The following is a 115343-nucleotide window of genomic DNA, read 5'->3' on the forward strand; positions in this document are numbered from 1 at the left end:
AGAACCCGGACCGCCGCGTCGTTTTCGCGATCCCTTACGAGCACGATTTCACGCTGGTCGGCACGACCGACGAGCCGTGGGAGCAGCTTCCCGGCAAGGCGCAGATCTCGCCCGAGGAAACCGACTACTTGTGCGAGACGGTGCGCCGCTATTTCTCCCGCGAAATTCACCCGCAGGATGTGGTGTGGAGCTATGCCGGCATCCGCCCACTCTACGACGATCATGCCGCGAACGCTTCGGCGGTGACGCGGGACTATGTGCTCGATCTCGATGGCGGCGACGGGAAAGCGCCGCTGCTCAGCGTGTTCGGCGGCAAGATCACCACCTACCGCAAGCTCGCCGAGCATGCGCTGGAAAAGCTGGTGCCCTTCTATCCAGGCGCCAAGGGGGACTGGACCGCGGGTGTCGACTTGCCCGGCGGTGATATTCCCGGCGATGACTTCGAAGCCTTCGCCGCGCAACTGGCATCCGCGCATCCCGGCCTGCCGCGCGCGCTGCTCACCCGGCTCGCCCGCGCCTATGGCACGCGCGCGCGGGTGATCCTGGGCACCGCGCAGACCATGGAAGCGCTCGGCACCGATTTCGGCGGCGGCCTGACCCAAGCCGAAGTCGATTACCTTGCTGCACAGGAATGGGCCTGCACCGCCGAAGACGTGCTCTATCGCCGCAGCAAGCTGGGTCTCCATGTGCCGCCGGGCACGGCAGTTGCAGTCGAGGCCTATCTTGCGGGGCAAAATCCCTAAGCGTGCGCGCAAAACGCTTAACCAACGGGAACCGCGCATGCGTGCGGCTTGCCATGCTTGATAAGCGGTAAGCCCCGCGAAACGGCGCTTTGGCGCTGCGGGATAGTCCGCGCGGGGGTTTAGACGCACCTTCAGACGGTGTTGGCATTGCTGCAAGGGTCATCCCTTACCGCACGAGCCCCAGCCATGCCCCGCTTCACCGACCTTTCCACCGTCGCGCGCGTCGGCGCCAGCAGCAAGCCCTTCATCAACGCGCTGCTCCCCTCGCAGGCGGCGTTCCGGGTGGTCTGGTCGAACAAGGATGCCGGCGGCACCACGCACGTAAGCTACAGCTTCCCCTGGGCGGACGGCGTCGCCAGCCAGTTCGCCAACCCCTATGGGCGCGGTGAAAATGCGGCGGCGGTGACGGGTGCGGTGACAAGCGGGCAAGCCGCGATGATCACCAAGGCCTTCGGCGCCTGGTCGGAGATTGCGAACATTGCCTTCACGCAAGTGGCCGAGACCGCTGGCGGCACGGTCGGCGATATCCGCATCGCCTTCACCTCGGCAGTTTCGGCAGGCTACTGGGGCTATTCCCTCGGCGTGTCGGACGGGCGCAGCAGTGCGCATGGCGATATCTGGATCGACGATGCCATCATCGGCCAGTCCTTCGCGCCGGGCACCTACAACTACATGGCGATGCTGCACGAGATCGGCCACAGCCTCGGCCTCAAGCATCCGTTCGAGACGCCCAAGATCCCGGCGGGATACGACAACCAGCGCTACACGATCATGTCGTATACCTCGCCCGAGAAGGTGTGGTGGACAAACCCCGCAACGGGGATCGCCGAGTTCCTCGTCAAGACGCCGATGGTCTATGACATTCAGGCGATCCAGGCGCTCTACGGCGCGAACATGACAACGCGGACCGGCAACGATACCTATGCCTTCAATCCCGGCGCGCCTTCGTTCGAGGCGATCTGGGACGCGGGCGGAACCGACACGTTCAGCGTCGCGACGTTCACCAACGGCTGCACGGTAGACCTGACGCCGGGGGCTTATTCCTCGCTCGCCTACAGCGGTGTTTCACTCACCAACAACATCGGCATCGCATTCGGCTGCATCATCGAGAACGCGATTGGCGGCGCAGGCGCGGATACGCTGCTGGGCAACGAACTTGCCAACACCCTCGATGGCGGCGCGGGAGCGGACACGCTGCGCGGTAATGGCGGCAACGATACGCTGCTGGGCCGCGCCGGGAACGACCTGCTCGATGGAGGGGCCGGCAATGACATGCTTTCCGGCGGCGAGAATGACGACGTGCTGATCGGCGGCGCCGGGAATGACACGCTTGATGGCGGCACAGGCAACGACACGGCAAGCTATGCCTCGGGCAGCGCGGCCGTCCGCGTGAGCCTGGCCATCAGCGGAGCGCAGGCCACCGGCGGCGGCGGAAACGACACGCTGATCGGGATCGAGAACCTCATCGGCGGCACTGGCGCAGACATTCTCATCGGCGATGGTGCGGCCAATGTGCTCGACGGAGGAAACGGGGCAGATCAGCTGCTTGGCGGCGGCGGCAGCGATATCCTGATCGGCGGCGGCGGTCGTGACATGTTCGAAGGCGGCGAAGGCGGCGACGTTTTCCGCTTCACGGCGATGGGCGACCTTTCCGGCACCACCGTGACGAGCGCCGATACGATCCTCGATTTCAGCCGCGCGCAGGGGGACCGGATCGATCTTTCCGGCATAGACGCCGTGAAGCAGACCTCCGCCGTCAACGACGCTTTCACATGGATCGGCAGCGGGGCCTTCACCAAGGTTGCGGGCCAATTGCGCTATGTCGTGACCAATGGCGTCGGCCTCGTCAGCGGCGATATCGACGGCAACGGCACGGCAGACTTCGCGATCCGGATCGAAAAGGCACCCGCCCTCACCGGCCTCGATTTCGTCCTCTAGCCACGCACCACCTTGAGCGGCACGCCCTGATAGGAGAGGCCCGGCAGCAGGCTCTCCTGCTTCATGATCACGCTGCCCGGGCCGACATGCGCGCCCTCGCCCACCACGCAGCCATAGAGCGGAACGGTGCCGGCACCGATCGTCGCGCCCGCCATGATCCGCACCTTGTCCACCTTGAGCACGCGGTCCTCGAAGGTGTGCGCCTGGAAGAACGCGGTTACCGTCGCGCCGTCGCCGATCTCGATCATGTCTGGATCGACGACTTGCGAGAATTGCGGCCCGAGCACCGCGCGCTTGCCGATCTTGAGGCCCATCAGGCGCAAGTAGATCGTCAGCAGGAACGTGCCTTCAAGCTGCTGCAGGATCGCATTGGCATAGCGTGCCCAGGCCACGAACACGAAGTCCCACCGGCTGGCCCAGCAGGACCACAGCGCGTGCTGGCCCGGCTTTACCCGGCCCATCAGCGTCCACTTAAGCACAGTGACAGCGAGCAGCAGCGCAAGCAGCGGGACAAGCGTCGCCAGCGGAATCACGATCAGCGCGAACTCGAGGTCGTTCGCTTCCGGCGCGCCTTCCACCAGCAGCTTGTACCACAGCACCGTTGCCAGCAGCGTGCCAACCGGCAGCACGAAGCGCAGCAATTCCCAGAACACGCGGTTGCAATAGCGGATCAGCGAGGGATCGTGTGTGAGGCTACGGTCCATCTCCACCACCTGCCGGCGCGGCAGATCGAAGCTAGGCCGCCCGAAGCGGGATTGGCCGGTGGCGATTTCGCTGGCGTGGGCGACAGTGCTGATGCCGATCAGGATATCGTCCGGCAGCACTTCGCCCGCCGGGATCACCGCATGGTTGCCGAGGAAGGTGTTGCGCCCGAGCACGATCGGCGCGAGCCGCACCGTGCCGCGCGTGATCTCCGGCCCGCCGAGGTAGATACCGTCGGCAAAGAAGGTCTCCGCACCGATGGTGACGAGTTCGGGCGTCACATCGAAGATCGTGCTGATTTCGCACTTTTCACCGATATTGGCCCCCGCAAGCCGCAGCCACTGCTTCCAGAACAGCGTGCCTGAAAGCCACTGCCCGGCATTGAACGTAGCCGCCGATTTCAGCCAGACGCGGATGTAGGCAAGGCTCCAGCGGTCGATCACTCCGGGTTTCACCCGGCCCATCGCGCGGACCATCAGCGCGCTCCAGACAAGGCTGACGGGCACACTGACCACAGTCACCCCGAAGACGACCGCGAGCACCTGCGGATCAAGCTTCGGCGCGTAGATCCAGACCCAGATTTCCTCCGAGCCGACACCGAGGAGGTAGCACAGCAGCAAGGCAAGAAGACCGGCGGGCAGCGCGCCGAGCATCGTCGCGATCCCTTCGGCAGCCAAGGTCGCCAGACCGTGCATGACAGGGCTGAGGTGCAGACCGGTGCCGGTAAGCGCAGGCGCTTCGGGTGCCGGGCCGACGCGGCGAGCCGGCACGCCGTCCCAAAGCTCGCTCGGCGGCACAGTGGTGCCCGGGTTCACCACCGAGAGCGGCGCAATCACGCTGCTCGCGCCGATGCGGCAATTCTGCTCGACCGTGGCGCGCGTCTGCAGGGTGGCATCGGCCTCGATCACGATCCGCCCGACGACAATATCGCCCCGGTCGTATTCGACGAGGCCGATATGCGCGTCCTGCCCCAGCGTCACGTTGTCGCCGATCTCAAGCAGATCCCAGCCGCCGCGATGGAGATGAACGCCGCGATGAATGTGCACGCCGCGCCCGATTTTCGCGCCCAGCAGGCGCAGCACGGAATTCATGAACACCGTGCCCGAAAGCATCGGCCACGGGATCAGCCGCGCCGATTGCACGGTGACCCAGTGGCGGAGGTAATAGGCGCTCCAGACCGGCGCGCGGACCGGACGGTAGCGCCCTAGCGCGATCCACTTCACGAGGAGCGTGAACCCCACCGAAACCGGCAGATAAAGCGCAACGCCAGCCACGGTGATAAGCGGCGTGAGCAGCACGAAGGCGACAAGATCGAGCTTGTCGAACAACAAAGGAAACAGCACCCAGGCGGCAGCCCAGCTCACCCAGCCGCCAAAGGCAATTTCGCCCGCCAGCCAGGCGATCTGGACGACATTGGCGAGAACCGGCCGTGCCTCGCCTTCGCGCACCAGCACGGGCGCTCTTTGCTGCGCAGCATTGGCGGAAGCGGCATTTGCTTCCTCGCCCAGTGCGGCGAGCGCGCGGACGGTGCGCGCCGCATAGATATCGCTGACCGTGACCCAGTCTCCGGCGCCGCCCTCGCGCAGCAGCGTGACCAGCAGCGCGGCGCTCAGGGAGTCGCCGCCGAGGTCCTCGAAGAAATCGTCTTCGACCGACACGCCGTCAGGACGTGTCAGGATATCGGCGACGGCGGCGGCAAGCGCGGCTTCGAGCGGGGTCGCCGGCGGCACGATATCGCGCGCAGGCCCTGCATCGGCGGAAAAGGTCATTGCCGGCAGCACTGCGCGGTTGAGCTTGCCGCCAACGGTGGTCGGAAGCTCGGCGAGCATGCCGATGCGGCGGGGCACCATGTAGCTCGGCACCGTGCTGGAAAGCTGCGTGCGCAGATCGTCCAGATCGAGCGCATCCACGCCCTCCCCCGGCACGACATAGGCGACGAGTTCGGGCACGCCGCCTGCTTCCTGAAGCCGCGCTGCCGCCGCGCGCACGCCGGGCAGCGCGGCAAGGCGCGCCTCGATCTCGCCGAGTTCGACGCGGTAGCCACGGATTTTCACCTGCGCGTCGATGCGCCCGTGGTAAAACAGGTTGCCGTCCGGCTCGCGGTGGACAAGGTCGCCAGTCCGGTAGATTCGCCCGCAGATCGGGTGATCGACGAACTTCTCGGCAGTCAGGTCCTCGCGGTGGCGATAGCCGCGCGCAACGCCCGCACCGCCCATGCACAGCTCGCCTTGCTCGCCCTCTGCAACTGGCTCAAGGTCTTCGCCCAGCACGAAGGCCTTCATTCCCGGCACCGGGCGACCGATGGTGATCGGCCCGCCGGGGACAATGTCACCGCGCAGGCAGGTCACCGCACATTCCGTGGGGCCATAGCCGTTTACCATGCGGCGACCCTTGGCCCAACGGTCGGCGATATCACGCGGCAGCGCCTCGCCGCCAACGTAGAGCAGCTTCAGATCGGGCAGTGCCGCTTCGGGATCGCGGCAACCGCTGCTGCGCAGCAAAGTCGGCGGCGGGCAGAAAACGCTGGCGCGTTCGCGCTGAAGCCATGCGACGATATCGGGGCCGAGCCTTGCGGCCTCGTCGTCCATCACCACCAGCGTCGCACCGGAGGCGAGCGCCAGCCAGATTTCCTCGATCGAGGAATCGTAGGCCGCAGACGAACCCTGGATCACGCGGTCTGCGGGTGTAAGACCGAATTCAGCGAGATCGGATGCAACAAGATTGGCCACGTTGCGGTGCTCGACCATCACGCCCTTGGGCTTGCCGGTCGTTCCGCTGGTGTAGATCACATAAGCCAGCTGTTCGGGGCGCACTTCGGTAGGCAGCGTCGCGCCTGTGGGCGGCGCCTGCATTGCAAGCTCTGCCGCCAGAAGCAGTGGCACCGCGCCCGCTATGGGCCCAAGCCGCTGCGCACCGACCGAATCAGTCAGCACCGCAACCGCATCAGCATCCTCTAGCACTTCGGCGATGCGGTCATCGGGAAACGAGGGATCGATCGCGGTATAGGCGCCGCCCGCCTTGAGCACCGCGATCTGCGCCACATAAAGCATCGGCGAAGTGCGCGGCAGCAGCAGCGCGACGATCCGCTCTGGCTTGAGCTGCGGCGCGAGATGCAGCGCGAGCCGGTCAGTCAGCGCCGCAAGCTCGGCATACGTCATCACCTGCCGTTCCGGACGGGTGCGCGCTGGCGGCACCTCGATCGCGGTGCCATCCGGATAGCGCGTGACCGCTTCGGCAAGGAACGCGTGGAGCAAGGCGGGGTACACTTGGGACACGGAAGACATGGCGTCCCTCTATCGCCGCTGCATAGGCGGTCAAGCGGTGGATAGCCCCGAATCCGTGGAGCAAATCCCCATGCCATGGGGATTTTGCGCCCAGCGGAGCCTTGTGCCAGAACAGAGCATCGCTTCGAAACGGGAGAGCCGGGTTTGCACATTTATGCGAGAAGGATTGCGGCGGGGCTGGCCGCCATACTGGCATTGCTCGCCGCATCGCATGCCGCAGCGCGGGCGCTGGATGTCTATCTCGAAGGCGATCCTTCCGGCCCTGCCCCCGCACCGGTTTCGGGCGGTTTGCTGCTGATCGGCGGCGGAGACCACAGCGCCGAGGCGATGCGCTGGTTCATCGCCAAGGCGGGACATGGCCATATCGTCATCCTCCGGGCCTCGCAGCATGGCGAGGCGAGCACCGAATTCTACCGCGAGCTGGGGGGCGTCCTCTCGGCTGAAACCTTCGTCACGCATTCCCGCTCCGCCAGCCGCGACCCGCATCTGCTGGACGCTTTGCGCAAGGCGGACGGCGTTTTCATCGCCGGCGGCGATCAGGCGCGCTATGTGCGGCGCTGGCGCGGCACACCGATTGCCGCCGCGCTCGATGCCCACGTTCGCGCGGGCAAACCGCTTGCCGGCACCAGCGCCGGGCTCGCGGTGCTGGGCGAATATCTCTACGGCGCAATGGACGGCCAGAGCCTGACGGCCTCGCAGGCGCTGGCCGATCCTTACGGCAAGAGCAACACGATCGAAACCGGGTTCCTCCATCTCGATCTGCTCAAGGGCGTGATCACCGACAGCCACTTCACCCAGCGCGCGAGGCTCGGCAGGCTGTTTGCGTTTATCGCCAAGGCGCAAGCAAGTCGCCCGGCCGATGCGTCGCCGCTGATCGGGCTGGGCATCGATGAAGGCGTGGCGCTCGCGGTGGAACCGGACGGGACCGGGCAGGTCTATCCATCAACCCCCGGCACCGGCGTATGGGCAGTTTACGGCGCAGGAATCGGGCGCGCTGATGCGCCCGGGGCGCTTGTGGCCACGCGGATCCATGTCACCATCGCCGGGCCGCAATCGGTGGTGCATCTGCCATCGGGCGAAGTCGGAAATCCGGTCGCCGAGAAGGACTACAGCGCAAACGGCGGAGCGATTGTGCCGCTGCCTTGATCCCGCTCAGACGCCAAACAGGCGGCGCGCGGCGGCGTCGCACAGCGCGACGCAGCGCTCGCGCGGGGTGCGCTGGTCCGAGAGGTAGTATTCGATCCACAGCCCATCGAGCACCGCTGAAAGCAGCGCAATCGCATCGGCCATGGGCAGCGCTTCCGCACGCGCCGGAAGCGCCGCGACGAGGCGTTCGAGCAGCGCGCGCTGGCGCAAGTTGAAACTGTCAGAAACGGCTGCGAAATCGGCGCGGCTGCGGGCCTGCTGCCAGAACACCATCCACGCGCCGATGATATCGGGCCCGGCCCACTCATCCGAAAAGACCGCAAGGAAGTAGCGGTGGAGCGCATCAAGCGGGTCCGCCGCATGGGGCATGGCCGCCGCCTCCAGCTGCGCGAGCATGTCCTCGCAGAGCTGTTCATAGGTCTCGAGCAGGAGGTTGTCCGGATTGCGGAAATAGTGCCGCAGCAAGCCATGGCTGACCCCGGCCCTCCGGCAGATTTCGCGCCCCGTGGTCCCCTTGGCACCGAGTTGGGCAAGGCAGCTGACCGTCGCCGCCACAAGATCAGCGCGCCGCACCAGCGGAGAAGCGCGGCGACGGCGCGGGGGCGCCGGCGGTTTCAGGGCCATGCTCGCCATGGTCAGGCCGCTCGCCGCGCGGAGCGCTGGCCGAGGTAATAGACCAGCGTGCCGCTGCCCAGCAGCACGGCGGTGAGGCCCAGGATCTTGATTACCGCAAGCAGCTTGTTCGGCTCGTCCGTCGCCGGGAAGCCCGCCAACACCAGCGCGGTGAGCGTGGTGGCAAGTCCGATGCAGGCGAAGACCGTGGACGTTACGCGCCCGCCGGGCAACCGGGTGACCCCCGCTTCTGCAGGACGGCCCTGCAGGCGGATCACCGCGAGGAAGACCAGCGCGAAAGGCAGGAAGGCAGCGATGATCCCCATACTCACCAGCACATCATACGCGCCTTTCACCCCGGTTCCAGCCTGCCCGAGGATGCAGAGCACTGCGCCGAGCCCGCCCTGCACGAGGATCGCAACATAAGGCGTGCCCCACTTGGGATGGACTTTGGCAAAGACTGGCGGGAGCAGCCGGTCGATCCCCACCGCAAAGGGAATGCGCGCGGCGCACGAAAGAAAGCCGCTCGCCGCGCCGAGATTGCCGAGCGTGATGAGCAGCGCCAGCGGCACCACGATCCAGCCCGCCCCCACCTTCTGCGCCGCCACCGCACCCGCCTGGATCAGGCCCTGCAGCGTGTTGACTTCGCCCGCGGGCATCGCCAGCAGCACGGCGAACGTGCCGATGATGTAGCAGGAGACGATCACCACCCCCGCAATCGGCAAAGCGCGCGGAATCGTGCGGCGCGGGTCCTTGATCTCGCCGCTCATGAACGAAGCGGTCTCCGCGCCGGAGAGCGCGAAGGCAATCGCCGCCCACATGATCATGTGCTGGATATCGAACACCGGCACGAAGGATTGCGGCGTGAACTCCGTCGCCGAGCCGAACCGCCACCAGGCCATCCCGCCCAGCACGATCACGATCAGCGCCGGCCCCCACATGCCGACCGCACCCAGATTGTGCAGCCAGCGCCCGAAGCGCAGGCCGAAAATGTTGATCGCGGTGATGAAGGCCAGCGCGCCCAGCGCAAAACTCATGAAAAACACCGGATTGCTGCGCAGATGAAGCCAGCTCGTCCCGCCGATATAGATCGCGTTGCCGGCATCGAAATAGAGCACACTGGGGAAATAGGGGAGGTTCGAGGTGAAGTAGCTCCACCCTGCCATGAATCCGACGTATGGCCCGAAGGCCTCGCGCGTCCAGATATAGAGCCCGCCCTCCTGCGGATAGCGCGAGGAGAGCTCGACGATGGCGAGCACGAACGGCAGGTAGAAGCACAAGAGCGCCCCCACCCAGATCACGATCGAGCTCGGCCCGAAGGCCGCCGCGGTCGCGATCCAGCGCAGACTGACGCCGGTGACCACATAGAACATCGCAAGGTCGGCAACGCCCATCACTTTCGCCGGATGGGGCGCGCCGCCGGCCATCAGCGCCGGCCCTGCTTCTTGGTATCGCGCAGCACCTGCATGGCCGCGTTATGCCCCGGTGCGCCGGTTACGCCTCCGCCGGGATGCGCGCCGGCCCCGCAGAGGTACAGCCCCTCGACCGGCGTGCGGTACTGCGACCAGCGCGGCACCGGGCGCATCGAGAACAGCGCGCCGGGGTGCAGGTCGCCATGGAAGATATTACCTTCGGTCAGGCCGTAGATCCGCTCCAGATCCAGCGGGGTCAGCATCACGCGGCCGAGGATCAGCTCACGCAGGTTCGGCATGTGGCGGCTGATCTGGCTGATGATCGATTCCGCCAGCGCCTCGCGCTTTTCGTCCCACGTGCCCTCGCGCAGGTCGTAGGGCACGTACTGGATGAAGCAGGTCAGCATATGATGCCCCGGCGGGCAGAGGCTGTCGTCAACGAGGCTGGGGATCACGCAATCGATCCACAGTTCCTCAGGCACATCGCCGAAACGGGCGATATCGGCGCAGCGCTGCGCGCCCTCCAGCGTGGGCGCGATGGTGAGGAGTGCGCGCTCCAGCGGCGTCGCATCCGGGCTGCGACCGATCACCGTGGGCTCGCCCGAAAGCGCGATGTTGAGCTTGGCCGCCGGGCCGCCCATTTTGATCGCGGCGATATCGCGGCGGAAATCATCAGGCAGATCGGCCTTGGCCAGCAGCGCGAGGAACGTGCGCTTGGGATCGGCGTTGGAGAGCACGACTTTCCCGCGCACCTGCCGCCCGTCGAGCAGGGTCACACCGGTTGCCCGCCCGGCGAACACGTCGATGCTGCCGACCGGCGCACTCGTTTCGATCACTGTGCCAAAGCCGCGCGCGGCAGCGGCAATCGCGCCCGAAACCGCGCCCATCCCGCCCATGACATGGCCGTTGAAACCCTGCACCGCATGGTCCCCGCCCGCGAGCAAATGAAACAAGAGGCCGACTGCCGAACCCGGTTCATAGGGTCCACCGTGTTTGCCGTAGACGTTGTTGGCCAGGATCATGCGCTTGGCGGCATCGGATTCGAAATGCCGATCAAGGAACTCGCCAAGGCTGCCGGTGAGGAACTGCACCATCTCGCCGATCTCGGTGCCCTTGATGCGGCGGAAGCGGCGGATCATCCGCAGCCCCTCGCGCAGCCGGTCGAGCCCGCGCGCGGCAAGATCTGGCGGGGATTCGAGGAAGAAGGGCTGGAGATAGGCGGCGAGCGCCTTGAGCTTGCGGTCGACTTCGAGGAAGCTTTCCGCATCGCGCGCGGAGAACCGGGCGATTTCCTGCGCGGTCCGCTCCGGATCTGCCCACCAGCGGATGATTTCACCCTCACCCAGCGGCACGGTGAGGATCGGATCGCAGGCCACCATGCGCAGACCGTGGCGGCCGAGATCGAGATCGCGGATCACCGTCGGCATCAGCATCGAGGCGATGTAGGACGTGAACGAAACGCGGTGGCCGGGGATGACCTCCTCGGTCACGCAGGCACCGCCGACGATGGGCCGCGCTTCCAGCACCAGCACCGAACGCCCCGCCTTGGCCAGATAGGCCGCCGCGGTCAGCCCATTGTGCCCCGCGCCGACAATGATCGCATCCCAGACCTTGCCCGTCACATCCATGGCCGCGCTGCCCATCCCCCTCGCTTTCAGGCTGGATGAGTGCCGCAATGGTGCTTATAAGGCAAGCGTCTAATAAGCGATGCGGAGCAAGCGGCGATGAACGTTCAGCAAGCCAATGGCGGAATGGAGCAGTCGCTCGAAAGCACCGCCTACCTCACCCTCGAGGCCTTCGCGCGCGACAAGGCCGCGATCTTCCACCGCCAGTGGTTCTGCGCCGGCCGCGAGGAAGACATGCCCGGCCCCGGCGATCACCAGGTGCTCGATGTGGCGGGCGAAAGCGTGATCGTGGTGCGCGGCAAGCAGGGCGCGCTCCATGCGCACTACAACGTCTGCCGACACCGCGGCGGGCGGATGTGCGACGCAGTCAGCGATGCGCGCTGGGGCGTCACGCTCGATGCCGGGGTTGTCGGCAAGACGATGATCCGCTGCCCATACCACGGCTGGTCCTATGCGCTGGATGGCCACCTGCTGGCAGCACCGCAGCTGCAGGACGCGCCGGGTTTCGACAAGAGCCGGTTCGGCCTGCATCCGGTGGCGGTCGAGACCTGGGGCGGGTTCGTGTTCCTCAACCTCTCGCCCGAAACCGCGCCCGATTTCGCGGCGGAGCTGGCCGAACCGGCGCGCCGCCTGGTCAACTATCCGCTTGCCGATCTGCGCACCGCGCAGACGATCCGCTACGAGGTGCGCGCCAACTGGAAGCTGATCCTCGAAAACTACAACGAATGCTATCATTGCCCCGGCGTCCACCCGGAGCTCACCGCGATTGTGCCCGCGTTCAAGGTGCGCGGCGGGATCGATCTCGATTGGGAAGCCGGCATCCCGCATCGCGAAGGCGCTTACACCTACACGATGACCGGTACGACCAACCGCGCCCCCTTCCCCGGCCTCTCCGAGGAAGAAAAGGTGCGCCACAAGGGCGAGCTGATCTATCCCAACCTCATGTTCAGCGTCAGCTGCGATCACGCCGCGGCCTTCCTGCTGTGGCCCTTGGCGGCGGATCGCACCCTGATCGAATGCCGCTTCCTGTTCCGCCCGGATGAGATGGCCAAAGCGGATTTCGACCCAGCGGACGCGGTGGACTTCTGGGACCTCGTCAACCGGCAGGACTGGGCCGTGTGCGAACGCGTCCAGTCCGGTATCGCCGCGCGCGTTCATACGCACGGCTACTACGCGCCGATCGAGGACCTCAGCCTCGATATCCGGCGCTACATCGAACGCTGCGGCGAACCCTGAGCGCGCGGGCGCTCAGTTCGCCGCCATCCACCGCTCGCGCTTGCGGTAGAGCGTCGAAGGGCTGACGCCGAGCGCCTTGGCCGCCGAGGGCAGGCTGCCGCCTGCATTGTCGATCGCCGCCTCGATGGCGATGCGCTCCAGTTCGTCGAGCGTGAGCCCTTTCACTGCATTGACCACGGCCAGCACATCGGTCGCACGATCGATCTCGACAGGTGGCCGCGCGCCGACTGGTGCAGGCTGCTGGGCTGCGGCAGGCGGCGCTGTGACCTGGCTGGAGAGCGGAAATGCCGAGGCCGGCAGATCGGGGCCCATGTGGAGCACCGCTGCACGGCGCATCACGTTCTGCAGTTCGCGCACGTTGCCCGGCCAACGGTACTGTTCCAGCGCAGCAAGCTGGGCAGCGGCGAGCGGGTTGAAGGTCTTGCCTTCCTCACGCGCGAAACGCTGGAGAAAACCTTCGGCAAGTTCGCGGACATCGCCGACGCGCTCGCGCAGGGGCGGCATATGCAGCGGCACCACGGCGAGGCGGTAGAACAGGTCCTCGCGGAAGCGTCCTTCGGCCACTTCGCGCTCCGGATCGCGGTTGGTCGCGCAGACGATGCGGACGTCGACTTCCTCGATACGGTTGGAGCCGACGCGCTGGATCGAACCGGTCTGCAGGAAGCGCAGCAGCTTGACCTGCAGCGGCAGCGGCATCTCGCAGATTTCGTCAAGGAACAGCGTCCCCTTGTGCGCCGCCTGCGCCGCGCCGACGCGGTCGCTCACCGCACCGGTGAACGAGCCCTTGAGGTGGCCGAAGATCTCCGATTCCAGCAGGTTCTCAGGGATAGCGCCGCAGTTCAGAGCAATGAAAGGGCCACCGGCCCGTCCGCTCGCACCGTGGATGGCTTCGGCGCAGACTTCCTTGCCGGTCCCGCTCTCACCGGTGATGAACACCGTGGCACGGCTTGAGGCAACGCATTCGATCTGGCGATAGACTTCCTGCATCAGCGGCGAATCACCGATGAACGTGCCGGGTTTGGCCTTCTTCGCCTTCTGCGGGGCACCGGTGGGCGCCGCGCGGCTGGCGGATTTGCCAAGTTCGATCGCGCTTGCCAGCACCGCAAGCAGCCGGGCACCGGCAATCGGCTTGACGAGGAAATCGAACGCCCCGATCCGCATTGCCTCGATCGCGCGCGAGAGCGAACCGTCTGCCGTGGCGACGATCACCGGATAGGTCTCGCAGATGCCCGGATTGGCGCGCAGCCATTCCAGTCCGTCGGCATCGGGCAGTTGGAGGTCCAGCAGGATGGCGCCGAAATCCGGCGTTTCAGCAAGCGCCGCGAGCGCCGCCGCAGCGGAATGCGCCACGAACGGCTGGTGCCCCGCCTTCTCGATCTGGGCTGCGTATGCCATTGCCAGAGAGGCAAGGTCCTCGACAATAAGAATTTTCTCGCGCGCCATACGCTGATCCATTTCATGCTGCCGCTTGCATTATGCAAACGCAGTGCTTTCCAATTCGCAACCAATCGCCTGATCAGCGGCTGCCGGAGCAGCAGGTGCTGAAAAAGCGATCGGCGTGTCCCTTTGCGAAAGTGCGGCAAGCTCGCGCGATCGTCGCATGGGCCCGCACTGACGAATGATCCGTGCTTCGCAGGAAGCGTGCCAAGCGCGGAAACATTTGCATTTCGGCCGCTTCGCATACCGTGATTCGCATTTCGCAACGGCATTTCTTCGCAAATTGCGTACGCAATTATACGCATATTGCAATGATCCGATCTCACTTGGACCCCGGTCATCTCGCGTTTCGCGCGGTTTTGCGTAGGTTCTCATGCAGAATGCGAAGCTGGCACGCGCCTTGCTGTCTCCTGAAGCACATCAGGAGATGACCATGAATTCCCGAACCACCCTCAGCATGCTGCTGTGCACTGCGCTTCTAGGCGGATGCGCGACGATGCCGACTCCGGCCAACCTGCCCGGCGCACGGTTCCAGCGCGAACAGCAACTCGAAAACCAGCCGCTTGCCACCTGCAGCTTGCCGGGCGCGCCGGGCGTCATCGCCCACCTCGTGCATGTCGATGCCAATGTTTTTTCCGGAAGCCCCGATCTCGTCGGCCCCGGTGACCGCTTGAAACTTGCCGTCGCCGGTGATGCTGAAACGCTGACCGGCAGCTATGTCGTGGCCGCAAACGGCCGCCTCACCATCCCCTTTCTGGGTGAGATCGTGGCAGCCGGCCGCCCGGTAAGTGCGGTGGAACGCGAAGTCCGCCAGCGCCTGATCGCCGGCGCGCTTGTCCGCGATGTGGCCGGCGGCGTGAAGCTGGCCCAGGTCGAAGCCGCCGGGGTGCAGGTATCGGTCGAAGGTGCGGTGTTCGAACCCGGCCTCGTCCGCGCCGGCGAACGCGCGGCAGACTCGCGCGCAACGACTGTCGACCATCCGGCCGGGGGTGATTTCAATTCGGGCCGTTCGCTTTCGGCCGCACTGCGCGCTGCGGGCGGCATCCGCCCCGATGCCGCAGCACAGGCCGTCTATCTCGTGCGCGGCGATAGCTACGCGGTGATCGACGTCACCCCGGCATTCACTGGCGGTGTCCCGGCCGATCCGCAGCTCGCCGCCGGGGACCGCATCATCGTGCCGTCCGCAGGCTGCTTCCAGGCCGACTATGTCCGCCCCAGCAGCGTGACCGCCCCGGGCGTGCGCGTCTATCTCTCCAACCTCTCGCGTCCGGCCAGCAGCAACTCGGCTTCGGCGATCAACAGGGATTCGACGAGCTTCCCCTATGGCACCCGCATGCTGCAGGGCCTCGTTTCCGCCAACTGCGTCGGCGGCTCGGCGATGAACGCGGGCCGCAAGGCCGTGCTCATCTCGCGCAATCCGGTCACCGGACGCTCGGTGGTGATCGCGCGTTCGGTGGAAGGCCTCGTGCGCACTTCCGATCGCGACGATCTCAACCCCATGCTCATGCCCGGCGATGCCATCGCTTGCTACGACAGCGACGCGATGACCTTCGTCGATGCGGTGGGCGTGGTCGGCAACCTGCTCGGGCCTGCCGTGCTGGTCAACGGTCTCAAGAAATGAGCCAGAAGCACATCCGCATGCTGGACCGCCGCCGCGAATGGCTGCGCCGGGTCCTCCTCCCCCACCTCCCCGCCGTGGGCCGCTACCAGCGCTATGTCCGGAGCATTGCTCCGGTGCTGGGCGTGATCTGGTTCGCCACGGCGGCCTATCTGCTGATCGTGCCGCGCAGCTACACCAGCGAGTTCAGCCTGATCGTGCCGGGCTCCGGCGTGGGCAGCTCGCTCAACGTGGAATCGATCGGGCAAGCCCAGTCCTCGTCCAGCTCTGCCTTCTCGAGCTCGACCCTGAGCCCGACCGAGAACTACAAGCAGCTTCTTTCGGCAGACATCACCCAGCGGGCAGCGGCCAAGCTGACCGGCGAGGACGGCGATCTTTTCCCTGATCCGGTCATCAAGCTCGTCGACCAGACCAATCTCATCCACGTCAGCATCACCGGCCGCACCGCACAGCAGGCCAAGGCCCGTGCGGATGCGCTGCAGAACGCCTTTCTCGCCCGGCTCGACATGCTGCGCGCCGACGAAGCGCACAAGCGCGAGGAATCCGACGTCAAGCGCCTCGTCGAGCTCTCGAACAAGGTGCAGACCGCGCAGCGCAAGCTGATCGCTTTTCAGGCAAGCCATGGCCTTGCCACGCTGGAGCAGTTCAACGCGCGCATCACTGCGGTCGATACCCTCCACGACAAGGAGCGCGACGTGCGCATGCAGCTGCGCCAGTATGCCGGGACCGCCGGGCGGCTTTCGGGCAGCCTCGGCAGCAACCCGCATGCCGCCGATATCGCCATGCGGCTACGCGGCGATCCGGTGTTCCAGCAGCTCGCCGATCGCTACGCCACCAGCAATGCCCAGGCGAGCGAGAAGTCCGCCACGCTGGGTGAACGCCATGTCGAGATGGCCAAGGCCAATGGCGAGCGCGATGCCCTGCGCGCGGCTCTGGTGACGCGCGGGCGGCAGCTGACCGGCCTTTCGGAAGGTGCGATCATGGCCGGTATCGATATGCAGGTGGCGGACGGACGGTCCAACCTGATGCAGGCGATGACTGTCAACGATGCGCAGGCCGCTGGCGCCGGTGCGGCTCTGGCCGAAATCCGGGGCGATCTCGCCCGCGCGCAGGCCCAATCGCCCGCGCTGATCGAGCAGGCGTCCGAGCTTGCGGACCTCCAGCGCGATCACCACGTCGCCGAGGCGGTGTTCTCCTCCGCGCTCGCCCGCATCGATACCAACAAGCAGGACCCGTTCGCATCCTATCCGCTGGTCCAGACGCTGGCCCCGCCATCGCTGCCCAAGCGCCCCTCGAGCCCGTCTCTGGTGATAGCTCTCGCCGGTGCCCTAGCGGCAAGCATGCTGACACTGCTAGCATTCGCGCTGGCATGGCTGCGGCAACCCCTCCTCGAGCGCATGTTGCGGAAAGGCTGATCACCGGCACGATCGGCGCGACCTGGATCCTGTGGATCACGGGCGGCCTCTACTTTGCAGGGCCAGTGCTCGGTTGGGCGCTGGCCCTGCTTGCCGTTCGGTCCTGGTACTATGCCCCTGCCCTGCCCGCGGCTGAACGCCCCGGCCAGTTGCCGCCGGCGATCTGGGCATGGCTGATCGGCATGGCAGCCATGCTGGTGGTCCTCTTCATCGGGCACACCCAGTTCCACCTCGGCACCGGGCAGACGATCAAGTCGGCCGTCGGCTGGGCCAAGGGCTGGGCCTTGCTGGCGCTGTTCCCGCTCGCCGGGTTTGCACTGCCGATCCGCGTGGAGGCGCTTTCGCGTGCGGTCTGCCGGCTCAGCCTGCAGACGCTGATCCTGCTGCCACTTTTCCTTGCTGCGCCCTTTGTCGGCCTGCCACAAAAGCTCTGGGTCTCCCCGCTCGCTGTGCTGGGCGGATCAGGCAACGAGTACTTCGCCGCCATCCTCTACACGATCGAACCCGGTGTCGGCACTGCACGCTGGCAATTCTTCGCGCCGTGGTCACCCGCCGCCGGCATGGTGGCAGTGATCCATTTCCTGCTGGCGCGGATGGAGCCCGATGCGAAATGGCGCTGGACGGGCTATGCCGCCTCGGTGCTCGTCGCCCTGCTGTCGCAAAGCCGCCTCGCGCTGATTGCGCTGGCGGTGATCGTGCCGCTGGCATGGCTGGCGGGCAAAGTGCGGCAGCCGGTGCTGTGGTTCTGCGCCGCCGGGCTGGTGCTGATGGGATCATGGTTCTCCCCCCAACTGCGCGCGCTGGTCGATCAGATGACGAGCGATTTCTCAAGCGCGCGCGCCGATTCCTCGCGCGTGCGGGCGGCGCTCGGCCGGATCGCGGTGCAGCGCTGGCAATCGGAAGCCTACTGGTTCGGCCACGGCATCGTCGAGCGCGGCCCGCACATGGTCGAATACATGCCGATCGGCAGCCACCACACATGGTTCGGCCTGCTCTTCGTCAAAGGGCTGGCGGGCGCCATCGCCCTGGCCGTACCGATGGTCTGGACCCTCGCCGCCACGTTTCGCGCCGCGATGGACAGCAAGGTCGGCCAGCTCGGCTTCGCCATGGCGCTGACCTACTGGCTCTACAGCTTCGGCGAGAACCTCGAGGTGCTCACCTACATCGCCTGGCCCGCGCTGCTCGCCATCGGCATCGCGCTCAGGCCGTCACCGGAACTCCGATCGGCCGCGCCTGACGCGGCACCAGCCGCCGGATAAGCCGCGCCCACTCGCGCTGCCGGTCAAGCCCGCAATCCTGCGCAGAGCGCCGCGCCGCGCGCGCCATCACGCCAAGGCGCTGGTTGTCGAGCGAGGCAAAGGCGCGCGCAAGGGCATCGGGATTGGTGAAATCGATCACGAGGCCCGCACTGCCCACCTGTTCCGGCAAGCCATCGACCGGCGCGACAAGGATCGGACGTCCCGCCTCGCGCGCCTCGCAGGCGACCTGACCGTAGGCTTCCCAGCGCGAGGGTACGGCGACGAGATCGCAGCCGCGCAGGAATCCAGCGACATCATCGATCTTGCCAGCAAAGCGGATATCGGGCGAGTTACCAGCAAGCTGGCGCAGTTCCTCTTCCATCGGACCGAACCCGCCGATCACGAGCTCCGTGCCCGGCAGCGCCCCTGCACGGTGCGCGCCGATCAGGTTCTCAAGGCCCTTCTGCTCGTGGAACCGGCCATAGGCACCGATCACGAGCGGCCGCTCGCACGAGAAATCGGGAAGCGGCAGCGCGCAAAGCCCGGGATTCTCGGCATAGGGATAGATGACATCGACCTTGTGCCAGGGCAGCTGCGCCACTTCGCGCAGCCAGTCCGCCTGACCGCAGGAGACGCAGACCACCTGATCCACCAGCCGCAGCGCGATGCGCAGCATGAGGCGGAAGCGGCCCTTGTGCTCGACCTTCAGCGCTTCCCACGCGCGGGTATAGCTGTGCTCCACTTGCACGATCCGCGCCCGCGGATTGCGGACCCGAAGCGAGAGCAAAAAGGCGATGCGGCGCCAGTTGGGCGGGAAATGCAGCACGATGATATCGGCATCGAGCCGGGGCGCGATCAGCGCATCGGGGCGCACCGCCACCACGTTGCAATCGGCCGTGTCGCCCACGATCTGCGAGGAAAAGATGCCGAGCCCGCGCGAAACGCCGCCAAAGGCGAAATCATCGAGCAGGTTGACGAGCCGGGGCTTGTTATGGCGCCTGCTCATGCCACCAGCCTCCCGCCGACGGCCATCGCGGCCAGTCGGGCAAAGCGATCGGGGCCGATGATCCGGCCGGCCAGTGCGGCCACCACGGTCACCATGGTCTTGACCGGCTCCTCGAGCAGCGGACGGCGATTGCTCGCCATCGCCTCGCGCAGCAGCGCCAGGGCCATGCCGGGATCGCCCAACTGGACAGCACGGCGCGCCAGATAGCGCAGCTGATAGGCGCGGGCGCGGCTGACATGCGTGCCGGCAAACTCTGCCGCATAGCCGGTGAGGCGCGCGACAACCTGTTCCCAGCTCTGATACTGGCGCACGACCTGCGAAGAGAGGCCCCCGCCATTGACGCGGTATTCGGTGAGCGCGGGCTCGATCCCGGCAAAGCGGACCCTGCCCGCGACCGAAAGGCGCAGCCACATCTCGATATCTTCCGACTGGCGCAGGCTTTCATCGAAGTAGCACACCCGCGCCGGTTCTTCCGGATGGGGGAACGCCACGGTTTCCAGCGCCGCGCGGCGGATCACCGGGGCCGAGCCATTGCCCACCGGATTGCGGCAGAAGATATCCGCCGCCTCGATGCCATCCAGCTTCGGCGTTTGCACAAGGCGCATCGGTCGGCCATCGCGATCGATGAACCGCGAAGGCGAGAAGCTCACGCCGATCTCGGGATTGTGGTCGAGATGGATCACGTGCAGCGCCAGCTTCTCGGGCAGCCAGCGATCATCGGAATCGAGCAGCGCGATATAGGCGCCGCGGGCTTCGAGAATGCCACTGTTGCGCGCACCGGCGAGGCCGCGGTTGGCCTGGACGACGATGCGCAGGCGCGGATCTTCGTAAGCGCGCACGATCTCCATGCTGCGATCGCTGCCGCCATCGTCAACGACGATGAGTTCGAAATCGGTGAAGGTCTGCGCGAGCACGGAATCAATCGCCTCGGCCACATAGGCTTCGACGTTGTAGACCGGCATGACGACGGAAACGGTCGGGTTCATGAGATTATCCTCGGGAGAAAGAAGTTTAGGCAAAGACATGGCGGCGCATCGCGCGCGGCAGAATGGGCGCGGCAAGTGAGCCCGCGAGCGTGCCGAGGCCGCGGCGGCGATCGGCGAGGAAGGCGCGGGGCTCCGTGCGCAGGCCCGCGAGCGCATAGGACAGCGCCTTGACCGGCGACCCGCCCGACCGCAGCGTGCGGCGCGCGAGATAGCGCAAATAGAGCGCCTCAAGCGCCGCCAGCGCCGGGCCATCAAGATGCCGACGTGCCAGCAGCTGCCAGCCAGCCTTCATCCGGTCGAAATCCATCGAGAGGCCATCCGGGCTGAACCGGTAGCCCACGAGCACGGCATTGATCGCCTCGATCCGGCTCCCGCGCGAAAGCAGCCGCGCCACGAATTCCTGATCCTCGGCGTGCGAAAGGCCGGTATCGAGCCCGCCCGCAGCGATGAACACATCGCGCCGCACGACAAAGTTCGACATCGTGCAGACCGGGTTTTCGCCCAGCACCTCGATCAGGCGCAGCGGACCCGTGCCGACCGAAGACAGCGTGCGGCACGCATCGAGCGTGGCGGCGTGCTGCGGCAGAAAGCCGATCCGCGCATAGCTCGCCGCAAGCTTCGCATCGCTGCGGTGGCGCGCGACGTGCGCGGCAAGCTTGTCCGCCGCCCAGAGATCGTCGGCATCGATGAAGGCAATCAGCTCGCCTCGCGCCAGTTCGACACCGAGATTGCGGGCGCTCGAAACACCGCCGTTCGGGCGCGAGACGAGGTGAATGCGCGGGTCGACTTCGGCCAGCGGCATCAGCCGGGTGAGCGTATCATCGGTCGAGCCATCGTTGATGATGACGAGCTCGAACGCGATGAAGGTCTGCGCCAGCACCGAGGCGATGGTCTCGCTGATCGTGGCAGCGGCGTTGTAGACCGGCAAGACGACGGTAACGTGTGGGGTGTTTCCTTGGGCGCTCATGCGGGCTGCTCCGTGGCGGGGATGGCGGGCAAAGTCCGGCGCAGGGCCGGTGCGAGTGTGATGGCGGCCGAAATGGCCGCGGCGAGCAACGTGCCGGTGACGAGCCCGATCACCGCAGCAGTCAGGCTGCCGGTGCGGGCGCCGATGTAGAGGCCGCCCAGCGCGAGGGTGAGGCCAAGCAGGCTGCGCCCGGCATCGCTGCCCACACGGCCTTCGGCGCGCAGCCAGTTGGCGGTGAGGACCGAGGCCAGCTGGGCAACCCCGGCAAGGCACAGGATCGCGATCAGCGGAGCCGCAAAGGCCCAATGCGCGCCGAACACGAGCGGCACGTAGATCGGAGCCAGCAGCGCCTGGGCCGCGACCAGCGGCACAAACAGGGCGACGCCGCCGATCAGCACGCTGCGCAACACGGCGAGGCGGCGCGGACCCGAAGGCGCTGCACAGAGCATCGGGAACGAGACCGTCCCGAACGCGCCGACCAGCGAAGTGACGATGCCAAGCCCGGCGTTGTAGGCAAAGTAGTAGGTGCCGAGCGCGGAGCTGCCCATGGTGGCGACGATCACCAGATTGTCGCCCTGCTGGCGCAGCGCGGTCAGGCCCTCGGCAACCAGCACGCCGCCGCCGAAGCGGACCATGCCGCGCCAGCAGGCGTGACCGGCGTGGGCGTCGTGCTGCCAGGGACGGTTGCGGCGGGTCATCACCAGCCAGACCGGCGCGGTGATGAGCTTGGGCAGGACCACCGACCACGGGCTCGGCCACGCCAGCAGCAGCACGGCGGTCAGCACATGGTCCGCGATCGCCTGGCTTGCCGCAGTGCGGGCAAGCGCGGCATTGCGGCCCTCGCGCATGGCGAGGTAGCACTGGACGAGGCCGGCCGGCATCACCGGATAGACCAGTGCCAGCACCGCCAGCATGGCTGCCGGGCCAAACGCGCCGAAGCCCAACCAGAGGACTGCGGCGACTGCCGTCTGGACCGTGACGAGCACGAGCGCCCAGCCCCAGAACAGGCGGCGCGCGGTGTTGCAGACCGCCGCCAGTTCGCCGTCCGCCGCCGCGATGATGCGCTGGCCGATGCCGATCCCGCTCAGCACGCGGATCAGCTCGAACAGGGTCAAGGCCAGCGCCGCCTCACCGACAATGGCAGGCGCGAGCTGCCGTGCGATAACCACAGTGGTTACAACGCGGACAACCCGGTTGGCAAGCTCGGCACCGCCGTAAGCGCCGAAGCCGCGCATGAGCGGCCCTGTCAGCGCGGCGCGGAGCCGGGATAGAGACTGATCAACCTGGTGTGGCACGAAACCGCCTTGTGCAAATGCGAAAGTTGCACTGGTATCTTCAAGGCTCGTGCCATTATCTTAAATTACTGTTTTATAGCCCTTTTTGGGCATTCAATCGAAACAAATTCGCAAAATGGCGATGCAAAATGCAACGATCTCCTCGCAACCGTGCCGTATTGCAATTTTGAGACAATGAGCCTGCCCCCCGCAATCGGCAGCAATCGCAGATTTCCGCGCCTTGAACCGACTTGGCACAGCATCTGCACCAGCGGCCTCCAATCCCACTGGAGGCATTCATGCTCAAGCGTTTCGATATCATGCAGGACGGTTTCGCGCCTGCCCGGCCGGCACCGGCCCCCTTGTCCGTCCATCCCGGCGATGCACCCGCATCGCGCCTGTTCGGCCTCGATCTTGTCAACGGCTCGCTTTCCGGCGCAGCCAATGCAATCGTAGCCATGGCGGAAGGGCGCGCGCCCATCACGATCCAGTTCATCAATGCCCACTGCATCAATATGCTGAACCTCGACGCGGACTACCGCGCCGCGCTCGCCAAGGCAGACTATCTGCTCCCCGATGGCAGCGGCATGGCCATCGCCGCGCGCCTCGCCGGTGAGCCGATGGGCGAGAATCTCAATGGCACCGATCTTTTCCCGGAAGTGTGCCGCCGAGCCGCGCAGCGCAGGCAGTCGATCTTCCTGCTGAGCGGCAAGCCCGGCATCGCGGCGGCGGCGGCGGGCACGATGGTCTCTACCCATCCCGGCCTGCGCATTGCCGGCACGCGCGACGGGTACTGGTCAGCTGCCGAGGAAGACCGCGTGATTGCCGAGATCAACGCCTCGGGCGCGGCGATCCTCATGGTCGGCCTTGGCGTGCCGCTGCAGGAAAAGTGGATTGCCAGGGTGCGCAGCCGCCTCACCGCGCGCGTGGTCATGGGGGTCGGCGGCCTGTTCGATTACTACTCCGGCGCCGTGCCGCGCGCGCCGCTCGCCTTGCGCAAGCTGGGCTGCGAATGGGCCTGGCGCCTGATGCAGGAACCGCGCCGCCTTTTCATGCGCTATGTCGTTGGCAACCCGCTGTTTCTGATCGCCGCCGCAGCCCACGCCTGGCAAGCGCGCGGACATGCCGAGGCTTTGTCCGAACGGCTCAAGCGCGGCTTTGATCTTGCCGCCGTCTTCGCTGCGCTGGTCCTGTTCCTGCCGCTCTTCGCGATCATCGCGCTCGCCATCACGTGTGAGGACGGCGGGCCCGTGTTCTTCCGCCAGACCCGCATCGGCAAGCGGGGGCTGCCCTTCCGCATGTGGAAGTTCCGCTCCATGGTCGTCGATGCGGAAGCGTGCCTTGCCGGGCTCGTCGCGCAATCCGATCGCGACGACACCTGCTTCAAGATGCGCCGCGATCCGCGCGTGACCCGCGTCGGCACGCTGCTGCGCCGGCTCTCGCTCGACGAGTTGCCGCAGCTGCTCAACGTCGTCTCGGGCGAGATGTCGCTGGTCGGTCCGCGCCCGGGCCTGCCGCGCGAAGTGCTTGCGCTGGCGCCCCATCAGCGCGAGCGACTGGCGGGCCGCCCCGGACTCACCTGCACCTGGCAGGTTTCAGGCCGAGCGGAGATCCCGTTCGAGCAGCAGGTGCGGCTCGATATCGAGTACCTGCGGACGCGTTCGTTCCTGAAGGACATCGCGCTGATCCTGCGCACGGTGCCTGCGGTGCTGACCGCGCGGGGGGCCTATTGAAGCCGGGCGACCGCCGCGCGTAGGGCCGCAAGGCTCGCCTCGCGGCAGTCGCGCAGGTCCGTGATGGCTGGGTCAGTGGCAAGATCGCCGGCACATCGGTCAAACAGCAGGTTCATGCCGAAGTTGCCGCAGATGCCTTTCAACGAATGACGCGCCCGGCCTTGCTCGGTGGCATCACCGACCTGCCACGCCTGCACCAGCCGCTCGGTCCACTCCGTGGCATCGGCGGCGGCATCGAGCAGCAGATCGCAGGTATCGGGGTCCATCCCCCCGAACAGCCCATCGACCGCTTGCGGATCGACCAGATCCGCGCCCACTTCAGATAACATCGCAAGAAACTCCGTAAAAGCGGCGCGCTCAGCGGCAGACCGATTTGATGGCGCGGTAAAGCTCGTCGAGGACGATCGGCTTCTTGACGACGCCGATCGCGCCGGCTGTCATCATCGGCGCGAGTTCGTCCCGCCCCGAATAGGCGGTGAGCGCGATGATCGGCGTGCGGCTGACCGCGCCCGGGATCGCCTTGATCCGGCGCGTCGCCTCCAGTCCATCGAGCACCGGCATGCTCATGTCCATCAGGACAACATCGAACTTCCCGCGCCGCACCGCCTCGACCGCTTCCTCGCCGTTGGTGACAAGCTCGACATCGCAGCCAAGCTTGCTAAGCATGCCGCGGGCCACGATGCGGTTCGTTTCGACGTCTTCCGCCACCAGCACGCGCAGCCGCCCGCCATCGAAGCGGCGCAGGCGTTTTTCCTCTTTCTGCTTGGCCGCCGTCGGCCCATCGACCTCGACAAAGGGCAGCTCCACCCAGAAGCAGGAGCCAACGCCGCCGGGCCCGACCTCCACGCCGATACTGCCTCCCATCAGCTCGACGATGCGGCGGCAGATCGCAAGGCCGAGGCCCGATCCGCCCGCCTGAACGTCTGCGGTGTGCAGCTGTCCGAAATCCACGAAGATTTCCGCCCGTCGCTCGGGCGGAATGCCGATGCCGGTATCGATCACCTCGAAGCGGAAGCGGTCATCCGCAACCGGACCGACCCGCACGCGGATCCCGCCGCGCCGGGTATACTTGACGGCGTTGCTGACGAGGTTGTCGATGATCTGCCGCAGCCGGTAACGGTCCCCCACGATCCATTCCACCATCGGCCTGTCATGTCCGAATGCTGCGCGCTCCAGTTCGAGCGTGAGCCCCTTGTGGCGCGCCGCGCGCGCCCAGAATCCGATGGACGTGCCAAGGAACGTCCCCACTTCGAGCGGGAAGGCTGCAAGCGTCAGCTTCCCGGATTCGGCCTGCTCCAGATCGATGATGTCATCCAGCAGCATCCGCAGCTGATCGCCGCTAGCCCGCATCAGCCGTAGCATTTCATGCTGGCTCTCGCTGAGGCCGGCATCGTCGAACAGTTCGAGCATGCCGATAACGCCGTTCATCGGCGTGCGGATGTCGTGGCTCATCATTGCGAGAAACCGGGTCTTGGCGGCATTCGCCCGCTCGGCCACTTCCCGCGCGGCGCGCAGTTCAACCGCGAGTTGCTCCAGTTCGCGCATGCGGCGCTGGTCGCGTTGGCGCAGGGCTTCGGATTCGTTGGCCGCCTCGATTTCGCGCGTGATGTCCTGCACCGTGATGAACACCAGCGCGCGGCCGAGGTCCTCGTCGATCGAAGTTTCGGCAAGCGCCCGGATCATGCGATTGGCTTCGCCGTCACTCTGGCCGGCGATGCGAAACTCCAGCATGCGGTCGCAATCGGCCAGATGCGCGCAGCTCCCGCAAGCCTCGGTGCTGCAGATCTGGCTCACGCCATCCTGGTGACTGAACACTCCGCTGCGCTTGAGTTCCAGCGCGCGGGCCGTCAGCCGTTCGGACCATTCATACACCTTCTGGCGCTCTTCAGGGACCACCCGATCGAGCAGCGGGTGCGAGTTGCCCGCGCTCATCGCACCGTCGATCTCGGCAAGGCCGGGGAGACCAAGCAGGGCCTGGCAGTAGGGCGAAAGCTCGCCCTTGAAGGCCTCGGCATCCCAGATCATCGTGCCGAAGCCCGCCACGCGCTGCGCCTCAAGCAACTGGCGCGTGCGCTGGCCCAGTTCGATGCGCAGGCGCTCGCGCTTGGCCTTGAGCTGCTCGTTGGCTTGCGCCAGGACCCGGCTCTTGATCTCCAGCAGCGCTTCGGCCTGAGCACGTGCGGATTCCGAACGCGCAAGGCGGCGGCGCATCAGCGCCAGTTCCGCTGCGAGTTCTTCCGCCGTCATTGCCACTGCCGCATCCATGCCCATCACTACCCGTTGCGGACCGATTTCTACTGGTCTCCGGTTAATACCCTACTTGCGCTGCAGGATGAAGCGCGCCGCATGTGGCCCCGGCGTTTGCTCATCCCGCAGGATGAAAAGGTCATCACCGAAGTGATCAATGTAGCCCCGGATCAGGCCATGCGCGACTTCGGCGAACGGGCGGTGCGAGGCATAGCTGACGAGCAGGTCCTGCCCATCCACCTCGGCAATCACGCGCGGTGTCAGCGCATCGGGGTAGAGCTTGGTCACTTCCTTCTGGTGGATCCCGTCGATGGCCTTGAGAAAGCTGATCGCATCGGTGTAGCCGACGAAGAACTGCGGATATAGCGCGGCAAACCGCGACGAAAGCCAGTAGCCATAGGCATCGGCCAGAACATCGACCGGCTGGCCGGTGATTTCGATCAGCTGGCCGATCATGGCGAGGGCCTGCTCGTGGGGATAATTGCCGACGCTGGTATAGCTCCCTTCACCCGGAAGCTCCGCCTGTCCGATCATCCGATCGGCAATGGCCGGGGAATAGGTCTCCTCCACCCAATGGATGAGCTCGGAGAATATAACGCCCTTCATCTGGTTACCCCGAAGTGAATGCCGACCACCGGGGAACAAAGCAAGCAACGTGCCATGGCTCAAACGCCTTGGCACACAGGCAAAGGGGCGTTGCCGAGTGCAAAGATTCTTTGCAATTTGCACGGACAATCATTGCAATTTGCAACGATTTTGTTGCAAATTGCAATGAGGCAGGTCAGGCCGGAATTTGCGAAATCGTAAACCGCGCGGACTTGCCGCTGGTATCCAGATCCTCGCGCGCAATTGTATGGTGATTGCCGAAGTGCGCCACGAACCCCTCGATCAACCCGTGCGCCAGCGGCGCGAAAGGGCGGTGCGAGGCATAATCAAGCTGCATCCCGCCCGCGATGACGCTCGAATGAACCTGCGGCGGCTGCGCTTCGGGATAGAGCCGCGTCACTTCCTCGTGGATGTGCGGCCCCACGCCTGCCAGCAGGCTTTCCGCATCGGGATAGACCCCAACCAGTTCGGGATAGAGCGTCACAAACCGCCCGGCGAGCCAGTATCCATAGACGCGGGCCAGATCGCCAAGCGGTTCGCCGGTCAGTTCAGCCAGCGCACCGAAAAGCGCCAGCGCCTCGCCATGCGGATAGTTCCCGACCGACGTGTAAGCGCCGTCGTTCGGAACGCACGATTGCACGATCATCTGATCGACCATTTCCGGTGAATAGGCATCCTCCGCCCAGGCCAGCATCTCGGAAAAAACCAGTCCCTTCATGCCGCGCAGATCGCATGCCAAGTGTTACGTGACAAGATGTCCGCTGGAATTGTTACGGTTAACGCAGATTGGCATGATTTATGCTGATTGCCAGGAGTGACGTTGAAGCGTTGCCAGACCGCCCCCGCCCGCCATGCCGCCGCCGGGCGAAACCGCTTCGAAGACAGGACAGACTACACATGGACGAGACCATTTCACGCATCATGGCCCTGCTGCTGGGCCGCGCGCCCGGCTTCGATGCCTTCATGCTGACGGTATCGGCCAGTAACCTCCTCAAGGGCGCGGCGCTGATCGCGGCGGCCAGCTGCTTCTGGATTGCCCCCGCGGGAGGGGCAACACCGGGCAACCGCATCGGCCTTGCCGCCGATCGCGCGATTCTGGCCTCCGCTATGCTGGCAAGCTGCGTGGGCGAAGTCATCGCGCTGGCGCTCGCCAAGCTCATGCCCTTCCGCCTGCGCCCCTTCCTGCAGGAAGACCTCGCCATGCATGTGCCGCAAGGATTGCGCGATCTGGCTCCCAGGATGATGGAGCAGAGCTCCTTTCCCAGCGATCACGCGGTCCTGTTCTTCGCGATGGCCACAGGGCTCTTGCTGGTGAACCGCCGCGCCGGGTGGCTGGCCTATGCCTACGTCGCCACTGTCATTGCCCTGCCGCGGCTCTACCTCGGGCTGCATTTCGCATCGGACATCCTTGTCGGCGGCATGATCGGCGTGATCGTGGTGCTCGTCGGCGTCCGCCTGATGGCCGACAGCGCGCCGATGCGCTGGCTTGCGGCCCAGACGTTCGAGCGGCCGGTGCTGGTCAATCCGGTGCTGATGCTGATCACCTTCCAGATTGCGACGATGCTCAGCGACATGCGGGACTTCGCCGACCTTGCCGGGCATCTGACCGGGCTGGACGACGACAGGCCCCAGATCACGGCCTTGAACACGGCGGCATCTGGCACAGCGCACACGCTGTAGGGAACCGCGCGATCATAGCCCGATCTTCACCCCCACCCGCAAGGTGCGCGGTTCGACCACGCGGCTGAGGCGGCCTTCCACCGGGGCGGCATCGAATGCGGGTATGTATGACTCGTAGTAATACGCGATGTCCTTGTCGCGGCTGTTCAGCACATTGAGCAGATCGGCATAGAGTTCGATCCGCCCCAGCTTGCGCGCGGCGCGCAAGTTGAACACGGTGCTACCCTTGTCGCGCACCGAATTGTCCTCGACGAGCGGCGAAGGGCCAAGGTGGCGCATGCGCAGCGCCGCTTCCCAGCCGCCGTGAATGAACGAGACACCCGCCGAAGCGGCATTCTCGAAGGCATTGGGGATATGATCGCCATTGTCATAGCGGGCGTGACTGGCGGTGAAGTTCGCATCGAGCGCCAGCCACGACGCGGGCCGCCAGAACCCGACGAGTTCGATCCCACGGCGGTGGCTCGCGCCAGATGGCTCGACCGCGTTGGAATCGCCGACGAAGCGCAGCTCGCTGGCGACATTGAGTGCCCACCATGTCGCGGTAAACGTTGCGGTGCCGCGCTGGAGGCGAAGGCCCGCCTCGTGCCCGCGCCCGCGCACCAGCAGTGGCACGCGGGCGGCGGCGTTGACTGTGCCGCGCGCGTCATTCGAATGAAAGCCCTCGCCCCAGTTGAGGTAGAGTTCGGCCCAGGGTGCGGGGCTCCATGCGGCGGCAAGTTTGGGTGAGGCAAGGGTCTGGCTGGCGGTCCCCTGCCCCAGCGCAGCAGCCTCGGGATCGCGCGCGTGGACCGAGGCATGGTACCAGTCGCCGCGCAGCCCGGCGGTCAGGCGCAGGCCCGGCAGCGGGCGCAGCGTGGCCGCGCCCCACAGCGAGGCCGAGGCCTCGGAGAGGCGGTAGAACCCGAGCGAGCGCACGAAGCGGCCCGCCGAGGCCTGCCCAACGCCAACGTTGCTGACGTCATCGTAGCGGTTTTCGGTGCCGAGGCTGAGCTCCAGCGCGGGCGAGAGCGTCCATGCCCGCTCACCTTTCAGGCCATAGACCATGCGGCGGTCGAACTGGTCGATCTGCGCACTGGCGCCGCGGGCATCGGCATAGGTCGGATTCGAGAGCATCGACCAGTCGTAAACCTGCGCATAGGCATTTATCCGCCAGCCCGGCGCGGAGAGCGCGGCGTTGGCAATGATCCGGGTCGTCTCGCCCCGTGCGGTGGGATCGGGCGAGCAGAACACGTCCGCGCAGACAGGCGAGCCGATGATGCGTTCGGGGATCTGTTCGGTTGGCCGCCAGGTGGCGCGGTAGGCATGCAGGGTGAGCGCGAGTTCGGATGCTCCCACCGGGCCCAGCCACTTGGCGAAACCAGCATAGTGGCGCAGGTGTTCCGGCTGCTGCCACGGCCCATCATAAGCCTTGGCCTGCAACGCAAGTGTGAGCTTGCCGGTGCCTGCGGGCAGCGTCCCGCCACTCGCCAGCCGCCGCCAGCCATAGCCGCCGCCCTCTACCGAGATCCACGGCGCATCGAAGCCCTTGATCGTGGACATATAGGCCGCGCCAGCAAGCGCGAAATCGCCGCCATCGGCGCGGTAGGGGCCCTTGCGGAAGGTCTCGCGCTCGATCACCTCGGGGATGAGGCCGTTGAGGTCGAGATAGCCTTGCCCGTGCCCGTGCGAGCGCAGGTTCATCTGCACGTCGTCGATATAGGTGGTGAAATCCGATCCATGATCGAGATTGAACCCGCGCAGGAAATACTGGTTGGCCTTGCCGCTGCCCGAATGCTGCGCGGCGACCATGCCCGGGATCGCCTCAAGCAGTTCGGACACCTTGAGCAGCGGGCGCACCAGCAGGTCCGCGCCGGAAATGCTGCCCTCGCTGGCGGCAGCGGCGGTGCCAATGCGCGTCTCGCCCCGGCCGAACACGACGATCTGAGGCGGCGTGTCGGCCGCCCCTTCCGCCTCATCCGCATGGGCCGGGAGCGCGGCGAGTGCCGTTGCCAGCGCCGCAAGCACGGCCAAGGCCGGCGCGTTCATGTCTGATCGCCCCATCATGCACGCGGCTATGAACCAGCCGCCAGCGCTTGCCTTCCAACATTGCACTACAAGCTTGTGCGCAGCGGGCATAAGCACCGCCGGTGCCAAGCATATGCCAAACGCATTGTTCCGGTGCCCCCACCCCCGACTTAATTCTGAAGGCAGCCGCACGGTGCGGCGCTGCGCCCATGCCTGATGGAGCGCGCGGGGTAGCGGGGCACGTATTCGATGATTTCCGACTGGCTGGCGGAGCTGCAATACCGGCTGGGCGCGACGCTCGATGCCTCGGGCAAGATCGTGCCCGATACCTCGTGGAGCGCGCAGCTGCTTTCCTCCGAGCGGCTGTGGATGATGATCGAAGGCACGCATCTGATCACGCTGATGCTGTTCGCCGGGACAATCCTGTTCGTCGATCTGCGCCTGCTCGGCATTGCGCTGCGCACGACGCCGGTTTCGCGCATATCGGACAGCCTGCTGCCGTGGACAGTCGGCGGTTTCCTAGTCCTGCTCATCACCGGCTCTGCGCTCTTCTTCTCCAACCCGCTGGAATATTACCACAATCTGGCGTTTCGCCTGAAGCTTGTGTTCCTCCTCGCCGCCGCGCTCAACATCTTCTGGTTCCATCTGCGCGTGCAGTCCAATCGCCCCGAATGGGATACTGCAGAGCGCCCGCCCGCCCGCGTCCGCGCTGCCGGGGCGACCTCGATCGCGCTGTGGTTTCTCGTCATCTTCGCCGGGCGCTACATGGCCTACGACTGGGTCACCTGCATGAACCCCGGCGCCTTCGTCAGCGCCGTGGCCCAGTGCGCGGTGCACGACGCCGCGCTCGAGAAGATCGACCGGGAGATCGCCCAGTGAGCCTCGTCGCCGCCATCAATTTCCGCGATCTCCTCCCCGCGCTCCAAGGCCCGCTCGATGCGCTGGCGCAGGTCGAGTTGATCAAGCAGCTCAACCAGACGACCTGGCTGTTCGCGATTGTCGAGACCTTCCACATTCTCTCCATGGTGGCGCTCGGCGGCGCGGTGCTCGTCCTTAATCTGCGGCTGCTCGGCGGTGCGCTGGGTGATGTGCCCGCCACCCGCGTCGAGCGCGCGACGCGGCCGTGGTTGATCGGCGGCACCATCGGGACGGTGCTCACCGGGCTCTACATGGGGCTGGCAACGATCGTTACGCTGCTGCCAAACGGTGCCTTCTTCGTGAAAATGATCGCGCTTGTCGCCGCGATCCTGCTCAGTCTGTCGGTCTCACGGCAAGTGCGCAGCGGCACGGGCGAAGCCACCCCGCCGCCCGTGCTGCTGGCGGGGGCCGCTATCGCGCTCTGGCTTGCCGCGCTGGTGCTGTTTGGCGTGACAAGCGTGTTGAGCTCGGGCGCGCTGCTCGTCGCGCTGGCCGGGTTTGCGCTATTCGCTGCCGTCCTCTCGGAATATCGCCGCGCCTATCTCGGTCTGCTGGCGCTGATCGCGGCGCTTGCCGTTAGCCTCACGCTCACCGGCAGCGACTCGGCAGGGCTTGTCGCGATCCTGCTCGCGCTTGGCGGGGCGGTGCTGACCGGCGCGCTCGAATCGCGCCACGCCGCCGCGCCCTTCCTAGCTGCGCCGCGCCTTGCCGCGTTTTCTTCCTCGCTCGCCTGGATCACTGTCGCTGCAGCCGGGCGCTGGATCGGCTTCAGTTGATTGAATTTATAGTGATGCTGAAACTCAATTTTTATTGACCGAGCATAGAACATGCTTCGGCCAATACTGTTTTTCGCACACGTAATCTGGACTAATAAGCTTATTACGAATCCTTGGTTTTCGTTCTTTCTTGAACCGTTAAGTGCCTCTCATTGATGTTTTTCTCAATGGGGGTCCAAGTGCAATTCACCATCAAGCCTGCTGCCACGTCCGGCCGTCGCACCATTTCGCTAATCGCGCTCGCAGCCGCGCTGGTTGCGCCACTTCCAGCTGCCACCGCCTTCGCACAAGAAGCCGCTGCACAGGCACCCGCGCCTGCTGCGCCCAAGCTTTCCAAGGCCCAGATCGATGCCCTGCTCACCGCGCCCGACAAGGTCGTGTTCATCGATGTCCGCCGCGCTGACGAGATCAGCGAGATCGGCAGCCTGCCGGTGATCCTCAACATCCAGATTTCCGAGCTCGACCGCTTCCTCGCCTACATCCCGCGTGACCGTCAGGTCGTGACGATCTCGAACCATGCCGGGCGCGCCGCCAAGGCTGCCGCGCTGCTCCTGGCCAAGGGCTTCAATGTTGCCGGCGCTATCGGCATTCAGGACTATATCGCCGAGGGCGGCGCGGTCTCCGGCCAGAAGATCGTGACGCCCGAGATCCCCGGCGTCGTCAAGGCGGGCACCCGCGTTGAAGTGATCCGCGAGGGTTTCGAGGGCACCGAAGGGCCCATCGCGCTGGCGGATGGCTCGGTGCTCTTCACCGAAAACCGCGCCGACCGCCTCGTGAAGATCGGCACAGACGGCACGGTCTCGACATTCCTCGAAAAAACCGGCGGCGCCAACGCTATGGCACTTTCGGCCAAGGGCGAGTTGCTCGCCGTGCAGACCGCTCCGTCCGCCATTGCCGTGCTGCAACCGGTGAAGAAGGTGCTGGCCGACAAGTTCGACGGCAAGCCGCTCAACCGGCCCAACGACCTCGCGCTCGCGCGCAGCGGCAACATCTACTTCTCGGATCCCGGCGCGCCGGCTGCAGCCGGCACCCCTCCCCCGCCGGTCCCGCCCAAGACCGGGTTCTACTGGCTCGACCGGAAGGGCAAGGTCCACCTCGTTGCCGACGATATCCGCCGCCCCAACGGCGTCGCCCTGAGCCCCGATGAAAAGACCGTCTATGTCGCCAACACGGCGGGCGAATATCTGCTGGCGTGGACGGTGCAGCCCGATGGCAGCCTGACGGCGCGGCGCGATTTCGTGAAACTCGCCGGCTTCAAGACCACTCCCAACGGCCCCACCAGCGGCGCGGATGGCATCGTCGTCGATCAAGATGGGCGGGTCTACGTCACCAGCACGCTCGGCGTCGAGGTATTCTCGCCCGAAGGCCAGCCGCTCGGCGTGATCAAGCTCGCCAAGCAGCCCCAGAACCTCGCGTTCGGCGGCAAGGACCACAACCAGCTCGTCATCGTCGGGCGCGGCTCGGCCTACCGCATCGCCACGCTGACCAAGGGTGTCGACCGCCCGGGCAAGTGACCCGGTGCGCACCCCTTTTGCAGAACAGGACCTGTATCATGACGTTCGTCACTCCGCCCGTGCGCTCGGCGCTCGCACTTTTGCTGCTATCCGCAGCGCCCGCCGCCTATGCTCAGGTTGCGCCAGCCCCTGCACCAGCCCCTGCCCCTGACGCCGCCGCAACCGACGCAGCCGTCCCCGATGCTGCCGCCGAAGCGGGCGAACCCATCGTGGTCACCGCGCGCAACCGCGCGGAGAACCTCAACGACGTGCCGATCCCGATCTCGGTGCTCGGCGGCGAGACCATCGCCCAGCAGCGCGCCTTCACGCTGGCCGACCTCACCCAGCGCGCGCCGGGCCTCACAGCAACGACTCCCAACGCGCGCCGCACGGGTGTTTCGCTGCGCGGCATCGGCAAGACCAGCGGCAACGACAACATGGAAGCCGCCGTCGGCGTGATCGTCGACGACGTGTTCCTCGGCCATGTCGGCATGACCTATCAGGACTTCACCGATCTCCAGCAGGTGGAAATCCTGCGCGGCCCGCAGGGCACGCTGCTTGGCAAGAACACCTCGCTCGGCGTGATCAAGTACACCAGCAAGGCGCCCTCCTTCACGCCTGAAGGCTCGTTCGATCTCGAGACCGGCTTCACCCGCCGCGCGTTCAAGGCGCGCGGGTCGTACTCCGGCCCGCTGGTCGGCGATGTCCTCGCCTACCGCGCCTCATTCTTCTTCGACAAGCAGGACGGTGACATCCTCAACGTCAACCCCGCGCTCGGCGGGCGCTGGCATGAACGCAAGCGCTGGGGCGGCCGCGTGCAGGTGCTCTTCAAGCCGAGCGACCGCTTCTCGCTGCGCCTCAATGCCGATCTCGCCGAAACCAACGAGAACAGCAACACCAAGCCCTTCATCATCGATCCCGCCACGCTGGACGATGGCTCGGTGCGCACCACGACCTATACCACCCGCCTCGCGCGCGGCTATTTCGGCGGGTACAAGCCGATCATCGGCTCGCTCGATACGATCGACGTCGATCAGGCACTGCCGCTGATTACGCGCAACCAGGGCGTTTCGCTGGTCGCGACGTGGGATGCGGGGCCGTTCGAGATCAAGTCGATCTCGGCGCTGCGCGATTTCCACTTTGATGCAAACAACGATAGCGAGCAAACACGCTTTGCGATCAACCGCGGCGGTACGCTGGTCGATACCCGGCAGCTCTCGGAAGAACTGCGCCTGTCCGGCAATCTGGGCCCGCAGATCACCTTCCAGACCGGTCTCTATTTCTACAAGATCGATACCGAGACCACGAGCCGCACGCTCTATGGCGCCGACGCCGGTGCATTCTATGCCACCAACGCCCAGTACCGGACGCTCAATTCCCCGGCCGGCCTTGCCCTCTTGCAACAGTCCCTGAAGGACGTCCGCTCGATCACCTATCAGAACCCGGTTTCCAACAGCCAGGCCGCCTTTGCGCAGGCCGACTGGAAGCCGCTTCCGGGCCTGACGATTACCGGCGGCCTGCGCTATACCCGCGAACAGAAGCGCAGCATCACCACCAAGGCGGCCACCTTCGTGGATGGCAGCGCGCTGGTTTCGACCGGCAATGCCACCGCCGATGCGATCCGCGCCGGTCAGCTCGGCGTGAACTACACCGATGTCCTCGGCGATCCGATCCATCAGGACTCGGTCGCCTGGCTGATCAACCCCAGCTACAAGCTCGGGCCTGATCTGCTGCTCTATGCCTCGGCCAGCGGCGGCGGGAAATCGGGTGCCGTCGCCTTCGACAACAACGGCAACCAGCGCAACGTCAACGCCGAGAAGACCACCGACTTCGAGCTCGGCCTCAAGGGGGATCTGCTCGATCACGCGCTCTCGTTCAGCGTGAACCTCTACTACACCAAGGTGCGCGACTATCAGGCAACCACCAGCATTCCCGATCCGATCTCACCGATCGGGTTCAGCTCGGTGCTCGGCAACATTCCGGGCCTGCGCGCGCGGGGCGTGGAATTCGAGGCTTCCGTGCGACCGGTCGAGGGTCTCACACTCAACCTCGCGGTCGGCTACAACGATGCCAAGTACACCGACTGGTCGACCGCAACCTGCCCGCGCAACGTGGTGACCACGGCGGCAACCCCCACCTGCAACAACACCGGCAAGCAGATCGTTGGCGCGCCGCTGTGGACCGTGATCACCGGCGTCGATTTCGAGCGCGAGATCGGGCATTCGGGCATTTCATTCCACGCCTTCGGGATCGACACCTACCGCACCAGCCACAATCTGGAGCAGCTGCTTTCGCCCTACGGGTTCCAGAAGGCCTATCACCTGACCGACGCGGGCATCGGCATCATCACCAATGTGGCCGGCCACAAGACCGAGCTCAGCGTTGTCGGCAAGAACGTGTTCGACACGAGGTACACCACCAGCGTCAACGATTTCAGCAACAATGCACCGGTTGGCTACGACGGGATCGGGCCCCGCCGCTACATCGGTCTGCTGCTGCGCACGAAGTTCTGAGGGAGGCCCGAATGTTCAAGACCAAGTCTCTGCTAATCGCGGCCGCCATGGCTGGTGCCGTGGCGCTGCCAACTGCCAGTTCTGCCCATCATGCCTTTGCAGCGGAGTTCGACAGCGCCAAGCCGCTCGTCCTGAACGGGGTCGTCACCAAGGTCCGCTTCGTCAATCCGCACAGCTGGATCTACATCGATGTGCGCAACAAGGATGGCTCGGTCACCAACTGGGGCTTCGAATTTGGCACGCCGAGTTCGCTGCGCGCCAGCAACGTGAGCCGCGATGATGTTCACGCCGGAGTGCCGATCCGCCTCGCGGGCTACAAGGCGAAGAACGGCGGCCCCTTCGGCTATGCTACCACCATCGTGCTCCCCGGCGGACGCAAGGTGCAGACAGGCAGCGCGCCCGATGCTCCGCCGCCGCCGGTGAGCTGATCCGATGGCGAGCAACACCCTGAAACCGCTTGGCGCGGCGCTCCTCCTGGCCGCGCTCGCCTGGCCGGTGCCGAGCCCGGCAGAGACCGGGCCGGCGCCGGTCACCGCGCCCGCCCCGATCCCGCGCACAGCCGAGGGCAAGCCCGACCTCTCCGGCATCTGGCAGGTGCTGGGCGAGGCCGAGTATGATCTGGAACCCCATGCCGGGCGGCGCGATGCACCGCCGGGGCCCGGCGTGGTCGATAGCGGCACGATCCCCTATCGCCCCGAAGCCCTCGCGCAGCGCCAGCGCAATTTCGAAGCGCGCGGCAAGGACGACCCGCGCCTGAAATGCTTCGTGCTCGGCGTGCCGCGCGGGATCTATTATCAGGCGCCCTTCCAGATCTTCCAACGCCCGGCCGATCTCACGCTGGTCCACCAGTTCGGCAATCAGGTCCGCACGATCCGCACCGATGGCTCGCTCCATCCCGAAGAGCAGCATCAGGAGCTATGGCTGGGCGACAGCCGGGGACGCTGGGAAGGCGATACGCTGGTCGTCGATGTGACCGATTTCAACGAGGAAACCTGGCTCGACCGCGCCGGGAACTATCACAGCGAGGAACTGCATGTGATCGAGCGCTGGACGCTGATCGATGCCAACACGATCGACTACCGCGCCACGCTGGAGGACCCCAAGGTCTATACGAAACCGTGGACGATCAACGTCCTGCTCCACCGCCGCCGCGACAAGGGATTCCAGCTGATCGAGGACTATTGCTACACCTTCGATTACGCGCCGTTCTATCCGCACAAGGAGGGCAAGTGATGAAGCGCCTGCTGCTTTGCACCGCCGCGCTCGGGCTGATGGCGATTGCGCCGACTGCGCGGGCGCAGACCGCACCGACTCCTGCAAACGCCGCCGCGCGCTGGGAAAAGACTGTGCCGGTGATTGCCTCGGGCGACTGGACGGGAGCGCGCCTGCCCGATGGCCAGCCCGATGTCGGCGGCTTCTGGTCAAACACCATTTCGAACCACAGCAACTTCACCGATCCGCAGGCCGGCCCTCCGGGCGAACCCTCGGCGGCGGCGAAGCTCCCGCGCGATCAGCGTGCGCCCAGCCGCGTTAGCGATCCCGCGGATGGCCAGATCCCCTACCTGCCCGCTGCCCGCGCGCTGCAGGAGGATTTCGCGAAGAACTTCCCCAATCCGGTGAAGCCCCGCTACATCGAGCCGCTGGCCCGCTGCGCCCCGGCAGGGGTGCCAAAGTCGTTCATGTGGCACGGCTATGAAGTGCGCCAGTACCCAGGATACGTCGTGTTCCTGTTCGATTCCGGCACCCGCGTCATCAAGCTGGATGGATCGCCGCACCTGCCGCCGCAGATCAAGCTGTGGAACGGGGATTCGCGCGGGCACTGGGAAGGCAACACGCTCGTCGTCGATGTCACCAACAACAACGGCAAGGCGCTGTTTGGCCGTTACGGCGATTTCATGAGCGAGAACGCGAAGGTCGCCGAACGCTTCGTGTTCGAACCGGCGGGCCAGCGCTTCAACTATATCGCCACGTTCACCGATCCCACGGTTTACACCCGGCCCTGGACAGCGACGATCCCAGCGCGGCGGTTTACTGCGGCGGACACGCCCGATGGCTGGCACTTCGATGTGAAGCCGGTCAACCAGCCGGGGAGGCCGCTGCGCTATGAACATGCCGAGCGGATCTGCGCAGAGAACAACGGCCCCTTCGGCGGCGGCGCGGTCGGCGTGCCGTCCGAAGAGGCCGTTATCAGCCGCTAACGGGCTCCGGCAGCGCTCAGCCGAACCTGGCTGCCAGCGCTGCCGCAACCGCGTCGGCCTCAGCAGGGTCGACCGGAGCCTTGTAGACAGTGATCATCTTGGTAACGGAGTCGCGCCAGAACTGCGCCCCTTTGCCGCGCGGCTGGGTCACGATGTACTCCAGTGAATGGCAGGCAGAGCAATTGCGCACCACCACTTCATCGCCGCTCCTGGCAAGCTCGGCGGGGACCTGCTCGGGCAGCGGGGCATGGCGCACCGGCCGCGCCGCTATGACCAGCGAGGCCGCGAGCGCTAGCATGGCAAGGGGGAACGCGCGCATCACAGCGCCTCCAGCTTCAGGGTTTCGACCACGTTGCGCATATAGCCCGCAGGTTGCCAGTGCGGCTCCAACGGCTGCGTCTCGCCGTCCGTGGTGAAGGCGCGCACCTTGATGGCATGGCTGCCCGCTGCCAGCCGCGGCCCCAGCCGCCATTCGCGGAAGGAAAACCGGCCAAGGTCTTCGCCCAGCCGCGCCTCGCTCCAGCTTGCGCCTCCGTCTGGCGAAACCAGAACCCGCGCCACGCCCGCCCCGCCGCTGAAGGCGATGCCGCGCAGTTCGGCTGCGCGCCCCGCGGGCACCCGCGCACCGTCAGCATGGCTGGTGATGAACGAGCGCACATTGATCCGGCTGATCGGCCGCGTCCTGTCTGGCTTCGTACCGGGCGCTACGCAGGCGCACGCGTTGTCCGGCACGCGGTAGGCGGTCTTCATCCAGTAGCCTCCGAACTCAGCGTCGACGACCATGATCTCGCTGAGGTGCTTGACCCAGTAGGTGCCGTAGTATCCCGGCACCACGAGCCGCAGGGGATAGCCATTGAGGAACGGGAGATCGGCACCGTTCATCGCCCAGGCGACCATGACTTCGCCATCGCGCGCGTGATCGATATCGAGGGCCTTGACGAAATCGGGCACGCCATCCGCAGGCGGCACATCGAGCCCGTTGAACGTCACCTGCCGCGCCCCGGCGCGCACCCCGGCACGGTCAAGCAAGGTCCGCAGCGGCACCCCGCGCCAGCGGGCATTGCCCATTGCGCCGTTGCCCAGTTGCCCGCCGCCTACGCGCGGCTCGAAAAAGCCCCGGCTGTTGCCCGAACACTGGTTCACCGCGACCAACTCGGTCACAGGAAAGTCGCGCTTCAGGCTGGCGAGCGAAAGGTCGAGCGGCTTTTCGACATGCCCGCCGATGGCAAGGCGGAAGCTTGCCGGATCAATCGCATCGGGCAGACCAGAGAGGTGATAGCGCACGAAGAACGCGTCATTAGGTGTCAGCGGACCTTCATTGAACACGGCAAAAGGCGTCTCCAACTGCGGCGGACGCGCCGTTAGCAGCAGCATCGGGCGCTTCTGCGGCGCGCGCACCAGCGGGCGCGTCCCGTTGGCGAAGGGCAGCCGGACTGTCGCGGCACCTGCCAGCTCGGCTGCACCCACCAGCGAAAGACCTGCTCCGGCAACGAACTGCCGGCGATCGAGAATGGACATCAAGGAAACTCCTCCAGCCTTCAACGCCCGGCGGCGGCAAACGCGCCCGCCTTGTTTAGCTCGGCCGGACCGCCCTCCCCGAACAGCAGATCGGAGCGCTCGGCAAAGCACGCGATTGCCGGAACCGCTGCCCCGGCTGGTGCCCGCTTGCGGCCGCTCAGCACGTGCGGATCGAGATGCGGGGCAAGCATCGCGATGAACTGATAGGCGTAGTTGCGCAGGAGACTGCCCTTGCGCAGCGCGATCTTGGTGCTGCTCGTACCGAAAAAGCCCGCCGTGGCCGGAACCACCGCCAGGTTTTCAAGCTGCCCGTTCTCGATCGCCATCTGCGCGATGATGCCGATCCCCGCGCCCAGCCGGACGTAAGTCTTGATCACATCCGCATCCATCGCGCGCAGCCGCAGATAGGGCTCCAGCCCTGCCCGCTCGAACACCTGCTGCACTTGCGATCCGCCGGAAAATTCGGCGCTGTAGGTGATGATCGGATAGCGCGCGAGATCGGCCAGTGTCGGCGCCTCCAGTTCCAGCAGCGGATGGCCCTTGGGTGCGATGGCGACATGCTGCCAGGTGAAGCAGGGATGGGTCTCAAGCTGGGGATAGCCGTCCACCGCCTCAGTCGCCACGCCGATATCCGCCTCGCCGCGCAGCAGCGCTTCGGCCACGAAGCTCGGCGTCCCCTGCAGCAGTTCCACCTCCACGTCGGGAAACTGCGCGCCGAAGCGCAGCAGCAGCCTGGGCAGCACGTAGTTGGCCTGATTGTGCGTCGCCGCGATGATCAGGCGGCCCTTGTCAGCCTCGGCAAACTGCGCCGAAAGCCGCTTGAGATTGTCTGCTTCCTGCAGCAGCCGCTCGATCACCTTGGCCGCGCTTTCGCCGGCCGGTGTCAGACCCACCAGCCGCTTGCCGCGCCGCACGAAGATATCGACCCTCAGTTCCTGCTCCAGCTCGCGGATCTGCTTGCTCACCCCCGATTGCGAGGTGAACAATTCGCCCGCTACCTTGGTCAGATTGAGATCGTTCTGAACCGCTGCGCGCACATAGCGCAGTTGCTGGAAATTCATGCCCCGACCCTCACTGGAAGCCCCTCACTCGCGGTGGAGAAGCATCCTGCGCAGGGTAGCATCTGTGTCTATTGATTTAGTAGAGATTGGTACAAAGCTCAAGTCAAAAAATGCAATGCTTATGTCCCGGCGGAACAAGCCGTACCGGAATATCGCGCTTGCTCATATGCATATGAGGAATCGTTGGCAGGGACACGGCGGGCCAGAGCCTATGGTGTTGCCGGTAGTCCTAGGGGGTTTCCCATGCCACGCTTCATCCTTTGCGCCGCCGCCCTGCTCGCGCTTGGCACTTCGGTGCTGCGCGCTGCCGAGCCGGCTGGCGCGCCGCTCCCGCTGCCCGAACTGATGGGCCATGTCATGCAGCGCAATGCGGTGCAGCTCTGGGCCTGGACCGAGACCGAGACTGACGCTGGTGGCACCCGCTCGGGCGAGCCGCGCTCCGCCGAAGCGTGGGAGGACGCGGAGAGTGACGCGCTCACCCTGCGCCAGCTCGCGCAGGTCCTGAAGGCACCGCCCTATGATCCGGGCGATCCCCGGTGGACAAAGCTTGCGTCCGATCTCGAAGCCGCCGCCAGCGCCAGCGCCGATGCCGCCGAGCGCAAGGATGTCAGCGCACTGTTCAAGGCCGGCGAGGCGATCAACGACCGCTGCGTCGCCTGCCACCTCATCTTCGCGCCCCAGTTGGAGGTCAAGCCCGCGCCGGTGCCGCTGTGATCCGTCAGAGATCGAACCGCAGTTCGGCAAGGAAGCGCCGCCCGGTCGAATACTGGAACGCCCCGTTTGCAGCGACCTGCCAACCGTAGTCGTCGAGCACATTCGCGACCTGCAGCCGCAGCAGGCCCTTCGCCTTGGCCACGCTGAACCGATAGCGCAGCCCCAGATCGATGGTTTCGCGCGGCGGTGCAGAAAGCCCGTTGCCGATATTGCCGATGCGCGCGGAAAAGCTCTCAGCAGCGAGATCGAGCGACAGCGGTATCTTCCCGCCGCCCAGCCGCCAGTCGATGGTGGCGATGCTGCGCCGGCGGATGCTGCCAATCGGGCGCAAGCCGATCCTGCCACTATCGACCAGTTCGCCGCTGATGCGCGAATCCAGCAGGACGTTGCCAAGCACCAGTGTAAGCCCCGGCCGCACGCTGCCCGTCAGCGACATTTCGACGCCCCGGTTGGAGGAGGAGCCCAGCTCGCGGTAATTGGACTGCTCGTCGAGGTTGTAATAGGGCTTGGTGATCGTGAATACGCCCGCCACGAGGCTGAGCGCGGGGGTCACCGCATAGCGCAGCCCCAGGTCTGTCTGCTGTGTGCGGATCGCCGGCGGCACCGCGCCGCGGTTTGCGGCATTGGCGGGCGCCACCGCCACTTCCTCGAAGCCGCGCACATGCCCGCCGTAGATCGCCAGCGTGGGCGTGAGATTGAGCGATCCGGTCACGCTGCCCGTCACCGGCCGGTCGCGCACCGAGGTGACCAGCCCCGCCGAGACGAATGTCAGGGTCTTGCGATAGCGCGAGCCCGATATCCCGATATCGAAGAGGAAGCGGCCCGGCGCGGTCAGCGTATAGCCCAGCCCGAGCGTGGCCTGCCCGAACGCGTCCGTATCATCCGGCCCGAACGCGAAAACGGGGCGTGGTCGCTCGTCGGCGATATTGAGGCTGCTCTCGCCCAGCGCGATCCGCTGGACCCCGCCGAAGCGCCGGTTTCCGGTGCGCCCGCGAAAGCTCACGATCAGGCGGTGCGCCAGTGAAGACGTCCCGAATGTGCGCGTCAGCCGCGCCTCGCCCGAAAGTGTCCGGTCGAGATTGTTGGCGTCCGCCACCATGATCCGGTTCGGCGTCGTGCCATCGGGCCGCATGCCCGCAAACAGATCGGTGAAGTTGGCATCAAACCGCCGCTCGGCGCGGAACAGGCCGGCCTCAAACGTCCATTTGCCGAAGGGCAACCGGGCCAGCGCGCCCATCAGTTCCTGGGTATTGTCGCGCTTGCTCCAGCTCTGCCCGATCATCGCGCGGCGCTGGATCTGCGGTGGCAGATAGTCTCCGCCGGGGAAGATCGAAGGCGCGGCCTCGTCGTCATAGGTCCGCGTACGCCCATAGAAAGCCGCCACGCGCGCACCGGCATAAGGCTCCCAGGAAAGCCCGCCCGAGGCGATGTAAGACTTGAAATTGCCGCCCTCGTGGCGGTTCTGCCGCCGGATCGTGCCACCGAGATAGACCTTGAGTCCCTCGGCCAACGGCTGCAGCACATCAAGGTTGAGCACGCGCGAGCCGAACTGCGCGCGCTCGAAGCCCAGCGTCACCTGATCGGCCTGCGCACTGACGGAAAGATCATAGTCGACGATCCCGGTCGGCGCGGGGAACGGATAGCCCTGCGCCGAAATGCCCACGCGCACCTTGCTGCCTCGGATCAGCCGGTTCGGCGGTCGGTCGACCGGTGCAAAGTAGAGCCCGTCGATCCGCGTGTTCCCGGCATCGACCGGGTTGAACCCGCGCACATCGTCGACTGTGTAAAGCCCCACGCGTTCATTGCCGATCGCCTGGCCAAAAGCATCCCCCGCACTTGTCGCGGCATTGTCGTCCACGCGCTGGGCAATAACCGGCTGAGCATCCCCGAACACCGCCGCCGCAGCCGCCACCAGCCAGGTATCCCGGACAGTCGGCCTCAACCGGCGCGCACGCGGACGTGGAAACTGGTGCATGATCATTCCGGCATGAGCGACAAACGCAAGCTGGTTCAGGGACCGCAAACAGTCCGCAAAGCCGGTGATCGGCAGCCCCCTCCCGCTGTCTAGGAAGCCGACTGTCCGCGATAAAGCAAGCGCTGCTCATATGCTTATGACCAGCAACCCTATCGCAAGGCGAGGGCGCGGCGCATGTTGCATTCAAAGGCCCAGCCTGAACGACCATTTCTTTCAAGCGGAATCCGTTTGCAGCCATGGGCCGATGACTGCGCGCTGCCCATTGCAGATCCCGCGAGCCCGATCTCCAGACCAGCCAGCGCCCGCCAGCCAGGTATCAATCGGAGTAATGTAGAGAAATTGGGTTATTATTATCTCCAATATCGGTTAATATTTCGACCATTTATTCGAATATTCAGGAAATTTTTCTATCTATTATCGCGAACACTTTGTTGATGCGTTGCCTACCACCACCTTCGCTGAAATATTTCCTGAATGAAATTATGCTAACTTTAGTTTTGATGACATTTCAATAAAGGTTTATAAACATTTTCTTTAAACGGAAATCATGGACCTTATGACCTCGACTTTTTAGTCCATTCCGAACGTATTGCAGCTATTCAGCCAGAAGCACGTTGACCGCCTAAGGAGATTCCCTCATCTGCAGCCATGAATTTCGGTCATCCAGCCGATGTTGCAGTATTATGACGGGGTATAAGCATTCATGGCGACATTTACCGGCCAAGCGGCTACCAACAACACGTTCATCGGCAGCGCGGCGGCGGATACGTTTCTGTTCGCGGCGGCTGATCTCACTGCGCTGGATACGTTGACCGGTGGCGGCGGCGCCGATCTGTTGCAGCTGACGACGGCAGGTTTGCTGCCAATCGACGCGCTGGCTGGGATGACGGGCATTGCAACGGTGCAGCTCGCAGCCGGCGCCAACAGCCTGACCTTCCTGAACAATAACCTGACCGGCGTCACGGGCGCGCGAATCACGGTGTTCGGTGCAAGCGGGGCCGACACGATCGATGCCTCGGGCCTGACCGGCGCCAATGCAGTCGATATCCGGTCCGGCGCGGGCCTTGATGTGCTGAAAGGCGGCTCAGGGGCGGACACGTTCCGCTTTGCGGCAGCAGACCTTGCGGGGGATACGGTCATCGGCGGGGCCGGCGCAGACGTGCTGGTGATCAGCACGGCGGGCGTGTTGGGTGCGACCGCGCTGTCTGGGGTGAGCGGCGTGGAGACCATCTCGCTGACCGCAGGCACCAATGGCGTGACATTGGTGAACGGCAATCTGACCGGCCTCGGCGGCGCGCGGATCAACGTCATCGGCACCAGCGGCGCGGACACCCTTGACGGTTCAGGCCTGACCGGCACCAACGCTGCGATCTTCGTGGCAGGCTCGGGCCTCGATGTGCTGCGGGGCGGCGCAGGCGCAGATGTGTTCCGCTTTGCGGCGGCGGATATTGCGGGCGATACGGTTGTCGGCGGTGCAGGCTCGGACACCTTGGAGATCAGTACAGCCGGCCTGCTCGGCGCCGCCGCGCTGTCCGGCGTGAGCGGGGTGGAGACAATCACGCTTGCCGCCGGAACCAACAGCCTTACGCTGCTCAACAGCAACTTGACCGGCGTGGCAGGCAGCAGGATCACCGTGCAAGGCAACTCCGGCGCCGATACCATCGACGCCTCTGGTGTGACCGACAGCAGCGCCAGCGTGCTGTTCAATTCCGGCGCGGGCCTTGATGTGCTGCGCGGCGGCGCGGGCGCCGACACGTTCCGACTCGCGGCGACGGACCTTGCGGGCGATACGGTTGCCGGCGGGGCAGGTTCGGACACCTTGCAGATCAGCACGGCCGGCGTGCTGAGCAACACCGCGCTGTCTGGCGTGAGCGGCGTGGAGACCATCTCGCTGACAGCAGGCACCAACCGCCTGACAGTGCTCAACAGCAACTTGACCGACGTTTCGGGCAACACGATCACGATCTTTGGCGCGAGCGGCGCAGACACGATCGACGGCTCGGGCCTGACCGGCTCGAACGCGCTCGACATCCGCGCGGGCACGGGCCTCGATGTGTTGCAGGGCGGCGCCGGCGCCGACACGTTCCGCTTCGCCGCAGGCGAGCTCGACGGCGACACGGTTATCGGCGGGACCGGCACCGATGTGCTGGCGATAAGTACGGCGGGCGTGCTGGGTACGGCGGCGATGTCCGGCGTGAGCGGCGTGGAGACCATCACGCTGACAGCGGGCACCAATGGCCTGACTTTGGTGAACGGCAATCTGGCGGGCCTCGGCGGCGCGCGGATCAACGTCATCGGCACCAGCGGCGCGGACACCCTTGACGGTTCGGGCCTCACCGGCACGAACGCGGCGATCTTCGTGGCAGGCTCCGGCCTCGATGTGCTGCGGGGCGGCGCGGGGGCGGACGTGTTCCGCTTTGATGCAGCAGAGCTTGCGGGCGACACGGTTGTCGGCGGGGCTGGTTCGGATACCTTGGAGATGACCTCAGCAGGCGTGCTGGGCGCAACCGCTTTGTCCGGCGTGAGCGGCGTGGAGCGGATCAACCTCGCAACCGGCACCAACAGCCTGAAACTGCTCGACTCCAACCTCACCGGCCTCGCCAGCTCGCAGATCACCGTGCAAGGCAATTCCGGTGCCGATACTATCGACGCCTCCGGTCTGACGAGCACCACCTCCAGCGTGCTCTTCATTGCCGGCGCCGGCATCGATGTCCTGAAAGGCGGGGCAGGCGCAGATGTCTTCCGCTTCGCTGCGACCGACCTGAGCGGCGACACTATCTCTGGCGGCGCAGAAGTGGACCGGCTGGAAATCACCACGGCCGGCACCATCACCGCAGCTGCCATCGCGGGCATGACGGGGGTGGAAACGATTGCCCTCACCTTCGGCACCAACAGCATTGCGCTGACCAACAGCAACTTCACCGACACCGAAGGCAGCGCGATCGATATCTTTGGCGCCAGCGGCAACGATACGATCGACGGCTCGGCGGTGACCGGTAACAACTCGCTGGCCTTCTACGCGGGGGCGGGACAGGACACGCTGCTTGGCGGCGCGGGGAACGATTTCTTCGTGTTCGACGCGATCAATCTCACCGGCGACACGATCAGCGGCGGGGGCGGCGATGATACCCTGATCCTGCAAACACGCGGCAGCACGGTGGCCAATGGGCTGACTCAGATGACCGGGGTCGAGAACGTCACGCTGTCTGCGCGCGGCAACGGTGTGACGCTGGTCGACGGAAACTTCACCGGCGTGGCAGGCCGCGTCATTTCGGTGACTGGCGGCGCCGGCAACGACACGGTCGATGCCTCGCGGCTGGGCGCGGCGAATGGGGTCACGATTACCGCGGGCGGCGGCAACGACCTGCTGAAAGGCGGCGCAGGGGCAGATGTATTCATCTTCACCGGGACGAACCTGACCGATGCGGACATCGTGGATGGCGGCGCGGGAGCGGACGTTCTCCGCTTCGACCGGACGACGAGCCTGCTTGGCAATTCAATCAGGAATGTCGAAAATCTGACCTACACAGGGGTCGGCAATCTGGCGATGACAATAAGCGGCGCAAACGCATCGCGCCTCTCTTCCATCGGCGCTGCCGCTGCAGACGGGTTCACCCAGACCTTCACGGTCCAGCTTTCGAATGGTTCCACCACCGACCTATCGCGCTTAGAACTGAGCAACCGCGACGCCGCGGACAAGATCGTTGTCGTCAGCACCGGGGGCGATACGGCAGTAACGACCAGCCGCGAGATCTCCGGTTTCACGGGCACTGCGGACAACGACACGCTAAGCGGATATTATCGGAACGGCGCGGTGATCAACGGCGGCGGGGGCGATGATCGGCTGGCCTATGATCCCGCTGCCACAGGCATCAGGCTCGATGGTGGCGAGGGCAACGATACGCTGGTGCTGCAGGACCAAGTCGGCCGGCCTGTTAATCTTGATGGCCAGTATAGTTATGTCTACCATCCTGAAGATGGTAGTAATTCATATCAATGGGAACTTAATCAAATTATTTATGAATACTATGATAACACCCCTGAGAACGCACCCTTTTTAAACTTGGTTACGAATTTTGAAAATGTAGATGCTTCAGCCACCACCACTGGAGTAGATATTACCGGACGCACGGATGTCTCCAGTTACCTAATCGGCGGAAGCGGGTATGATGTTATCGTCGGGAGCGCTGGCGCAACCATTCTCGGCGGCCTTGGCGGCGACTATCTCCAAAGCGATGGTTCCGCGCGCTATCTGGTCCGCAACACGGCCGAGGCCGATGGGGACGCATTCTACTCGGGCAAGATCCAGCTGCTGGGCGAAACGGATCTACGCGGCGCATACTTCGAGGTTTTCGAGCTGGCGCTCGCCGCAGGAACCTTTACTGGCACGTCGGTTACCCCTGTCAACGCAGATTTGAGCGCCACCGTCGCGGATTATCAGATTTACTACGGACTTATCTCTACCATCTCCGGCAACCCAGCATTCGCCAACACAACCGAGACGCTGACGGTTACCGTGAGTGATGCGCTGGTCGACTTCTCGTCGATCAACTTCCAGAACTGGAGCGGCAACGATAATCTGAATATCATCGGGCTCGATCCGGGTGACGACACCATCATCGGCAGCACCGGTAAGGATGTGATCTCCGGCCTGGGCGGCGCTGATATCATCTATGGCCGGGGCGGCAGCGACCTCATCAATGGCGGCACCGAGAATGACAGCTTGTGGGGCGAAGGCGACAACGACACCATCAATGGCGATGACGGTGCTGACACCTTGTCTGGCGGCGACGGCAACGATGCTGTCAACGGAGGGGCTGGCGAAGACCTGATCACCGGCGACAGCGGCAATGATACGCTGACGGGCGGTGCCGGCAATGACCGGTTCGAATACCGGAGCACGGCGGAGGCAACCGGCGACAGCATCGACGGACAAGGCGATGTCGACACGATCGCCCTGCGCGGCTCTATCGATCTGACCGCGACGACCATCAGCAATGTCGAAGCCCTGACCCTCGCCGCGACGGACGATTCCGGCAACCTGATCGGCTCTGGCCTGACCGCAACCCTGACCGGCACGCAGGTGCAGGCCCTGAAAACCGTCAGCGGCAACAGCGGCTTTGCCAACTCCACCGAAAAACTGCTCGTGCAGGTCGGCGCAGCCGCGCTCAGTTTCTCGAACATCACGTTCAAGGACTGGAGCGGCACCGATAATGTCGAGATCATCGGCACGGACGGCAACACGGTCGTCGATGCCTCGGCGCTGACGGCGGGGAATGTCGTCACATTCAACACCGGTGCGGGGATCGATGCCCTTCAGGGCGGCGCGGGGGCAGACAGCTTCACCTTCCGTGTGGCAGACCTTGCAGGAGATGACCAGATCCTCGGCAACGGAGGCACTGACACCCTGAATCTATCAACAGCCGGCGCGCTCCTGTCGGCCGCGCTGATCGGAATGAGCGGCGTGGAGAACATCGTTCTCAATTCGGGTGGCAATTCCATCGCCCTGTCCGACAACAATTTCCTCGGCGTGTCCGGCGGTGTAATCACGGTAACGGGAAGCAATAGCAGCGATCTCATCGTCAACTCGGCGCTGAACCCAAATTCCGCGCTCGCCATCACCGCTGGCGGCGGGCAAGACATGCTTTTTGGCGGCGCGGGCGCGGATGTATTTACTTTCTTCGCGTCCGACCTGACGTCGGCGGATATCATCAACGCCGGTGGAGGCATCGACACGCTGCAGCTTCAGGGCAGCGGCGGGGTGCAATCAACCGCTCTGGAAAACACGATGGGCGTGGAACGCATCGTCCTGCTCGATGGAGTGAACAGCGTTACGCTGCGCGACTACAACTTCAACAATCTGTCCGGTTTCACCATCACCGTGATCGGCAACAATACCAGCGATACGATCGACGGTTCTGCGGTCACCTCCGGCAGATCGATTGATATGACCGGTGGCAACGGGTTCGATGTTCTCAAGGGCGGTTCCGGCTTCGACCGGATCGTCGGCGGCTTCGGTACCGACCAACTCACCGGAGGCTTCGGCCAGGACATGTTCGTGTGGAACGCGAGGCAGGAGGGCGGTGACCGGATCACCGACTTCACCCGGGGGCAGGATAAGCTGGTGTTTGGCAGCAACGCCTTCCTGGTCAACGGCGTGTTCGATTACCTTGTAGTTGATACGGTTTCGGTTGCAGATAACCTGAGTTTGGCGGACCTTTTCCTCACGAACGCCACGCTCGACAACACCGCGCAAGTCCGCAGCTATATCAACAACGAAAACTCGGTCACCCCGCACGGGATGTTCATCATCGCGGCCAACAGCGCCGGGAGCAACATCCTCTATTACACGAGCGACGCCTCGACGACGGCGGGCACCGGCCTCGACAAGGCTGTCTACCAGATTGCAGACCTCGGCATGGGCACAATCACGCCCGCGATCATGTCCGACTTCCTGTTCATCTGAACCCGAAGCGCGCGCGGCGGGGCCCGAAGCCCCGCTGCGCCTCAGGGCTGGTCAGGCAACTGATTTTGGGAAGACCAGAGGCACTTGGCGGAGAGGCAGGGATTCGAACCCTGGATACGGTTGCCCGTATGCCGCATTTCGAGTGCGGTGCATTCGACCACTCTGCCACCTCTCCGCGAAGTGTCGTTGAGCCGGCCGAAGCCGTCCCGGTCGAGGAAGCGCGCCGTTAGCGCATGGCCCGGCGCTTGCCAAGGGGAAACATGTTACACCTGCCCTACAATCCACGGCCTTGCACCATGGCTCGCTTGTTTCCGTTCCGCAGCGCCCTATATTCGCATTCATGGATAGAGCGATTTTCTTTTCGCCCCAGGCTGGCCGTGAGATCACGGCTCCTCATGTTTCACGAGCGCGGTTCGCCATTGGCGATGTCGTCCGCCACAAGCTGTTCGATTTCCGCGGGGTCATCTTCGATATCGACCCGGTCTTCGCGAACAGCGAGGAATGGTACGAATCGATTCCCGCCGAAATCCGCCCCCCGCGCGAACAGCCGTTCTATCACCTGCTCGCAGAGAACGACGAGAACAGCTACGTCGCCTACGTCAGCCAGCAGAACCTGATGTCGGATGCGGAAGGCGGCCCGGTGGACCACCCCTCGGTGCACGAAATGTTCGATGCCTTTCGCGAAGGGCGCTACCGCCTGCGCCGGGGTCTCTCGCACTAAGGCCGGGGAGACGGCGGCAGAGTTTGCCGCCAGTCCCCGCGAGGCTCAGGCCTTCAGCTTCCAGCCCGACTGGAAGATGTAATAGATCGCGATCCACAGCACCAGATTGAGCACGCCGAGCCCGATCGCGCCGTGCAGCACGGCTTCATTGGTTGTGCCGATGTCGCTCTGCCCCAGAAAGCCGAAGCGGAAGCCCGAGATCACGTAGAAGATCGGGTTGAAGCGGCTGATCGTCTGGAACGTCGGCGAAAGGTTGCTGATCACGTAGAACGTGCCCGAAAGCATCGACATCGGCGTGATCACGAAATTGGTGATCGCCGCATTGTGATCGAACTTTTCCGCCCAGAGCGAAGTCAGCACGCCGATCAGGCCGAGAAGAATCGATCCCATCAGGCCAAACCAGATCACCGCCCAGGGGTGATGAACGGTAAGGTCCACGCCCGGCCAGAACAGCATTGCGCCCGCAACGGCAAAGCCCACGAGGATCGCACGCGTGACGGCGGCCGCCACCAACGCGAGAATCAGCTCTGCATTCGAAATGGGCGGCATCAGGTAGTCGATGATCGTGCCCTGGATCTTGCCCACTAGCAGGCCGAAGCTCGAATTGGCGAAGGAGTTGTTGATCATGCCCATCGCGATGAGGCCGGGCGCAACGAACGTGGCGAAGGGCACACCCAGTACAATACGGCCACCGCCGCCCAGGGCGAGGGTGAAGATCATCAGATAGAGCAGCGTCGTCACCGCTGGTGCCCAGATCGTCTGGGTCTGCACCTTGAAGAACCGGCGCACCTCCTTCATATAGAGGGTCCACAGCCCCAAGCGATTGAAGCTGCGGAAACGCACTTCGCCCGGCGGCGGGAAATCCCCCGCTCGGCTGGGTTGTTCTGTTGGAAAAGCGGCCCCGGTCAGGGGCATCGGTTGATCGGCCATGCCCGGTGCGGTATCGCGCATGCTGGGTCAAGGCAAGGCATTGCAACGCGGGCCCTACCGGGTTTGCCCGCGCATGAAGGCGGATCCTGCGGCAAGATGCGCCGGCAGGACGGGTTTTGAAGGATTTGAGACGGCATGAGCTGGACGGACGAGCGGATCGAGAAGCTGACCAAGATGTGGGAGGGCGGTGCGACTGCCAGCCAGATCGCCGAAGAACTGGGCGGAGTCAGCCGCAACGCGGTGATTGGCAAGGCGCACCGGCTTGGCCTCAAGGCGCGCCCTTCCCCGGTCAAGCCCAACGAGAAGAGCGAGGCAGCGCCCGCCAAGGCGCCGCGCCCGGCACCAGAACCTGCCGCGCCTGCCGAACCGCGCGTCGCAGCGCCGCGTCCGGCTCCCGCCGCGCCGGCCAGCCCGCCGCCCGCACCGCGTGCCCCCGTCGCACCGGTCGAGGCTGCACCCCCGCCCGCCGCGCCTGCTCCCACCGCTGCGGCTGACGCACCGCCGGCCCCGCCGCAGCCGCGCATTGTCTCGGTCGGCCCGGGCGGCTTCCTCCGTCAGGGCCCCGGCGATCAGCAAGCGCCGATCCCCCCCGCCCCGCCCCGCCGCCTCGTGCCCGCACGGCCCAGCCAGGAAGTGGCCGACAAGACCGGCCTGCTCGATCTCAACGACCGCATCTGCCGCTGGCCGATGGGCCACCCGGGCGAGCCCGATTTCCACTTCTGCGGCGACAAGGTAAATCCCGGCTTCCCTTACTGTGTTGAGCATTGCGGCCGCGCCTATCAGGCACAGCTGCCGCGCGGCCATCGCCGTCCGCCGCCGCCGATGCCCTTCGGCGGACCCAGAGTGCGCTGAGAAAGGCTGTCACTTAAGTCCGTTCTGGTCCAAAAACCACGGATTGCCGCCACATTTCGCTTCTTCGCGTGGTTAACCTCGCGTCGGTTGTGCCGTTCTCGATGGCATGAGCAGAGAGACATCAGGCGCAAACGCGCGCAAGTCGCGCTGGTGGCAGTGGTTCAGCGGCAGCGTGGCCGATGATGCCAAGGAGCCGGGTACCGACGCGGCGCCCGCCTCCGGCACGCGCGAGATGACAGCGCGCGAAGTGTGGCTACCGGCCAAGCGTCGCATGATCAGCAAGATCGCCGATTTCCTGATCGATCATGATCTCGAAGTCCTGCCGAGCACGCTGACAGTCGCTTACGAATGCGTCACGGGCGGCGCGCCGCGCCTTGCTCAGCAGATCCTCGAACGCACCGAGAAAGGTCTGCCGATCACGCTTGGCTGGATCGAGGATCAGCGCAGCGAATCAACGCACGACAAGAACGGCGAAGCGCTGGCGGTGCTGATGGGACGCCTGGAAGACAGCCTCGACGAATTCAGCAAGACCACCAGTGGCGCCCGCAATGCCACGAGCGAATACAGCAGCGCGCTTCGGCAACATGTCGATGAGCTCGAAGGCGTCGGCCGCGCCGGGGTCGTCATCACCGAACTCGCCGCGCTGACCCGCGCGATGATGGAGCGCAGCATCGCCATGGAAAGCGAGCTCGCCTGCAGCGAACGCCGCGGCCAAGTGCTGCAGACCTCGCTCGAAGAGACACGGCGCGTCGCCGATATGGATCACCTCACCGGCCTCCCCAATCGCCGTGCCTTCGATCACATGCTCGAACGCGAGATGCGCGATGCGCGCGATGCCGGGGAATCGCTGTGCGTCGCGTTTGTCGATATCGACCATTTCAAACGCGTGAATGATACGCACGGCCATCCCGCCGGCGACCGCGTGCTCAAGCTCGTTGGCGAAACGCTCAACCGCATTGCCGATGCGCGCTGCTTTGTTGCGCGCCATGGCGGTGAGGAATTTGCCGTCATCTGGCGCAATCACACGGTCGAGAAGGCGTGGAAAAAGCTCGATTCCGCGAGGGAGGAAATCGCCGACCGGCGCCTCGTCAACCGCGCCAACGATACACCGTTCGGCAAGATCACCTTCTCGGGCGGGATCGCCGACGCCTTCGCCTATCCGGACAAGAGCGCCGCGCTGAAGGCTGCGGACGAAGCGCTCTATCTCGCCAAGCAATCAGGCCGCAACCGCATCTTCACGGCCGGCGAGAGCCCGGATCCGCAGGCAAAGGCGGCTTGAGCAGGAAGATGACATAGCCGGCAAAGCGCCGATCGCGCGCCAGCGCTGCGGGAGGCGTCCACTCGCCGCCCTCCACCAGCGCGATCTTGTGGCGCAGCGGCAGCGTGTCGATCCGGCGGAACCACGCGGCATAGCCGGGGATCGTCGTGCGGCCTTGGTAGGTCTGGATCACCACTTCATCGACCAGACCCGCCAGGCGCGCCAGTTCCGCCGGATCGCCGTTCGCGCTCCAGTCGAGCAGGCCAGTGATCGAAAGCCGGGTGCCCGGCGGCAATTCGCGGCGCACCTGCTCAAGGAACGCGCGGTAGTGGCCCAGCCCCGGTGTCGCCGCATCAAAATCGATCTGCAGCCCTTCCAGCCGGTTTCCCGCCGCCCGCCAGCGTTCCAGCATCGCGCGCACCGCATCCCAGACGGGCGCATTCCAATCGAGCCGCGCGGCCCGCACCGTCAGCCAGACCTTCGCGCGTCGCACGTGCGGCACGCCCGCACGCATGCCGACAAGCCCCGCCGCGCCGCCGCGCCGGATCTCGCCGCCGAGGATGTAGAGTTCCCGCGCATTGGCCACTGCCGGTGGCGGCGGCACCCCGGCCCAGAGGAAAAACTGATCGTGGCGGGCTGGATCAACCGGCTGCGGTGCCTCAGCACGCTGACAGGCCCCCAGTACCAGCGCCGCAAGCAGCGCCGCCCCGCCAAGTCTCACCAATAGTACTTCAGCTTCTGCGCCCACGAGCTCTTCGGGAACTCGCGCTTCAGCCGGTCGTACCAGCCCTTGCGCTGCGCGATCGGCACATCCTCCCCGCCGCAGCTGTTGTAGCCCGAGGGGCTGTAGCAATTGACCGCGCGGTAAAGCGCGTAGGCGCGATCATCCGGCGCGCTGCGCGGATCGGCGATCACTGCGGCGTAAATCGCGCCGCGCGCCAGCGGCTTGCCGGGATATTCGTTCGCCGCCCCGCCCAGCGCGCCGCGCGAAGGCGGCGTATCGAGCAGGCTGAAACCGTCGAAGCCATTCAGCCGCCAGAACTCGCCCAGACACAGCCGCGCGTGCACGTCCTGCGGATTGGCGGCCAGCGCGGCGACAGTCCCCTGCAGGGCGGGACAGGCGAAGCCGGCCTGCGCGGTGCGGCCCTTCGCAAACAGCCCCAGTGGCGTGGCCGAACCGGGCGCAAAGCCCCACAGCCCGTCCGTCGGGGCATCACCGCGCGCCAGCGGCTGGTTGGTCCGAAAACCGGCATAGTCCCCCCGGCTCAGCTGCTTGTAGAGCAGCGTGAACAGCGCCGCGTCGCGCTCGGTCTGCCCGCGCTCGACATCGAGCGCCACCCGGCGCAGCAGCCCCGGCCCTGCCGAATGCATCAGCAGGATCTCGCGCACCATGCGGTCGGTGATCGGCGACCCCGGAGCAAAGACCTGCGCGAGCTTGCCGTGGCGCTCCCAGTTCATCGCCAGGCCCAGCTCGACCGTGGGCCGCTGCCACAATGCTTTCGCCCCGCCGAGCAGTTCCAGCCAGAAACCGGCCTCGTTCGGGTCACCCTTCGCCGCCAGCGCCTGCCCGCGCAGCACCTGCCGGCTGAAGGCAAGCGGCGTATAGGAGGGCCGCTTCGCATCATCCGGAATGAGCTGGAGCACGCGCGCATAGTCCTTGGCGACGTAGTACGCGTGGTTGGCCTGCAGGAAGCCATAAAGCTGCGGTGCGCGCAGGAAGCTCGCCTGCTGGCTGGCCAGCGCGTCAGCCCCAAGCGGCGTTTCCGCGCCCGACGAATAGCGATCATCCGGATCGGCAACGCGCATGGCCTTCAGGTCCGCTGCCGCCAGCAGCAGCAACCCACCGCCCAGCGGATTGGGGTTGTCGCTGTTGGAGAGGTACTTGCCGTCCACCTCGTTGATCAGGTCGACCAGCGGCTCGCCCTCCTTCGGCGCCTCGGCCAGAACGCTTTCATAGCGCTGGCCCAGCGCGGCAAAATCGCCGGACAGCCACATCGCGCGCCGCTCCAGCCCGCGTGCAGAGGCGGCATAGCGGCCCTTGGGATAGGCCTTGAGATAGTCCGCCAGCGCTGCTCGCCCGCGCTGCGCGGCCGCTTTGTCGACCGCCTTCAGGCCTTCGAAATAACCGTACTCGCCCATGCTGTGCAGCAGTGCCTCGCCCAGCCATGCGCGGGCGACCATGTAGCGCGCGGTCTCGGCCACCCACGGATCCGGCGCACCGACAAGCGCCGCATAGCCGCTGGCCGCTTCGCTGTAGCGCGTCGCATGGAATGCGTCTGAAGCTGCCAGATAGCCGAGGAAGGCCTTGCCCGGCGCACTGCTGACCGCAACGCCGGGCAGCACGGCCGGCAGCGAGGAGTCGGCGCAGCGTGCAACCAGCTGCGTTCTCGCCGTGCTCAGCGCGGTTCGGTCGCTTCCCGGCAAGGCCCGGTTCGCCGCAAGCGCCTCGTTGAATTCGGGCGATGCGGCGCGGAACGCTGGACAAGGACCATCGATGACGTTCGCCGGCGGTTCGGCCTGCGGATCGAGCGCAGGCACCCATGTCCGCGTCAACATGCCCCAATCAAGGAACATGTGGCCGAAGCCTTCCTCGTCGTATTCCGGCTTGGGATAGTCGCCGCCGCCCGTCACCGCGCCGGTCAGGCCCAGCCCGGCCGAATCGCGCAGCATGGCCAGCAGGTTGACGCGGCTGTCATTCCCCGGCGCGATCACGACCCGGTTGTGGCAGGCCTGCGCCCCGCCAAACAGCGACCACGTGGGATCGCAGCCCACATCGGCACAGGCCAGCGCCGCGCCCGATGAGGCGAGCAATCCCGCCATGGCCACGCTTCTGGTCAGCCTCAGCCGCATCGTCGTCTCTCCCCGCTTCACATGCCCGCTCATGGTTCCCTGCCGCCCGCGCCAAGGCAAGAAAAAAGGGCCCGCGTTGCCGCGAGCCCTCCTTTCATCTGGCCTAAAGCCGGAGCGATCAATCGTCCGACTTGAGGAACGCCGGGATATGGTCCCCGCCGCCCTCGCCGCCGCCACGCGGACCACGATCGCGACCGCCGCCGCCATCACGGCGCGGGCCACGATCACCACGCGGGCCACCGGGACCACGACGGTCGCCGCGATCACCACGGTCGCTGCGCTCGGGGCGCGGTTCACGCGGCGGGCGGGTATCTTCGAGCTCGGCGCCGGTCTCCTGATCGACGACGCGCATGGACAGGCGAACCTTGCCGCGCGGATCGATCTCGAGCACCTTGACCTTCACGGCCTGGCCTTCCTTGACCACATCGGTGGGCTTCTCGACCCGCTCGTTGCGCATCTCGGAAACGTGGACGAGGCCGTCCTTGCCGCCCATGAAGTTCACGAACGCGCCGAAATCGACGATGTTCACGACCTTGCCATCATAGACCTTGCCGACTTCGGCTTCTTCCACGATGCCGAGGATCCACTTCTTCGCGGCCTCGATCTGGTTGATATCGGACGAGCTGATCTTGATCAGGCCTTCGTCGTCGATATCGACCTTGGCGCCCGTCTCAGCGACGATCTCGCGGATCACCTTGCCGCCGGTGCCGATGACTTCCCGGATCTTCGACTTGTCGATCTGGATCGTCTCGATACGCGGAGCATGGGCCGAAAGCTCGGTACGCGCCGAACCCAGCGCCTTGGTCATCTCGTTCAGGATGTGCGCGCGGCCTTCGCTGGCCTGATGCAGCGCCTTGGCCATGATCTCGCGCGTGATGCCCGCGATCTTGATGTCCATCTGCATCGTGGTGATGCCCGCGCTGGTTCCGGCCACCTTGAAGTCCATGTCGCCGAGGTGATCCTCGTCGCCAAGAATGTCCGAAAGGACGGCGAACTCGTCGCCTTCAAGGATCAGACCCATCGCGATGCCCGAAACCGGACGTTCGATCGGAACGCCCGCGTCCATCATCGAGAGGCAGCCGCCGCAAACCGTCGCCATCGAGGACGAGCCGTTGGACTCGGTGATGTCCGAGAGAACGCGGATCGTGTAGGGGAACTCGTCCTTGGTCGGCAGCACCGGGTGCAGCGCGCGCCATGCCAGCTTGCCATGGCCCACTTCGCGGCGGCCCGGAGCGCCGAAACGGCCAACTTCGCCAACCGAATAGGGCGGGAAGTTGTAGTGCAGCATGAAGCGCTGATACGACAGGCCGTCGAGGCCGTCGATCATCTGCTCGGCGTCCTTGGTGCCCAGCGTGGTGGTGCAGATCGCCTGCGTTTCACCGCGCGTGAAGAGCGAGGAACCGTGCGTGCGCGGCAGGAACCCGACGATCGATTCGATCGGACGGACCTGCGTGGTGGTGCGCCCGTCGATGCGCGTGCCATCCTTGAGGATGGCGCCGCGCACGATGTCGGCCTCGACCTTCTTCATGGTCTTCATCGCGACCATCTGGGTCTGCGGACCTTCCGCGGCAAAGGCTTCCTTGGCCTTGGCGCGCGCTTCGTTCAGCGCATTCGAACGCGCCGACTTGTCGGTGAGCTTGTAGGCAGCGGCCACATCGGCGCCGACGAGCGCCTTGAGCTTGGCTTTGATGTCCGCCGTGTTGTCGGTGAGGTCGATTTCCCAAGGATCCTTGGCGGCCTTCTCGGCCAGATCGATGATCGCGCCGACGACCTTGCGGATCTCGTCATGCGCAAACATGACCGCGCCGAGCATTTCGTCCTCGGTGAGTTCCTTGGCTTCGGATTCGACCATCATCACGGCCGCATCGGTGGCGGCGACGACGAGATCGAGGCGGCCGGTCGCAACTTCGCTCAGCGAAGGGTTGAGCTGGTACTCGCCGTCCTTGAAGCCGACGCGGGCAGCCGCGATCGGGCCCATGAAGGGCACGCCCGAGATGGTGAGCGCTGCCGAGGCGGCGATCATCGCAACCACATCAGGCTCAGTCTCGCCGTCATAGCTCAGCACCTGGGCGATGACGTTGATCTCGTTGTAGAAACCCTCGGGGAACAGCGGACGCACCGGGCGATCGATCAGGCGGGAAACCAGCGTTTCCTTTTCCGTCGCGCCGCGCTCACGCTTGAAGAAGCCGCCCGGGATGCGCCCGGCGGACGAGAACTTTTCCTGATAGTGCACGGTCAGCGGGAAGAAGTCCTGGCCTTCCTTGACCTTCTTGGCGGCGGTCACCGCGCAAAGCACAACCGTTTCACCATAGGTGGCGAGGACCGCGCCGTCAGCCTGACGGGCAATGCGGCCGGTTTCCAGAGTGAGGGTCTTGCCGCCCCACTCCAGCGATACTGTCTTGACGTCGAACATGCGTTTTCCTTCGAGCCCGCGCACCAAATTGCGCACGGGGTTTGCTGCCGGGTGTGCCGTCCCGGTCCGGTGCGGGGCCTGTTTGCGGCCCCCGGATTGCCCGCCTGCCGAATTGCAAAGCGGGTGCCAGATGCAAAAAGCGGCCCACGTGGGGGCCGCTTTCCGCTTGGTTACTTGCGCAGACCGAGCTTCTGGATGAGGGCATTGTAGCGCGCCACATCCTTCTTCTTGAGATAGTCCAGCAGCGAGCGCCGCTTGTTGACCATCATCAGCAGCCCGCGGCGCGAATGGTTGTCCTTGTGGTGAGCCTTGAAGTGCTCGGTCAGGGTCTGGATGCGGCTGGTCAGGATCGCGACCTGGACTTCGGGCGAACCCGTGTCGTTGGTGCCGCGTGCGTTGCCCGCAATGACTTCCTGCTTCTTTTCTGCGCTAATCGACATGTACTTACTCCGCGACATCGGGAAGATTGAACCCCCGCGCGACGGTCAGGACGGAGCCTGAAAGCTCGACCAAGGCCACCGGCACATTGCCGCTGCGCACCCAGTAAAGCCCGTCGTTATGGGGCAGCCCGTCAAGAACGCGGCCCTGGCGGACCGCTCTTGCCTGCTCGGGCGAAAGGTCAAGAGCCGGGATGTCGACCAGCCCTGCCTCCAGCGGCAAGAGTATGTGTTCAAGGGGTGCGCCCTTACCCACCTCGTTCAATTTGTCCAGCGAAATCGCTTGAGCGAGGTCGAACGGACCGGCGCGCAGGCGGCGCAGCATGGTGACATGGCCGACCGCGCCAAGCGCATGCGCGATATCGCGCGCAAGGCTGCGGATATAAGTGCCCTTGGAAACATGGGCGATGAGGGTGGTCTCACCCTCGCCCGCAGCGCCGATCTCAAGGCTATGCACCGTCACCGCGCGGCTCTTCAGTTCAACCGCCTCCCCTGCCCGCGCGAGGTCGTAAGCCCGCTCGCCATCCACCTTGATCGCGGAATAGGCCGGCGGCACCTGCTCGATAGGCCCTGTAAAGCGCGGCAGCAACGCCTCGATGTCCGGCCGCAGCGGCCGCACATCGCTCGCCGCGATGACCTTGCCTTCGAGATCGAGCGTATCGGTCTCCTCGCCGAAGCGCAGCGTGAAGGCATAGACCTTGCTCGCATCCAGCATCCGCCCACACAGCTTGGTCCCCTCGCCCACCGCAATCGGCAGCACGCCGGTGGCCAGCGGATCAAGCGTACCGCCATGGCCAACCTTGACCTTGCCGTAGCCTGCCTGCCGCAAGTTGCGCTTCACCGCCGCCACAGCCTGCGTCGAACCAAGCTCCAAGGGCTTGTCGAGAATGATCCAGCCGTTTGTCATGGTCGTCTCACGCCAGCGGCAGACTGACTGCCCAACTGGCCAGATCAAGATAGTGCCCCAGCAGCCATAGCACCGGTGGAAACACCAGTCGGTCGACCAGATGCAGCCCTGGCACCAGCCAGGGCAACACGATGAACACGAGCATGAACAGCGGGATGCCCACTGGCTCGATCCGGTCGAGCACGCGTACTCCTGCATCGGGCAGCGCGCCACGCAGGATGCGCGAGCCGTCGAAGGGCGGCAGCGGCAGCAGATTGAACAGCGCGAGGAACAGATTGACCGTGAGGAATGCCATGCTCATCTGCGCGAAGAACTCGAGCACACCCGGCAGCGCAACTTCTCCCGCGGTCCAGGCGGCAATGTCCATCCCCGTTCCACCCCCCGCCTTGAACAGCGCGGTAAAGGCCAATGCGGCCGGCATCGCCATGATGAGATTGATCCCGGGCCCTGCCGCAGCGACCAGCGCCATGTCGCGCTTGGGGCGGCGCAAGCGGGCATAGCTGATCGGCACCGGCTTGGCCCAGCCGAACACCGGAAGCCCCAGCAGCTTGAGCGCGGCGGGCAGGATCACCGTGCCGAAGGGATCGACATGGCGCAGCGGATTGAGGCTCAGGCGCCCCTGCTCGTGCGCAGTGGGATCGCCCAGCAGCCGGGCGACCCAGCCATGCGCCACTTCGTGAAACACGATGGCAAAGACGATCGGCGGCACCAGCGCCGCCGCCAGATAGAGCGTATCGCTCATCGTCCAGCCGCCAGCCAGTCGTCCAGCAGCAGCCCATAGATCACCGTATCGCGCACGCGGCCCGTCCAGGTCTTGCGCTCGCGGCGCATCACGCCTTCCTCCACCGCGCCAAGCTTGCGCACAGCAGCGCGGCTGCGCGTGTTGATCACGTCGACCTTGAACACCACCCGCTCAAGACCGCAGGCAAACGCATGATCGATCATCAGGCGCTTGAGCCGCCGGTTGAAGCCGGTGCTGCGCAGTGCGGGCACGATGAAGCTGTTGCCGATCTCGATCGACCAGCCCGGATCGCCGAATGCGATCCACGCCGTCATGCCGACCACGGTGCCTTCCATCAGAACGGCATAGACACAGCGCCCCGGCGGGCTGGCGAGCAGGCTATCGAACTGCGGATCGAAATGCTCACCCACGTAGCAGAAGGGATAGATTTCCCAGATCTCGCTGTCCTGGGCGCAAGCCGCGCGCAAGGCCTCGCGGTGCGCCTCGCGCAGCGGTTCGATGCGCAAGTTGCCTTCCTCCAACGGGATGTAGAGTTCGCCGCCGCTCATGGTACGAAGACCTGAAGCGGGATGTGCCGGAAAGGGAGGCTTGCCATAACCTTGCTCACATAGGCATTGCGCGGCGAATGCCAAGCGCTGGCAGACGCCGCGGGTCGGCAAATTCGCGGCGAGCGTACCTGCTGGCACGTCGGTTATTGCCTCGTCACGCTGCGTTAACCCCACGTCTGCTTCAAGGATCGCCATGCACCGCCTGCTTCCCCGCTTGCTGCCAAGACTGCTCATCGCACTCACCGCGGTGATGGCGATGCTTCAGCCAGCGCAAGGCGCCGCCGGCGATCTGCGCTATGTGATCGACCGCAGCGCCAGCCATGTCGATGCCAAGGTCGCCTTCTTCGGGATTGCCTCGAAGACCGCGAAATTCCCCGACATGTCTGGCACCTTCAACCTCTCCTTCGCCGATCTCGAAGCGCTGGACATGGTCGTCGATATCGACGCGCGCACGCTTACCACCGGAGATTCGCAGACAAAGACGCTGCAAGGGAAAAGCTTCTTCGATGTCGCGCACCATCCCACGGTGCGCTTCGTCGGGCGGCGGCTGAAGATGACGGGCGAGAAGACCGCCGAGGTCGAAGGCGACATTACCGCGCGCGGGATCACCCGGCCGATCAAGCTCGCCGTGACGTTCTCGGTCCCACCCTTCTCCACCGGCGGCACGCAGCCGATCTCGATCGTCGGCACCGGCGTGATCGATCGCCGCCAGTTCGGGATGACGGCCTTTCCGTGGATTATCGGCTCGATGGTGAACGTGACGATCCGTGCGCGGATGGTGCCGGGTTAATCTTCTGAAGCCAGATCCCGTTGCACTTTGGGATCGGCGAGCAGCTTGTCGATATGGCCCGCCACATCGAAGCTCTCATCTGCCAGAAACTTCATCTTCGCCGCGTATTTCAGCCGCAGACGCTGGGCCACTTCCTTCTGGAAGAACGCCGTGTTGGTGCGCAGCGCCTTCAGCACGGCCTCCTCGTTCGCCCCTAGCAGCGGCTTGATATAGGCCGTCGCGTGGCGCAAATCGGGCGACATGCGCACTTCCGTCACCGAGACCGAATGCGCGGTGAGCACCTCGTCATGCACTTCCTGCCGCATCAGCAGTTCGGAAAGGATGTGGCGCACCTGTTCGCCCACCTTGAGCAGGCGGACCGAGCGGGTTTCCGGGGATGCGGGCTGCTTTGCCATGTATTCTGATCCTTCAGCCCATCTTCGCCAGTATTCGGGCGAGCGAGCGTACATTGCGCGCCGTGCCGCGCCGACCGAGCCGCCGTTCAAGAAACGCGCCCGTCATCCGGCTGGCCGAAACGCCTTCGACAAAATCAATATAGAGCGCGCGCGGGCCAAGTGCGAGCCTTTCGGGACCACGCGCCGTCTGATCTTCCACCAGCACGCGGAACTGCGCCGGATCGGCCTCGCCATCGAGGAACATGGTGTGGACGTTGGCGTCCGCGCCTTGCCCGGTGAACGGATTGTCCTCGATGCTGCTGCGGATTTCCTCCACGCTGCGCACCGCGACAATGCTGCGCATGTCGAACTTGGCGCGCACGAGACGCTCCAGCATTTCCTCAAGCCCCGCCGTCGGCCGCTCGTCATGATCAAACAGCACATTGCCGCTAGCCACCACCGTCTCGATGTTGGCGAGCCCCTCGCCCTCGAACGCCGCGCGCAGTTCCGCCATCGTCAAGCGATTGCCGCCGACATTGATCGAACCGAGCAGAGCGACGTAGCGGGGCATCACACGTGTGTCACAAAGATGTAGGCGAGGAAAAGGACCGGCGACCCGAACAGGATCGCCAGTCCAATGCAGCCAAAAACCTTCAACTTCCGATCAGGTTCATAGGCCACGTGCTCAACTCCTACAGCGTGCGCACGCGCTCCTCGACCTCGAAGACTTCAAGCTGGTCGCCCGGCTTCACGTCGTTCGTATCGGCCAGCACCACACCGCACTCGAGGCCCGCGCGCACTTCGGGCACGTCGTCCTTGAAGCGGCGCAGCGAGTGGATGAGCGTCTGCGAGATAATGACATCGTTGCGCGTAAGGCGCGCGTTGATGCCCTTGCGGATGAAGCCCTCGACCACGAGCAGACCCGCAGCCTTGTCGCGCTTGCCGGCGGGGAACACTTCCTTGACCTCGGCGCGGCCGACCACGGTCTCGATCCGCTCCGGCCCGAGCTGGCCGGCCATTTCGAGGCGGATGTCGTCGGTGAGCTGATAGATCACGTCAAAGTACTTCATGCGCACCTTGAAGCGTTCGACCAGTTCGCGTGCCTTTGCGTTGGGGCGCACGTTGAAGCCGATGATCGGCGCGCCGCTCGCCTGCGCGAGGTTGACGTCGCTTTCGGTGATCGCGCCCACGCCCGAGGCGAGGATGCGGACCTTGATCTCGTCGGTCGAGATGCGATTGAGCGCATTGACGATCGCTTCGGTCGAGCCTTGCACGTCGGCCTTGATGACCACGGGGTACTCGATGACCGCCTGCTTGGCGGCGAGCGCGGAGAACATGTTCTCCAGGCTTGTCGGAGCCTGCGCGGTGCGCTTGGCGGTCGCGCGTTCCTGGCGATAGGCCGCAACCTCGCGGGCACGCGCCTCGTTCTCCACCACCGTCAAGGTATCGCCTGCCATCGGCACGCCGCCGAGGCCAAGCACCTCGACCGGCAGCGAAGGCGGCGCTTCCTTGATCTGGCGGCCCTTGTCGTCAAGCATCGCGCGGACGCGGCCCGATTGGGTGCCGACCACCAGAATGTCACCGACCTTGAGCGTGCCGCGATTGACCAGCACAGTCGCGAGCGGACCCTTGCCCTTGTCGAGCTTGGCTTCGATCACGGTCGCTTCGGCAGCGCGGTCCGGATTGGCGCGCAGTTCGAGCAGTTCGGCCTGAATCAGGATCTTCTCGATCAGCTCGTCCATGCCCTGCCCGGTCTTGGCCGAAACCTCGACGTCCTGCACATCGCCCGACATTTCCTCGACCACGATCTCGTGCTCAAGCAGACGTTCACGGATCTTCTGCGGGTTGGCCTCGTGCTTGTCGGCCTTGGTGATCGCCACGATCATGGGCACGCCGGCCGCCTTGGTGTGGTTGATCGCCTCGATCGTCTGCGGCATCAGCCCGTCGTCTGCTGCGACCACCAGAATGACGATGTCCGTCACGTTGGCACCGCGCATGCGCATTTCGGTGAAGGCTTCGTGGCCCGGGGTATCGAGGAAGGTGATGTGATCACCGGCCTTGGTCTTGATCTGGTAGGCGCCGATATGCTGCGTGATGCCGCCCGCTTCGCCGCGCACCACGTCGGTGCCGCGCAACGCATCGAGCAGGCTGGTCTTGCCATGGTCGACATGGCCCATGATCGTCACCACCGGCGGACGCGGCTGCAGCGTTTCTTCGAAATCGACGTCGGCCGCGCTGTCGATATCGACATCCGATTCCGATACGCGCTTGATGTTATGGCCGAATTCGGTGACGAGCAGCTCGGCGGTGTCCTGATCGATGGTCTGGTTGATGGTGACCATCATGCCCATCTTGAACAGTGCCTTGACCAGATCCGCGGCCTTTTCGGCCATGCGGTTGCCCAGTTCCTGCACCGTGATCGCCTCGGGCACCACGACATCGCGGACCTGCTTCTCGCGCGGCTGCGATTGCCCGGCAAAGTGCGCGCGCTTTTCCTTCTCGCGCGCCCGCTTGAGCGCAGCGAGGCTGCGGGCGCGGGCGCCCTCGTCCTCGTTCAGCGCGCGGGTAACGGTGAGCTTGCCGGCCTGGCGGCGGTCGCCCGCACCCTTGTCACGCGGGGCATGCGCCGGCTTCTTCGCCGCCGGCTCAGGCCGCTTGGGCGCAACCACGGGGGTGAAACGGCGCGGCGCGGGCTGCGCAGGTTCGGCAGCAGCAGCAGCGGGTGCTTCGGCTTCGGCTGGCGCAGCCGGGGCCGCGACAGGCGCCTCGACCGGAGCGGGAGCCGGAGCCGGGGCAGCAGGGGCCTCGGCAACCGGGGCTTCGACCGGGGCAGCGACCGGCGCTTCGGCGGGAGCCGCAGCTTCAGCCTCACCGGCCTTGCGTGCTTCGGCGGCGCGGCGCGCTTCCTCGAGCGCGCGCAGGCGCTCTTCCTGTTCGCGGCGGTTCGCGGCTTCAAGCGCCTGCTGGCGGGCTTCCTCGGCCTCGCGCAGCAGCCGGGTCTGCATTTCCTGGCGCGTCTCGAGCGAGGCGGCACGCGGCGGGGGCGGAGGTGCAGGCGCGCGGACGGGCTGCGGCGCAGGTGCGGCGGGCGCGGCAACGGGCGCCTCGGCCGGTGCGCTGGCAGCAGCCACTTCACCCGGGGTGCGCGGCATCAGCTTGCGCCGCTTGACCTCGACGACGACCTTGTTGGTCCGCCCATGGCTGAAGGTCTGCTTGACCTCGCCGGCCTCAACCGAAGTCTTCAGGCCAAGCGGCCTGCGGCCGAGCGTCGGCTTCTTGTCATCGCTCATCGAAACTATATACCCTTCGTATCAATATCTTCGCACGCTGCCGAAGCAACGTCCGCCGTGTCTTGTTCAGACCCTAGAAAGTGCAGCAGGCGCCGCAGCGGCACCGCGACCCGCTGCGCCGCAGCGGCATCGACCAGCGCCAGGTGAACCACGTTGTCGCGGCCCAATGCCACAGACAGCGCTGCCCGGTCCAGCGGCAAGATGATGCCTTTGAGGCCGGTTCCTTCCGCTTCTTCGCCCACGCGCCAGGCCTGGGCCAGCTTGTTCGGACCGTCGGTTCCGGCATCGCTGGCATGGGCCAGCCATTTCACCGCACCGGCCCGTGCGCCTTGCGCGATCTTCTCGGTGCCAAGCAGCATGTTGCCCGCCCGCAGCTCGATGCCGAGGCGATCGGTCAGCGCGCGGGTGAGCGCAGCGCGGGTCCGCTCGGGGAGATCGGCCGGAATGGAAAGCGACGCACCCTTGAAGGCCCGCGCCAGCGCGCCGCGCAGCTTGCCATTGGCAATGGCGGTCGCAAGCTCGGCCTCGCCCACCCCGATCCACGCGCCCCGCCCTGGCGCACGCGCCAAGGCATCGGGAAGCACATCTCCGGTGGGTGAAATCGCCAGCCGCACAAGCTCGCCGCGCGCATCATGGCGCCCGGTCAGAACGCATTTCCGCTCCGGCTGGGCCTCCTTTGCGGAAGTCCCGGCCGGCTTGCTGCCAATCCTGTCGGAGCTCAGCGTGTCATTGTGAGGATTCCGCATGGGCGGCCTCCTCATTTGCCGGCTCGTCTTCGAACCAGTGCGCACGCGCAGCCATGATGATCTCGTTGCCCTGCTCTTCCGAGAGGCCGTACTCGCCGAGCACGCCGCCCTTGTCCTCGCTGCGCTCGCTGCGTTCGCGGTCGCGGCGGGTCTCGTTCGGGTTGTTGTTGCGGCGGCGCTGTTCGCCCCCGCGCTTCTTGGCAATGAGTTCGTCGGTGGCGAGATCGGCGAGATCGTCGAGCGTCTTGATGCCCGCCTTGCCGAGCGTGACCAGCATGGCTTCGGTCAGGTGCGGCAGCTCGGCCAGATCGTCCTCGACGCCAAGGCCGCGGCGCTCCTCGCGCTGCGCTTCCTCGCGGCGCTCCAGCGCCTCGAGCGCACGGCTCTGAAGTTCCTGACCGAGCTCCTCGTCGAAGCCTTCGATCGCGGCGAGTTCGGCGATGTCGATATAGGCGACTTCCTCAAGCTCGCTGAAGCCTTCGGCGACCAGCAACTGCGAAAGCGTCTCGTCCACATCGAGCTCTTCCTCGAACATCTTCGAGCGCTCGGCGAATTCCTTCTGGCGCTTCTCCGAAGCTTCCGCCTCGGTCATGATGTCGATGGCCGAACCCGTCAGCGACGAGGCCAGACGGACGTTCTGGCCGCGCCGACCGATGGCGAGGCTGAGCTGATCATCAGGCACGACGACCTCGATGCGGCTCTCTTCCTCGTCGATCACCACGCGGCTCACGGTCGCAGGCTGCAGCGCGTTCACCACGAACGTCGCGGTATCCTCGCTCCAAGGGATGATGTCAATCTTCTCGCCCTGCAGTTCCTGCACGACGGCCTGCACGCGGCTGCCCTTCATGCCGACGCAGGCGCCAACGGGGTCGATGCTCGAATCGCGGCTGATCACGCCGATCTTGGCGCGGCTGCCCGGATCGCGGGCGGCGGCCTTGATCTCGATGATGCCATCGTAGATTTCGGGCACTTCCTGCGCGAAGAGCTTCTTCATGAATTCAGGATGCGCGCGGCTCAGGAAGATCTGCGGACCGCGGTTCTGGCGCTCCACCTTCATGATCCAGGCGCGGACGCGCTCGCCCACGCGCGGCACTTCGCGCGGGATCTGCTGGTCGCGGCGGATCACACCCTCGGCGCGGCCGAGGTTGACGATCACGTGGCCGAACTCGACCGACTTGATGACGCCGGTGATCACTTCGCCCGCGCGGTCCTTGAACTCTTCGTACTGGCGATCGCGCTCGGCATCGCGGACCTTCTGGAAGATCACCTGCTTGGCAGACTGCGCATCGATGCGGCCCAGCTCAACCGCCGGCAGCGGATCGACCAGGAAATCGCCGACCTTCGCGCCGGGCTGGAGCTTGTCAGCTGCCTTAAGATCGATCTGCTTGAAGTAGTCCTCGACCTCTTCGACCACTTCGACGACGCGCCACAGGCGCAGATCGCCGGTGCGGGGATCGAGCTTGGCGCGGATGTCGTTCTCGGCACCATAGCGGTTGCGCGCGGACTTCTGGATCGCTTCTTCCATCGCCTCAATGACGATGGATTTGTCGATCATCTTCTCGGTCGCGACAGAGTTCGCGATCGCGAGCAGCTCGGCGCGGTTGGCGGAAATCGCACTGGCCATGGCTTAGTCTTCCTGTTCCTCAACGATGTCATCCACGCCGCTGGTATCCAGCGGCCGCGATGCGGCGATCAGCTTATCGGTCAGGATAAGCTTGGCATTGGCGACGAGATCGAATGGCACGTTGTATACCACGCCATCGTCCTCGATCGAAATCATCTGTGCAGCGGAATCGAAGCCGGCAAGATCACCCCGGAAACGCTTGCGGCCCTCCAGCAGCTCCGCCAACTCGATCCGCGCTTCGTGACCGGTCCAGGCGGCAAAGTCCTTTGCGCGGGTCAACGGGCGGTCGATCCCTGGCGAACTGACCTCGAGCCGGTAGGCCTCTTCGATCAGCACATCACCCGCTTCCTCCAGCGCATCGATGCGGTCGGACATGCGGCGCGAAAGCGCGGCGCAGTCGTCGATCACCAGCTGGCCGGTCTCGGGCCGCTCGGCCATGATCTGGAGCGTGTGCTCTTCATCACCGATCTCGCCGCCCTTGAAATAACGCACGCGCACGAGATCGAAGCCGAGGCTGGCAGCCTCTTCTCTGGCGATCTCGGTAATCCGTGCGATATCGTTCATGCGTGCTCCTGGGGCCCAGCGCAGCAAAGGCAGCGGGTCTGGTGCCGGCCCCTTTCGGCGCCAGCCCGGACTTTGCCTTCACAATGTCGGGATGAATTTGCCCTAGGCGCACGTCCCGAAAAAGGCAAGCGCCAAGATTGTGCGGCAGGACGCCCCTGAAAGTCGGTGAAATTTCCCATACTTTGGCATGACGATAAGCAGAACCAGTTAGCCGAGAATCCAGAAACCGCGCATTTCCGCCATTTCTCGCATTTGGCACGGCCTATGCAAAGCTCCTAGCATACGCCGGACAGACTGGACGGCGCCACACTCGGACCAAAGAAGGGAACCACCACATGACCACCATCCGCAACTTCACCGCCCCGATCTTCAGCGCTGCTGCCGCGATCGCTCTCTCCTTCGCTCTCGTCAGCGGCACGGTGACCAGCCCGGTCCAGAGCCCGCTGCACACCGCCACCGTCAGCTCGGTGTACGCAGCATGAGCGACCTGCGCTTCGAGGACCACGCAGTCCGCTCGTCCGCCCCTCGCGGGTTTCACCTCAACAAGCAGCGCGGCAAGATCATGGGCGTCAGCGCCGGGATTGCCGACTACTTCGGGATCGATGCCACGCTGGTGCGCGTCGCCTGGTTGATCGGCACGCTGGTCGGCTTCGGCTCGCTGATCCTGATCTACCTGGCCATCGGCCTGATCGCAGATTGAGCCGCCCCAGTAGCATCCCCCCAGCCTCCCCATTTGCACGTCGTGCAAGTGGGGATCGGCTGTTTGATCAGGCCGGGCGTCATGGCCTCCATCCGCGTTGGCCCTCCAAGCGCGCCGTGGTTAGCACTAGGGAAACCTGAAAAGCGTTTGAATTCATGACCTGACAATTTTCATTCGCGCTGATGGTTATCTTGCAGCAGAATTGCTATCCAATATCGGACTCCCGTAGAGTCGAACTTCATGGTTTCGATTGCATCCGCTGGAGGTAACCTCGCATGGCCGTTCAAGATCTGGTCGCTCCCTTTTCTCAGGTCGGTGTCATGGCGGGCTCCGCCAATGCCGCTGCCACGCAGGGCGCTTGCCACAATTTCTCGCTGCAATGGATCGCCGCGATGTATGCCGATTCCACGCCTGCCAATGCTGCCAAGCGGATGACCGCTCTGAGCAAGGGCAAAGGCGGTGCGGCAATGGTCACCCAGACGATTTTCGGCAATGAATGGACCCGCCAAAGCGCAGAGGCCGCCGATAAAGGCGTGGCAGCCTGGCGCGGCCTGCAATTTGTCGAGGATGTCGTCCCATACGAAGGCTATACGCAGGCACAGTTCCTTGATGGCCTCAACACCACCAGCATTGCCGGGGTGATCTACAGTTTCTGGTTTTCAGGCTCGGTGGTGGGCGCTTCGGGAGGGGCACATACGATCGCCTTCTTTCGCAAGATGAAGACCGGTCGCCTCGGCAAGGCTGACAACCAGATTTACTCCTTCGACCCCAATTTCGGCGAATGCCTCTCGGTAGAAGGCGCGATGGGCAGCTGGATCACCACCTTGCTCGCCAATTATGGCCCGTGCCAGCATCACTGGATGCGCGCCTTCTCGAAGATCTGAGCGCGCCCGCTGCCGGTGCTTTCACGGCACCGGTGGCGACACCAGCCCGAACTGGCGCAGCACCACGGCCTGCGCCAGCATCACCACCAGCCAGTATCCACAATCGATCAGCGCCGTGCGGCCAGAAAGCGCCCGCATGCGGTAGGACGCGGCAAGGCTCGGCACCACGAAGCCCAGCCAAATGACCACCGCGCTGCCGATCGTCATCGTCCACACGCTGCCCTTGGGTGGCGCGAGGATCAGTGCACCGGCCAGAATCGCGCAGAGCCAAGCCTCGGCGAGGAATGCCGTCACCAGCGTCCCTGCCCAACCCGGTCCAAGGATCCGCCGCCGATCCACCGCGATCTGATAGAGCGTCCCCAGTACCAACCCCATGATGGTCGCCGCCAGGATCGCCCCGCCATTGAGGACGATGTAGATCATCAGGCGTCTTCGGCGCTCGCAAAGGGCGAGAAGCTGATGTCGGTATCGAACACGTCGACACCTTCGTGCTGCTTGAGGAAGCCGACCACTGCGTAAGTCACCGGCGTCAACACGATCTCCCAGATCACCTTGAGCGCCCAGTTGGTGAACATCACGTGGATCACGTCCGCCGTCTGCCACGTACCGAGGAAAGCGATCGGATAGAACAGCGCGCTATCTACCGCCTGCCCGAAGATCGTCGAGCCCCAGGTGCGGGTGAACAGGTACTTGCCCCCGGTCCACACCTTCATCCGCGCCAGCACGAAGGAATTGACGAACTCGCCCGCCCAGAACGCCGTGACCGAGGCGATCACGATGCGCCAGGTGCTGCCGAACACCGAATCATAGGTCGTCTGGCACACCGCCCCGGCCGAGGTCTTTGCCACGATCTCGGCAAAGCGCGGATCGCCGCTCGATGCGCAGCCCCAGCCTTCCGATGGCGGCATGGCCACCACCACAAAGCTCATGAAGGCCATGAACAGCAGCGCGAAGAAACCCACCCACACGCAGCGCCGTGCGTGGGCATAGCCATAGACCTCGGTCAGCACGTCGCCCAGCACGTAGGACACCGGGAAGAACAGGATCCCCGCGCCAAACGTGTAGCCCCCTACCGTGGTGAGCTTGGCCGCCCCGATCAGGTTCGACAGCAGCAGGATCGCGACGAACGCGGCCATGAGATAATCGAAGAAACGGAAGTGGCGGCGGGCGCCGGCGCTGCCTTCAATGCGTGCGATGCGGTGCTGGTTCATGGTTTGCGTTGCTATCGTGATTTGCGCGGCAGGCAAAGCGGCCTTATGAGGCACGGCCAGAGGTAACTCTCCAAGGGACCACAGTGCGCGCCCTTAGCTCAGCTGGATAGAGCACCGGCCTTCTAAGCCGGTGGCCGCAGGTTCGAATCCTGCAGGGCGCGCCACCCCCCTCTCGCCATCGCGGCACTTTTTTCGGCAAACTCGGCCTAATTGGTTACCCGCATTCCAAACACGCGTTAACACCTCGCCCGTACCTCTCCTGCAACGATGGAGAGAACGCCATGCCGACAGAACGCTCCGGTCATTGCACCGAATATCGTTACCACGATGCGTATCTGCGCGCACTTCATCCAGCGTGATTACCCAGGCATCTGGCCGGATTCATTCCCCGAATACATGAACTTGCCGGCGGGATTGAGCGGACATCCAGATAATCCGCTCCGCCTCCGACCCTCGCCCGCCAGAAAACAAGCCAGCATCATCCGTCCACACCAAGCGCAAAAGCCCGATGGAGCCAGCCGTGAAGCAACAGAGTCCGTCTCAACATCCGCGCGACCCCCGCGAACGCCGGCTGCTGAAGGGGCACATGCAGACCGACCGCTTGCCGGGCTTCGAGATCGTCATCCGCAACATCTCGGCGCGCGGACTGTGCGCCACCTGCAAGGGCCTGCCGCCCCTCGTCGGCGAGTTCGCCGAGATCCAGTTGCCCGACAACCGCACGGTCATGGCCAATGTGCGATGGACAAACGACCAGATCTTCGGTGTCGAGTTCGAGGAACCGATCAATCTTGCCATCATGATGGATACCCTGCAGCGGCTACGTGATCTTGCTGATCGCAACGCGAGCTGGGAAGTGAAGTCGAAGCACCGCGTCAGCGATCACCGCCCCGACGTGGCGCTGCTGCGCCGCCTCTGAAGCCGTCCCGGCCGCCGGGCAGAAATCCCTTGGCAGATCAGAACACTGCATTTTCCACCAAAATGATTATTTCCCTCTCCTTGGCAGCAATTGAGCCAAACTCGCTGCCGCAATGGCACCGTTATCGATGGTGACTCCCGGCAAAGCCAAGTAGGCAACCCTTACTAGTGAACTTCTGCACGGGTCAGGGAAATGAACGATAGAACAGTAGTTTATGTCATTGAGGACAGCGTTCATCTGCGGGCCGAGATCTCGCATAATCTGGGCTCGCTGGGCATTCGCAGCATTGTCTTCAACGATGTCGGCGAACTCCCCGCGAAAATCGATCGCCCCGTCATCTTCCTGTTCCGGCACGAGTCTTCGTGCCGCACGCTGATCGATAAGTACCGGGCCGACCGCGCGCCGGTTTCGGCCAAGGTCGAATTCTCGTGCAATGCCGGTTTCGAGAAGGCCGTTGCCGCCATCCGCGAAGGCGCTTCGGATTTTGTGGTCTGGCCATCGGAGCCCGGCCTGCTCGACCGCGCCATTCGCCGCGCCGAGGACGATCTGCGCCGCAGCCAGCCCGCCAAGGTCATGGGTGGCCGCGCCAAGGAAAAGGTCGCCATGCTCACCTCCCGCGAACGCCAGGTTCTGGGCAAAGTCATCGATGGTTGCACCACTGAACGGATCGCCGCCAAGCTTTCGATCAGCCCTCGTACGGTCGACATCCATCGCCGCAACGTTCTCTCAAAGCTCAACGTGCGCAACACCGCGCAGGCCATCGTGATCGCGCTAAGCTCGGGCGAGTTCCAGCCTGCGAGCGAAGAGTTCGCCATAAACCCGGCCTATGCTTGATCGCTTTCCGGGCGCAGTGGCGCGCGGGGTGAGCGTCCTGGTATGCCGCACTCTCGATCGCCACGCGCCCGATGCGGTGATCAGGACGAACGGCTTGTTCCTCTATGGCCGGTGCCGCTTCTGCAGCAAGGTAATCACCCGCAGCGGCACAGTCGCCTGGCGCACGGCACCTGCCGTCGATGAGGCCTACCTCGCTGAAATGAGGAACGTTTCCCGGTAACCCCTTCGGGTCGCACAGAGCAACCTGCGGAAGGATTCGCGCGCAACCGTCCCCAAGTGTTGCGCGCCAAGAACAGAAGAGCGACGCCCGGCCATGCACCATGTCCGGGCGCAATGCCTCCGTCACTGACCTGACAGCGGGCGCAACCCTTGCCGGACTTTGCCCGTGATGATCGCATCCGTTGCGAGCGGGCGATCGCGTCATACGGTCACGACCTCGGAGCCGGGAGGGGCGAGTTCCCCGTCCTTCCCGGCCCTGCACTCGCAACCGGGTTAACACATATCAGAGGTTTGCGGTTCAAACCTGAGACGCGTAGTCTGGTTACACAGATCGCCATGTCGGGGGGCAAGGCACCTGAACCGGGTTAACCGGTCCACAATAGCAAGCGCCGTTCGTATAGGCGCCATAAGGGGGCGTGGGGACAATGGCTGAAAGGCGCATCGATGCGCGGGTTTGGCCGCCCGCAGCAGCAGCACTGGCAGCGGTTCTGGTGATCGCCGAGCTGCGGGCGACCGTCAGTTTTCCGGCCCTGGCCTTGATCGCACTCGCTTTCGTCGCACTCGTCTGGGGTGTTGTCCATCTGCTGGTGGTGCGCGCGCAGCTGCTCGGCCAGCTCGATGTCGCCCGCATTGCCGCCAATGCGATCGACCAGATCATCTGGATCGAGGCCTATCCTTCCGGCGAGACCGCCTTTGCCACGGCCACATATGAACAGGTCTGGGGGCACGATGCCCTCACCCTGTTCCAGGCTGCCGAGTCGCGGCTCGACGCCGTGCATGCCGCAGATCGCCAGCGCGTGCGGCGCGAGATTCGGGCCGGGCAGGCCGGGCTCGAAACCTTCCGAACCGAGTTCCGCATGAAGACCGCCTCGGGCGAAGAGCGCGTCATGCACGTCAAGTTCTACCCGCACGAACTCAAGGGCAAGCGCACCGGCTATTGGATCGGCTTTGCCACCGATGTCACCGAAGAGCGCCGCACCCACGCCAGCATGATGCGCAATCGCCGCGCGCTCAGGGCCCTCGCGCTGGTGAATGCCGCGATCTCGCGCGCGCAATCGCGCTCCGAACTGCACAAGCTGGTCTGCCAGAGCCTCATCGACGGCGAAGGCTATGCCGCAGCGTGGATCGGGCTCCGGGAAATCGGTCCGGTCGACAAGATCCGGGTCACCGCGCATGCCACAAGCCACGCGGACTACATCACCGCGCTGGATATCCGCCCCAATGATCCGGTGCTCGGCCAGGGCCCCACGGCCAGAGCAATGCGCGAGGGCGAGGTGTCCGTCTCCCTTTCCGTGGCGGAAGATCCCGAACTGGCGCCCTGGCGCGAGGCAGCGCTCAGCCGCGGCTTTCAGGCGATCGCCGCCTTCCCGCTGATGCACGACGGGCGCGCGTTCGGCACGCTCACGCTCTATTCCGACGAACCGGGCGCGTTTGCCGATGACGAGATCCGGATTCTCGAGGAAATGAGCGTCAGCCTCGCGCAGGGACTCGTGATGATCGAGGCCAAGAACGAGTTGCTGAACAGCCGCAAGATGGAGCTAATCGGCCAGATTTCCGGTGAACTTTCCCACGATTTCAATAACATTCTCGGCATTATTGCGACCCACGCGGAAATTGGCGGACGCGAAGCTGAAAGCGATGCCGCGCGCGATCGCTTTGGCCTGATCGCCCAGGCGGCGCTGCGCGGTGTCGATATCACGCGCTCGCTGCTGGGCATCGCGCGCCACCCGCGCGGCATCCCCGAAGTGGCCGACGTCAACAGCCTGACCTTGCGCCTCATCGCGCTGATCCGCGCCGCGGTCGGCCCCGGCATCGATGTGCAGGTGCAGCTCTGGGACATGCCGCTGCCGGTCGAGATCGATCCCGCCGGCTTCAACAATGCGCTGGTGAACCTTGCCATCAATGCCCGCGATGCAATGGGCGAGCATGGCGTGCTCACCTTGCGCACATGGCTCAGCGATGCCCCTGAAGGCTGCCCCAGCCGCGAAGGTCTGCCCGCCGGCCTGCGCACCGCGCCGCTGGTCATCGTCGAAGTTGCCGACACCGGCTCGGGCATGACCGAGGATGTGCGCGAACGTGCATTCGAGCCGTTCTTCTCTACCAAAGGCCCCAACAAGGGCACCGGGCTCGGCCTTGCGGCGGTGCTCGGCTTTGCCGTCCATCATGGCGGCACCGCCCGCGTGCTCAACAGCAGCCCCGAAGGCACCATCGTCCAGATCGTGCTGCCGGCGCGAACCGGCGCAGTTATTGCCGGAAGCCGCCCGCCACCGGTCGCGCTGCCCGCGCCGAAGCCCGCCAAGCTGCGCGTTTTGATCGTGGACAACGAGCCCGATCTCCTCAGCGGCATGGTCGAAACGCTCAGCCTTGCCGGCCACCTGCCGACCGGCTTCACCACCTCGCATCAGGCGCTTGAGGCCCTTTCACGCCAGAAGTTCGACGTGCTGATCTGCGATCTGCTGCTCGATAATGGCGAGGACGGCACCGTGCTTGCCCGGCAGGCCGCGCTGGGTGATCCGGGCATGCGCGTGATCGTCATGTCGGGCAATGCCGCTCGGCATGCCGAATCCGATCTTGCCTGGCCGCTGCTCGAAAAGCCATTCTCGGTCGATACGCTGATCCGCCAGCTACAAAACAGACAGATCGCACCAAAGGCGGACCTGACGCCTAGGCTGTAGCGCTATCCGCGAGCTTCGCATGGGCCGCCGACAGCGCTTGTGACAGCAGGCTGAGATCAAGCGGCTTGCGCAGCATGCGCCAGTGCGGCTGCAGCAGACTTTCGTCGGGCAGATAGCCGCTCATCAGGATGATCCCGATGCGCGGATGCCGCGCCTCCACTTCATGGGCAAGTTCGACTCCGCTGCGCTCGGGCATCACCACGTCAGTCAGCAGGATATCGAAATCGCCGTTCGCAAGCGCCTCGACCGCCTCCGCCGCATTGCATGCGGGAGTGGCGATATAACCGTCCATGCGCAGGATCTCGACCACGGCGTCAAGCGCGTGGACTTCGTCCTCGACGACCAGCACCCGCAAGGTCCGCGCCGTCCGCGGCCTCGCGATACCGGGCATGGGCGCGCTGAGCGGCTCCGCCACGTCGGTATCTCGGCTGATCGGCAAGTAGATGCAGATGTCGGTTCCCGTCTCCGGCAGCGCCGTGATCCTGGCATCTCCACCGATCGAACGCGCCCAGGTCCGGACCGAGCGCAGCGGAAAATCCGCGCCATCGGGCCGCGCCAGCACCTGCGGATCGAGCATGAGCCGCATGGCTTCCTCGTCGATCCCCGGGCCATCATGGATCACCTTGATCACGATCCAGTCCTCCCCCGGCATGTCCGCTTCGTCAGTCGGCCCCCTATCCGAACGATAGGTCGAAATCGTGATCGAGCCGCCTTCGGGCATCGCGCCGCGCGCATGGACGATCACGTTGGTCAGCATGGTGATGAGTTCGGTGCGCCCGACGCGGACTGCCGCCTGCGCCGCGCTGCCGATGAAATCGAGCGAGAAATCCGCCGGCAGCGCAGCGGCAAGGAAGGCGAGGTTCGATCGGATTGTCTGGTCGACCGGAAGCGGCGCCGCTTCCACGTCGCGGTGGCCGGTCAGCCGCTCCAGCGAGAGCACGAGGTCGCCCACATGCCGCGTCGCCGCTTCGATCGCGGCCCTGCCCGCCTCGGCACTGCCGCCTGACCGCGCGAGGTTCGCCACATTGAGCCGGATGATCGAGAGATAGTTGGCGAGGTCATGGACGATGTAGCGCCCGAGACGCTGCGTGCGGTCAAGCAGTTCCAGCGCTTCGGACTGCGCATTGGCCAGATCGATCGCCGCCTGCCGCGCTTCTGCCAGCAGGGCGCGCTGCATGCCGATCAGCGTCAGCGCCGGGACCGAGGCGTCGATCTGCGAGAAGTCCGAAATGTGCAGTCCCTGGCCTTCGATGATGAAGTCTTCGGGCACGATGTTGAGCGCCAGCAGGAATCCGCCGTCCTCGGTCGAGAAGACGATGCCGGCAAGGCGGATGTTCTTGCGCTTGCAGAACAGTTCGAGCCGTTCCGGCGTATCCGCCATCGCCGGGATCGCGACCTCAAGCGGTGCGGCGTGGTCATCGTCGCGGTCCTGCCGTAGTGAAAACAGATCCGCGATCTGCACACCCACCGCCACCGCCGTATCGCGGTTGTGGTAGAACGGGCCGACTGTCACCACGATGAGGTCCGCATCCACCTTGATGTAGGCGCGGAAAAGCGCCCCGAGCTGGGATTCGCGGATGGTGACGACCGGCTTCATCGCCGCTCAGGTCCGGTCAAGATGAATGGCGAAGTCGCTCGCATTCCCGCCGCGTTCGAACAGTTCCACCGTCCCGGTTTCGTTCAGCCGGTCCATCAGCCCTTCGAGCAGGCCGATCACGAATGTCTCCAGCCCGGTGCGGTCAGAGCGATAGCGCACCAGCAGGCGCTCGCGCGTCTCGTCGATCAGCGTGAAGGACGGCACCCGCGCATCGGGCATCGCCAGCACTACCGAGCGGTGCATGCGGTCGAGGTTGTTGATGAAGGTGACGAGGTCCTGCCCGGTAAAGTCCATGATCGGACCGAACGAGCTCAATTCTGCAAAGCGCACCCAATAGCGCCCGAACACGCGCAGCGCCTCGTCGACCTCCATGCCGAGGTGCGCGGCCGAGGCAGAGATCAGCGCAATGGTCTTGGAGTCGTCATAGACGCACAGGCTGATGAGATCGGCCGGGCCCGTTCCCGTCTCACGCTCGACCTTGGCCCACACGGAAGGACCGAGCCGATCGAGCATCATCTGCCGCAGGGCGCGGTGTGCCATTCCATACATGAACGTCGCGCTCCGCTTCAGGCCTGCCGCGCGGCCAGAACCGCTTCCTGCGCCGCCTCGGCCATCCGGTCGGCCAGCGTGGCGACCCGGGCCACCTGCTCGTCGATGCGGTCGAGCTTGGCAGTCAGGTACTCGGCCTGCTCGGGCGAGAGGCCGGGGCGCAGCGCTGCCCGCAGATTGCCCGTGGCAAGGCCGATCACATTGAGCGGCTGACGAAGCTCGTGCAGGCAGTTCGAAATCTGGCTTACATCCTCGATTGCCATGCGCGCTCATGTCCCCCTGAAACGACTGCCCGCCGCACGTTTTGCACTGATCACGGAATAATAAGCATATGCGGTAGCTTAACAGTAGTCGTAAGCATAACTAGTAAGCCAATCGATCAGGATCGGTGCCACATTGGCACCAATCTGGCGTTGATTGATGCGATTGCATTCGACATGCGCAGCTTTGGCGAGAACAAATTCCAAAGCGGATGTAATTCCCCTTACAAACGATATATAACGCAGGGTCATGAACGCGCGAGTGATTGCAGAGCGGGATAATGCACAGTGTCGGATCCTGGTCGTCGATGATGACCGGGCAACGGCCGAAGAGGTCGTGGAAGCCGCCCATCTGCTCGGTTACCAGTGCAACTACGCGCTCGATGCGGCCTCCGCCCTGCGCGCAATCGCCGAGAATGAGACCATCGGCATCGTCGTGACCGATGTGCAGATGCCGGGCATGACCGGGCTTTCGCTGCTCGATGAACTCTCCTCGCGCTTCGCCTCGCAGCGGCCGCTGGTCACGCTGGTGATCACCGGTTTCGGCAGCATCGATGTTGCCGTCGCCGCCATGCGCAACGAAGCAGTCGATTTTCTCACCAAACCGGTCTCGCGCGATGATCTCGCCGCCGCGCTGCGCCGCGCCATGCGCAAGTGGCTGCGGCTGTGCGGCGAACGCTCGCTCGCCGCGCTCAGCGCCAGCCTGCGCGCGCCCGTCAGCGAAGCGGGTCAGCCTGCCGCTCCCGCCGCCCCGCTCCCGCCGGTCGACGATGCCGAGTTGCTCAAGATCACCCGCAAGCTCGTGCGCATGCGCGAACAGCGCGGCCAGTACCTCAATCCCGCGCTATTCTCGGATCCGATGTGGGATATCCTGCTCGATCTCACTTCGGCCCGGCTTGAGCAAAAGACCGTTCCGGTCTCGAGCGTGTGCCAGGCCGCCGGCGTGCCAATGAGTACCGCGCTGCGCCAGATCCGCAGCCTTGTCGACATGAACCTGATCCGCCGCTGGTCCGATCCGCTCGACCGCCGCCGCGATCTCCTCGCCATCAACGACGAGGCGATGGAGGCGATGCGCCAGTACCTGACATACCTGAGAGACCGCATCGGCGTGTGATCGCCGTGGCAAAGTGCCGCGTAAAAGGGTGGTGCGCCCGGCGGGATTCGAACCCACGGCCCCCAGATTAGGAATCTGGTGCTCTATCCGGCTGAGCTACGGGCGCCCGCCTTGCCCTTTAAGGGGCAGGCTGGCGTCTGGCAATCGCGGGCAGTCAGTTCACCTCGCCGGGTGGCACCACGGGCACGATCACCGGTGCGACGGGCACGCCTTCCTCGATCAGGCTCTGCACTTCGGTGCGGCTCGCGCGGCCGTGGATCATCGCAGGATCCTTTTCGCCATAGTGCATGGCGCGCGCGTCCTCGGCGAACTTCTCACCAACCCAGGTCGAGGACTTGAGCATCTCGCTCTGCACTGCAGCAACGGCCTTGAGCATGGCGACCGCCTCGGGCGGCAGCGGCCCGTTGGCAACCGGCTGCGGCGCATCGGGGCGCGGCGCCGCCGGAAGCGCTGGCAGCTGGTTGCCCTTGCGCGTCAGGCGCGGCGCGGAAAGCGCCTTGTCCACTTCGGGCGCACCGCAGACCGGGCAGGTGACGAGCCCGCGCGCCTGCTGGCCGGCAAAATCATCGGAACTGGCGAACCACCCTTCGAACCGGTGTCCGCCCGCGCGGCATTCAAGATCGAATACAATCATGGTGCCCACGATGTAGGAATGGGCCGCCGGTTGGCAAGGCTGGGCACCTGCGCGCGCACCTCGGCAATTCGGGCAAGGTCGATATCGGCAAAGCCGATACCGCCCTGCTCGCCCATATCGAGCACCACATCGCCCCAGGGATCGACCACCAGGCTGTGGCCATAGGTCTCGCGCCCGTCCTCGTGGCGGCCGACCTGTGCGGCAGAGACGATGAATGCACTTGCTTCGATTGCCCTTGCGCGCTGCATCAGGTGCCAGTGCGCGCGGCCTGTCGGCACGGTAAATGCTGCCGGAATGGCAATGATGTCGCACTTGCGCTGGCCCAGCGCCTCGAACAGCGCGGGGAAGCGGATGTCATAACAGATGGCGAGGCCAAGGCGGCCGAGCGGGGTCTCCACCGTCACCACAGCCTCGCCCGGCTGATAGGCAGCGGATTCGCGCCAGGTTTCTCCGGTCGCAAGATCGACATCGAACATGTGGATCTTGTCATAGCGCGCGGCGATTTCGCCCGCAGGGGTGATCACGAAGGCCCGGTTGGCCCAGCGCGTGCCATCCGCCTTCACCGCAAGGCTGCCGATATGCACCCAGATGCCCGCCTTCGCGGCGGCATTGCGCACTTCGGCGAGCACCAGGCTTTCCGCCTCGGGCACCACATGCACCGACCCGCGCGCCCGGTCCCGATCGAGCAGGCCGGACATTTCGGGGGTAAACAGCATGACCGCCCCCTCCCCCGCCGCATCCTGCGCCGCGCGCGCCATCGCGCTCGCATTGGCGGCAGGATCGATGCCCGTCGTCATCTGCAGCAGCGCAATGCGCCGCGTGTCAGCGCTCATGCCGCAAGCATGGGATCAAGCTTGCCCGCCGCCTCTAGCGCCGCGAGATCGTCCGAGCCGCCGACCAGCTGGCCGTTGATGAAGATCTGCGGCACCGTCATCGCGCCCGGTGCCCGCGCCAGCATCTCGGCGCGCTTCTCGCCGCCGAAAGTGATGTCGTATTCGGTGGGGGTCACGCCCTTGCGACCAAGCAGCGCCAGCGCGCGGCTGCAATAGGGGCAACCCCACTTGGTGTAGATTTCGACCGTAGCGGCCGGGGCAGCAGCAGGGGTGGCAGGATCGCTCATGGGTACCTCTTGAAAACGCAAAATCGCTAACACACATGGTTGTTCGTGTCATGCGCCGCAAGGCGGGCGTGACCACAAGTGAACGGCCGGGCGCCAATTCGGGTCCGGCCAGAGTGCAGATTGCTCAAACCAGAGGATTGCTCACATGGAACGTTTCGATTTCACCCCCTACCGCCGCTCGACCGTGGGCTTTGACCGCCTGTTCGACCTGCTCGAACGCCAGGCCCGCGCCAGTGCCGGCGACAACTACCCCCCGTTCAACATCGAACGCCGCGGTGAGGACAACTACCGCATCACGCTCGCCGTTGCCGGGTTCAAGCCGCAGGATCTCGATATCACCGCGCAGCAGAACCTGCTGGTGATCAAGGGCCAGCGCGCCGAAGCGCAGGACGGCCATTTCCTCCACGTCGGCATCGCCAACCGCGCGTTCGAGCGCCGGTTCGAACTGGCAGACTTCGTCCGCGTCGATAGCGCAGACCTTGCCGATGGCCTCCTCATCATCGATCTCGTGCGCGAAGTGCCCGAAGCGATGAAGCCCAAGAAGGTGCTGATCGGCGGCAGCACTGCCAAGCCGCTCACCGTGGTCGATGGCGACGCCAGCGCAGCGGCATAACCAAACCCGTTCTCTCCAGCGGAAGGGGCGGTCCTGCAAAGGGCCGCCCCTTTTGCGTATCAGCGCGCTGCCGAAATCGCCCAGCGCCATGGCGCGAGGCTGCGGGCCTTGCCCCCCACGCTATAGCTCTGCGCCTCGGCCGAGACATTGACCTCGACGCGCACCCGGTCCTTGCCCGCAATCCGGCGGAAGGCGAAGACCTTGGCATTGCCGGTCTCGATCAGTTCCAGATTGCCCGGCTCCATCGCGCTCGAAAGCGCCGGATGCGCATGCTTGAGCGCCAGGAGCGAAGCATAGAACCCGGCGCGCGGCATCTTGCCCCACACGATCGGGTCCTTGTCGAAGAACTTGAGCCGCTTGTTCAGCGCATCCTCCTGCCCGCTGTAGACCAGCGGCATGCCCGGCAGCGTCGCCGCCAGCACCGCCATGGCATCGGCGCCCTCCCCGTAAAGCTCCTTGTCGGTGCCGTTCCACGAATTCTCGTCGTGGTTGCTGGTGAAGGTCATCCGCATCGCGCCCACCGGATAGCGGCGCGGCGGCGCGGTGTAGAGCTTCGCCAGATCGCGCGCATCCGCCTTGCCCTTCGCCACGTCGATGAGAAGGTGGTAGAGCTTCCAGTCGTAGGTCATGTCAAAGGCGCGCGCCTGCATTTCGGGCGTGTCGGCCTCGGCCAGCATGAACACCGGCTTCACCGCATCAAGCTCGCGGCGTGCCTGGTCCCAGAACGCAACCGGCAGCGTCCACGCGACATCGCAGCGGAAGCCGTCGATCCCGGTCTCAATCAGCCAGAACTTCATCGCGCCGATCATGCCGTCCCGCACGGCCTGCTTGCTGTAGTCGAGCCCGATCACATCGGCCCAGACTTCCTCATGGCCGTCGCTGAGGTCCTTATAGTGATAGCCCTCAAGCTCCCCCGCTGCATTGCGTTTGTACCAATCCGGATGCTCGCGGGTCCAGACATGGTCCCACCCGGTGTGGTTCGCCACCCAGTCGAGGATGACCTTGAAGCCCTGCCGGTGCGCCTCTGCCACAAGGTGCTTGAAATCCCCCATCGTGCCGTATTCGGGGTTCACCGCCAGATAGTCGCTCACCGCATAGTAGCTGCCGAGCGAGCCCTTGCGCTCCTTCTTCGCGATGGGATTCACCGGCATGATCCACAGCACATCCACGCCCATCCGGCGCAGGCGCGGCAAGTGCTTCTCGAAGGCGCGGAAGGTGCCCTCGGGCGTATACTGCCGGATATTGACCTCGTAGATCGTCGCCCGCTTCGACCATATCGGATGGCGCACCTCGCTCACCCCATCCGTGATCGGCAACGGTGCGGCTGCGTGGGCCAGCGTGGGGAGCGCAAGCAGCGCGGCGAGCGTGAGTTGGCGGATCATGCCGCCATGGTTACAGCCCCCCGCCGGTGAGGCCATACGGCATTCGTATACGCTTACCAGGCCTCGGCAATATCAACGAGCGCCTCGCGGTCGAGCACCGCCACGCGCCCGCCCTTCAAGGCCACGATCCCGCCGTCCGCCCAGGCCGAGAGCTGCCGGTTGATCTGCTCGCGCGACATGCCGGCAAAGCTGCCCAGCTCGCCCTGGCTGAGCGCGATCTTGAGGCGGGTTTCCTCCTCCCCGCCCATCATCAGCCGCAGCAGGAAGCGCGCGAGGCGAGGCCCCGTGGAATAGGCGCGGTCCGCCTCGATCACCGTGTTGTTCTGCCGCAGCCGCCGCGCCATCGCCTGCAGCAGCCGCATGGCAAGCCCCTGATGCTGGCCGACGATCCCGGCAAAGGCGCTGCGCGTCAGCCCCAGCGCCTCGACCGGCTCGATCGCCTCGACGCTCGCCGTGCGTTCGCCGCCATCCAGAAACGCGATCTCGCCCAGCACCGCGCCCGGCTCGGCATAATCGAGCACGATCTCGCGCCCATTCGCCGCCACCATGCTCACCCGCGCGAGGCCCTTCAGCATGATCCACAGCGTATCGCCGGGATCGCCCTGCAGGATGATCGCGCTGCCCGGCTTGAAGCTGCGCACCGTGCCGCGCGCCGCGATATCGGCCAGTTCCTCGCTCGAACAACCGGCCAGCAGGCTCGGCGCGGTCAGGGTCTGGGCAAGTGTGGCAGCGTCCAAGCGAAAGTCCCCCTGTGACGCCGCCCGCCGGTCAGACGTGGCCCTCAGACCAATCTGGCCTGCTTCACCGCGGCGGTGATGAAGCTCTTGAACAGCGGATGCGGCTCGAACGGGCGGCTTTTGAGTTCGGGATGGAACTGCACCCCGATGAACCACGGATGGTCCGGCCGCTCGACGATTTCCGGCAGCAGCCCGTCGGGCGACATGCCGGAGAACACGAGCCCTTCATGTTCCAGCCGCTCGCGGTAGGCGACGTTGACTTCATAGCGATGCCGGTGCCGTTCGCTGATCGCGTCCGCACCATAGATCTGCGCGACATGGCTGTTGCCCGAAAGCTGCGCCTCATAGGCGCCAAGCCGCATCGTGCCGCCAAGATCGCCGCCCGCCGCGCGCGTCTCAAGTCCCTCGGCCGTCATCCACTCGGTGATGATGCCCACCACCGGCTCCTCGGATGGCCCGAATTCGGTCGAGCCCGCGCCCGCGATCCCCGCGAGGTTCCGCGCGCCTTCGATGCAGGCCATCTGCATGCCAAGGCAGATGCCGAAGAACGGCACGCCGCGCTCGCGCGCAAAGCGCACGCTGGCGATCTTGCCCTCGGTCCCGCGTTCGCCGAACCCGCCAGGCACCAGAATGCCGTGCATCGGCTCCAGATGCGCCGCGATTTCGGCATCGTCCTTCTCGAAGATCTCCGCATCGATCCAGCGGATATTGACCTTCACGCGGTTGGCCATACCGCCATGGACCAGCGCTTCGTTCAGCGACTTGTAGGCATCCTGCAGCCCGACATACTTGCCGACGACCCCAATGGTCACTTCGCCTTCGGGGTTCTGGTGGCGGTCGACGATATCGGTCCAGCGCAAAAGCTCCGGGCCCGGGCTGGAAAGGCCGAAATGGCGCAGCACTTCCGAATCGAGCCCCTCGCCATGATACTGCAGCGGCACTGAATAGATGCTCTGCGCATCAAGCGCGGGGATCACCGCTTCCTTGCGCACGTTGCAGAACAGCGCGATCTTGGCGCGCTCGTTGTCCGGCAGCGGTTTTTCGCAGCGGCACAGCAGGATATCGGGCTGGATGCCAAGGCCCGTCAGCTCGCGCACCGAATGCTGGGTCGGCTTGGTCTTCAGCTCGCCCGCGGCGGCGATATAGGGCACCAGCGTCACATGGACGAAGCAGGTCGCCTCGCGCCCCAGTTCGTTGCGCATCTGGCGGATCGCCTCGATGAACGGGAGGCTCTCGATATCGCCGACCGTGCCGCCGATCTCGCAGAGCACGAAATCAAGGTCGTCGGTCTCGTCGCGCGCGAAGTTCTTGATCGCGTCGGTCACGTGCGGGATCACCTGCACCGTCGCGCCCAGATAATCGCCGCGACGCTCCTTGGCGATGATGTCGCGGTAGATGCGGCCCGAGGTGATGTTGTCAGACTGGCGCGCCGAAACCCCGGTGAAGCGCTCGTAGTGCCCGAGGTCGAGGTCCGTCTCCGCGCCGTCGTCGGTCACGAAGACCTCGCCGTGCTGATAGGGGCTCATCGTGCCCGGATCGACATTGAGATAGGGATCGAACTTGCGGATCCGCACGCGGAAGCCACGCGCCTGCAGCAGGGCCGCGAGGCTCGCTGCCATGAGGCCTTTGCCAAGCGAGGAAACCACGCCGCCGGTGATGAAAATGAACCGCGCCATGGGAGGAGAGCCTTATCGTCTGAAGCTCCGGATACGCAAGCGGTCAGCGCCGGATTCCGGCTGGCAATCCACAGGCGTATCGAGCAGGCGTACACGAACAAGTGTTCCCGTCCGCCGCAAGGCGGGCAGGAACACCGCGAAAATGCTGCCGGGAAATCCGGCGGTTATGCGTTACTGCTTGGCGCCGCCGGCAAGCGGATCAGGCGCAGCGCTCTTGGCCGGTGCAGTCTTGCCGGGCGCCGCCGGAGCAGGTGCCGCCGGTGCAGGCTGGGCCTGCGCAGGGCCAGCCGCCGGTACACCCTGCGCGGGTGCCAGTGGATCGGGCGCGGGAACGGCCGGGGCCGTGCGCTGAAGCGAGGTGTCGATCTCGCGATCCGAGGTCGTGCCCACCGCCAGGGCCGCCAGCACGATGCTGAGGCCGACAAAGGCTGTCGCCAGCACGGTTGTCGCGCGGGTCAGGAAATCGGCCGCGCCGCGCGCCGACATGAAGCCCGCCGGGCTGCCGCCGACGCCGAGGCCGCCACCTTCCGACTTCTGGATGAGGATCACGCCGACAAGCGCGGCAGCCACCAGCGCCTGCACGACGGTAAGGAAAATGAAGAGTGACATCGCGATCTGCCTGAAAAGAATGCGCCGCATCTAGGGCGATGGGGCCCGCTGCGCAAGGGCGCAGCATACCCGGTCACCCTGCGCAAGGGCGCAGCATGCCCGGTCACCTGCGCGCCGCTCAGTCTTCCGGCTTCGAGGCTGCGGCCACGATCGGCAGGAAGGCATCGGCGGTCAGGCTTGCGCCACCCACCAGCGCACCGCCCACGCCCGCCGCCGCGAGCAACCCGGCGGCGTTCTCGCCATTGACCGAGCCGCCATAGAGAATGCGGACCTTGTCCGCTTCCCCGCCGAAAATCGCGGCAAGGCGCGTCTGCACCGCCGCGTGCATGGCGATCACGTCTTCCACCGCGGCGACGCGGCCAGTGCCGATCGCCCAGACCGGCTCGTAGGCCAGCGCCAGCCGCCCGGCCGCCACCGCCGCGCTCTCGCTCGCCGGAACCGAACCCTCGACCTGGCGGGAAACGACCGCTTCGGCCTTGCCAGCATCGCGTTCTTCCAGCGTCTCGCCCACGCAGATGATCACGCTGAGGCCGGCTGCCAGCGCGGCTTCGGCTTTGGCGCGCACCAGCGCATCGTCCTCGCCGTGGTCGCGGCGGCGCTCGCTGTGGCCCAGGATCACGAAGTCTGCGCCGATATCGGCCAGCATCGAGGCGGAAACGTCACCGGTATGCGCGCCCTTGGCCGCAGTGTGGCAATCCTGCCCGCCGACGCCGATCGCGCTCACAGCCTCGCGCAGGGCCCCAAGGAACGGAAACGGCGGCGCCAGCGCGATCTCCACATCGGGATAGCGCTGCGCCGCGCGGTCGATCGCCCGCGCTTCGGCGAGCATGACCCGGCTGCCGTTCATCTTCCAGTTGCCGACGATGTAGGGACGCTGGCTCATAAGACCTTGCACACGATCACTGGTTGATTCCTCCTGATGTCCGGGCCGCTATCAAACCCAGGCAGGGTTTGCAAAGCGCGTCTAACGCAATGCCGGTGATTATAACTTATGGCAGGCCCCGATATCGCTACCCGGCGGCGTGGTCTGCGCCGCCATCAAGCCGCGCAGACCATTGCGGGAATTTGCTTTGCCCCCTAATGCGCGCCAAGGATACCATCCGTCCTGATTGCTGCTAACCCTCACTACTGATGACAGGCCCCGATGCTCGGCTTAATCCGCTCTCTGACCAAGTCCCGTATCGGCGCCCTCATCGCGATGGTGTTCCTCGGGCTCATCGCGCTCTCGTTTGCGGGGGCTGACATTTCCGGGGCCAAATTCGGCGGTGCCAACAATTCTGACCGCGCGGTGACGGTCGGCTCAGCGCACATCGGCACGGTCGATGTGCAGAAGGCGATGAGCAACGCGCTCGAAAACGCCCGCGCCGATAGCCCGACGGTCACGATGAAGGACTTCGTCGCGCAAGGCGCGCTCGAACAGGTGGTCGACAGCCTGATTGACCGCGCAGCGCTGATGGAGTGGGCGGGCCAGAGCGCGGTCGGCATGGGGGTAAGCGATCGCCTGATCGACAGCGAGATTGCCAAGATGCCCGCCTTCCAGGGCGCGGACGGCAAGTTCAGCCAGGCCGCCTACAAGGCTCTGCTCGGCCAGAAGGGCATTTCCGATGCCGCGCTTCGCGACGATGTTGCCAAGGGGCTGATGGCGCGGCAGGTGCTGATCCCCGCCGGTGTCGGCGCAACGATGCCGCAGAGCGTGGTGCTGCGCTACGCCGCAGTGCTCAAGGAAACGCGCGAGGGTGCGGTCCAATTGATCCCCTCGTCCGCCTTCGCCCCCAAGACGGTGCCCACGGATGCCGATCTTGCCGCGTACTACAAGACCAATGGCGCGCGCTATCAGCGGCCGGAACGCCGCACGATCCGCTATGCGGTCTTTGACGAGTCCTCGATCAAGAACGTGCCCGCGCCCAGCGATGCCGAAGTTGCCACGCGCTACAAGCTCAACGCCGCCGCCTATGCCTCGACCGAAACCCGCGCCTTCACGCAGGTGATCGTCCCGACCGAGCCCGCCGCCAAGGCGCTCGCCGCCGAAATCGCGGGTGGCAAGTCGATCGAAGCTGCCGCTGCCGCCAAGGGCCTCTCGGCCCGCAAGATCCCTGCTGCAAAGCGCGCGACGCTGGAGAGCGAAGCCTCCTCTGCTGTCGCCGCTGCCGTCTTCACGACGGCCAAGGGCGCCCTCGCCGCACCCGCCAAGGGCGCACTGGGTTGGTATGTGATCCGGATCGACAGCGTGATCCAGACCCCGGGCAAATCGCTTGATCAGGCACGCGCCGAAATCGTCGCCGCGATCGCCGCAGAAAAGCGCAAGGCCGCGCTCGCGGACCTCTCGGCAAAGTTTGACGAGGCCTTCGGCAGCGGCACCGGCCTTGGCGATGTGGCCAAGAGCGCGGGCCTCACCGTGATCACCACCGATCCGCTCGAGGCCAACGGCGCGGTTCCCGGCCGTTCGGATATCAAGCCCAACGCCGATGTCACGCCGCTGCTGGCAGCCGCGTTCGGCATGGAGCGCGAAGGTGAACCGCAGGTTGCCGAGATCAAGGCGGGCGAACGGTACGTGATCTTCGATGTCGGCCAGATCACCCCTGCCGCCCCGCCACCGCTCGCCGAAGTGAAGGACAAGGTCGCCGCCGATCTCCAGACCTCGCGCGGCTATGGCGCGGCCAAGGCGGCGACCGACAAGCTCATGGCGGCGCTCGCGAAGAAGGTGCCGCTTGCCGAAGCGATCAAGACGCTCGGCGTCGCCGTGCCCCCCGCGCAGCCGGTCAACATTCCGCGCGAACAGCTCAACGCGATGCAGCCCAAGATCCCCGCCACGCTCCAGCTGATGTTCGAGATGGCGCAGGGCACGTCCAAGAAGCTCGAAGCGCCGGACAAGGCCGGTTTCCTCGTCGTGGTCCTCAACAAGGTCACTCCGGGTGCAGTCAAGGCGGATGATCCGTTCGTCGCGCGCGCTCGCATCGAACTGGGCCAGCTCACCGGCCGCGAATATGTCGACGAACTGCGCGCCGCGGTGCGCGAGGCCGTCGGCGTGAAGCGCAATGATGCCGCCATCTCGGCGCTGCGTACGCAGCTCATCGGCGGCCAGTAAGGCCGTGGCGGCGGCGACGGACATCATGGAGCCCGGCATTGCGGGCCTGCTGCCCGATGGCGGCACCTCCGCCCGCGCCGCGCTGGCCGCCGGTCGCCCCGCCCTCGTCTGGCGCAAGCTGATCGCCGATACCGAAACCCCGGTCGGCGCCGCGCTCAAGCTCATGGTGCCGGGCCGGGGCGATTTCCTCCTCGAATCGGTCGAAGGCGGCGAAGTGCGCGGGCGCTACAGCCTGCTCGGGCTCGATCCCGATCTCGTTTTCCGCGCCGAAGGCAGCGAGGCGGTCATCAACCGCCATTGGCAGACCGACCGCGATGCCTTTGCCCCGCATCCCGAGCCCGCACTTGCCGCCCTGCGCAGCCTCGTCGGCGAATGCCGCATCGATGTGCCCGAAGGCCTGCCCAAATCGCTCGCCTGCCTGGTGGGCTATTTCGGCTACGAAACCATCGGCCTCGTCGAAAAGCTCCCCCGCGCCCCCGCCAGCGCGCTGGAACTGCCGGACATGCTCTTTGTCCGCCCCAGCGTCGTCCTCGTGTTCGACCGCCTCTCGGACGAACTGATCGCCGTCGCCCCGGTCTGGCCCTCAAGCCAAACGGCTCAGGGCGCGCCCGAACGCCTCGTCGCCGCTGCCGCTGACCGCATCGACGCCGCCCTCGCGCGCCTGGCTGATCCCGTTCCCGCCGATCCGCGCCTCGAATCGGCCGAGCCCGGCGAGCGTACGGCAGTCATGGCGCCTGAGGACTACGCTCGCATGGTCCTGCGCGCCAAGGAGTACATCGAGGCCGGAGATATCTTCCAGGTCGTGCTCGCCCAGCGCTTCACCGTCCCCTTCCCGCTGCCGCCCGCCGCGCTCTACCGCTCGCTTCGCCGCATCAACCCCTCGCCGTTCCTCTACTTCCTCGATCTCCCCGGCTTCGCCCTGATCGGCTCCAGCCCCGAGATCCTTGTGCGCATCCGCGACGGCGAAGTCACCATCCGCCCCATCGCCGGCACCCGCCCGCGCGGGGCAACCGAGGCCGAGGACCGCGCCAACGCGCAAAGCCTCCTCGCCGATCCCAAGGAACGCGCCGAACACCTCATGCTGCTCGATCTCGGCCGCAACGATGTCGGCCGCGTCGCCGCCGCCGGCACGGTCAAGGTGACGGAAAGCTACACGATCGAGCGCTACAGCCACGTCATGCACATCGTCTCGAACGTGGTCGGCAAGCTCGATACGTCCCGCGCCGATTCGGTCGATGCCCTGTTCGCAGGCTTCCCTGCCGGCACCGTCAGCGGCGCGCCCAAGGTGCGCGCCTGCGAAGTGATCGCCGAACTCGAACCCGAAACCCGCGGCGCCTACGCCGGCGGCGTCGGCTATTTCGCGCCCGACGGCTCGGTCGACAGTTGCATCGTCCTCAGAACCGGCGTGCTCAAGGACGGCGTGCTCCATGTGCAAGCGGGCGCCGGCATCGTGGCCGACAGCATCCCCGAATACGAACAGCGCGAATGCGAAGCCAAGTCCGGCGCACTCTTCGCCGCCGCCCGCGAGGCTTTGCGCGTCGCATCCGAACCCCGCTTCGGCCAGTAAGCCACGCAGTTTAAGGTACTTTGGCCATGATCCTCGTCATCGACAACTACGACAGCTTCACCTGGAACCTCGTCCACTATCTCATGGAGATGGGCGCGAAGGTCGAAGTCGTGCGCAACGATGCGATGTCTGCAGGCCAGGCCATTTCCACCGGCGCGCAGGGGTTCCTGATCTCGCCCGGCCCGTGCACGCCCAACGAAGCAGGCATCAGCCTCGATCTCGTCGGCGCCGCTGCGGATGCCGGCGTGCCGCTGCTCGGCGTGTGCCTCGGCCACCAGTCGATCGGCCAGTATTTCGGCGGCCAGGTCGTGCGCGGCGGGCTGATGCACGGCAAGACTTCTCCCGTCACGCATGATGGCAGCGGGCTCTTCGCGGGCCTCCCCTCGCCCTTCACCGCCACGCGCTATCACAGCCTCGTGGTCGAGAACGTGCCCGAAAGCCTCGTCGTCAACGCCACGTCCGACGACGGCCACGCCATGGGCTTCCGCCACACCTCGCTGCCGATCCACGGCGTGCAGTTCCACCCCGAATCGATCGCGACCGAACACGGTCACGCGCTCCTCGCCAACTTCCTGAAGATGTGCGGCATCACCGCGAAGATGCCCACGCACCTGGCGGCATGAGCGCGCTTCCCGAAGTCACCGATAAGCCGTTCGAGGAAGCGGAAGCCGAAGCTGCGTTCAGCGCAATGCTCGATGGCACCCTGCCGGACGAGAGCATCGCGCCCTTCCTCGTCGCGCTCGCCGAACGCGGCGAAACCGCCCCCGAAATCGCCGGCGCAGCCCGCGCCATGCGCGCCCGGATGATCCCGATCATCGCCCCTGCCAATGCCATCGACGTCTGCGGCACCGGCGGCGACGGCCACCACACACTCAATGTCTCGACCGCCGTCAGCCTCGTCGTCGCGGCCTGCGGCGTCCCCGTCGCAAAGCATGGTAACCGCGCCGCCAGCAGCAAGGCAGGCGCGGCGGACACCCTCGAAGCTCTCGGCCTCAATCTCGACCGCGCCGCCGAAACCGCCGAACTGACCCTCGGCGACCTCGGCATCTGCTTCCTCTTCGCCCAGCGCCACCACCCCGCGCTCGCGCGCATCGCACCGATCCGCAAGGCGCTCGGCCGCCGCACGATCTTCAACCTCATGGGACCGCTCGCCAATCCGGCTGGCGTGCGCCGCCAGCTCGTCGGCATCGCGCGGCCCGCCTACGTGCCGATCTATGCCGAAGCGATCCGCTGCCTCGGCACGGAACACAGCTTCGTCGTCTCGGGCGATGAAGGCCTCGACGAACTCAGCCTCGCGGGCGGCAACGAACTAGCGCAAGTGAAGGACGGCAATGTCCTCATGCGCCGCGTCAGTGCCTCGGACGCGGGCCTCTCCAGCGCTCCGGTCGATGCCCTGCGCGGCGGCGATCCGGCCTACAACGCCGCCGCCCTGCGCGCGCTCCTGCAAGGCGAACCCGGCCCCTACCGCGACGCCGTGCTCCTCAACGCCGCCGCCGCGCTGATCGTCGCGGGCGAAGCGTCTGATTGGCATGAAGGGGTGGAAGAAGCCGCCGAAGCCATCGACAAGGGGCTGGCCAATGCCCTGCTCAACTGCTGGATCGCGGCGGTGAAGTAAGGGATGGTGTCGCGCAGAGGCGCGGAGAAGGAAGTAAGGGGTTCGCGCAGAGTTCGCAGAGACCGCAAAGAGGCTGCGCGCCGCAGGCATTCATTGCTCTCTTCCAGATAGAACTGGCGACAGCGGCTTCGCCGCAACAAGATATCTCTGCGAACTCTGCGAACTCTGCGCGAACCCAATCCCTTCCTCTTCTCCTCCGCGCCTCTGCGCGTCTGCGCGAAACAATCTTCCCTTGCGCAGCCTCACAACCTACAGCCCAAGCAAATGACCGACACACTCACCAAAATCTGCGACACCAAGCGCGAGGAAGTCGCCGCCCGCAAGGCCGCGTCCACGCTTGCCGATCTCGCCGCCCGCGCCAGCCAGCAAACCGCCCCGCGCGGCTTCGAAGCTGCCCTGCGTGCCCGCGCCGAGTCCGGTTTCGCTCTCATCGCCGAAATCAAGAAGGCCAGTCCCTCCAAGGGCCTGATCCGCGCCGATTTCGATCCCCCCGCCCACGCCCGCGCCTATGAAGCAGGCGGCGCCACCTGCCTTTCGATCCTCACCGATGCGCCCTATTTTCAGGGCCACGAGGATTACCTCATCGCCGCCCGTGCCGCCTGCAATCTGCCGGTGCTGCGCAAGGATTTCATGGTCGATCCGTGGCAATGCGCCGAAGCCCGCGCGATCGGGGCCGATGCCATCCTGATCATCGTTGCTGCGCTCGATGATGGCCAGATGGCCGAAATCGAGGCCGCCGCGCGGGAACATGGCATGGACGTGCTCGTCGAAGTGCACAACGAAGCCGAAATGGAGCGCGCCGCGCGCCTGCAATCGCGCCTGATCGGGGTGAATAACCGCGATCTCAAGCGCTTCGTCACCGATCTCGGCACCACCGCGCGCCTCGCCCCGCTGGCACCCGAAGGCACCTTGCTGGTGGCCGAAAGCGGCATCGGCGGCCACGCGGATGTGCTGACGCTGGCGCAGGCCGGAGCGAAAGCCTTCCTCGTCGGCGAAAGCCTGATGCGCCATGCCGATGTCGCTGCAGCAACCCGCGCGCTGCTGAATGGCTGAGATCAAGAGCGCGCGCGCTCTCAAGCTGTTCTTCGATGGCGGCTGCCGCCCCAACCCCGGCATGATGGAAACCGCCGTCGCGGCGCGCGGACGCATCTGGCACCGCCCGGCCATCGGCCATGGCACCAACGATGAAGCCGAATGGCAGGCCCTGCTCGATGCGCTGGATGTGGCGAGCGGGCTCGGCGCGGCTGACGTCGTGCTCCTCGGCGATTCCGCCATGGTCGTTGCGCAGGCCAGCGGCACGCTGAAGCCCCGCCCTGCCTTCACCCGCTTCCACGCCCACTTTCAGGAGCAGGCCACCCGCTTCACCCGTATCCGCATCCGGCGCATCAACCGCACGCAAAACCTTGCCGGAATCGCTCTCGCTAAGGCTTGGCCCAGATGAAAACCTTGGGATTGATCGGCGGGATGAGCTGGGAAAGCTCCGCCGAATACTACCGCCTGATCAACCAGGGCGTGCGCGATCGGCTCGGCCCCACGGCCTCGGCACGCCTCGTCCTGTGGTCGTTCGATTTCGCCGAGATCGCGGCGCTGCAGGCTGCCGGCCAATGGCGCGCGCTCGATGCTCTGATGGTCGATGCCGCCCGCCGGCTCGAAGCGGCTGGTGCAGAAGCCCTCGTGATCTGCACCAACACGATGCACAAATCGGCGCCCGAAATCGAGGCGGCATGCGCCCTCCCGCTGCTCCATATCGCCGATCCCACGGCAGAGGCGCTAAAGGCCGGCGGCCACACCAGGGTCGCCCTCCTCGGCACCGCCTTCACCATGGAGCAAGCCTTCTACCGCGCCCGGCTCGAAGAGCGGCACGGCCTCGAAGTATTGGTGCCGGAGGCTGAAGACCGCGCCCTCGTCCACCGCGTGATCTACGAGGAACTCGTCGCGGGCCGGATCGAGGAGGCCTCCCGCGAAGCCTATCGCGCCGTGATCGCTCGCCTCGTGGCACGCGGGGCCACTGCGGTGATCCTCGGCTGCACCGAAATCATGCTCCCCGTCGGCCCGGAAGACAGCGCGGTGCCGCTCTTCGATACGACCCGCCTGCACGCCGAAGCCGCTGTCGCGCTGGCTCTGGGCTGACGGCGCGCTATCAGCATTGCCATCTGTCCTACAGCCAAGCCTTGTGGCATCACGCAGCCATGAAACCGCGCATTTCCTTGGTGCTTGAGCCACTTTTCCGCCCCGAAGACCCCGCCCTCGCGTTCTCGCTCAGGACTGTGTCAACTGTGTCAACTTTGTTGGATTTCAGGGCATGAGCGAGCTTACCCACCTCGATTCGCAAGGCCGCGCCCGCATGGTCGATGTCGGCGGCAAGGCCGAGACGCAGCGCGTCGCCGTCGCCAAGGGCCGAATCCGCATGAATGCAGCCACGCTCGCCGCGCTGCGTGATGGCACCACGCCCAAGGGCGATGTCCTCGCCGTCGCCCGCATCGCCGGGATCATGGCGGCCAAGCGCACGGCCGAGCTGATCCCGCTGTGCCACCCGCTGGCGCTCGATGCCGTCAGCGTCGAATTTGCTTTCGTGGAGGACGGCGTCGAGGCCCGCGCCACCGCCTCGCTCACCGGCCGCACCGGGGTCGAGATGGAAGCCCTCACCGCCGTCTCGGTCGCGCTCCTCACCGTCTACGACATGGCGAAAGCCATCGACAAGGGCATGGTGATCGACGGTGTGCGCCTGATCGAAAAGCGCGGCGGCAAATCCGGCGATTGGCGCGCGCCGTGAGCCAACCGCAGGCACCGGCTCGCCCCAACCCGCCCCTTGCGCTTGAGGAAGCGCAGCGCCGCCTGATGGCCCTCGCCCCCGCGCTCCCTATCGAGCACCGCGCCACCGCCGATTGCCTCGGCTTCCATCTTGCCGAGCCGCTCGCAGCGCTGCGCACGCAGCCCGCTGCCGATGTTTCCGCGATGGACGGCTACGCCCTGCGCGCCGCCGATCTCCCCGGTCCCTGGCGCGTGATCGGCGAAAGTGCCGCTGGCCGGCCCTTCGCGGGCACTGTCGGCCCGAGCGAGGCCGCGCTCATCAGCACCGGCGCGCTTGTCCCCGCCGGCGCGGACATGGTGCTCATCCAGGAAGATGCATCGCGCGAGGGCGATACGCTCACCCTCACCGGCACGCCGCCCGAGCCGCCTTCCCGCCATATCCGCCCCGTCGGCATGGATTTCCGCACCGGTGATGTGCTGATGGCCCCCGGCACGAAGATCGGCGCCGCGCAGATCGCATTGGCGCTCACCGCAGGCCACGCCCACTTGCCCGTGCGCCGCCAACTCCATCTCGCGGTGATCGATGGCGGCGACGAACTTGCCGCACCCGGCGCCGAGCTTGCCGACCACCAGCTTCCGGCCAGCAACAGCGCCATGCTCGCCGCGCTTGCCACCCAGCCCGCTGTGCGGATCACCCGGATCGGCCCGGTACCAGACCGGCTCGAGGCGCTGAAAGCCGCGTTCGACGCCGCGCGCGATGCGGACGTCATCGTAACCAGCGGCGGCGCTTCGGTCGGCGATCACGATCTCGTCCGCCCCGCGCTTGCCGAACTCGGCGCAGAGCTTGCCTTCTGGCGCGTCGCGATCAAGCCCGGCAAACCGCTGCTGATCGCGACGCGCGGGACGCAGGTCATCCTCGGCCTGCCGGGCAACCCCGCCGCGGCCTTCGTCACCGGTTTCCTCTTCCTCCTCCCTGTCATCCGCGCCGCGCTGGGGGCTGCCGATGCAATGCCGCGCCCCATCCCCGCCGCGCTCAAGGAAGCCATGCCCGCAGGCGGCAGCCGCATGGAATTCCTGCGCGCCGTGTGGGACGCGGGCGAAGTCTCGCTCGACGGACTGCAGGATTCCGGCGCGCTGTCATCGCTTGCCCGCGCCAACGCCCTCGTTGTGCGCCCGGCGAACGAACCCGAAACACCTGCAGGTCAGTTTGTTCCTGTATACCTGCTGTAAATGCACGGAATTGCTTGACGACCTCTTTTTCGTTGCTTATTCGTTCCGCATTCGTTCACTAGATGGGAGTGCGCACGGATGCTCACGCGCAAGCAGCATGAACTGCTGACCTTTATTCAGACCCGCCTTGAGGCAACCGGCATCTCCCCCTCGTTCGAGGAAATGAAGGAAGCGCTCGATCTCAAGTCGAAGTCGGGCGTACACCGGCTTATCTCGGCGTTGGAAGAACGCGGCTTCATCCGCCGCCTGCCCAACCGCGCCCGCGCCCTCGAAGTGATCCGCGAAAGCGATGCGGGCGGCGCCAAGCCCGCGCAGCGCGCCACGGCGAGCACGACCGCCGCGCTCGCCCCGCTGCGCAGCCCTGCCCCCGCGCGCGAACCCGCCAACGATGTGATCGAGATCCCGCTGCACGGCCGCATCGCCGCAGGCGTCCCGATCGAGGCGATGGAAGGCACGTCGATGCTCCCCGTTCCTGCCGCACTGCTCGGCTCGGGTGAGCACTATGCGCTCGAAGTTTCGGGCGACTCCATGGTCGAAGCCGGTATCCTTGATGGCGACTATGCGCTCGTGCGCCGCACCGATACCGCGCGCGATGGCGAGATTGTCGTCGCGCTGGTGCGGGGGGAAGAGGCAACGCTCAAGTACCTGCGGCGCGAACGCGGCATGGTCCGCCTCGATCCCGCCAATGCGGCCTATGATCCGCAGTTCTACCAGCCACACGAAGTGCAGGTTCAGGGCAAGCTTGCGGGGCTCCTCCGCCGCTATCACTGAGTGGACGCAGGGTCCGGCCCTCCGGTAGCAACCGGGGCCGGACCTTTCCCCTTCCCCCTTGGCTGCCAAGGGGGAAGACGGTGGAACCAGCCGTGATCGCCTTGGGTTTCAGCGACCGTGCGCACCCGGCCCGATACGAGATCGATGGCCAGCCCGCCCGTCTGGCCCAGCAGCGCCCGATCAGCCTTCAGCAGCCGCGGCTTGCAGGCGCTTGGCAGGCGGCGATCCGCCACCACGATATCGGCCCGCGCGCAGGCCGCCGCGAGCACCGGGATCGCCACCAGGTCCTTGCCCCGCGCCATCAGCAGATCAAACCGCCGTCCACCCCGCACCAGCGAGACAGCACAGAAATCCGGGTTGCACCGCGCGCCCTTCCAGTCCTCCAGCGCCACCGCGTCGCCCGTCATTCCCGCGTTTTCCAGCAGCGCCGTGCGGGTATAGCTCTCCTCACGCACCGCGCGCAGCACAAGCAGGTCCGGCCCCTCACCAGTGATCCCCACATGGTGCCCATCACCTGAAACCAGCACATCCGGCGTGCGCGTCAACATCAGCGCCAGCACCCCCAGCGCGATCGGCACGAAGCCCCAGAGACGCACTCGCCCGCTCCACAACGCGATCCACAGCAACCCGCCGACGAACAGCGCGAATGTTGCGCCGCTCATCCCCGGCATCATCGTCACCGCACCCGGCTGGCCCGCCACCAGATGCGCGAGCCACAGCAGCAGTTCGAGCGACTTGCCCACCGCCCACCACGCCGGCGCGCCCAGCCCGACAAGGTCGAGCGCCAATGCCAGTGCGATGAGCGGCATCGTGAGCACTGTCGTGAGCGGGATCGCGATCACGTTGGCCGCCGCGCCGTAGAGGCCGGCGCGGTGGAAGTGGAACAGGCTGATCGGCATCAGCGACAGCTCGATCACCAGCCCCGTCATCAGCAGCATCGCCAGATTCCGTCCCAGCCGCGCGACCCGCCCCTCATGGCTGTGCGAGAGAAACGCCTTGGCAGGGGCAGACGTGCTGAACGCCACGATCGCGATCACCGAGGCGAAGCTCATCTGGAAGCTCGGCCCCAGCACAGCTTCAGGCCAGAGCAGCATGACAATCAGCGCCGCGGTCGCGAGCAGCCGCAGCGACAGCGGATCGCGCCCCAGCGCCAGCGCAGTCAGCACCAGCAGCGAACCTGCGACCGACCGCACCGTCGGCACTTCGGCGCCGGTCAACAGCGTGTAGAACAAGCCGACCCCCGCGCCGACACCTGCCGCCAGCAGCGGCAGACGCACGCGCAGGGCAATGAACGGGAACAGCGCGAGCAGCCGGATCGTGAGGAAATAGGCGCCGGCGATCACCGCGCTCACGTGCAGGCCGCTGATCGAAAGCAAGTGCGTGAGGCCCGCATCGCGCATCGCCTCCTCATCATCCTGCGCAATCGCGCCGCGGTCACCGCTGGCGAAGGCCGCCGCGATCGTGCCCGGCGAACCCGCGAGCTGCGTGCGGACATGGTCGGCCAGCCGCTGCTGCCAACGCCGCAGCGACCAGCCCTCCTGCGCGGGCGCGACGATGGTAACCGATCCGATGACGCTGCCGGTGGCGGCCAAGCCCTGAAACCACGCGGCGCGGGCAAAATCGTAGGAGCCCGGCAGCATCGGCGGCGCGGGCGGCATCAGCCGGGCGCGCAGGCGGACCTCGGCGCCTTCGACAAGGCCGGGCTGGTCATTCTCGTCCGGCAGGTTGAGCCGCACCTGCAACGGCTCGGCATGGCCTTCCACCCGCGCTCTTATCAGCAGGCGCACCCGGTCGCGCGCGCCTTCCACCTGCCGGTCGATCACGCGGCCCTCGATCATCACGACTTCGGGCCGAGCAATGCCCGCCTCACCCACCAGCACCGACTTGGCCCAGATCACCGCACAGCCCGCCGCCAGCATCAGCGCCATGCCGATCAATGCGGAGCGCAAGTGACCAAGATCGCCTTCCGAATCGATCAGCAACCCGCCCGCTACCGCCGCACCGCACAATGCGAGGAAGCCCGCCCATTGCCAGGGCCCCGCGAAGACGGCCCAGCAAGCGATTCCAATGCCGAAGCCCACCGCCAGCCATGGTCCGCGCTCGAACGGACGCGCGGCGAGGAACGCCTCAATGGTGCGGTGCATGCTGGACAAGGCGGCGAGTTTGTCCCAGAGGCGTGTCCGCCGCGACGCAGGTTCGCCAAGAGGTTGGGCCGCGGTCGATGACATGTTCGGATTAGGAAGGATCGCGCCTCCGATGGCAAGCGCCAGTGACACCGTTTCTGCAGGATCAGGCGCGGGCGCTGCTGCGGCATCTGTGATCGGGCGCAAGGGCGTGGTCACGCGGTTTGCCCCCTCGCCGACCGGCTACCTGCATATCGGCGGCGCGCGCACCGCGCTGTTCAACTGGCTGTTTGCCCGCCACCACGGCGGCACTTACCTGCTGCGCATCGAGGATACCGACCGCGCGCGTTCGACCGAACCGGCGATCGAGGCAATCTTCGACGGTCTGGGCTGGCTGGGCCTTGGCGGTGATGCGGAACCGGTGTTCCAGTTCGCGCGTTCCGAGCGCCATGCCGAAGTCGCGTACAAGCTGCTCGAGGCGGGCCACGCCTATCGCTGCTACCTCACGCAGGAGGAACTCGCTGCCCGCCGCGCCGCCGCGCAGGCCGAGCGCCGCCCCTTCCGCATCGAAAGCGAATGGCGCGATGCCGATCCTTCGACCTGGCCCGAAGGACAGCCGTGGGTCGTGCGAATCAAGGCGCCGCGCGATGGCGCGACGACCATCGACGACCTCGTACAGGGCCCGATCACCGTGCAGAACGTGGAGATCGACGACTACGTCATCCTCCGGAGCGACGGTACGCCGACCTACATGCTCGCCGTGGTGGTGGACGACCACGACATGGGGGTGACCCACGTGATCCGCGGCGATGATCACATCAACAACGCCTTCCGCCAGCTCGTCATCATCCGCGCGATGCAGGCAGTCGAAGGGTCTGGCTGGGATGATCCGGCCTATGCGCACATCCCGCTGATCCACGGCGCGGACGGGGCGAAGCTTTCCAAACGCCACGGCGCGCTCGGTGTCGATGCCTATCGCGACGAGCTTGGGCTATTGCCCGAAGCCGTGTTCAACTACCTGCTCCGGCTCGGCTGGGGCCACGGCGATGCCGAAATCATCAGCCGCGAACAGGCGGTCGAGTGGTTCGAGATCGGCGATGTCGGCAAGGGTGCGGCGCGGTTTGACCTCAAAAAGCTGCAGAGCCTCAACGGTCACTATATCCGCGAGGCGGACAATGCGCGGCTGGCGGGGCTGGTGGCGCAGCGTATGGGCGGGCTGGACGATGCGGGCCTCGCCCTGCTGACCCAGGCGATGCCGGTGCTCAAGGTGCGCGCGGCTGATCTCGACGAGCTGGCTGCTGGCGCGCGGTTCCTCTTTGCGCAGCGCCCGCTGGCGCTCGACGAAAAGGCCGCTGGCCTGCTGACGGACGATGCGCGCGCGCTGCTGGGCACGATGGCCGGGCGGCTGGCGAGCGAGGACTGGACGGCCGCGCCGCTCGAAGCGTCGCTCAAGGCGATGGCGGAGGAGCGCGGCCTTGGTCTCGGCAAGCTGGCGCAGCCGCTGCGCGCCGCGCTGACCGGCACGACTACCTCGCCGGGAATTTTCGACGTACTGGTACTTCTGGGACGAGACGAGTCGCTCGCCCGGATCGCAGACCAGGCAGTGGCCCCGTGATGTAACTTTCCGGGCCCCGGCCCGAACCCAACCCAGCCGGCTTCCAGCCGCTATAGAATGAGCAAACAGGAGGGTAGATCGTGAGCGACAACCAGGCGACCCTGAATGATGGCGACAAGACCATCGCCATGCAGATCAAGAGCGGAACGATCGGGCCCGATGTCATCGACATCCGCAAGCTCTATGCCGAGACCGGCAAGTTCACTTACGACCCAGGTTTCACCAGCACGGCCAGCTGCGACAGCGCGCTGACCTACATCGATGGCGATGAAGGCGTGCTTCTGCATCGCGGCTATCCCATCGGCCAGCTGGCCGAGCATTCCAGCTTCATGGAAGTCAGCTACCTGCTGCTCAACGGCGAGCTGCCCTCGGCTGACGAACTCGCGCATTTCAGCCGCACGATCACCCGCCACACCATGGTCCACGAACAGCTTTCGGTGTTCTACCGCGGCTTCCGCCGTGACGCCCACCCGATGGCGATCATGTGCGGCGTTGTCGGCGCGCTCTCGGCGTTCTACCACGATTCGACCGACATTTCTGACCCCGAACAGCGCAAGATCAGCGCCCACCGTCTGATCGCCAAGATGCCGACGATCGCGGCGATGGCCTACAAGTATTCGGTCGGCCAGCCCTTCGTCTATCCGCGCAACGACTTGTCCTACACCGGCAACTTCCTGCGCATGACCTTCGCGGTCCCGGCCGAGGAATACGAGGTGAACCCGGTGGTCGAGCGGGCGCTCGACCGCATCTTCATCCTCCACGCCGATCACGAGCAGAACGCCTCGACCTCGACCGTGCGCCTGGCCGGTTCCTCGGGGGCGAACCCGTTCGCCTGCATCGCGGCCGGCATCGCCTGCCTGTGGGGCCCGGCGCATGGCGGCGCCAACGAAGCTGCGCTCAACATGCTCAAGGAAATCGGCACTCCTGACCGGATCCCGCACTATATCGAGCGCGCCAAGGACAAGAACGATCCGTTCCGCCTGATGGGCTTCGGCCACCGCGTCTACAAGAACTACGACCCGCGCGCGACGGTGATGCAGCAGACGGTGCGGGAAGTCTTCGCCTCGCTGAAGGTCACCGATCCGCTGTTCGAAACCGCTCTGCGGCTCGAGGAACTGGCGCTCAACGACCCTTACTTCATCGAGAAGAAGCTGTTCCCCAACGTCGACTTCTACTCGGGCATCATCCTTTCGGCGATCGGTTTCCCGACCACGATGTTCACCGCGCTGTTCGCGTTGGCGCGCACCCTTGGCTGGGTGGCGCAGTGGAACGAGATGATCAGCGATCCCGGCCAGAAGATCGGCCGTCCGCGCCAGCTCTACACTGGCCCGGTGCAGCGCGACTACGTTCCCGTCGAAAAGCGCTGAGCCCTTGGGGCGGCGAGAGGAAGAAGCAGCATGAGCCTGATCTTGCGTGTTTTCGGTATCGCCGCCCTCCTCATGGGCCTGCTCTGGATGGGCCAGGGAGCCGGTCTCATCATGTGGCCGGCGTCCAGCTTCATGCTGGAGCAGAAAGTCTGGATCCTGTGGGGCGGCGTGCTCGCCGCTGCTGGAGCGGGGCTGCTGATCCTCGCCCAGCGCCGCCGCTGAGGTTCAGCCCGCCGAGTCGGGCGGCAGGGTCAGCTCGAAGCGCGCGCCTTCGCCCGCCGCGCTCGTCACCACGAGATCGCCGCCCATGGCGCGCGCGAGATGCCGCGAGATATAGAGGCCGAGGCCTGTCCCGCCATCACCGCTGCGGCCCAGTCGCTCGAACTTTTCGAACACGCGCTCGGCCTGTTCGTCCGTGAGACCACGCCCTTCGTCCTGCACGGCGATCCATGCACCGCGCTGATCCAGCCCCACATCAAGCGTGACCCTAGTGCTTTCCGGACTGTAGCGGATGGCATTGGTGACAAGGTTGAGCAGCACCTGCAGCACGCGGCGGAACTCACCGATGGCCGGTACGTGCGCACCGCTTTCCGGCGTGACGAGCGTGATGCCGCGCTCCTGCGCACGCACCGATAGGATGCCCGCAGCCCGCCGCGCGCAATCGGCCAGATCGATATGATCGGGCGCAGGCGCAAATCCCGGCGCTTCGACCGCTTCGAGATCGGCAAGGTCCTCGATCAGGCTCATCAGGTGGCGACCGGCATCGGCGATATCACGCGCGTAGCTCGCGTACTCTTCCGCCAGCGGCCCCGCCAGCCGGGTGCGGATCGTCTCGGCGTTGGCGATGATGCGGGCGATCGGCTGACGCAGTGCCGGGGCCAGATCGCGGCCCAGCAGGCGGTTCCAGCCGGGCTGTGCCTCTGCCTCCTCCTGCTTGGCTTCGGCCGGCTGGGCGCTGGGAGGCAGGGCTTCGATGGCCTCGGGAAGCGCCAGCAGCGCAAAGCCGCCCTGAGCGCGCGGTAGGATGCGTGCGCGCCAGTTGCGGACCGAGCCTTCGACCGTGAACGGCGCATCATCGAGCAGGCGCCAGTGCAGCGGCCCCTGCCGCGCCGTCATCAGATCGCTTACCCGGTCGATGGTCACGAAATCGGTCCAGTAGCGCCCTCGCCCCGTTTCCAGCGCAGCCGCAAGGCCAGCCAGATCGGCCGCGCGCACATCGGCGACGATGACCCGTTGCGCGTCGTCGAGCAGGATCTCGGCCTCGGCCAGATGGTGCAGTAGCGCGTCTGGCACGGGCAGTTCGGCGGCAGCCTCCTCGCCGCGATGCCATTGGCTGAGCTCGATCGCGGTTCCCTCGCCCTCCGGCGTCACGAACGCCATTGCGGTGACCGGGTAGCCTTCGTCGACCGAAAGGATCGTGCGCGAGGCAGGCTGTCCGGTCCGGCGCACGCGGCGCACCAGCGCAAGCAGCGCCGGCAGCGCGATGGCGCCGGGCACGGCACTGCCGCTGCGGACCTGGAGGCCGGCCAGAGGCTCGTCCGCTGCGATCAGCTGGTCCGTGCCATCGGTGCGGGCGCGGATCATGCCGCCGGGCGTGGTCGGCGCCGCGCCTTGTTCGCGCAGCGCGCTCATGCCGCTGCCTCGCCAAGCAGCGCGGCAGCATCGCCGGGCGTAAGTTCGGCATAGCCCTGCGGCAGAATGGCGTCCGGATGGAACGCCAGTGCGGCAGCGGCGACCGCAGCGGGTGCAAGGCCGCAGGCGCGCAGCGCCAGCAGGAAGCGCGGCAACTGGCTGTCCACGGTTGCCATGATCGCGGCCTCGCGGCTCAGCCCCGATCCGCGCGCAAGCGCGGTGAGGAACAGCGCGACCCCCGCCTTGTCGACATCAAGCGCCGCAAGCGCGGTGCCCCCCATGGCATCGAGCACGCGGCTCATCTGCGCGAGGCGTGAGCGGCTCTCATCGATCCCGGCGCGCACGCTGCGCTCGGCGATCAGAGCATAGGCATCCGCCGTGGCATCCAGCCCGACATGGGCCCGCAGGGTGACCAGCGCGATGTGGACCAGATCGCCCGGCAACTCGCCAAGCGGCAGCTGCATGCGCCGCTGGCTCTGGCAGAAGCGCGCCTGCGCGGCGAGCAGAGTCATCGCGCTTGCGGAGGCCTGCCCATCGGGATCGGCCATGCGCGACTGAAGCAGCGGCGGCAGCACCGGATCGAGCGCGCGGCTGCGCTCGAGCTTGACGGTCCATTGCCATTCCAGCGCAAGGGCATGAAAATGCTCGAGGAAGGCGGGATTCTCGACAAGCACCTGGGCCAGCTCGTCCGCCGCTTGATGCGCCCAGCCCTCAGGCTCGGAATGGCCTGCCGCCTCGGCCAGCGCAACGACCAGCTGGCGCGCCACATCGACGAACATGCCGCGCACGCGCGCGACGATCTCGTCGCTGAAGATCGAAGTGTCGTCGTTGCGCAGAAGATGCCGCAGGATGGGCACGGCATTGGCCACAGCGCCGCGCGCAGCCGCGATTTCTTCCGCCAGCGGCGAAGGGATCGCGGTTGCCGAAGCTCCGGAAGATGCGGGTATGGCCATCGTCACCAGCATAAGCCTGTGCTGGTTAATTCGGGGTTAGGCGGTCGACCGTCACGCAGGCCGCCCTCCAGCGGGCAAGGCGCTCCCCGGCCCATCGCTGCGTGCGGTGAGAAACAGCCCCACGACCATGAGCGTCACGACGAGCGCGCGCAGCACGAAATCGAACGGTAGCAGGATGCTGGAGAGCGCCAGCAACGTGCCGACCACGAAACGATCGTTGAGCCACCAGATCCACGCCTCATCGCCCCGCAGCCGCACAAGCAGCCTCAGCAGCAGGAACAGCACCACCGGCGGAAACCACGCGATGCCCCATGGCACGCCGGTGACCGCAGGAATCTCGCTCCGCCAAGCACAAAGCGTAATGAACATGCCGTCCAGAACCCAGTCGGCCAGCTGGTCGAGCGGGGCGACTCCCGACGAGGCGATCAGCGAATCCCGCTCGACCCGGGCGAGCAGCCCCGCCACCTGGTGGACCAGCCACGCCAGCGCCAGCATAGCAAAGCCCGGTCCGCACCAGCCGAACCAGCCCGCACCGGTGCCCAGCAGAGCCGTGATAGCCGCGCCCAGCGCGATCAGGTACGGCCGCGTGCCGGCATGCAGCAGCGCCGGCCCCAGCGTGCGCACCACACCTGCCGCCAGCCACAAACCCGGCGACCGGACCTGCGCGCTGGCGGTGTGCAGCCGCACCCAGCCCGGCTCTGCGCGGTGCGCTTCGGCCTCATCGCGGATCAGGCGCCAGCGGCCCTGATCGAGCAGGAGCTGCGGCAATTCGCGCTGCACGATCCGCGCCTGCGAGGCGATGCGCAGCAGCGCCGAGCCGGGGTTCCAGTCCCCCGGCAAATCGCCCAGCGCGGCAATCAGCTTGCCCGGCAGCAGCATCGCGCCTGCGCCGGCATTGTTGATATCGATCCGCTCGAAGCCGAGCGGAAGGCCCGTCTCGACCGGCAGCGTCAGGACAACCGGGCCATCGCCGAGCAGACGCAGCGCATCCTCGGGCATGGCGAGCAGCCCTTCGCCCAGCACGAGCAGTTCGTCCTCGGCCGCAACCAGCGGTGCCAGGGCGCGGGCCGAGGCGATCACGTGGAAGCGTGCCCCGCCCGCCTCTGCCGCAAGCTGGAGCACGACGAGATCATTCGTGAGGGTTTCGGCCAGAACCACGATGCGCGAGCAGCCTAGCGCCATGGCAAGGCCCAGTTGATGGCGCAGGATCGAGCGGCCGCCGATCGGCAGCAGGCCGCGAAGACCCTGTGGCTCGCCCTGAGCGGCGTCCATCAACGACAACAATGCGACCCGCAAGGCGGCGACCTCCCTTTGCCCTATGCTAGGGCCGCCGGGCAGCAATGCCAAGTGTGCGGGCCAAGTGTGAGGACGAATCAGCCGGTAGGTTCGATCGAATCGAGCGCGGCGGCAATGCGGCGCAGCACAACCGGCTCTCCCGGTGCGCCCTGCAGGGCCTGATCGGCAAGCGCGATGAGCTCTTCGGCGTGGAACGTCGCGGCAAGGCTTTTCAGGCGCATGGCGGCCATTTCCCAATTGCCGTCGCACCGGGCGCGGCCCAGCAGATCAAGCTGGCGGCGGGCGGATTCGACAAAAGCGGCCCTCAGTTCGCGAAAGAGGTCCGCATCGTCACCGGTTGCCGCCGCCAGGTGGGCATCGATCGCATCGCCAAGATAAGCCATGGCAAAGGGAATATCGGCTTTGGGTTAACCCCCGCTTTAAGCGGCAGCCCCATGTGTGTTAAGGTCTCCGACATGGCCGGGGGAAGAAAGATCATCGCGATCGAAAGTGGCGCGGACGACGACGCAGCGAATGCGGCTGCCGTGCGGCTGGGCAAGCGTCTGGCAAACGAAGCGCTGCTCGAGGAAGCCGATACCGGTGCGGCGCTGGCCGCATTGGAAGAGGATGTTGCGGACAGCGGCTGGCCGATCGCGCCAACCCCGGAAGACAGTATGGCCGTTTGGGACGATGATGGAGACAACAGGCTGCCGCTCCAGCGCGAGTGGCTCGGCCTTGCCATCGGCGGCGCGCTGATCGCGGCGTGGACGGCCGCTTTCGTGATGGGCAATTGGGCCGCGTTTCAGCAAGCCCAGCCTCTGGGCGTGTGGACCGCACTCGTCTCGGCGTGGTCTGCTCCGGTGCTCGTAGTGCTGGTCGCGCTCCTCCTCGTTCGGCGTGGCAGCCGGCGCGAGGCCGCACGCTTTGGCGATGCCGCGCAGATGCTCCGCATCGAATCACAGCAGCTTGAGCGCCGCCTGGCCGCAGTGAACACCGAACTTTCGCTCGCGCGCGATTTCCTGGCGGCGCAGGGCCGCGATCTCGAATCGCTGGGCCGCATTGCGGTGGAGCGGATCAGTGGCAATGCCGGGCAATTGCAGGCCCTGATCGCCAGCAACGGTGCGCAAGTCGATCGCATCGGCACGGTTTCGGACCACGCGCTGGAAAACATGGAAAAGCTGCGCGGCCAGCTGCCCGTGATCGCCAATTCGGCGAAGGACGTCACCAACACCATCGCGAACGCCGGGCGCACGGCGCATGCCCAACTGGAAGACCTTGTCGCCGGGTTCCAGCGGCTCAACGAATTCGGCCTCGCCAGCGAACGGCAGGTCGGCACGGTGCGCGAATCCGTCGATGCAGCCCTTGCCGCCTTCGAGGAAAGCGCCGCGCGGATCACACAGATCAGCGAGACGCGCTTCGCAGCCCTGGAAGAAGGCACCGATGCGCATCGCCGGCGCCTCGATTCCGAAGAAATCGCCGCGCTCGCCGCCATCCGCACCCGCGCCGAAACGCTCCACGAAGAACTCGCCCGCCAGCGCGAGGCGATCATCCGCAGCGAGGAAGACACCCTTGCCGCGCTCGGTGCGCGCTTTGCCGCCATGCGTGCGGAAAGCGGCGCGTTCAGCCGCTCGCTGAGCAGCGCCGAAGACACCGCGCTGCGCCAGTTTGCCGAACGTTCGGAGACCCAGCTGGCCGCCTTGCGCCATGCCATCGAAGCGCTCGGCAGCGATCACGAGGCGCTGATTTCCGCCTCGCGTGATCGGCTCGCAGCGTTCGAGGCCAACGCCACTGATCTCACCCGCCGCCTTGGCGAGGATGCGACCTTGCTCGACGAGCAGCTCGCCGCCCGGCGCGCGAATCTCGAAGTCGCCTCGGCCGAGCAGCGCGCCGCGCTCACCCAGAGCCTCAGCGATCTCGACAGCGCGATCCGCGAACGCCGCTCCGCAATGGCCGCTGCCGGGGCCGAAGCGGCCGAGGCACTTGCCCGCAAGCTTGCCGATCTCGATACCGCCGTCGAAGCGCAGCGCCAGCGCCAGCTGGAAGAAGCGCGCGCGCTGGGGCAGCAGTGCGAGGCGATCGCCGCACAAGTCGCGGGCTTCAGCGCGACCCTCAAGCTCTCCGGCGAAACCGGCGATGCCGCCGCGACGACCATCGACCGCGCGCTGGCCGCCCTCAATCAGCACCTTGTGGACATGCGCCAGGCTCTGAATGGCACCGACGGGCAGATCGGCACGCTGACCGATTCGGCGGTGCGCTTGCTGGAGCTGATCCAGGCGGGCAGCGACCATGCCGGCACCGCACTTCCCTCTGCGCTGGGCCGCGCCGAAGCCGGGCTTGGCGCCTTCGAGAACCGGGTCGACCAGATGCGCGCGGCGCTCGGCGAAGCCGGCGAGACTGGCCGCGCCCTGTCGCAGGACGCGGAGAACACGCGCAGCAGCCTGAAGGCCGCGATGGCGGACGCAGCGCGCATGCAGAAAACGCTCGCCGCGCAGGCCGCCGAACAGGAAGCGCGCCTTGGCGAACTGCGTGCGCTTCTCGCCGCAGCGCGAGAAGACAGCGAGGCGCTTTCGCAGGATATCGACGGACAGCTTTCGGGCGCGATCGTCCGCGTGTTGCAGGGCCGCGGCGCCGAACTGGTGGCCCGGCTGGAAGAAGCGATCGACAGCGCTGCCGCCGCGAGCCGTGAAACCGCGATCCAGATGCGCGACCAGCTCGCCAAAGTCGACGAACTGGCCGGCAATCTCGAAAACCGCGTCGCCCGCGCGCGCGAGCGCGCCGAAGAGCAAGTCGACAACGATTTCGCGCGCCGCACCGCACTGATTACCGAATCGCTCAATTCCACCGCGATCGACATCACCAAGGTGCTCTCGGCCGACGTTTCGGAAACTGCCTGGGCCTCGTACCTGCGGGGCGACCGCGGCATCTTCACCCGGCGCGCGGTCAGCCTGCTGGAGGGCAGCGAAGCCCGCGCGGTGCAGCAGCACTATGAGGCCGACACCGAGTTCCGCGGCCATGTGAACCGCTACGTCCACGATTTCGAGGCGATGCTGCGCCAGCTGCTCTCGACCCGTGACGGCCATGCGCTGGGCGTGACGCTGCTCTCCTCCGATATGGGCAAGCTTTATGTCGCGCTTGCGCAGGGGATCGAGCGGCTGCGGACCTAGCCGGGCTGCCCGGTTGTCGGCAACGATCTGCGCCGTGGTAGCCAATGGAGTTCAGCATGATCAGAAGCGTCGCGCTTGGACTTCTGTTCGTCGCAGGACTCGGATTTCTACCAATGGCGGCGCTGGCTGCTGATCGTGATGGTCCGGTAGGCCGCCCAATCCTCGTGCCCCCGGCGCGGCAGATTGCCCCCCTCGATGAGCGGGCCTTTTGGACGCTTGTCGATCAATCGGCAAAGTTCGAGGACGAACCGGAAGCTCAGATTGTGGCGCTTCGTAGCAGCCTGAGCCGACTGCCGCAGGAGAGGATCGCCGACTTCGAGCGGGTCTTCGATCAGGTCATGCGTCGGTCTTATTCCTGGGCCCTCTGGGGCGCTGCCAGTGTTGCCAATGGCGGTGCGTCGGATGACGGTTTCGAGTATTTTCGGTGCTGGCTGATTTCAAAAGGCCGCAAAACGTTCGAGGCCGTATTGGCCAATCCCGATAGTCTTGCCGAAGTCTTGGCACCGGGCCCTCAAGGCAGCCTCGAGTTCGAAGATTTTGCCTATGTTGCACGTGAAGCGTGGTCGGCAAAGACGGGTCGCGACTGGAACGAGATGCCGTTTGTTGCGGCCATGATGTATGCCGAAAGTCCCGGTGGCATTCGTTTCAGCGATAATCCGACTGACCTCGCAAAGCGGTATCCGAAACTGTGGGCGAGGTTCGGCAGCCGGTGATGTGTTGGAAACCTTACAGCCTCTTCCACATCAGCGTTTCATCCACATAGCTGCCATCGCCGCGCCGCACTGAATCGGGTTCCCTAGCATAGACCTCATAGCCGTGGCGTTCGTAGAGCGTCTGGGCGCGCGGGTTGTCGGCCATCAGGGTCAGTTGCAGCTGGCGCAGGCCGAGTTCGCGGGCCTTGGCTTCAAGCTGCTCCAGTATGCGCGCCGCAGCGCCCGAGCCGCGTGCTGCGGGGACGGCATACATGCCCCAGACGAGGCCTTTGTGATCGAGCTTTTGCCCGGCGATGCGCGTGAGGCCGCCGACGGCAAGCCATTCGCCGTCCTGCACCACGGCATAGACATGATCGCGCGCCAGTCGGTCGCGCCAGGCCGCCACACCGATGGCATCGTCATCCGCGCCCGCACCGCGAAAGCTCATCGCTTCGGCTTCAAACATGATCTGGCGCAGCGCGAGAAAGCGCGCGGTGTCGTCGGAGTCCAGTTGCACGAGTTCCATGGGGCATGGCGCCTAGTCTGGCCTCGCGGCGCAATTGTGGCAGGCTCTGTTTCAATGAAAATCGCGCGATTTCGGGATCACGCGGACGTTGCGCGGATGGCTGCGCGCGGGCGGCGGCACGCGGCCGGGCACGGGGCGGTTGACCTCATCGGCGCGGGCCATCGCGGGCTGCAGCGCATCGTCTGAAAGCCGCGCGAGGCCCTCGCTCGCGTCGGTCAGGTGCTGGGCGATCACGTGGATCACCTCGTCGTCGTATTCGACCCGCCCGCGCACTTCCATCAGCCGCGCGCCCATCACCACGCTGCGCTGCTTCTCCTTCAGATCGGGCCAGATCACGAGGTTGATCACCCCCGTCTCGTCCTCCAGCGTGATGAAGCACACGCCCTTGGCGCTGCCCGGCTGCTGGCGCACCAGCACCACGCCCGCCACCCGCACCATCGAGCGCACCTTGCGGTCGCGCAGGTCTGCCGCACGCACAAAGCCGCGCTCGGCCAGCTCGGCGCGCAGGAAGGCCATGGGGTGTGCTTTCAGCGAGAGCCGCTGCGTCTGGTAATCGGCGACGACTTCCTCCGAGAGCGGCATGACCGGCAGGCGGGTGCGCGCGCGCTCCTCCCCCTCCTCGCGCGCATCGGCGGCGGCGAACAGCGGCAAGGCATTGGCGGCAACAAGGCTGCGCGCATCCCACAGCGCCTGCCGCCGGGGCAGACCCATCGAGCCAAACGCATCCGCCGCCGCCAGCCGCTCGATTACTGCCGGCGAAAGCCCGGCGCGTGTCTTGAGCGCGGCCACATCCTCGAACCGCCCCCCCGCCTCGCGCGCCGAAACCAGCGCCGCGGCGACATGTTCGGGGAGGCCATCGATCTGACGGAGGCCGAGGCGGAGGGCCATTTTGGTCTCGCGCAGAGGCGCGGAGGCGTGGAGGGAAGAAGGATTGGGTTCGCGCAAAGATCGCAGAGATCGCAGAGATTCAAGAGAAGGCGGCGAAGCCGCTTTTGATCCTGACGGCCTATCAAATTCACTTTCTGCCTGCGGCGCACGCAAGCTCTCTGCGATCTCTGCGGTCTCTGCGCGAAATATTTCCCTTCTCTGCGCCTCTGCGCCTCTGCGCGAACCATCCTCTTCCAAGGCTTCCAAGGTGCAATCCCACATCGAATGATTCACATCGATCGGCAGCACCGTGACCCTATGCTCCACCGCATCGCGCACGATCTGCGCGGGTGCGTAAAAACCCATCGGCTGCGAATTGAGCAGCCCGCAGGCAAACGCTGCCGGATAGTGGCACTTCAGCCAGGACGAAACATAGACGAGGTGCGCGAAGCTGGCGGCGTGGCTTTCGGGAAAGCCGTATTCGCCAAAACCGCGGATCTGGTTGAAGCAGCGCTGCGCGAAATCGCGGTCGTAGCCGCGCCGGGTCATGCGCTCGACCATCATGTCCTGCAGTTCGTCGACCATGCCCCGGCGGCGGAAGGTGGCCATGGCCTTGCGCAGGCGGTTGGCTTCCGCGCCGGTGAACTTCGCGGCATCGAGCGCGATCTTCATCGCCTGCTCCTGAAAGATCGGCACGCCCAAGGTGCGGCCAAGGATCGATGTCAGTTCATCCGGCGGGCCGAACGCGGGGCCGGGCGCGGGGATGCTGACGGCCTCCTCCCCCCGCCGCCGCCTCAGGTAAGGGTGCACCATATCGCCCTGGATCGGGCCGGGTCGGACGATGGCGACCTGAATGACGAGATCGTAGAATTCGCGCGGGCGCAGGCGCGGCAGCATGTTCATCTGCGCGCGGCTTTCGACCTGGAACACGCCGAGCGAATCGCCCTTGCGCAGCATGGCATAGGTCTCCGGGTCCTCACGCGGCACGGTGGCGAGCGTGAGATCGCGGCCATGGTGTTCGCCCAAGAGATCGAGGCATTTGCGGATGCAGGTCAGCATGCCGAGCGCCAGCACATCGACCTTGAGGATGCCCAAGGCGTCAATATCGTCCTTGTCCCATTCGATGAAGCTGCGGTCCGCCATCGCGCCATTGCCGATCGGCACGGTCTCGGTCAGCGGGCCTTGCGTGAGGATAAAACCGCCGACATGCTGCGAAAGATGGCGTGGCATGCCAATCATCTGCTCGGTCAACTTCAGAACTCGTTTGAGGTGTGGATCGGTGAGATCGAGCCCCGCCTGCGCGACGTTCTTCTCGGCGATTTCGCCCCCCCAACCGCCCCAGACGGTGCGCGCGAGGACGGCGGTGACGTCTTCGGTGAGGCCCATGGCTTTCCCCACTTCGCGGATCGCCATGCGCGGGCGGTAGTGAATCACCGTCGCGCAGAGCCCGGCGCGCTGGCGGCCATAGCGGCGATAGATGTACTGGATCACTTCTTCGCGCCGCTCGTGCTCGAAATCGACATCGATGTCGGGCGGCTCGTTGCGATCCTCGGAAATGAAGCGGTCGAACAGCAAGGCGTGGCGTGCGGGGTCGACCGCCGTGATGCCGAGGCAATAGCACACCGCCGAATTGGCCGCCGAGCCGCGCCCCTGGCACAGGATTGGTGGATCCTGATTACGCGCAAAATCAACGATATCCTTGATAGTCAGAAAGTAGGTTGCGAGGTTGAGCTTGCCGATCAGCGCGAGTTCGCGCGCCAGCGTATCGCGTACACTGTCCGGTACGCCGGAAGGGTAGCGCTCCGCCGCGCCGAGCGCGGTCTGCTCCTCCAGCCAGTCTTGCGGGGTGCGGCCTTCGGGGCAGATTTCCTCGGGGTACTCGTAGCGCAGTTCATCGAGGCTGAAGGTGCAGGCGTCGGCAAGCTCGCGCGCGGCGGTGATGGCTTGGGGCCAGCGTTCGAACAGGCGCACCATCTCGGCCGGGGATTTCAGGTGCCGCTCGGCATTGGGGTGGAGCAGATGCCCGGCGCGCGCGACGGTGGTCTTGTGGCGGATGGCCGTCATCACGTCCTGCAAGGGCCGCCGCGCCGCTTCGTGATAGAGCACGTCGCCCGTGGCAAGGAGGCCGAGGCCATGCGCCCTGGCCAGCGCATCGAGCGCGCTGATCCGCGCGATATCGTCGCCGCTGTAGAGATAGCTCGCCGCCAGATGGCGCATGGTGGGCAGGCTGTGGACAAGATGGGGGACAAGTGCGGCAAAAGGCAGGGATAGCGTGCTCCCCTCCCGCTGGCGGGAGTTCCCTTCCATTCCCCCCTCCCGCTGGCGGGAGGGGTCGGGGGTGGGCTGTTCAAGCGCTGCGTCTGCCGCTTGCCCACCCCTAGCCCCTCCCGCCAGCGGGAGGGGGACAACGTTGCTCTCCACTTCGATGGTGAAGTGCGCATCCAGATCGCGCGGGGGGATCAGCACGAGGTGGACGCCTTCCGCATGTGCCGCCAGCAGCGCGAGGTCGATCTCGCAGACCCCCTTGGCCTGCCATTCGCCATCGAGCCGCGCCATGCGTCCGGCGGAAATAAGGCGGCACAGGCGGCCATAGGCGGCGCGGGTCTCCGGATAGGCGAGGAAGGCGAGCCCCTCGACCGTCTCGATCCGGCAGCCGATCACGGGCCGCACGCCCAGCGCCTTCGCCTCGCCATGCACGCGCACCACGCCCGCCATCGAATTGGCGTCCGCCACCCCCATGGCATCGTAGCCAAGCCGGTGCGCGGCGAGCACGAGGTCGACCGGATCGGACGC

98 protein-coding genes and 3 tRNA genes (2 of these 101 running past the window's edge) are annotated in these 115343 nt (G+C 65.7%); 47 read left to right on the plus strand and 54 right to left on the minus strand.

Annotated elements, in window-relative coordinates; all coding sequences use genetic code 11:
• Together ACODS2_RS16200 and ACODS2_RS16205 are read left to right on the plus strand one after the other, a co-directional pair.
• Nucleotides 1-743 carry the end of a glycerol-3-phosphate dehydrogenase gene (locus tag ACODS2_RS16200; RefSeq protein WP_488999757.1) on the plus strand. 778 nt of this gene lie to the left of the window's left edge, so only the last 743 of its 1521 coding nucleotides appear in the window; its start codon lies off the left edge, out of view; it ends in the stop codon at nt 741-743.
• A 186-nt stretch (nt 744-929) separates the two neighbouring features.
• Nucleotides 930-2681 carry a M10 family metallopeptidase gene (locus ACODS2_RS16205; RefSeq protein ID WP_488999758.1) on the plus strand — a complete coding sequence of 584 codons (1752 nt, stop codon included), beginning with the start codon at nt 930-932 and terminating at the stop codon, nt 2679-2681.
• On the opposite strand, the gene ACODS2_RS16210 is transcribed toward ACODS2_RS16205, so the two are convergent.
• Entirely contained in the window at nt 2678-6667 is a 3990-nt protein-coding gene (locus ACODS2_RS16210) for a non-ribosomal peptide synthetase (protein ID WP_488999759.1), read from the minus strand. The two genes, ACODS2_RS16205 and ACODS2_RS16210, sit on opposite strands and share 4 nt — an antisense overlap.
• 144 nt (nt 6668-6811) lie before the next feature.
• Here ACODS2_RS16210 and ACODS2_RS16215 point away from each other — a divergent pair, with 144 nt between their 5' ends.
• Complete coding sequence (locus ACODS2_RS16215) at nt 6812-7813, plus strand: cyanophycinase (protein ID WP_488999760.1); 1002 nt, start codon at nt 6812-6814, stop codon at nt 7811-7813.
• Nucleotides 7814-7819: 6 nt separating this feature from the next.
• On the opposite strand, the gene ACODS2_RS16220 is transcribed toward ACODS2_RS16215, so the two are convergent.
• The 3 genes from ACODS2_RS16220 to ACODS2_RS16230 are packed head-to-tail and all read right to left on the minus strand — an operon-like array spanning nt 7820 to nt 11480.
• Nucleotides 7820-8437 (minus strand): TetR/AcrR family transcriptional regulator, encoded by a 618-nt coding sequence (locus ACODS2_RS16220; RefSeq protein WP_488999761.1) that lies wholly within the window; start codon nt 8435-8437, stop codon nt 7820-7822.
• 11 nt (nt 8438-8448) lie between these two features.
• On the minus strand, nt 8449-9852 hold the full coding sequence (locus ACODS2_RS16225) for an APC family permease (protein ID WP_488999762.1): 1404 nt from the start codon (nt 9850-9852) through the stop codon (nt 8449-8451).
• Entirely contained in the window at nt 9852-11480 is a 1629-nt protein-coding gene (locus tag ACODS2_RS16230) for a phytoene desaturase family protein (protein ID WP_488999763.1), read from the minus strand. Before ACODS2_RS16230 ends, ACODS2_RS16225 begins: the two co-directional genes overlap by 1 nt.
• An 81-nt stretch (nt 11481-11561) precedes the next feature.
• Here ACODS2_RS16230 and ACODS2_RS16235 point away from each other — a divergent pair, with 81 nt between their 5' ends.
• Nucleotides 11562-12698, plus strand: a complete 1137-nt coding sequence (locus ACODS2_RS16235; RefSeq protein WP_488999764.1) for an aromatic ring-hydroxylating oxygenase subunit alpha — start codon at nt 11562-11564, stop codon at nt 12696-12698.
• Nucleotides 12699-12710: 12 nt separating this feature from the next.
• Here ACODS2_RS16235 and ACODS2_RS16240 read toward each other — a convergent pair whose 3' ends face one another.
• Nucleotides 12711-14153, minus strand: coding sequence for a sigma-54-dependent transcriptional regulator (locus ACODS2_RS16240; protein WP_488999765.1), 1443 nt, complete (start codon nt 14151-14153; stop codon nt 12711-12713).
• A 415-nt stretch (nt 14154-14568) separates the two neighbouring features.
• On the opposite strand from ACODS2_RS16240, the gene ACODS2_RS16245 reads away from it, so the two are divergent.
• The 3 genes from ACODS2_RS16245 to ACODS2_RS16255 are packed head-to-tail and all read left to right on the plus strand — an operon-like array spanning nt 14569 to nt 18427.
• On the plus strand, nt 14569-15756 hold the full coding sequence (locus tag ACODS2_RS16245) for a polysaccharide biosynthesis/export family protein (RefSeq protein WP_488999766.1): 1188 nt from the start codon (nt 14569-14571) through the stop codon (nt 15754-15756).
• Nucleotides 15753-17168, plus strand: coding sequence for a GumC family protein (locus tag ACODS2_RS16250; protein WP_488999767.1), 1416 nt, complete (start codon nt 15753-15755; stop codon nt 17166-17168). Before ACODS2_RS16245 ends, ACODS2_RS16250 begins: the two co-directional genes overlap by 4 nt.
• Entirely contained in the window at nt 17123-18427 is a 1305-nt protein-coding gene (locus ACODS2_RS16255) for an O-antigen ligase domain-containing protein (RefSeq protein WP_488999768.1), read from the plus strand. The genes ACODS2_RS16250 and ACODS2_RS16255 overlap by 46 nt, the downstream gene beginning before the upstream one ends.
• Here ACODS2_RS16255 and ACODS2_RS16260 read toward each other — a convergent pair.
• The 4 genes from ACODS2_RS16260 to ACODS2_RS16275 are packed head-to-tail and all read right to left on the minus strand — an operon-like array spanning nt 18369 to nt 22660.
• Nucleotides 18369-19412, minus strand: a complete 1044-nt coding sequence (locus ACODS2_RS16260) for a glycosyltransferase family 4 protein (protein WP_488999769.1) — start codon at nt 19410-19412, stop codon at nt 18369-18371. The two genes, ACODS2_RS16255 and ACODS2_RS16260, sit on opposite strands and share 59 nt — an antisense overlap.
• Complete coding sequence (locus ACODS2_RS16265) at nt 19409-20398, minus strand: glycosyltransferase family 2 protein (protein ID WP_488999770.1); 990 nt, start codon at nt 20396-20398, stop codon at nt 19409-19411. Before ACODS2_RS16265 ends, ACODS2_RS16260 begins: the two co-directional genes overlap by 4 nt.
• Nucleotides 20399-20423: 25 nt before the next feature.
• Nucleotides 20424-21365 carry a glycosyltransferase family 2 protein gene (locus ACODS2_RS16270; protein WP_488999771.1) on the minus strand — a complete coding sequence of 314 codons (942 nt, stop codon included), beginning with the start codon at nt 21363-21365 and terminating at the stop codon, nt 20424-20426.
• Nucleotides 21362-22660: an oligosaccharide flippase family protein gene (locus ACODS2_RS16275; RefSeq protein WP_298174169.1), complete on the minus strand. Its 1299-nt coding sequence runs from the start codon at nt 22658-22660 to the stop codon at nt 21362-21364. Before ACODS2_RS16275 ends, ACODS2_RS16270 begins: the two co-directional genes overlap by 4 nt.
• A 278-nt stretch (nt 22661-22938) precedes the next feature.
• On the opposite strand from ACODS2_RS16275, the gene ACODS2_RS16280 reads away from it, so the two are divergent.
• Nucleotides 22939-24372, plus strand: a complete 1434-nt coding sequence (locus ACODS2_RS16280; RefSeq protein ID WP_488999772.1) for a WecB/TagA/CpsF family glycosyltransferase — start codon at nt 22939-22941, stop codon at nt 24370-24372.
• Here the strand turns inward: ACODS2_RS16280 and ACODS2_RS16285 are convergent.
• The 4 genes from ACODS2_RS16285 to ACODS2_RS16300 all read right to left on the minus strand — a co-directional run bounded on the left by ACODS2_RS16285 (nt 24366) and on the right by ACODS2_RS16300 (nt 27943).
• Nucleotides 24366-24701 (minus strand): hypothetical protein, encoded by a 336-nt coding sequence (locus ACODS2_RS16285; RefSeq protein WP_488999773.1) that lies wholly within the window; start codon nt 24699-24701, stop codon nt 24366-24368. The genes ACODS2_RS16280 and ACODS2_RS16285 overlap by 7 nt on opposite strands.
• Before the next feature lie 28 nt (nt 24702-24729).
• Nucleotides 24730-26637 (minus strand): ATP-binding protein, encoded by a 1908-nt coding sequence (locus ACODS2_RS16290; protein ID WP_488999774.1) that lies wholly within the window; start codon nt 26635-26637, stop codon nt 24730-24732.
• Nucleotides 26638-26688: 51 nt separating this feature from the next.
• On the minus strand, nt 26689-27225 hold the full coding sequence (locus tag ACODS2_RS16295; RefSeq protein ID WP_488999775.1) for a heme NO-binding domain-containing protein: 537 nt from the start codon (nt 27223-27225) through the stop codon (nt 26689-26691).
• A 175-nt stretch (nt 27226-27400) separates the two neighbouring features.
• Complete coding sequence (locus ACODS2_RS16300) at nt 27401-27943, minus strand: heme NO-binding domain-containing protein (RefSeq protein ID WP_488999776.1); 543 nt, start codon at nt 27941-27943, stop codon at nt 27401-27403.
• A 179-nt stretch (nt 27944-28122) separates the two neighbouring features.
• Here ACODS2_RS16300 and ACODS2_RS16305 point away from each other — a divergent pair, with 179 nt between their 5' ends.
• Nucleotides 28123-28905: a phosphatase PAP2 family protein gene (locus tag ACODS2_RS16305; RefSeq protein ID WP_488999777.1), complete on the plus strand. Its 783-nt coding sequence runs from the start codon at nt 28123-28125 to the stop codon at nt 28903-28905.
• Between the two features lie 12 nt (nt 28906-28917).
• Here the strand turns inward: ACODS2_RS16305 and ACODS2_RS16310 are convergent, their stop codons facing one another.
• On the minus strand, nt 28918-30930 hold the full coding sequence (locus ACODS2_RS16310; protein ID WP_488999778.1) for a TonB-dependent receptor: 2013 nt from the start codon (nt 30928-30930) through the stop codon (nt 28918-28920).
• Nucleotides 30931-31158: 228 nt separating this feature from the next.
• Between ACODS2_RS16310 and ACODS2_RS16315 the strand changes: the two genes are divergently transcribed.
• The 7 genes from ACODS2_RS16315 (at nt 31159) to ACODS2_RS16345 (ending at nt 38807) form a co-directional block, all read left to right on the plus strand.
• A complete protein-coding gene (locus ACODS2_RS16315; RefSeq protein ID WP_488999779.1) occupies nt 31159-31788 on the plus strand; it encodes a DUF6644 family protein in 630 nt (209 codons plus the stop codon).
• Entirely contained in the window at nt 31785-32603 is an 819-nt protein-coding gene (locus ACODS2_RS16320) for a DUF6644 family protein (protein ID WP_488999780.1), read from the plus strand. Before ACODS2_RS16315 ends, ACODS2_RS16320 begins: the two co-directional genes overlap by 4 nt.
• Nucleotides 32604-32782: 179 nt before the next feature.
• Complete coding sequence (locus ACODS2_RS16325) at nt 32783-34117, plus strand: SMP-30/gluconolactonase/LRE family protein (protein WP_488999781.1); 1335 nt, start codon at nt 32783-32785, stop codon at nt 34115-34117.
• A gap of 38 nt (nt 34118-34155) precedes the next feature.
• Nucleotides 34156-36609 carry a TonB-dependent receptor gene (locus ACODS2_RS16330; protein ID WP_488999782.1) on the plus strand — a complete coding sequence of 818 codons (2454 nt, stop codon included), beginning with the start codon at nt 34156-34158 and terminating at the stop codon, nt 36607-36609.
• 11 nt (nt 36610-36620) lie between these two features.
• Nucleotides 36621-37037 carry a DUF6152 family protein gene (locus tag ACODS2_RS16335; protein WP_488999783.1) on the plus strand — a complete coding sequence of 139 codons (417 nt, stop codon included), beginning with the start codon at nt 36621-36623 and terminating at the stop codon, nt 37035-37037.
• 4 nt (nt 37038-37041) lie between these two features.
• Nucleotides 37042-37842 carry a hypothetical protein gene (locus ACODS2_RS16340; RefSeq protein WP_488999784.1) on the plus strand — a complete coding sequence of 267 codons (801 nt, stop codon included), beginning with the start codon at nt 37042-37044 and terminating at the stop codon, nt 37840-37842.
• Complete coding sequence (locus ACODS2_RS16345; RefSeq protein WP_488999785.1) at nt 37842-38807, plus strand: hypothetical protein; 966 nt, start codon at nt 37842-37844, stop codon at nt 38805-38807. Before ACODS2_RS16340 ends, ACODS2_RS16345 begins: the two co-directional genes overlap by 1 nt.
• A 16-nt stretch (nt 38808-38823) precedes the next feature.
• Here the strand turns inward: ACODS2_RS16345 and ACODS2_RS16350 are convergent, their stop codons facing one another.
• Genes ACODS2_RS16350 through ACODS2_RS16360 form a run of 3 tightly spaced genes read right to left on the minus strand, consistent with a single transcriptional unit; the run spans nt 38824 to nt 41386 of the window.
• The gene (locus ACODS2_RS16350; protein ID WP_488999786.1) at nt 38824-39126 is read right to left on the minus strand and encodes a cytochrome C; all 303 of its coding nucleotides are present in this window, start codon (nt 39124-39126) and stop codon (nt 38824-38826) included.
• Nucleotides 39126-40325: a SorA family sulfite dehydrogenase catalytic subunit gene (gene sorA, locus ACODS2_RS16355; RefSeq protein WP_488999787.1), complete on the minus strand. Its 1200-nt coding sequence runs from the start codon at nt 40323-40325 to the stop codon at nt 39126-39128. Before sorA ends, ACODS2_RS16350 begins: the two co-directional genes overlap by 1 nt.
• A 20-nt stretch (nt 40326-40345) precedes the next feature.
• Nucleotides 40346-41386, minus strand: a complete 1041-nt coding sequence (locus ACODS2_RS16360; RefSeq protein ID WP_488999788.1) for a LysR substrate-binding domain-containing protein — start codon at nt 41384-41386, stop codon at nt 40346-40348.
• 243 nt (nt 41387-41629) lie between these two features.
• Here ACODS2_RS16360 and ACODS2_RS16365 point away from each other — a divergent pair, with 243 nt between their 5' ends.
• Nucleotides 41630-42100 carry a hypothetical protein gene (locus tag ACODS2_RS16365; protein WP_488999789.1) on the plus strand — a complete coding sequence of 157 codons (471 nt, stop codon included), beginning with the start codon at nt 41630-41632 and terminating at the stop codon, nt 42098-42100.
• Nucleotides 42101-42104: 4 nt separating this feature from the next.
• Here ACODS2_RS16365 and ACODS2_RS16370 read toward each other — a convergent pair whose 3' ends face one another.
• The gene (locus ACODS2_RS16370; RefSeq protein ID WP_488999790.1) at nt 42105-44075 is read right to left on the minus strand and encodes a TonB-dependent receptor; all 1971 of its coding nucleotides are present in this window, start codon (nt 44073-44075) and stop codon (nt 42105-42107) included.
• 703 nt (nt 44076-44778) lie between these two features.
• Here ACODS2_RS16370 and ACODS2_RS16375 point away from each other — a divergent pair.
• Nucleotides 44779-50541, plus strand: a complete 5763-nt coding sequence (locus ACODS2_RS16375; RefSeq protein WP_488999791.1) for a beta strand repeat-containing protein — start codon at nt 44779-44781, stop codon at nt 50539-50541.
• Nucleotides 50542-50626: 85 nt separating this feature from the next.
• Here the strand turns inward: ACODS2_RS16375 and ACODS2_RS16380 are convergent.
• Nucleotides 50627-50716, minus strand: a tRNA-Ser gene (locus ACODS2_RS16380).
• Nucleotides 50717-50881: 165 nt separating this feature from the next.
• On the opposite strand from ACODS2_RS16380, the gene hspQ reads away from it, so the two are divergent.
• Nucleotides 50882-51262, plus strand: a complete 381-nt coding sequence (gene hspQ, locus ACODS2_RS16385; protein ID WP_298174208.1) for a heat shock protein HspQ — start codon at nt 50882-50884, stop codon at nt 51260-51262.
• A 45-nt stretch (nt 51263-51307) separates the two neighbouring features.
• Here the strand turns inward: hspQ and ACODS2_RS16390 are convergent, their stop codons facing one another.
• A complete protein-coding gene (locus ACODS2_RS16390; protein ID WP_421839843.1) occupies nt 51308-52192 on the minus strand; it encodes an ABC transporter permease in 885 nt (294 codons plus the stop codon).
• 135 nt (nt 52193-52327) lie between these two features.
• Between ACODS2_RS16390 and ACODS2_RS16395 the strand changes: the two genes are divergently transcribed.
• Nucleotides 52328-53044 (plus strand): GcrA family cell cycle regulator, encoded by a 717-nt coding sequence (locus ACODS2_RS16395; RefSeq protein WP_488999792.1) that lies wholly within the window; start codon nt 52328-52330, stop codon nt 53042-53044.
• A 106-nt stretch (nt 53045-53150) separates the two neighbouring features.
• The gene (locus ACODS2_RS16400) at nt 53151-54323 is read left to right on the plus strand and encodes a GGDEF domain-containing protein (RefSeq protein WP_488999793.1); all 1173 of its coding nucleotides are present in this window, start codon (nt 53151-53153) and stop codon (nt 54321-54323) included.
• On the opposite strand, the gene ACODS2_RS16405 is transcribed toward ACODS2_RS16400, so the two are convergent.
• The 7 genes from ACODS2_RS16405 to ACODS2_RS16435 form a co-directional block, all read right to left on the minus strand.
• Nucleotides 54280-55023 carry a DUF3142 domain-containing protein gene (locus tag ACODS2_RS16405; protein ID WP_488999794.1) on the minus strand — a complete coding sequence of 248 codons (744 nt, stop codon included), beginning with the start codon at nt 55021-55023 and terminating at the stop codon, nt 54280-54282. The genes ACODS2_RS16400 and ACODS2_RS16405 overlap by 44 nt on opposite strands.
• Complete coding sequence (locus ACODS2_RS16410; RefSeq protein ID WP_488999795.1) at nt 55020-57185, minus strand: PA5441 family protein; 2166 nt, start codon at nt 57183-57185, stop codon at nt 55020-55022. Before ACODS2_RS16410 ends, ACODS2_RS16405 begins: the two co-directional genes overlap by 4 nt.
• A gap of 85 nt (nt 57186-57270) precedes the next feature.
• Nucleotides 57271-59565: a polyribonucleotide nucleotidyltransferase gene (pnp, locus tag ACODS2_RS16415; RefSeq protein ID WP_421838523.1), complete on the minus strand. Its 2295-nt coding sequence runs from the start codon at nt 59563-59565 to the stop codon at nt 57271-57273.
• Nucleotides 59566-59735: 170 nt separating this feature from the next.
• Entirely contained in the window at nt 59736-60005 is a 270-nt protein-coding gene (gene rpsO, locus ACODS2_RS16420; protein WP_298174220.1) for a 30S ribosomal protein S15, read from the minus strand.
• 4 nt (nt 60006-60009) lie between these two features.
• Complete coding sequence (truB, locus tag ACODS2_RS16425; protein WP_488999796.1) at nt 60010-60909, minus strand: tRNA pseudouridine(55) synthase TruB; 900 nt, start codon at nt 60907-60909, stop codon at nt 60010-60012.
• 7 nt (nt 60910-60916) lie between these two features.
• Nucleotides 60917-61651, minus strand: a complete 735-nt coding sequence (locus tag ACODS2_RS16430) for a site-2 protease family protein (RefSeq protein WP_488999797.1) — start codon at nt 61649-61651, stop codon at nt 60917-60919.
• Nucleotides 61648-62199 carry a GNAT family N-acetyltransferase gene (locus tag ACODS2_RS16435; RefSeq protein WP_488999798.1) on the minus strand — a complete coding sequence of 184 codons (552 nt, stop codon included), beginning with the start codon at nt 62197-62199 and terminating at the stop codon, nt 61648-61650. Before ACODS2_RS16435 ends, ACODS2_RS16430 begins: the two co-directional genes overlap by 4 nt.
• Before the next feature lie 250 nt (nt 62200-62449).
• On the opposite strand from ACODS2_RS16435, the gene ACODS2_RS16440 reads away from it, so the two are divergent.
• Nucleotides 62450-62989 (plus strand): YceI family protein, encoded by a 540-nt coding sequence (locus tag ACODS2_RS16440; RefSeq protein WP_488999799.1) that lies wholly within the window; start codon nt 62450-62452, stop codon nt 62987-62989.
• On the opposite strand, the gene rbfA is transcribed toward ACODS2_RS16440, so the two are convergent.
• The 6 genes from rbfA to rimP form a co-directional block, all read right to left on the minus strand.
• The gene (gene rbfA, locus ACODS2_RS16445; RefSeq protein ID WP_488999800.1) at nt 62986-63384 is read right to left on the minus strand and encodes a 30S ribosome-binding factor RbfA; all 399 of its coding nucleotides are present in this window, start codon (nt 63382-63384) and stop codon (nt 62986-62988) included. The genes ACODS2_RS16440 and rbfA overlap by 4 nt on opposite strands.
• A gap of 13 nt (nt 63385-63397) precedes the next feature.
• On the minus strand, nt 63398-63934 hold the full coding sequence (locus ACODS2_RS16450; protein WP_488999801.1) for a DUF1697 domain-containing protein: 537 nt from the start codon (nt 63932-63934) through the stop codon (nt 63398-63400).
• Nucleotides 63935-64055: 121 nt separating this feature from the next.
• Nucleotides 64056-66653: a translation initiation factor IF-2 gene (gene infB, locus ACODS2_RS16455; RefSeq protein ID WP_488999802.1), complete on the minus strand. Its 2598-nt coding sequence runs from the start codon at nt 66651-66653 to the stop codon at nt 64056-64058.
• Between the two features lie 5 nt (nt 66654-66658).
• Complete coding sequence (locus ACODS2_RS16460) at nt 66659-67399, minus strand: DUF448 domain-containing protein (protein ID WP_488999803.1); 741 nt, start codon at nt 67397-67399, stop codon at nt 66659-66661.
• Nucleotides 67380-69023: a transcription termination factor NusA gene (nusA, locus tag ACODS2_RS16465; RefSeq protein ID WP_421838531.1), complete on the minus strand. Its 1644-nt coding sequence runs from the start codon at nt 69021-69023 to the stop codon at nt 67380-67382. The genes ACODS2_RS16460 and nusA overlap by 20 nt, the downstream gene beginning before the upstream one ends.
• A 3-nt stretch (nt 69024-69026) precedes the next feature.
• Nucleotides 69027-69587, minus strand: a complete 561-nt coding sequence (gene rimP, locus ACODS2_RS16470) for a ribosome maturation protein RimP (protein ID WP_488999804.1) — start codon at nt 69585-69587, stop codon at nt 69027-69029.
• A 335-nt stretch (nt 69588-69922) separates the two neighbouring features.
• Here rimP and ACODS2_RS16475 point away from each other — a divergent pair, with 335 nt between their 5' ends.
• From ACODS2_RS16475 to ACODS2_RS16485, 3 genes are all read left to right on the plus strand, one after another.
• Nucleotides 69923-70069 (plus strand): hypothetical protein, encoded by a 147-nt coding sequence (locus ACODS2_RS16475; RefSeq protein WP_298166406.1) that lies wholly within the window; start codon nt 69923-69925, stop codon nt 70067-70069.
• Complete coding sequence (locus ACODS2_RS16480; RefSeq protein WP_488999805.1) at nt 70066-70287, plus strand: PspC domain-containing protein; 222 nt, start codon at nt 70066-70068, stop codon at nt 70285-70287. The genes ACODS2_RS16475 and ACODS2_RS16480 overlap by 4 nt, the downstream gene beginning before the upstream one ends.
• Nucleotides 70288-70562: 275 nt before the next feature.
• The gene (locus ACODS2_RS16485) at nt 70563-71171 is read left to right on the plus strand and encodes a hypothetical protein (protein ID WP_488999806.1); all 609 of its coding nucleotides are present in this window, start codon (nt 70563-70565) and stop codon (nt 71169-71171) included.
• A 21-nt stretch (nt 71172-71192) separates the two neighbouring features.
• Here the strand turns inward: ACODS2_RS16485 and ACODS2_RS16490 are convergent, their stop codons facing one another.
• Nucleotides 71193-71594 carry a DUF1761 domain-containing protein gene (locus tag ACODS2_RS16490; protein WP_488999807.1) on the minus strand — a complete coding sequence of 134 codons (402 nt, stop codon included), beginning with the start codon at nt 71592-71594 and terminating at the stop codon, nt 71193-71195.
• Nucleotides 71594-72382, minus strand: coding sequence for a queuosine precursor transporter (locus ACODS2_RS16495; protein ID WP_298166397.1), 789 nt, complete (start codon nt 72380-72382; stop codon nt 71594-71596). The genes ACODS2_RS16490 and ACODS2_RS16495 overlap by 1 nt, the downstream gene beginning before the upstream one ends.
• Before the next feature lie 87 nt (nt 72383-72469).
• Here ACODS2_RS16495 and ACODS2_RS16500 point away from each other — a divergent pair.
• The 5 genes from ACODS2_RS16500 to ACODS2_RS16520 all read left to right on the plus strand — a co-directional run bounded on the left by ACODS2_RS16500 (nt 72470) and on the right by ACODS2_RS16520 (nt 77026).
• Nucleotides 72470-72546 (plus strand) — tRNA-Arg (locus ACODS2_RS16500).
• 356 nt (nt 72547-72902) lie between these two features.
• On the plus strand, nt 72903-73298 hold the full coding sequence (locus ACODS2_RS16505; RefSeq protein ID WP_488999808.1) for a PilZ domain-containing protein: 396 nt from the start codon (nt 72903-72905) through the stop codon (nt 73296-73298).
• Between the two features lie 192 nt (nt 73299-73490).
• Entirely contained in the window at nt 73491-74132 is a 642-nt protein-coding gene (locus tag ACODS2_RS16510) for a response regulator transcription factor (RefSeq protein ID WP_298166393.1), read from the plus strand.
• Between the two features lie 28 nt (nt 74133-74160).
• Complete coding sequence (locus tag ACODS2_RS16515; RefSeq protein ID WP_488999809.1) at nt 74161-74352, plus strand: hypothetical protein; 192 nt, start codon at nt 74161-74163, stop codon at nt 74350-74352.
• Between the two features lie 424 nt (nt 74353-74776).
• Entirely contained in the window at nt 74777-77026 is a 2250-nt protein-coding gene (locus tag ACODS2_RS16520; RefSeq protein WP_488999810.1) for a PAS domain-containing hybrid sensor histidine kinase/response regulator, read from the plus strand.
• Here ACODS2_RS16520 and ACODS2_RS16525 read toward each other — a convergent pair.
• The 3 genes from ACODS2_RS16525 to ACODS2_RS16535 are packed head-to-tail and all read right to left on the minus strand — an operon-like array spanning nt 77016 to nt 79435.
• Nucleotides 77016-78623: a response regulator gene (locus ACODS2_RS16525; RefSeq protein WP_488999811.1), complete on the minus strand. Its 1608-nt coding sequence runs from the start codon at nt 78621-78623 to the stop codon at nt 77016-77018. The genes ACODS2_RS16520 and ACODS2_RS16525 overlap by 11 nt on opposite strands.
• A 6-nt stretch (nt 78624-78629) precedes the next feature.
• The gene (locus ACODS2_RS16530) at nt 78630-79163 is read right to left on the minus strand and encodes a heme NO-binding domain-containing protein (RefSeq protein ID WP_488999812.1); all 534 of its coding nucleotides are present in this window, start codon (nt 79161-79163) and stop codon (nt 78630-78632) included.
• A gap of 26 nt (nt 79164-79189) precedes the next feature.
• On the minus strand, nt 79190-79435 hold the full coding sequence (locus tag ACODS2_RS16535) for a histidine kinase dimerization/phospho-acceptor domain-containing protein (protein WP_488999813.1): 246 nt from the start codon (nt 79433-79435) through the stop codon (nt 79190-79192).
• A gap of 247 nt (nt 79436-79682) precedes the next feature.
• Between ACODS2_RS16535 and ACODS2_RS16540 the strand changes: the two genes are divergently transcribed.
• Nucleotides 79683-80546, plus strand: a complete 864-nt coding sequence (locus ACODS2_RS16540; protein ID WP_488999814.1) for a response regulator — start codon at nt 79683-79685, stop codon at nt 80544-80546.
• Between the two features lie 29 nt (nt 80547-80575).
• Here the strand turns inward: ACODS2_RS16540 and ACODS2_RS16545 are convergent.
• The 4 genes from ACODS2_RS16545 to grxC form a co-directional block, all read right to left on the minus strand.
• A tRNA-Arg gene (locus tag ACODS2_RS16545) sits at nt 80576-80652 on the minus strand.
• 48 nt (nt 80653-80700) lie between these two features.
• On the minus strand, nt 80701-81180 hold the full coding sequence (locus ACODS2_RS16550; protein ID WP_298166380.1) for a DUF1178 family protein: 480 nt from the start codon (nt 81178-81180) through the stop codon (nt 80701-80703).
• Complete coding sequence (locus tag ACODS2_RS16555; RefSeq protein ID WP_488999815.1) at nt 81177-82013, minus strand: carbon-nitrogen hydrolase family protein; 837 nt, start codon at nt 82011-82013, stop codon at nt 81177-81179. Before ACODS2_RS16555 ends, ACODS2_RS16550 begins: the two co-directional genes overlap by 4 nt.
• Complete coding sequence (gene grxC / locus ACODS2_RS16560; protein ID WP_298166376.1) at nt 82010-82300, minus strand: glutaredoxin 3; 291 nt, start codon at nt 82298-82300, stop codon at nt 82010-82012. Before grxC ends, ACODS2_RS16555 begins: the two co-directional genes overlap by 4 nt.
• A gap of 145 nt (nt 82301-82445) precedes the next feature.
• On the opposite strand from grxC, the gene ACODS2_RS16565 reads away from it, so the two are divergent.
• Nucleotides 82446-82913 (plus strand): Hsp20 family protein, encoded by a 468-nt coding sequence (locus tag ACODS2_RS16565; RefSeq protein WP_488999816.1) that lies wholly within the window; start codon nt 82446-82448, stop codon nt 82911-82913.
• Nucleotides 82914-82972: 59 nt separating this feature from the next.
• Here the strand turns inward: ACODS2_RS16565 and ACODS2_RS16570 are convergent, their stop codons facing one another.
• The 5 genes from ACODS2_RS16570 to tpiA all read right to left on the minus strand — a co-directional run bounded on the left by ACODS2_RS16570 (nt 82973) and on the right by tpiA (nt 88200).
• Nucleotides 82973-84295 carry an alpha-amylase family glycosyl hydrolase gene (locus ACODS2_RS16570; RefSeq protein ID WP_488999817.1) on the minus strand — a complete coding sequence of 441 codons (1323 nt, stop codon included), beginning with the start codon at nt 84293-84295 and terminating at the stop codon, nt 82973-82975.
• Between the two features lie 53 nt (nt 84296-84348).
• Nucleotides 84349-85032: a Crp/Fnr family transcriptional regulator gene (locus ACODS2_RS16575; protein ID WP_298166370.1), complete on the minus strand. Its 684-nt coding sequence runs from the start codon at nt 85030-85032 to the stop codon at nt 84349-84351.
• A gap of 44 nt (nt 85033-85076) precedes the next feature.
• Complete coding sequence (pyrG, locus tag ACODS2_RS16580; RefSeq protein WP_488999818.1) at nt 85077-86708, minus strand: CTP synthase; 1632 nt, start codon at nt 86706-86708, stop codon at nt 85077-85079.
• 171 nt (nt 86709-86879) lie between these two features.
• Entirely contained in the window at nt 86880-87317 is a 438-nt protein-coding gene (secG, locus tag ACODS2_RS16585) for a preprotein translocase subunit SecG (protein WP_298166366.1), read from the minus strand.
• A gap of 118 nt (nt 87318-87435) precedes the next feature.
• Nucleotides 87436-88200 carry a triose-phosphate isomerase gene (gene tpiA / locus ACODS2_RS16590; RefSeq protein WP_488999819.1) on the minus strand — a complete coding sequence of 255 codons (765 nt, stop codon included), beginning with the start codon at nt 88198-88200 and terminating at the stop codon, nt 87436-87438.
• 261 nt (nt 88201-88461) lie between these two features.
• Between tpiA and ACODS2_RS16595 the strand changes: the two genes are divergently transcribed.
• The 10 genes from ACODS2_RS16595 (at nt 88462) to lexA (ending at nt 98336) form a co-directional block, all read left to right on the plus strand.
• Nucleotides 88462-90402 (plus strand): peptidylprolyl isomerase, encoded by a 1941-nt coding sequence (locus ACODS2_RS16595; RefSeq protein ID WP_488999820.1) that lies wholly within the window; start codon nt 88462-88464, stop codon nt 90400-90402.
• Between the two features lie 25 nt (nt 90403-90427).
• Nucleotides 90428-91969, plus strand: a complete 1542-nt coding sequence (locus tag ACODS2_RS16600) for an anthranilate synthase component I family protein (RefSeq protein WP_488999860.1) — start codon at nt 90428-90430, stop codon at nt 91967-91969.
• A gap of 26 nt (nt 91970-91995) precedes the next feature.
• On the plus strand, nt 91996-92592 hold the full coding sequence (locus tag ACODS2_RS16605; RefSeq protein WP_488999821.1) for an anthranilate synthase component II: 597 nt from the start codon (nt 91996-91998) through the stop codon (nt 92590-92592).
• Complete coding sequence (gene trpD / locus ACODS2_RS16610; protein ID WP_488999822.1) at nt 92589-93584, plus strand: anthranilate phosphoribosyltransferase; 996 nt, start codon at nt 92589-92591, stop codon at nt 93582-93584. Before ACODS2_RS16605 ends, trpD begins: the two co-directional genes overlap by 4 nt.
• Nucleotides 93585-93848: 264 nt before the next feature.
• The gene (trpC, locus tag ACODS2_RS16615; protein ID WP_488999823.1) at nt 93849-94637 is read left to right on the plus strand and encodes an indole-3-glycerol phosphate synthase TrpC; all 789 of its coding nucleotides are present in this window, start codon (nt 93849-93851) and stop codon (nt 94635-94637) included.
• Nucleotides 94630-95025, plus strand: a complete 396-nt coding sequence (locus tag ACODS2_RS16620; protein WP_488999824.1) for a ribonuclease HI — start codon at nt 94630-94632, stop codon at nt 95023-95025. Before trpC ends, ACODS2_RS16620 begins: the two co-directional genes overlap by 8 nt.
• Nucleotides 95022-95714: an aspartate/glutamate racemase family protein gene (locus ACODS2_RS16625; RefSeq protein WP_488999825.1), complete on the plus strand. Its 693-nt coding sequence runs from the start codon at nt 95022-95024 to the stop codon at nt 95712-95714. Before ACODS2_RS16620 ends, ACODS2_RS16625 begins: the two co-directional genes overlap by 4 nt.
• Before the next feature lie 172 nt (nt 95715-95886).
• On the plus strand, nt 95887-96357 hold the full coding sequence (gene moaC / locus ACODS2_RS16630; protein WP_488999826.1) for a cyclic pyranopterin monophosphate synthase MoaC: 471 nt from the start codon (nt 95887-95889) through the stop codon (nt 96355-96357).
• Nucleotides 96354-97565: a molybdopterin molybdotransferase MoeA gene (locus ACODS2_RS16635; protein ID WP_488999827.1), complete on the plus strand. Its 1212-nt coding sequence runs from the start codon at nt 96354-96356 to the stop codon at nt 97563-97565. The genes moaC and ACODS2_RS16635 overlap by 4 nt, the downstream gene beginning before the upstream one ends.
• A 78-nt stretch (nt 97566-97643) precedes the next feature.
• Entirely contained in the window at nt 97644-98336 is a 693-nt protein-coding gene (gene lexA / locus ACODS2_RS16640) for a transcriptional repressor LexA (protein WP_421838561.1), read from the plus strand.
• On the opposite strand, the gene ACODS2_RS16645 is transcribed toward lexA, so the two are convergent.
• Nucleotides 98330-100480 (minus strand): ComEC/Rec2 family competence protein, encoded by a 2151-nt coding sequence (locus ACODS2_RS16645; protein WP_488999828.1) that lies wholly within the window; start codon nt 100478-100480, stop codon nt 98330-98332. The genes lexA and ACODS2_RS16645 overlap by 7 nt on opposite strands.
• A 112-nt stretch (nt 100481-100592) precedes the next feature.
• Here ACODS2_RS16645 and gltX point away from each other — a divergent pair, with 112 nt between their 5' ends.
• From gltX to ACODS2_RS16660, 3 genes are all read left to right on the plus strand, one after another.
• A complete protein-coding gene (gene gltX / locus ACODS2_RS16650) occupies nt 100593-102074 on the plus strand; it encodes a glutamate--tRNA ligase (RefSeq protein ID WP_488999829.1) in 1482 nt (493 codons plus the stop codon).
• A gap of 80 nt (nt 102075-102154) precedes the next feature.
• On the plus strand, nt 102155-103441 hold the full coding sequence (locus tag ACODS2_RS16655) for a citrate synthase (protein ID WP_488999830.1): 1287 nt from the start codon (nt 102155-102157) through the stop codon (nt 103439-103441).
• 30 nt (nt 103442-103471) lie between these two features.
• Complete coding sequence (locus tag ACODS2_RS16660; protein ID WP_488999831.1) at nt 103472-103663, plus strand: hypothetical protein; 192 nt, start codon at nt 103472-103474, stop codon at nt 103661-103663.
• 3 nt (nt 103664-103666) lie between these two features.
• Here the strand turns inward: ACODS2_RS16660 and ACODS2_RS16665 are convergent, their stop codons facing one another.
• The 4 genes from ACODS2_RS16665 to ACODS2_RS16680 all read right to left on the minus strand — a co-directional run bounded on the left by ACODS2_RS16665 (nt 103667) and on the right by ACODS2_RS16680 (nt 107705).
• A complete protein-coding gene (locus ACODS2_RS16665; protein ID WP_488999832.1) occupies nt 103667-105073 on the minus strand; it encodes a sensor histidine kinase in 1407 nt (468 codons plus the stop codon).
• The gene (locus ACODS2_RS16670; RefSeq protein ID WP_488999833.1) at nt 105070-106032 is read right to left on the minus strand and encodes a hypothetical protein; all 963 of its coding nucleotides are present in this window, start codon (nt 106030-106032) and stop codon (nt 105070-105072) included. Before ACODS2_RS16670 ends, ACODS2_RS16665 begins: the two co-directional genes overlap by 4 nt.
• Nucleotides 106033-106077: 45 nt before the next feature.
• Nucleotides 106078-107298, minus strand: coding sequence for a hypothetical protein (locus tag ACODS2_RS16675; protein WP_488999834.1), 1221 nt, complete (start codon nt 107296-107298; stop codon nt 106078-106080).
• Between the two features lie 101 nt (nt 107299-107399).
• Nucleotides 107400-107705 (minus strand): Hpt domain-containing protein, encoded by a 306-nt coding sequence (locus ACODS2_RS16680; protein ID WP_488999835.1) that lies wholly within the window; start codon nt 107703-107705, stop codon nt 107400-107402.
• Between the two features lie 72 nt (nt 107706-107777).
• Between ACODS2_RS16680 and ACODS2_RS16685 the strand changes: the two genes are divergently transcribed.
• The gene (locus ACODS2_RS16685; RefSeq protein ID WP_488999836.1) at nt 107778-110465 is read left to right on the plus strand and encodes a coiled-coil domain-containing protein; all 2688 of its coding nucleotides are present in this window, start codon (nt 107778-107780) and stop codon (nt 110463-110465) included.
• A 56-nt stretch (nt 110466-110521) separates the two neighbouring features.
• Complete coding sequence (locus ACODS2_RS16690) at nt 110522-111178, plus strand: DUF4240 domain-containing protein (protein WP_488999837.1); 657 nt, start codon at nt 110522-110524, stop codon at nt 111176-111178.
• Between the two features lie 13 nt (nt 111179-111191).
• Here the strand turns inward: ACODS2_RS16690 and ACODS2_RS16695 are convergent, their stop codons facing one another.
• Together ACODS2_RS16695 and ACODS2_RS16700 are read right to left on the minus strand one after the other, a co-directional pair.
• On the minus strand, nt 111192-111683 hold the full coding sequence (locus ACODS2_RS16695) for a GNAT family N-acetyltransferase (RefSeq protein ID WP_488999838.1): 492 nt from the start codon (nt 111681-111683) through the stop codon (nt 111192-111194).
• Nucleotides 111684-111734: 51 nt separating this feature from the next.
• Nucleotides 111735-115343: the 3' portion of an error-prone DNA polymerase gene (locus tag ACODS2_RS16700; RefSeq protein ID WP_488999839.1), read on the minus strand. The gene runs 123 nt beyond the window's last position; the window shows 3609 of its 3732 coding nt (coding positions 124-3732); its start codon lies beyond the right edge, outside the window; it ends in the stop codon at nt 111735-111737.

It is taken from the genome of Novosphingobium sp. FG137 (genome assembly GCF_057809735.1).

Bases quoted from the DNA above. Each gene is read 5' to 3' on its own strand.
- ACODS2_RS16660 (WP_488999831.1), top strand. From the start codon at position 103,472: ATGAGCCTGATCTTGCGTGTTTTCGGTATCGCCGCCCTCCTCATGGGC.
- ACODS2_RS16410 (WP_488999795.1), bottom strand. From the start codon at position 57,185: ATGAGCGGGCATGTGAAGCGGGGAGAGACGACGATGCGGCTGAGGCTG.
- ACODS2_RS16345 (WP_488999785.1), top strand. From the start codon at position 37,842: ATGAAGCGCCTGCTGCTTTGCACCGCCGCGCTCGGGCTGATGGCGATT.
- ACODS2_RS16260 (WP_488999769.1), bottom strand. From the start codon at position 19,412: ATGAGCAGGCGCCATAACAAGCCCCGGCTCGTCAACCTGCTCGATGAT.
- ACODS2_RS16365 (WP_488999789.1), top strand. From the start codon at position 41,630: ATGCCACGCTTCATCCTTTGCGCCGCCGCCCTGCTCGCGCTTGGCACT.
- ACODS2_RS16360 (WP_488999788.1), bottom strand. From the start codon at position 41,386: ATGAATTTCCAGCAACTGCGCTATGTGCGCGCAGCGGTTCAGAACGAT.
- ACODS2_RS16645 (WP_488999828.1), bottom strand. From the start codon at position 100,480: ATGCACCGCACCATTGAGGCGTTCCTCGCCGCGCGTCCGTTCGAGCGC.
- ACODS2_RS16210 (WP_488999759.1), bottom strand. From the start codon at position 6,667: ATGTCTTCCGTGTCCCAAGTGTACCCCGCCTTGCTCCACGCGTTCCTT.
- infB (WP_488999802.1), bottom strand. From the start codon at position 66,653: ATGAGCGATGACAAGAAGCCGACGCTCGGCCGCAGGCCGCTTGGCCTG.
- ACODS2_RS16535 (WP_488999813.1), bottom strand. From the start codon at position 79,435: ATGGCAATCGAGGATGTAAGCCAGATTTCGAACTGCCTGCACGAGCTT.
- rimP (WP_488999804.1), bottom strand. From the start codon at position 69,587: ATGAACGATATCGCACGGATTACCGAGATCGCCAGAGAAGAGGCTGCC.
- nusA (WP_421838531.1), bottom strand. From the start codon at position 69,023: ATGGCCAGTGCGATTTCCGCCAACCGCGCCGAGCTGCTCGCGATCGCG.
- ACODS2_RS16555 (WP_488999815.1), bottom strand. From the start codon at position 82,013: ATGAGCGCTGACACGCGGCGCATTGCGCTGCTGCAGATGACGACGGGC.
- lexA (WP_421838561.1), top strand. From the start codon at position 97,644: ATGCTCACGCGCAAGCAGCATGAACTGCTGACCTTTATTCAGACCCGC.
- ACODS2_RS16680 (WP_488999835.1), bottom strand. From the start codon at position 107,705: ATGGCTTATCTTGGCGATGCGATCGATGCCCACCTGGCGGCGGCAACC.
- ACODS2_RS16605 (WP_488999821.1), top strand. From the start codon at position 91,996: ATGATCCTCGTCATCGACAACTACGACAGCTTCACCTGGAACCTCGTC.
- ACODS2_RS16525 (WP_488999811.1), bottom strand. From the start codon at position 78,623: ATGAAGCCGGTCGTCACCATCCGCGAATCCCAGCTCGGGGCGCTTTTC.
- ACODS2_RS16310 (WP_488999778.1), bottom strand. From the start codon at position 30,930: ATGAACGCGCCGGCCTTGGCCGTGCTTGCGGCGCTGGCAACGGCACTC.
- ACODS2_RS16370 (WP_488999790.1), bottom strand. From the start codon at position 44,075: ATGCACCAGTTTCCACGTCCGCGTGCGCGCCGGTTGAGGCCGACTGTC.
- ACODS2_RS16295 (WP_488999775.1), bottom strand. From the start codon at position 27,225: ATGAAGGGCGTTATATTCTCCGAGCTCATCCATTGGGTGGAGGAGACC.
- ACODS2_RS16460 (WP_488999803.1), bottom strand. From the start codon at position 67,399: ATGCGGAATCCTCACAATGACACGCTGAGCTCCGACAGGATTGGCAGC.
- pnp (WP_421838523.1), bottom strand. From the start codon at position 59,565: ATGTTCGACGTCAAGACAGTATCGCTGGAGTGGGGCGGCAAGACCCTC.
- truB (WP_488999796.1), bottom strand. From the start codon at position 60,909: ATGACAAACGGCTGGATCATTCTCGACAAGCCCTTGGAGCTTGGTTCG.
- ACODS2_RS16270 (WP_488999771.1), bottom strand. From the start codon at position 21,365: ATGAGCGCCCAAGGAAACACCCCACACGTTACCGTCGTCTTGCCGGTC.
- ACODS2_RS16690 (WP_488999837.1), top strand. From the start codon at position 110,522: ATGATCAGAAGCGTCGCGCTTGGACTTCTGTTCGTCGCAGGACTCGGA.
- trpD (WP_488999822.1), top strand. From the start codon at position 92,589: ATGAGCGCGCTTCCCGAAGTCACCGATAAGCCGTTCGAGGAAGCGGAA.
- ACODS2_RS16600 (WP_488999860.1), top strand. From the start codon at position 90,428: ATGGAGCCCGGCATTGCGGGCCTGCTGCCCGATGGCGGCACCTCCGCC.
- ACODS2_RS16685 (WP_488999836.1), top strand. From the start codon at position 107,778: ATGGCCGGGGGAAGAAAGATCATCGCGATCGAAAGTGGCGCGGACGAC.
- tpiA (WP_488999819.1), bottom strand. From the start codon at position 88,200: ATGAGCCAGCGTCCCTACATCGTCGGCAACTGGAAGATGAACGGCAGC.
- ACODS2_RS16550 (WP_298166380.1), bottom strand. From the start codon at position 81,180: ATGATTGTATTCGATCTTGAATGCCGCGCGGGCGGACACCGGTTCGAA.
- ACODS2_RS16430 (WP_488999797.1), bottom strand. From the start codon at position 61,651: ATGAGCGATACGCTCTATCTGGCGGCGGCGCTGGTGCCGCCGATCGTC.
- ACODS2_RS16245 (WP_488999766.1), top strand. From the start codon at position 14,569: ATGAATTCCCGAACCACCCTCAGCATGCTGCTGTGCACTGCGCTTCTA.
- trpC (WP_488999823.1), top strand. From the start codon at position 93,849: ATGACCGACACACTCACCAAAATCTGCGACACCAAGCGCGAGGAAGTC.
- ACODS2_RS16565 (WP_488999816.1), top strand. From the start codon at position 82,446: ATGGAACGTTTCGATTTCACCCCCTACCGCCGCTCGACCGTGGGCTTT.
- ACODS2_RS16205 (WP_488999758.1), top strand. From the start codon at position 930: ATGCCCCGCTTCACCGACCTTTCCACCGTCGCGCGCGTCGGCGCCAGC.
- ACODS2_RS16375 (WP_488999791.1), top strand. From the start codon at position 44,779: ATGGCGACATTTACCGGCCAAGCGGCTACCAACAACACGTTCATCGGC.
- ACODS2_RS16510 (WP_298166393.1), top strand. From the start codon at position 73,491: ATGAACGATAGAACAGTAGTTTATGTCATTGAGGACAGCGTTCATCTG.
- ACODS2_RS16520 (WP_488999810.1), top strand. From the start codon at position 74,777: ATGGCTGAAAGGCGCATCGATGCGCGGGTTTGGCCGCCCGCAGCAGCA.
- ACODS2_RS16440 (WP_488999799.1), top strand. From the start codon at position 62,450: ATGGCGATGCTTCAGCCAGCGCAAGGCGCCGCCGGCGATCTGCGCTAT.
- ACODS2_RS16530 (WP_488999812.1), bottom strand. From the start codon at position 79,163: ATGGCACACCGCGCCCTGCGGCAGATGATGCTCGATCGGCTCGGTCCT.
- ACODS2_RS16665 (WP_488999832.1), bottom strand. From the start codon at position 105,073: ATGAGCGCGCTGCGCGAACAAGGCGCGGCGCCGACCACGCCCGGCGGC.
- gltX (WP_488999829.1), top strand. From the start codon at position 100,593: ATGGCAAGCGCCAGTGACACCGTTTCTGCAGGATCAGGCGCGGGCGCT.
- pyrG (WP_488999818.1), bottom strand. From the start codon at position 86,708: ATGGCGCGGTTCATTTTCATCACCGGCGGCGTGGTTTCCTCGCTTGGC.
- hspQ (WP_298174208.1), top strand. From the start codon at position 50,882: ATGGATAGAGCGATTTTCTTTTCGCCCCAGGCTGGCCGTGAGATCACG.
- ACODS2_RS16435 (WP_488999798.1), bottom strand. From the start codon at position 62,199: ATGAGCGGCGGCGAACTCTACATCCCGTTGGAGGAAGGCAACTTGCGC.
- ACODS2_RS16255 (WP_488999768.1), top strand. From the start codon at position 17,123: ATGGCTGCGGCAACCCCTCCTCGAGCGCATGTTGCGGAAAGGCTGATC.
- ACODS2_RS16390 (WP_421839843.1), bottom strand. From the start codon at position 52,192: ATGGCCGATCAACCGATGCCCCTGACCGGGGCCGCTTTTCCAACAGAA.
- ACODS2_RS16340 (WP_488999784.1), top strand. From the start codon at position 37,042: ATGGCGAGCAACACCCTGAAACCGCTTGGCGCGGCGCTCCTCCTGGCC.
- ACODS2_RS16695 (WP_488999838.1), bottom strand. From the start codon at position 111,683: ATGGAACTCGTGCAACTGGACTCCGACGACACCGCGCGCTTTCTCGCG.
- ACODS2_RS16570 (WP_488999817.1), bottom strand. From the start codon at position 84,295: ATGATCCGCCAACTCACGCTCGCCGCGCTGCTTGCGCTCCCCACGCTG.
- ACODS2_RS16620 (WP_488999824.1), top strand. From the start codon at position 94,630: ATGGCTGAGATCAAGAGCGCGCGCGCTCTCAAGCTGTTCTTCGATGGC.
- ACODS2_RS16230 (WP_488999763.1), bottom strand. From the start codon at position 11,480: ATGGGCAGCGCGGCCATGGATGTGACGGGCAAGGTCTGGGATGCGATC.
- ACODS2_RS16250 (WP_488999767.1), top strand. From the start codon at position 15,753: ATGAGCCAGAAGCACATCCGCATGCTGGACCGCCGCCGCGAATGGCTG.
- ACODS2_RS16290 (WP_488999774.1), bottom strand. From the start codon at position 26,637: ATGGATGCGGCAGTGGCAATGACGGCGGAAGAACTCGCAGCGGAACTG.
- ACODS2_RS16225 (WP_488999762.1), bottom strand. From the start codon at position 9,852: ATGGCCGGCGGCGCGCCCCATCCGGCGAAAGTGATGGGCGTTGCCGAC.
- ACODS2_RS16300 (WP_488999776.1), bottom strand. From the start codon at position 27,943: ATGAAGGGACTGGTTTTTTCCGAGATGCTGGCCTGGGCGGAGGATGCC.
- ACODS2_RS16400 (WP_488999793.1), top strand. From the start codon at position 53,151: ATGAGCAGAGAGACATCAGGCGCAAACGCGCGCAAGTCGCGCTGGTGG.
- ACODS2_RS16265 (WP_488999770.1), bottom strand. From the start codon at position 20,398: ATGAACCCGACCGTTTCCGTCGTCATGCCGGTCTACAACGTCGAAGCC.
- ACODS2_RS16450 (WP_488999801.1), bottom strand. From the start codon at position 63,934: ATGCCCCGCTACGTCGCTCTGCTCGGTTCGATCAATGTCGGCGGCAAT.
- ACODS2_RS16330 (WP_488999782.1), top strand. From the start codon at position 34,156: ATGACGTTCGTCACTCCGCCCGTGCGCTCGGCGCTCGCACTTTTGCTG.
- ACODS2_RS16280 (WP_488999772.1), top strand. From the start codon at position 22,939: ATGCTCAAGCGTTTCGATATCATGCAGGACGGTTTCGCGCCTGCCCGG.
- ACODS2_RS16495 (WP_298166397.1), bottom strand. From the start codon at position 72,382: ATGAACCAGCACCGCATCGCACGCATTGAAGGCAGCGCCGGCGCCCGC.
- ACODS2_RS16675 (WP_488999834.1), bottom strand. From the start codon at position 107,298: ATGGACGCCGCTCAGGGCGAGCCACAGGGTCTTCGCGGCCTGCTGCCG.
- ACODS2_RS16395 (WP_488999792.1), top strand. From the start codon at position 52,328: ATGAGCTGGACGGACGAGCGGATCGAGAAGCTGACCAAGATGTGGGAG.
- rbfA (WP_488999800.1), bottom strand. From the start codon at position 63,384: ATGGCAAAGCAGCCCGCATCCCCGGAAACCCGCTCGGTCCGCCTGCTC.
- ACODS2_RS16540 (WP_488999814.1), top strand. From the start codon at position 79,683: ATGAACGCGCGAGTGATTGCAGAGCGGGATAATGCACAGTGTCGGATC.
- ACODS2_RS16485 (WP_488999806.1), top strand. From the start codon at position 70,563: ATGGCCGTTCAAGATCTGGTCGCTCCCTTTTCTCAGGTCGGTGTCATG.
- ACODS2_RS16315 (WP_488999779.1), top strand. From the start codon at position 31,159: ATGATTTCCGACTGGCTGGCGGAGCTGCAATACCGGCTGGGCGCGACG.
- grxC (WP_298166376.1), bottom strand. From the start codon at position 82,300: ATGAGCGATCCTGCCACCCCTGCTGCTGCCCCGGCCGCTACGGTCGAA.
- sorA (WP_488999787.1), bottom strand. From the start codon at position 40,325: ATGTCCATTCTCGATCGCCGGCAGTTCGTTGCCGGAGCAGGTCTTTCG.
- ACODS2_RS16480 (WP_488999805.1), top strand. From the start codon at position 70,066: ATGAGCGACCTGCGCTTCGAGGACCACGCAGTCCGCTCGTCCGCCCCT.
- ACODS2_RS16285 (WP_488999773.1), bottom strand. From the start codon at position 24,701: ATGTTATCTGAAGTGGGCGCGGATCTGGTCGATCCGCAAGCGGTCGAT.
- ACODS2_RS16490 (WP_488999807.1), bottom strand. From the start codon at position 71,594: ATGATCTACATCGTCCTCAATGGCGGGGCGATCCTGGCGGCGACCATC.
- ACODS2_RS16235 (WP_488999764.1), top strand. From the start codon at position 11,562: ATGAACGTTCAGCAAGCCAATGGCGGAATGGAGCAGTCGCTCGAAAGC.
- ACODS2_RS16595 (WP_488999820.1), top strand. From the start codon at position 88,462: ATGCTCGGCTTAATCCGCTCTCTGACCAAGTCCCGTATCGGCGCCCTC.
- ACODS2_RS16475 (WP_298166406.1), top strand. From the start codon at position 69,923: ATGACCACCATCCGCAACTTCACCGCCCCGATCTTCAGCGCTGCTGCC.
- ACODS2_RS16240 (WP_488999765.1), bottom strand. From the start codon at position 14,153: ATGGATCAGCGTATGGCGCGCGAGAAAATTCTTATTGTCGAGGACCTT.
- ACODS2_RS16220 (WP_488999761.1), bottom strand. From the start codon at position 8,437: ATGGCCCTGAAACCGCCGGCGCCCCCGCGCCGTCGCCGCGCTTCTCCG.
- ACODS2_RS16625 (WP_488999825.1), top strand. From the start codon at position 95,022: ATGAAAACCTTGGGATTGATCGGCGGGATGAGCTGGGAAAGCTCCGCC.
- secG (WP_298166366.1), bottom strand. From the start codon at position 87,317: ATGTCACTCTTCATTTTCCTTACCGTCGTGCAGGCGCTGGTGGCTGCC.
- ACODS2_RS16305 (WP_488999777.1), top strand. From the start codon at position 28,123: ATGGACGAGACCATTTCACGCATCATGGCCCTGCTGCTGGGCCGCGCG.
- rpsO (WP_298174220.1), bottom strand. From the start codon at position 60,005: ATGTCGATTAGCGCAGAAAAGAAGCAGGAAGTCATTGCGGGCAACGCA.
- ACODS2_RS16350 (WP_488999786.1), bottom strand. From the start codon at position 39,126: ATGCGCGCGTTCCCCCTTGCCATGCTAGCGCTCGCGGCCTCGCTGGTC.
- ACODS2_RS16335 (WP_488999783.1), top strand. From the start codon at position 36,621: ATGTTCAAGACCAAGTCTCTGCTAATCGCGGCCGCCATGGCTGGTGCC.
- moaC (WP_488999826.1), top strand. From the start codon at position 95,887: ATGAGCGAGCTTACCCACCTCGATTCGCAAGGCCGCGCCCGCATGGTC.